Source organism: Arthrobacter sp. A5 (genome assembly GCF_051131705.1).
Lineage (GTDB): Bacteria > Actinomycetota > Actinomycetes > Actinomycetales > Micrococcaceae > Arthrobacter_M.
This window is the reverse complement of record NZ_CP180316.1, coordinates 567,896-682,981: the sequence shown is the minus strand read 5'-3', so window position 1 is coordinate 682,981 and position 115,086 is coordinate 567,896. Positions and strand designations below refer to the sequence as shown.

Below are 115,086 nucleotides of genomic sequence, written 5' to 3'. Positions count from 1 at the left end.
ACCTGATGGCGGCCGCCGTCGTATCCCTGATCGCCGTGTCGCTTGCCAAGGAGACCTCGAAGGCACCGTTGATGCACTAACAGCCCAGGCCCACCCCAAACTTTCCCTCAATTTACCAACGCAATATCAACAAGGAGACACCATGAGCACCACCATTCCCGAGAACGTCACGTCAATAGCCGAGCTGGAGCGCCTGAAGGTGCTGCACAACGGCGAGAAGGTCCAGCTGACCTTTTCCGACGCCGAACTCGAGCGCCGCATTGCCGGCCTGCGGGAGATCATGGCCGCGAAGGACCTGGACGCCGTCGTCCTGACCAGCTTCCACAGCATCAAGTACTACTCCGACTTCCTGTTCACCTACTTTGGCCGTTCCTACGCCATGGTGGTCACTCCCACCGACACGGTCACAGTCACCGCGAACATCGACGCCGGGATGCCGTGGCGCCGTGGGTACGGCGAGAACATTGTCTACACGGACTGGCGCCGCGACAACTACATCTTCGCCATCCAGGAGTCCCTGCGCACCCGGGGCGTCAACGTCCGCCGCCTGGGTGTCGAGGACGACACCCTGCCCCTGGATAACCGCAACAAGATCCAGGCCGCATTTGCCGGCGCCACCCTGGTGGACGTGGCGCAGGCGGCCATGCGCCAGCGCATGATCAAGTCAGCCGAGGAAATCGCGGTCATCAAGCACGGCGCCCGCATCGGCGACCTGGGCGGCGAGGCCATCCGCAACGCCATCACTGCCGGCATCACCGAATATGAGGTGGCGCTGATCGGCACCGAGGCCATGGTGCACGAGATCGCCCGCACCTTCCCCAACTCCGAGATCCGCGACACCTGGGTTTGGTTCCAGTCCGGGATCAACACGGACGGTGCCCACAACTGGGCCACCACGCGCAAGCTCCAGGAACACGACATCCTGTCGTTGAACTGCTTCCCCATGACGAGCGGCTACTACACGGCCCTGGAGCGCACCCTGTTCCTTGGCGAGCCCGACGCCCGCTCCCTGGAGCTGTGGAATGTCAACGTGGAGGTGCACAAGCGGGGCTTGGAACTGATCAAGCCCGGCGCCGTCTGCAAGGACATTGCCGCTGAGCTGAACGAGATCTACGTAGACCGCGGCCTGCTGGCCAATAGGACCTTCGGCTATGGACATTCCTTCGGTGTCCTCAGCCACTACTACGGGCGGGAAGCCGGACTGGAACTGCGCGAGGACATCGACACCGTTCTGGAACCGGGCATGGTGGTTTCCATGGAGCCCATGATTACCGTGTTGGACGGCCAGCCCGGTGCCGGCGGTTACCGTGAGCACGACATTCTGGTTGTGGGCGAGGACGGAGCGGAGAACATCACCAAGTTCCCGTTCGGCCCCGAGCACAATATCGTGGGAGTCTAAGGTCCTAAGCTTAGTCTCATAGTGCCTGGGCAAGCAGTCGGTTCAGGCGCTGCGGAATACGGTGCCACACACTAGTGGCACCGTATTCCGACAATTCCACTAATTCCACTAATTCCACTGAGAATGCAAGAGGGCACCCATGGCTACGGCTTCAAGCGACGATTCCGCCCGCGGCGAAGCCCGCGGAACTTCCGTCATCGTCAATGCCATTGCCGTGCTGCGCTGTTTTTCGCTGGACGAGCCGCTCTTGGGTGTGACGGAGATTGCGGCACGGATAGGGTTACACAAGAGCACCGTCTCCCGCATGCTGGCGACCTTGGAGGCGGAGAATCTGGTTCAACGGGATTCGGACACTCGGCGCTACACGCTGGGACTGGGTCTGATCGCCCTCGCCGGTCCGCTGCTCGCGGATCTCGAGGAACGCCGCGTCGCCTATCCAGTGCTGCGGGAATTGACGGAACGTACAGGCGAGACCAGCGCGCTGATGGTATGGGATAACAATGAATCCATGTGTGTGGAACAAATTGCCAGCCGCCACCAGGTCAAACACACCACGCCCCTAGGTACCCGTTATCACGATGCCATGAGCTCCTCGATACAGGTGTTCCTCGCCTCCGAACCCGCCGAGCGAGCGCACACCCTGCTCACCAGCGGCAGCATTACCTTCCCGGGAATGGACGACGCCGGGCTTGAGGCCTACCTGGTCCGGCTCAAAGACGCATCCGTACGCGGCTACGCCACCAATTACGGGGAAACGTCACTGGACGAGGCCAGTGTGGCGGCCCCCGTGTACGACCACCGCGGGAATGTCGTCGCGGCGGTGCTGATACCCGCCCCGAGGTTCCGCGTTTCCTCGGACCTGCTCAGCACGCTTGGTGAAGCCTGCGCCGACGCTGCGCGGAAAATCACCAGCCGCCTGGGCGGAATGACTCCGGAGGGCTGAGCGCGAAGGCGTCAGGCCGCCTGCTTCCGGATGGCTTGTGCCGGGGAGTGCCGGTGCGGTGGAGGTGTAGGTGTGTCCGGTGGGGGTGGTGGTTTCGACGGTGTTGTGGTCCGGGTCGTGGGGTTGATGATCGGCCGGGGGCAGGGCTATCCCCCGACGGGTGACTACGTTCCGCCGGGGCGCCGGGCCTCCACATGGCGCATTACCCGTATCAGCTCGAGGAAATGCTATTATCGAGCCTACGTACTATGTCCTATCAAGCGAACATGACGCGGGCAGATGGTGGCGGGTTGCATACCCGCAGTGCGCGTAGAGCATTAAGGAAGAGCCTCATGGCGAAGCAATTCAACCTCAGCGTCGACCGCTCCTCCCCCGTGCCGCTGTACCACCAAATAGTTCAGGGCATCGAGGCGGCCATCCACAGCGGGCAACTGGCTCCGGGAGGCAAACTGGACAACGAAATCGACTTGGCGGCGCAGCTCAATTTATCCCGGCCAACTATGCGCAAGGCAATGGACGAGCTGGTCCGCTCCGGCCTGCTGGTCCGCAAACGTGGCGTCGGAACCCAGGTCGTCGCCAGCCAGGTCCGCCGCCCGCTGGAGCTGTCCAGCCTTTTCGATGACCTGAGAAGCCGCGGCAGCACGCCAACCACGGATGTCCTCAGCTTCGCCCACATCACTGCGGACAGTCCCACCCAGGAGGCGCTCCAACTTCCCGACGGAGCCAGCGTCTACCATTTCACACGCCTGCGAAAGGTAGACGGAAAGCCGCTGGCCCTGATGGAGAACTGGGTCCGCGACGACATAACGACCATCGACGAACCCCGGCTTCGCGAACAGGGCCTTTACGAGATCCTCCGCCGAGGCGGTGTGAATTTTCGCCTGGCAACACAGCGCGTCGGTGCGATGGTCGCCGACGACTACCAAGCGCCGCTGCTCGAAACGCCGGTCGGATCCGCCCTGGTCACCATGGAGCGCACCGCGACGGATGATACTGGCCGTAGCGTCGAAACGGGCCACCACGTTTATCGGGCAGACTCGTACAGTTTCGAAATGACGTTGGTGCAGCGCTAAGCCAGTTTCGGCGCTGACTGGTGGCTTTCCACCCCCTGCTGAGGGTCCCCAACAGCCTAATCTTGTTATTTGTCTGGACAATAGGACCTAAATTTCGCTAGGTTCGAAAAGTGGCCCCTGACACAGCGGCCGGCCGCACGCGCGGACCTGCAGGCGAGCCCCCGTCCACCGACAGGCCGGCGCCGGAATTGATCCCGCGCCGGACTCCGGCGCCACCGCCGCAAAGTGTCTGACGTCCGCCTCTTTCCCGTCATTCATCATTGTGGCTTCTTTGTGCTGACAATAAGATGAATGAAAGGCCGCCTACGACAACCGAAGGAGCACCTCTCATGACTAAGTGGGTATACCCCCTGGGCTCGGCCCGTGACGGCGATTGGGACATCTCTCTGGGCAGCAGCGGTTCCACCGCAAACATTGAGGGCTGGGCGCACACCGGGCTGAACGTGGCGACGCTGGAACCCGGCGCCCCCGTGACCATGCCGGCTGTCGGCGAGGAACGGATTGTGGTGCCACTCAACGGAGCCTTCACCGTCACCGTGGACGGCATCGGCTACCCGCTGGCCGGCCGTGCCAGCGTGTTCACCGGCCCGTCGGACGTCCTCTACTCCGGCATCGGGAAGGCCCTGACAATCAGCTCGGCCGACGGCGGTCGCGTGGCCGTCGTCACCGCCCCTGCCCGCCGTTCCTACCCCACCCGTCTGGTCACCGCCGCGGAAATTCCGGTGGAGCTCCGCGGGGCCGGCAACTGCTCGCGCCAGGTCCACAACTTTGGTACCCCGGCCGCGCTCGAAGCCGACCGCTTCATCGTGTGCGAGGTCCTGACCCCGGCCGGCAATTGGTCCTCCTACCCTCCGCACAAACATGATGAGGAGAAGGACGGCGAGACCGCACTTGAGGAAATCTACTACTTCGAAACACAGGTCGCCGCCGGCTCCCCGGCACCCGCGGACGCAGATGCCATCGGCTACCAGCGCGTCTATGCCTCCGACGACCGCCCCATCGATGTGAACGCCGAGGTCCGAACCGGAGACACCATTCTGGTGCCCTACGGCTGGCACGGGCCGGCCATGGCGGCACCCGGCTACGACCTCTACTATCTGAACGTGATGGCCGGCCCGGGCCCGGTGCGCGAATGGCTGATCAGCGATGACCCGCACCATGGCTGGATCCGGCAGACCTGGGACCGCGCGGAGATCGATCCGCGGCTGCCGTTCGGCGGCTGAGCCGGTCGAAACCCGCTGGTCCCGATAGCTCGACCAGCGGCGCAGGACGACGGCGGCGGCGCAGGACGACGGCGGCGCAGGACGACGGCGGCGCAGGACGACGGCGGCGGCGCAGGACGACGGCGGCGCAGGACGACGGCGGCGGTGCAGGTATCGCCGTTGTCCGTAGTTGGGTCCTTGCTGGCTACAGGCCGAGCAGGAAGTCCCGGGACTCGCGGATGCTGCGCAGCGGACCCTGGCCCTCCGGCGCCGCGGTCAGGATCACATCCTGCTCCATGACGTACCAGCCGGCGTAATCTACCGCCTGCAGCCCGGCGACGAGCTCCGCGATCCCGCAGTCACCCTGGCCCAGCGGCACGAACATGCCCGCCTTCACGCCGTCGGTGAAGCCCAGCTCGCCGCGGCCTACCCGGCCGGCAAGGTCCGCCTTGACGTCCTTCAGGTGCGCATGACCCACCCGCGCGGCAAAGCGGCGGACGAGATCCAACGGGTTCGTCCCGCCGATCAGCAGGTGCCCGGTGTCGAGGCAGATGTTGGCGGCTGTGCTGTTGAGCAGCTGGTCGACGGCGGCTGCAGATTCCACCATGGTGCCGACATGCGGGTGCAGCACCGCAGTGATGCCGCGGTCAGCGGCACGGCGGACCGCTTCGTCCAGATTGCGGCCGAAGGTTTTCCACTGCTGCGCGGTCATCTCCTGCTTCTCGTCATAGGAGGCGGCACCACTGTCCGCGGAGAGAACCAGGACCGTGGCCCCGGCGGCCTCAAAGGCGGCAAGCTCACGCTCGATCGCCGGCAGGGGGTCGTTGCCGTCCTGATGCAGCACCGACGGGAAAAATCCGCCGATCGCGGTGAGTCCGTAGCGCCGGAGCATTTCGGCACGTGGCTTCGGCTCGACAGGGAGGAATCCCGTGGGTCCAAACTCGGTGGCACTGATGCCCAGGTCCTTCATGTCCTGCAGGACACGTTCCGGAGGGAGCTGGCATCCCCAGTTTTCCGCCTCGCAGACGCCCCAGGAGATGGGTGCCGCAGCGAGCTGGCCGGCAAGCGCAGAAGTCATGGTCTGTCCCGTCCGGTTCTAGAGTGCGACCCGGACCGGGACGCCGGTCTCAAGGGATTCCTGGGCCGCGTCGGCCACCTTGGAGGCGGCCACGGCATCTCGCGGCGTGCAGGGGTTCGGGCGCAGGCCGAGGATGAGTTCAACGAACGCCGCCAGCTCGGACACGTAGGCGGCCGCGAAGCGTTCGGCAAAGGTAAGGTATGGGGAACCGGCGGGGAAGGCGATGCCGGCCTCGGCGGACTTCAAAGCCGTCTTCTCATCGAGGCCGACCACCAGCGAGCCCTTGGACCCCTGGATCTCCAGCCGGACATCGTGGCCGGCGCCGTTGTAGCGGGTGGCCGCGACTGTCGCGAGGGTGCCGTCGTCGAATGTGACAACCGCGAGCGCCGTGTCCACGTCGCCGACTTCACCGATGGCCGGATCGCCGTTGTTGGAACCCCTGGCGTAGACCTCCACAATTTCCCGGCCGGTCAGCCAGCGCAGGATGTCGAAGTCGTGAACGGAGCAGTCGCGGAACAGGCCGCCGGACGTGGCCAGGAATTCCACCGGCGGCGGAGTCATGTCCCCGGTAATGGCCCGCAGCGAATGGATCCAGCCCAGCTCGCCGGCGTCGAAGGCACGCTTGGCTTCCAGGTAGCCGGCGTCAAAGCGGCGCTGGTGGCCGATCTGGACGGTGCCGCCCTTTTCGCTGATGTAATCGAGCACCGGCAGCGACTCTGCCACGTTCACCCCCACGGGCTTCTCGCAGAAGACCGGGATTCCGGCGTCGACACCGGCCTTGATCAGGTCCGGGTGGGTGCCGGTGCCGGTGGCGATGATCAGGCCGTCCACGCCGGCGTCAATGAGCTCGTCCACGGAGGGCAGGAATTTCGCCCCAAGTCCGGCGGCCACGCTGCGGGCGTGCTCCTGGGCCACGTCGGTCAGCTTTAGCTTGACGTTGATCCCATGGGGATGCATCACGTCGTTGAGGGCGGCAACGTTGTTGGCGTGCATGACGCCGATGCGCCCAACTCCGACGAGGCCGAGAGTTACGTCTTTCATCGTGTTCCTTTACAAAGTTGCGGGCCATGAAGTCGGCCTCACCGATCTGGTTTCGGCGCAGGCTGGTTTTGCGTGACAGGCTAGGGTCCCGCCAGGGTGAATGCCGCCCGGAAGGCCGCCAGAGCCACGTGGCTGTCGCCCTTGGGCCCAGGCCTCCACGCCGACCGTCCCGGTGTACCCGGCCTCCGTCAGCGCTCTGGCGACGGCGGCATAGTTGATTTCACCGGGCCCGGGCTCACAGCGGCCCGGAACATCCGCCACCTGGATTTCGCCGATCAACGGCAGGCACGAGCGCGCCAGCTCGATCAGATTCCCCTCCCCCAGCTGCGCGTGGTAAAGGTCCAGCATCATCTTGACGCTCGGGTGCCCGGCCGCCTCGACCAGCGTGCGCGTGTCCTTGGCCCTGGCCAGCGGGATCCCGGGATGGTCCAGGACGGTGTTGAGGTTCTCCAAGCAGAACGTAATGCCGTGGCGGGCGCCGAGTTCCCCCAGCCGCTCGAGCGTCCGGGCGCCGGTGACCCAAATGGCTTCGCTGGCGCGGTGGACTGGACGCGCGGGCCGGCCGTCCACGAGTTCGGCCGAGGCCACATAGGCAAGACCCACGTTCCTCGAGTTCAGCCCGCGGATGACGCCGATCGCGGCCAGGCCCTCCTCAACGAAGGCGTCCGGATGCGGGTCGATCAGCAGGTCGAGGCCTTCACGCTCCATGATGGGCAGCAGCACCTCCATGGAGCGGTAGAACGCCCCTCGGATTCCTCGGCCTTTTTCGCAATTTTAATTCGCTTATCGCTCCAATTCTAGTTGTAGATGGCCGGCTTCGGCCTGAGGGAAACGGCGACCTTGTCGCCGTTCTTCTGCGCTTCGACGCCGGCTTCGCAGCAGGCAGCCGTGGCGTAGCCATCCCAGGCTGATGGCCCCCCAATCTCGCCACGCAGTGCGGCGTCCACCCAGGCCTGGACCTCGACATCGTAGGCGGCACCAAAACGCTCCTCGAAGCCGGGGGTGATCGTGCCGCCCCAGCGTCCCTGGGTGCGGACGTACAGGCCCGCGTCGTTGCCAATGCTGACAATGCCGTCCTCGAAGGAGGCCTGCGTGGCCACTTGGTAACCGAATTTGGCGTTGACGTAGATTTCCACGTCGGCCAGCACGCCGGATTCCGTTTCGATGAGCACATGCTGGGGATCGTGCTGACCGGACGGGGCGTTGGAGGTGGCCCTGCCCAGGCGGACCTGCACGGAGGTGATTTCCTCGCCGGTGAAGAAACGTATTGCGTCGAACTCGTGGACCACCGAGTCGTTGATCAGCATCTCGTTGGTGAAGCCCGCCGGAGTGGCGGGATTGCGGTGCTGGTGGTGGAGCATCAGCAGCTCGCCCAGTTCGTGGGTGTGGATGATGCCACCCAGGGCGGCATACTCGGCGTCAAAGCGGCGCATGAACCCCACCTGGATGCGCTTGCGGCCCAGCTTCGCCTCCGCCTGGACAACCTGCCAGGAGCTCTCTGCGTCGGGGGTCAGCGGCTTTTCGCAGAGGATCGGGATGTCCTTCGCCAGCGCCTTGAACAGGATCTCCTGGTGCAGGAATCCGGGGGTGGCGATCAGGACGGCGTTGACGTCGCCATAGTTCAGAGCCTCCTCGGCGCTGGCCAGGGCGACGGCACCGGGAATGTCCTTGATGGCGGCCTGGGCACGGGGCAGGTCCACATCGACGACGGCGGCCACCTCGGCCCCGGTGATGCGGTGCTGCAGGCGGGCGATGTGGTCTGCGCCCATGCGTCCTGCCCCAATGACGGCTACGCGGAGTGTTTCAGTCATGACATTTTCCTTCCATGTGAGTAGGTGCTGTGCCGCGCCGTGCGGTGCCGCCGGCGGTAAAATCAGTTGACAGTGGTGCGGCTGCCACAGCTGAGCAGGTAGTCGCGGGTGCGCTTGGCAATTGGCATCGGAACATCAAACGCCACCGGGTACATGTCCTGCTCCACAATGCCAAAGATCGGCTTGTCGAGCGCCTCAACGGCGTCGATCACGGCGCGCAAGTCCGGCAGACCGCCGGGCGGTTCGCTCATGACGCCGGCCAGATTGGCCGCCGCCCAGGTCATGTTGTCCGCATTGACCTTGGACAGGATCTCCGGGTTGATCTGCTTCAGGTGCAGGTAGCCGATGCGTTCCGGGTATTTGCGGATCAACTCCAGGCTGCTGGCCCGGCAGTATTCGGCGTGACCGGTGTCCAGGCACAGGTTCAGCAGTTCCGGATCCGTTTCGGCCAGCAGGTGCTCAATGTCACTCTGGGCCCCCACATGGGAGTCGGCATGGGAATGGAACTGCTGCTTCAGGCCGAAGTCCGTTAGCAGCACCTGGCCGAGTTTGTTGTGGCCGGCAAACAGGTCCCGCCAGGCAGCGTCCGAGAGCACGCCGCTTTCCACGGCCGCACCCGTGACGTCATCACGCCACATCGCGGGGATGACGACGATGTTCCCGCCACCCATGGCGGCGGTCAGTTCCGCCACCCTGCGGGCGGGCTCCCACGCGGTTTCCCACTGGTCGGCGCCGCGGTGGAACGCGGTGAAGGCGGTGCCGGCAGTGACCTGAAGACCCCGGGCCTTGAGCTCTTCGGCCAGACGCACCGGATCGCTGGGCAGGTACCCATACGGGCCCAGCTCGATCCATTTGTAGCCGGATTCGACCACTTCATCGAGGAACCGCTCCCACGGGATCTGTTTCGGATCGTCCGCAAACCAGACGCCCCACGAGTCCGGCGCGGTGCCGATGATCAATTTGTTTACTCGCTCGCTCATGAGGAGATCAGATCCTTCGCGTTGCTCCCAACTAGGTAGCAGACAATGCACTTCTGAGCCCTTTTGAGTGCGTTATCTGCTACCTAGTTGGGAGGGGGTCAGTTGGACGGGAAGTTGTAGGATGCGCCGGACTCGTGGGACGGCTCGGGCCAGCGGGAGGTGACAACCTTGCCCCGGGTGTAGAACGCAACACCCTCTTCACCGTAGATGTGCTTGTCACCGAACAGCGAGTTCTTCCAGCCACCGAACGAGTGGTACGCCACGGGGACGGGGACCGGGACGTTGATGCCGATCATGCCCACGTGCACGCCGCGTTGAAACTTCCGCGCGTTCGATCCCGAGGACGTGAAGATGGCGGTGCCGTTTCCGTACGGGTTGGCGTTGATCAGCGCTATGCCTTCCTCGACGGTGTCCACCCGCATGACGGCCAAAACCGGGCCAAAGATCTCCTCGGTGTAGGCCGTCATGTCGCTGGCTACGCCGTCGAGGAGCGTCGGGCCGACCCAGAAGCCCTCTTCCTTGCCCGGCACCGTGAACCCGCGGCCATCGACAACCAGCGTAGCCCCGGCGTCGGCTGCCTCGCCGACAATCTTCACCAGGCGCGCCTTGGACGCAGCAGTAATGAGCGGACCCATGTCGGCGTCGGGATCTGTGCCCTCGGCCACCTTGATGGCCTCGGCGCGTTCCCGGACCTTGCCGATCAGCGCATCAGCGGCATCGCCCACGGCCACGGCCACGGAGATCGCCATGCAGCGCTCGCCGGCGGAACCGTACGCCGCGGCCGACAGGTGGTCCGCGGCGTTGTCAAGGTCGGCGTCGGGCAGGATGATCGCGTGGTTCTTCGCCCCGCCCAGGGCCTGCACGCGCTTGCCGTGCGCCGTAGCAGTCTCGTGCACATACTTGGCGATCGGGGTGGAGCCCACAAAGGAAATGGCATCCACATCCGGGTGCGTCAGCAACCCGTCAACGGTCTCCTTGCCGCCGTGCAGGACCTGGAATACTCCGTTCGGCAGGCCGGCTTCCGTCCACAGCTTCGCCAGCAGCATGCTGGCGGACGGGTCGCGCTCGGAGGGCTTGAGGATGAAGGCATTACCGGTGGCAATGGCGATCGGGCACATCCACAACGGCACCATCACGGGGAAGTTAAAGGGCGTGATGCCCGCAACCACGCCCACCGGCTGACGGAAGGAAAAGACGTCAATGCCGGTGGAGGCCTGGTCCGAGTAGGCACCCTTGAGCAGCTGGTTGATGCCGCACGCAAATTCAATGACCTCCAGTCCGCGTCCAATCTCGCCCCTCGCGTCGGAAAGCACCTTGCCATGCTCGGCCGTGACCAGCTCGGCGAGCTCATCGACGTGGGCGGCAACGATTTCACGGAACCTGAACAAAACGGTGGTGCGCTTGGCCAGTGAGTAGTCCCCCCACACTTCCCCCGCCGCCTTGGCGATGCCCACGGCGCTGTCAAGGTCGGCCTTATTGGCCAGCCGCAGCTCGGCGGAGACGGCACCCGTGGCGGGGTTGTAGACGGGCTGGGTGCGGTCGCCGCTGCCGGCGGACTCGACACCGTTGATGAAGTGGTTGATCGTGTTTGTCATGAGGGAACATCCTTGTTTCAGCCGAGCAGCGTGCGCTGGCGGTTCTTGTGGTCGGTGTAGGTGATGAACGCTCGTTGGGTTGATTCCAGCGTCGAAGTCTGCGCGACGGGCACGTCCCACCACGATTCGGAGCTGGGTGCGTCCAGGAGTGGGTCGGATTCGACATACACCAGGACCGGGCCGCCGTCTTCCGGTGCTGCCTTGGCCTGCGCGACGGCCGCCTCGAGGTCGTCGATGACGTGTTCACCCTGGGCCACCCTGATGACCTTTACGCCCAGGCTTTCGGCGTTGAGGGCCAGGTCGACCGGCAGTGTTTCGCCGTCGTCGAACGTGTGGTGTTCCGCATCCAGCGTCCGGTACTGGGTGCCGAAGCGCTGCGAGCCAAGCTGTTCGGACAGGGCTCCGATGGATGCGTACCCGTGGTTTTGGATCAGCACCACAATCAGCTTGATTCTTTCCGCCACCGCGCTAACCAGTTCGGTGTGCATCATCAGGTAGGAGCCGTCCCCCACCATGACGACAACGTCGCGCCGGGGACCGCCGTTGGCCGCCTCCGCCAGTGTGGCCCGCTTGACCCCCAGCCCGCCCGGAATCTCGTAGCCCATGCAGGAGTACGCATATTCCACGTGATAGCCGAAGGAGTCCCGGACCCGCCACATCTTGTGCAGGTCACCGGGCAGTGACCCGGCGGCGCAGATGACCACGTCCTGGGCCTCCATGGCCCGGTTCGTGGCGCCAATGATCTCATTTTGCGACGGTAGCGCCGTGTTCCGGGTGTCGAACGCTTCGTCCACAATGGCATCCCAGCGCTTCTTCTGCTCCGCAACCCGTGCTTCCAGGTCGCCGCCCACGCGGTAACTGCCCAAGGCCTGGTTCAGTTTCACCAGCGTCTTGCGTGCGTCCGCGACGATCGGCAGCGATGTGCCGTGCTTATACGCGTCCAGCGGGGCGACATTGATGTTGATGAAGCGCACGTCAGGGTTCTGGAAGGCGGTACGGGACGCCGTCGTGAAGTCTTCATAGCGCGTGCCGATGCCAATGATCAGGTCGGCGTCGGCAGCGATGGCGTTCGCCGCCGTCGTTCCTGTTGACCCGATGGCGCCCAGGGAGCGGGGGTGGTTCCAGGGCAGCACGCCGACGCCGGCCTGCGTGTTGCCGACCGGTATTCCGGTGGCGTCCGCGAACCTGGCCAGCTCACCTTCGGCGTAGGCATACAGCACGCCGCCGCCCGCGATGATGAGCGGGTTCCTGGCGGCACGGATCGCCTCGGCGGCGCGGCGGATGTCGTCGTCCTCCGGCTCGGGACGGCGGATGCGCCACTCACGCTCGGCGAGGAACTCCGCCGGCACCTCGAACGCCTCGGCCTGGACATCCTGCGGCAGCGAGATCGTCACGGCCCCGGTGTCGGCCGGGTCCGTGAGCACGCGCAGCCCACCGAACATGGCGGAGAAGAGCTGCTCCGGACGGGACACCCGGTCAAAGAAACGGGACAGCGGGCGGAACGCGTCGTTGACGGTGACATCGTTGGCGTCCGGGCGTTCCAACTGCTGGAGCACCGGATCCGCGGTTCGGGTGGCAAACGTGTCGCTGGGCAGCAGCAGCACCGGCAGCCGGTTCGTGGTGGCCAAGGCTGCACCGGTGAGCAGGTTGGTTGAGCCAGGCCCGATGGAGGTGCTCACGGCGAAGGTGGCGCGGCGGCGGGTGTGCCGGGCATAGCCCACGGACTGGTGCACCTGGGCTTGTTCGTTCCGGCCCTGGTAGTACGGCATCAGTTCGGGGTCACTTTGCTGGTATTGCCTAAGCGCCTGGCCCACTCCGGCCACGTTCCCATGGCCGAAGATGCCGAACGTACCAGGGATCAGCCGGCCGCGGTATTCCTCGGTGCCGATGCGGTCCACGGTGTACTGGTTGGCCAGGAATTCCACCACGGCCTGCGCCACGGTCATTGTGCGGGTCGGCGTTGTGGGTGTCGGCATCGTTTACTCCTGCATGCTCACGGATGTGCGGTTCAACAGCGACGCGGCGGCGGCAACGGCCCCGGCAACATCGCCGCCCTGAGGATACAGCAGCGTGCGTCCCACCGTCAGGCCCTGGACGCCCGGCAAGGCCAGCGCGGCCCGCCAGCTGGCGAAAACCTCGTCCTCGGAGCCGGACGGGTCCCCGCCCAGCAGCACGGTCGGCATGGTGGTTGCGGCCAGCACGCGTTCCATATCTGCCACGACGGGCAGTTTCATCCAGGTGTATGCGCTGGTGGAGCCCAGCCCGGAGGCGATGGCGACCGACTTGATCACGGCATCGGTGGACAGGTCGTTGCGGACCTTGCCGTTCTTGCGCACGGACAGGAACGGCTCCACCATGGCGATCAGCTTCTGCGCGGCCAGCGAATCAATGGCGCGGGCGGTGGCCTCCAGCGTCACCACCGAGTCCGGGTCGTCCAGGCAGATGCGGGTGAGCATCTTGCCTCCGTCGGCGCCCAGCGCCTTCAGCGCCGCCGCGGTGTGCCCGGTGAAACGGTCGTTAAACTCGTTGACCAGACCGGCCAGGCCACCGCGGTTCATGGAGCCAAAAACCAGTTTCCCCTCAAGGGCACCCAGGAGCAGCAGGTCATCCATAATGTCCGGGGACGCCAGGATGCCGTCTACGGCCGGGTTGGCCAGGGCAATCTGCAGGCGGTCCAGCAGCTCCCGCCGATCCGCCATGGCGGTCTTGCTGCCGCGGACGGACAGGGCGCCGCGGGCCGGGTGGTCGGCGGCAACAATGAAGCTCTGCACGCCGGCCTTGAGCCCGGGGTGACGACGGCGCCCCGCGGCCGCGCGGGCAATGGCGTCCGGGTCTTCCAGCCGCATGGTCGTCAGGTGGGCGTAGCGGCGAGGGTCCTTGGCGACGCCGACGGATACTGCAGTTGTGCTCATTTCGTGGCACCTTCCGGAACGAGCCGGCCGCGCTCGGCCAGCAGCGAAATAACTTCCTCCGGCGTGGGCATGGCGTCCGCGCAGGAGAGCCGGGACGCCACGATGGCACCGGAGGCATTGGCGTAATCCAGCACCTGGGCCAACGGCCAGCCCGACAGCAGACCGTGCACGAAGGCGCCACCAAAGGAATCGCCGGCCCCCAGGCCGTTCACCGTTTCCACGGGAACGGGTGCGGACACGACCCGCTCGGTGGCGGTCTTCGCCATCACCCCATCCGGACCCAGCTTGACGACGGCGATCCCAACCCCCGCTGCCAGCAGGCGGTCCGCCTGCTCATCAGGCGTGCCTTCCCCCACGGCGACGGCACATTCCTTGTCATTGCCGATGGCCACGGTCACCTGGGGCAGGATCCTGGCAATCTGTTCGCGGGCCTCCTGTTCGGAGGCCCAGAACATGGGCCGGTAGTCGAGGTCGAGGATGGTGAATTGTCCTTCGCTTAAGCCGGTGCGGGGGCGTGCCTGGTGGGCGGCGATATGGGCGCTCCGGCTGGGTTCCTGGCTGAGGCCCGTCACCGTGGACCAGAAGACGCGGGCTCCCCTGATCGCTGCGATGTCCAGCTCATGGGCCTTGATCTGCCAGTCGGGGGCGCTGGGAAGACGGCCGTAGAAGTACAGTGGGAAGTCATCCGGCGGTTTGATGGCGCAGAACGTAACCGGCGTGAGCAGGTCGGGCACCGAGGAGACGAACTGGTCGTCCACCTTGAACTTGCGCAGTTCACGATGCAGATAAGCACCGAAAGGATCGTCGCCGGTGCGGGTGATGACGGCGGCCCTGCGGCCGTGGCGTGCCGCGGCCACGGCAACATTGGACGGCGAGCCGCCCAGGTATTTGCCGAACGAGGTGACGTCTTCGAGGTCCGCCCCGATGTCATTCGGGTAGATGTCTACGCTGATGCGGCCGATGGTAAGCAATTCATGGGTCACGGGAATCGATGAACCTTTCACTGAAGAACGTTGCCTCAAACGAGTGGTCAGGATGCTGCGCGTCCTTGTGATTGGGAGCACAAGAACCACTTTGCATCAGATTTTATGTCCTGTCAAAAGTTTGTTCTGACGTATGTACAAGCTGCGGGCTGGCAGGCGGCGCGGCAGGACGATGGAAGGACGGCGAAAAACGGGCGATCAGCCGTCAGCGGGCCGTGGCACGTCAAGCTCTCCGGTCATGTACCGCGCCCGGCCATAACCGAAGGACCAGTCCTCCGCAGTGTTTTCCACATAGCCCAAGAACACGTCCTGCCCACCGATACCCAGCGCGGACAGCCGCGTGGAGATGGCGGCAAACAGGGACTGCTTCGCTGTCCGTGAGCGCCCGATTGGGTAAAGGTCTGGATCATCACCACGCCGGTGGTGCGCTCAAATCCCAGACCTGCATCCTGGGCCACAATTTCTCCGGCCGCATGTTCGGTCAGAATATGAAAATAATTCCGTTCGGGAATGCCGCATTCGCCCAGCATGGCGTCCTGGAGGGCGCGGCTCAAGGCTGACAGTTCTTCGGGGACTGCGGCCCTCATTTTCATCGATGCGAACCACCGGCATGTTCAGTTGCCTTGATAATTTGTTCTGACATATTATCAAAGTGTGGACGTCGCCCTGGGCATCCTCATAATTTAGTAGAGACTTGTTTCTGCGCCCACGGCTCAGGTCCACGGTAGAAATCCCGGTGCGGGTCACTCCGGCTTAAGACACTGATGGGCGGTTTCGGACGGCGTCTTGCCGACCTTCACACCGGCGGCTTCGAGAGCTTCCTTCTTGGCCTGCGCGGTACCTGCCGAGCCGGAGACGATGGCCCCGGCGTGGCCCATGGTCTTGCCTTCCGGAGCCGTGAAGCCGGCGACATAGCCGACGACGGGCTTGGTCACGTTGGCCTTGATGAACTCGGCGGCGCGCTCCTCGGCGTCGCCACCGATTTCGCCGATCATCACGATGGCCTTGGTCTCCGGGTCGGCCTCGAACGCGGCCAGGGCATCGATGTGGGTGGTGCCGATGACCGGGTCACCGCCGATGCCGATCGCGGTGGAGAAGCCCAGGTCACGCAGTTCGTACATCATCTGGTAGGTCAGGGTTCCGGACTTGGAGACCAGGCCGATCGGGCCCTTGCCCGTGATGTTGTTCGGGGTGATGCCCACCAGTGCCTCCCCCGGGGTAATGATGCCGGGGCAGTTCGGACCGATGATGCGGGTGACCTGCTTACCATCGGCGTCAACCTTGGTCTGCGCCAGCGCCCAGAACTCCGCGGAGTCCTGGACCGGAACGCCCTCGGTGATGACGACGACGAGGCCGATGCCGGCTTCAATGGCTTCCACAACGGCGTCCTTGGTGAACGCCGGCGGGACGAAGACAATCGAAACGTCTGCGGCCGTCTTCTCGATCGCTTCCGCGACGGACCCGAAGACGGGAAGTTCAACGTCGCCGTGGACGACGGCGGTTCCGGCCTTGCGCGCGTTGACGCCACCGACGACCTGGGTGCCGGCCTTGAGCATCAGGGCGGTGTGCTTGGTCCCTTCGCCGCCGGTGATCCCCTGCACGATGACCTTGGAATCTTTGTTCAGGTAAATAGACATGGTTACTCTTCCTGGCTCTCGGTCAGCGGGCGTTGGCGAGTTCGGCGGCCTTGTCGGCGCCCTCGTCCATGGTTGCGGCCAGGGTCACCAGTGGATGATTGGCGTCGGCCAGGATGCGCCGGCCTTCTTCAACGTTGTTTCCGTCCAGGCGGACCACCAGCGGCTTATTGGCGCTGGCGCCAAGCTCTGCCAGTGCACCGACGATGCCCTTGGCCACGGCGTCGCAGGCGGTGATGCCGCCGAAGACGTTCACGAAAACGCTCTTGACCTGCGGGTCATTAAGGATGACGTCCAGGCCGGCGGCCATGACCTCAGCGGAAGCTCCGCCGCCGATGTCCAGGAAGTTCGCGGGCTTGACGTTGCCGTGGTTTTCGCCTGCGTAGGCAACAACATCCAGGGTGGACATGACCAGGCCTGCACCGTTGCCGATAACGCCCACCTCGCCGTCGAGCTTGACGTAGTTCAGGCCTGCAGCCTTCGCCTTGGCTTCGAGCGGATCAGCAGCGGCGGCGTCCTCAAGAGTCGCGTGCTTCGGGTGGCGGAAATCGGCGTTCTCATCGAGGGAGACCTTGCCATCCAGCGCCACGATGTCGCCGGCGCCGGTCCGCACCAGCGGGTTGACCTCCACCAGGGTGGCATCTTCGGACTTGAAGACGTCCCACAGCTTGATGATCGCCGCGGCAACGCTTTCGCGCAGCTCGGGGGCGAATCCGGCGGTCTCAACGATCTCGTTGGCCTTGGCCTGGTCGATGCCGACGGCCGGATCCACAGCCACCTTGGCCAGCGCATCGGGACGCTCAACGGCGAGCTCTTCGATCTCCATCCCGCCCTCCACCGAGCACATGGCAAGGTAGTTGCGGTTGGCCCGGTCCAGCAGGACGGAGAAGTAGTATTCCTCGGCAATGTCCGCGCCCTGGGCGATCATGACGGTATTGACGGTGTGGCCTTTGATGTCCATACCCAGGATGTCCGTTGCGTAAGCGAACGCCTCATCGGCGGTCTTCGCCACCTTGACGCCGCCGGCCTTTCCGCGGCCGCCGACCTTTACCTGGGCCTTGACGACGGTGACGCCGCCGATCTTCTCGGCTGCTGCCTTTGCCTCTTCCGGGGTGTGCGCCACGATGCCGGCGAGCACGGGTACACCGTGCGCCTCAAACATATCGCGCGCCTGATATTCAAACAGGTCCACAGGTTGCGTCCTTCTACTTCGAAGTAGTGTTCATTTCAATCTTGCGACTGCGGAGCGCGGGTTCTGATTTTCCACCAAGGGAAAACAGGCCTGCTACCCCACTGGAACTGTAGCCCAGGGGCAGAGTCCGCCACTTACAGAGTACCCATTTAGTGCCCAAGCACACATTTCCCGCCGGGCCGATCAACTGCGCTTCCAGCCGGTATTTGGTACCGCGTCTACTGAACCTTGGTCAGCGGCGCGTAACGCAGCAGCAGGCGCTTCTCACCGACGTCGAACGCCACCTTGGCCACGGTCTTGTCCCCCGAACCTTCCACCGACAGGACCGTCCCGTTGCCGAAGCTCGTGTGGTTGACCTTGTCCCCCACGGAGACGGAGACCACTTCCTTTTGCGGCTGCACCCTGCCAGCGGCGCTGCGCGCGGAGATACTCGGCGGCAGCAGCCCGGAATCCCGGCCGCCCGCGATGCTGCCGGCACCCCAGAAGGATCCACCGTAGCGGTTTCCTCCGAAGCCATCCGAGGAGCCACCCGCGGACAGACTCCTGACATTGCCCTCGCGTTTCCAATCGATCAGTTCTGCCGGGACTTCTCCGATGAACTGGCTCGCCGGGTTGTACTGGCTCTGCCCCCAGAGACTGCGGACCTCGGCCCGGGTCAGGTATAGACGTTTGCGCGCCCGCGTCAGGCCGACGTAGGCCAACCGCCGTTCCTCGGCCAGCTCGCCGGGGTCCGCGGCGGAACGCGAATGCGGGAAAATCCCATGTTCCATCCCGGTCAGGAACACCACGGGGAATTCCAGCCCCTTGGCGGTATGCAGGGTCATCAGCGTGACCACGCCCAGGCGCTTGGCCTCCGCCACGGCAGCGGCCGCCTCCGCCGCGGATCCCCCCGGAGCGTCCGGGATCTGGTCGGCATCCGCGACCAGCGAGACCTGCTCCAGGAATTCACCCAGCGTTCCCTCCGGATGGTCCCGCTCATATTCGCGCACAACGGCGACCAGCTCGGCCAGGTTTTCCACCCGGGACTCGTCCTGCGGGTCGGTGCTGGCACGCAGCCCCGCCAGGTAGCCCGTCTGCTCCAGCACTGCCTCCAGCGCCGCCGACGCGCCGGAACCAGAAGCAACCACGGCCAGATCGTCCATCATCTTCACAAATCCCGCCACCGCGTTCACGCTTCTGGTCGCCATCGCGGGCGCTTCCTCGGCGCGGCGCAGGGCCGCCATGAAGGAGGTCCGGTCCCGTTGGGCCAGGGCGGCAACGGCCCCTTCCGCCCGGTCCCCGATGCCGCGCTTGGGCTCGTTCACAATCCGGCGCAGGTTAATATCATCGTCCGGATTGACCAGCACGCGCAGGTAGGCCAGCGCGTCCTTGATTTCCTTGCGTTCGTAAAACCGGGTGCCGCCCACCACCTTGTAGGGCAGCCCCACCCGCATCAGGATTTCCTCTATGGACCGGGACTGGGCGTTGGTGCGGTAAAAGATGGCCACGTCGCCGGGTCGCAGCTCCGATTCGTCCTGCAGCCGGTCAATCTCTTCGGCGATGAAGCGCGCTTCTTCGTGCTCGTTCTCCGCGACGTAGCCGATGATCTTCTCGCCGTCGCCCTCCGCGGTCCAGAGCCGTTTGTCCGGCCGGTTCGGGTTCCGCGAAATCACCGCGTTGGCGGCACTGAGAATGGTCTGGGTGGAACGGTAGTTCTGCTCCAGTTTGATGGTCTGCGCGTCCGGATAGTCCTTGGCGAATTCCACAATGTTGCGGATATCGGCGCCACGGAAGGCGTAAATCGACTGATCCGAATCCCCGACCACTGTCAGTTCAGCCGGGGCCGGGGCAAGGACGCCGTCGTCGAAGGGCATGGTCAGCTCCCGGACCAGGGCATACTGTGCGTGGTTGGTGTCCTGGTACTCGTCGACCAGCACATGCCGGAAGCGGCGGCGGTAGTAGTCCGCGACGCCGGGAAAGGCGCGGAAGATGTACACGGTCTGCGCAATCAGATCGTCAAAGTCCATGGCGTTGGCCTGCCGCAGGCGCTGGGTGTAGCCGTTGTAGACCTCCGCGACCGCCCGCTCAAACGGATCGTTGTGATTGGCCTCGGTCGAGTACTCATCGTCATCGATGAGCTCGTTTTTGAGTGCCGAAATCTTGTGCTGGATCGCCTTCGGCACAACCCGCTTCGGGTCGAGGCCCAGTCCCTTGGCCACCAGCGTGATCAGCCGCAGGGAATCCGCCGAATCGTAAATCGAGAAGTTGGAGTTCAGCCCGACGTTGCCGGCCTCGCGGCGCAGAATACGGACGCAGGACGAGTGGAAGGTGGAGATCCACATGCTCTTGGCCCGCTCACCAACCAGCGACCCGATCCGCTCGCGCATCTCGGCCGCGGCCTTATTGGTAAAGGTAATGGCCAGGATCTGGCCGGGATGAGCCCGGCCAGTGGCGATCAGATAGGCAATCCGGTGGCTGAGCACCCGGGTCTTGCCCGACCCCGCGCCGGCGACTATCAACAGCGGAGAACCGGCGTGCCGGACCGCCTGGTCCTGCTCGGGATTGAGCCCAACCAGAAGTTCCTCGGCGCTCGGAACCGCGGGAAGGGAGGTGGACGCGTGGCGCGTGGGGCGGGGGTCAAACAACATATCCATGGTGACCCCAAGTCTAGGCGCTGCCCCTGACAACGGCCGTCGACCAACGGTCGTAGGCCGTCAGATGGGCGCCGCTCCGTCAGCCCAATGCGACCGAACGCAGTGCAGCGGCCACTTCCCGGACCGCCGTCGTCCCTCCGGCAATGAACCAATTCAGGCCGTTCACCCTGACGACGGCGGTAGCGCCGCCGCCCGCCAGCACGATCGCCTTCCCCGGCAGCCAGTCCCACTCCGGGCAGCTGTGCTGGAACCAGCAGCCCAGCTGCCCGTCCGCGACGTGGCCCAGATCGCAGGACCCGGAGCCGAGCATCCGGATGGTGGCGGGCAGGACGGCGGCGGCATGCCAGGGCATCGCCGCCTGCGGCTGAACCAGCCAGGACGGATGAATGTACGTTCCCGCGCTCAGCCGGCCCAGTGCCGAGTTCGACGGCGGCGACGTCGGCCGGCCGTTCAAAGTCGCCGGGTGCTCCGCGCCGCCCAGCCAGAGTTTGTCCCCTTCCGGCTGGTAAATCGCTCCCAACAGAACGTCCGGATCCGGTCCGGTACCGTCGCTGCCCGTACCGCCACCGCTGTGCGTGCCGCCACCGCTGCCGCCGGGTTTGAGGGCGAGCGCCGAACACCAATAGGTGGAGCCGCTGAGAAAGTTGTAGGTCCCATCCACGGGGTCGATCACCCAGGTCCGGCCACTTACCCCCGCGTGGGCTGCGCCCTCCTCGCCCAGGATTCCGTCCTCTGGACGGCAGCGGCGCAGCTGCTCCACGATGAAATTCTCCGCCGCGCGGTCCGCGGCCGTGACGACGTCGGACACGGAGGTCTTCTGCTCCCCCAGCAGACCGCCCGAGCGCATACTGTGCGCCAGGTGCCCGGCGCGGCGGACCAGCGCCGCGGCCAGAGCCATATCCGACAGCGCGGGATCGATACCACTGGAAGCAGATTCGGACGTCATGTACTCAGCCTACCGAGCCAGGCACCCGGGACCACCGTGCCGCTGGTTCGCAGCGCCCCGGACGGTGCCGACGGTTCCCGCGGCGGCGGTGGATAATAACCCTATGGCCAAAACCCCCGCGCAGCGTGCTGCCAAGCACGGCACAAACGCAGCCCTTCCAACCCGGGCCGCCGGGGTCGTCAATCCGAGCACCTCCCGGCAACCGGCCAAGGCCGCGGGAAATGCCAGTCTCATTCTGATTGCCGGCACCGTTGCAAGCCTGTTTTTGTTCTGGTACTTCCACCTGCTCACGCTGGGTCAGATGATGCAGCTCTCCAGCGGTCACGCCATGCCGGATTCGCTGGCGGGCGGTTTCGATCCGTCCTATATTCAGCAGCTGCGCGGGTCGATGGGCGCCGATGCGCGCGGCCAGCTGCAGTACGTGCACAAAACCGCCGGGACGCTGTTCCCGCTGGTCTTCGGTTTCAGCGCGATGATCATGATTGCATTGAACGTGGCGCGCAAACCCGTCCGCTGGGCCCTGTGGGCGGCCCCGGTGCTCTTTGCAAGCGTGCAGTTGTGGGCAAATTTCGCCGTCGATGGCATGCTCTCGGCCGGAACGCTCGACGTCGGGCAGGTCGCCTTGGCCAGCTTCCTGGTGGTTGCGTCGTGGGTACTGCTGATCCTGTCCCTTCTGGCCTGTGTGGCGGCGTTGTTCATCGGCCGGCGCAGGAAAATGCAAAAACCGAAAGCGGCCGCCGGCGACATCACCCCCACCAACCTCTGAGAACGGGGCTTGCCCGCGAAAACGGTGCCGGCCAGCACCGTTTTCGCGGGCAAGCCCCGCCCTCGGGAGCGGCGGGGACCCATTTCGCGGGCAAGCCCCGCCCTCGGTGGAGCGATCCCGTTCAGCCATGGTGACAGCGACCGTAGTAATACAGCTAGACCGCCTGCCGCCCGGCTGTCTGCTTCCTGAGGACGGCCCGGGCCCGCCGGCACCCCAGACCCACCACCACTCCCACCGTGGAGAGCCCGATCGTGATGGGGTACGCCATCAGCCGCTCCACAGTCCCCCGTTCGATGCCCGGAACCAGCCCGAAGACGACGGTGGAGACCAATGACACCACGCCGCATAGGAGCAGAAACCCGCTGACGATCCGCCGCCGCCGCCAGCTCCACCACAGCGCTACGAGCGACAGACCGCCAGGGACGAAGTACGTGACCGCACCGGCGTAGTGCAGACCGAAAATTACATCCTCCGGAACCAGCCCAACCACGACGGTCCCGAGCCCCGACAATATGATGAGCACGCGGATCGCCACCGCCCAGCCCGGATGCTGGGGCGCGGGCGGCAGCCCAGGTTTACCGGCCACCCGGAACAGGACGGTACTGAGCAGCAGAGCGCCGACGATCATCGCCAGGCCCTGGGCAATAAACGACGCGTCCATCAGCAGATGCAACGGCGAACACACGTTTCGGCCGCTGTATGTTCCGCAATGCTCGGCCCCCAGGTCACTGATCACGTTGAAGCGGCGGCTGTATGGCTGCGGACCCGCCCACGCCGCGATGACCGTGGCTTCCGCCACAAAATACTGCAGGATACTGATTTTTGCCCAGGCACCGACAATGCTGCGGGTCCGGGCAAGCTGCGCCGTTGAAACCACGGCCAGAAGCCGGGCCGGGCTCGTCCCTGCTGAACTCATTCCTGGTTGCTCATTCCTGCCGCGCTCGATACTGCCGTGCTCATTCGTGCCGTTCTCATTCGTGCCCTGCTCATTCGTGCCCTGCTCATTCGTGCCGTGCTCATTCCTGGTGTGCCCATTCCTGGTGCCACACTTGGTGGGGACGTCGGAACGAAATTGGTTACAGGTTCACCCTAGCCGTGGCGGCAGACATGGCCCCGGAACCGGTAAGGTAGTTTTCGCACCGGTTTGCGGACGCGTTCCAAATGCCGGTGCGGGCGTGAGTAGCTCAGCAGGATAGAGCATCCCTCTCCTAAAGGGAAGGTCGCGGGTTCGAATCCCGCCTCGCGCACGTGGAAACCGTATCCGTCACCGATCTGCGCGCGTATCTGGCCGGCAGCTGGCGGGTTGAACGCACGTTGCTGGACCGTTCCACCGGGGTGCGGGGACGGTTCCAAGGGACCGTTCTGTTTGAGCCGGCCGACGGCGGCCCAACCAGCCAAACAAGCACCGCAAAAGTCCTGCGGCAGCGCGAACACGGCACCATCAGCTGGCCGACGCATACCGGGACCGCCACCCGCGAATACCTGCTCCACGCCACCACGGAGCCCGCCATCCTGGACATGTACTTTCCCGATGAACGCTTCTTTCACACCCTGAATCTGTCCACGGGCCGGTGGACCACCGGGCACGGATGCGACCCGGACACCTACAACGTCACGTACCGGGCCGTCTCGTCCATGCGGCTTGACTATGAATGGGACGTCTCGGGGCCCGCCAAGGATCTGCTGCTGAGCACCTCGCTGTTCCGGCTCGCGGAACAGCTGTCTGCCCCAGCGTCTCAGGCCTGGTAGACCTGGACCACGGCAGGACGCGGGGCCCGCACCTGCCCGGCAGTGGGGGCGGCGCCGGCGGCTACGTAATCCGGCTCTTCGCATTTAGGCATGGTTTGCCGCTTTTTTCCGGTATGGGCGATGGCCGCCGGCTGCGAGTAGGCATCTGAGTCTGTAGTGGTCGAAGTTCCGGAATCCGCGGGCGATCCGCCGTGTGGTCTCGATAACACCGTTGATCGCTTCGGTCGGTCCGTTGGAGGCCCCGTGTGTCTCGAAGTACGCGAGGATCGCGCTCTTCCATTGCCGTAGGGTCCTGCCGAGTCTGGCGATCTCCGGGATCGGACAGGACGGGAAAGAAGTGAGTATCCCGGTCACCAGATCCCGGCCTCTGGCCGGGTTGGAGTGGTATACATCCCGGAGCTTCTGGTAGCACTGCCAGGCCAGCGTGACTTCATGGCCGGGATCTCCGGCGATGAGTTTGTCCTCCAGCCGTTTGGCCTGTTTGTCGTTGAGGTGTTCGGCACCGATCTGCAGGGTGCGGCGGATCCCAAAGAGCGGGTCCCCTTTACGTCCGCGGTGTCCCAGGGTGCTTTGTTGGACGCGGCGGCGGACATCGTCCAGAGCAGCACCACCAAGCTTTACGACGTGGAATGCGTCAACGACGGTGATTGCTTCGGGTAGCTCATCACGGACGGCGTTGGCGTAACCACGGAATGGATCCAGTGTTGCGACCTTGATCCCCTCGGCGAAGTCCTTGCCCTGGGCCTTGATCCAGTCCGCGTAGACCTTCCCCGACCGTCCCGGCATAAGATCCAGCAGCCGGGCATTAACACGGCCCTTCTCATCGCGGGTGTGGTCCACGATCCCGGTGACCATGCCCGTGCCGGGGAAGCCGGTATGGGACCAGACATGCTCGTCAACGCCGAGGGCGTCCACCCCGGTCAGCCGGACCTTGTCCGCGAGCCGCCGGAGTGCTTCGGCTTCGATTCCGTCCCAGACGGTCCGCCACGCCACGCCGAGCTGGTGTGCCAGGGCCGAGACGGAGGTATCGAAGCGTTCCAGTGCGTCCACGGCCCAGTGCACGGCCCGGGTCGTGAGTTTCGCCCGACGACCGGCCAGGGCGTGTTCCTCGGTGAAGGTGCCTCTGGGGCAGCCGGTGTCCGGACACCGCCATACCCGCTTAACCCAGACCAGGGACACCGGCCGCCCCAACGACGGTGCGTCGTGCAGGCGGACTTTACGGCGGCCGTGGCCGATCGCCACAACCCCGCAGTCCGGGCAACCGGTGGTGTTCTGATCGGTTTCGACATGAAGGAGGAGTCTGCTGGCAGCATTCGCGGCAGAGATGACGTGCACGCCGTCGACGGCGAACATCGTGTCTGCCCGTTCGCACCAGCGCCCATTCGGGCAGGACATAGAATTAGACAAGTCAGGGTCTCTTTTATGATTGGAAGCTTGGTCGCTACCAATTCAAGGAGACCCTGACCTCGTTCCGCCTCACGCCACGCCGCGCAGGCCGGAGAACATCCCACAAATCCCAATTCTTAGGCCGCCCTAACCATGCTCAAATGCGAAGAGCCCGTAATCCGGGAAATACGAGTGCTGGTCCTCGAATGTCCCCTCCTCCCCCGGGTGCTGGACGGCAACGTAAACCATCCCCTCGTCGTCGTGCACGACGGGGCCGCAGGTCTCCGCGTCCCGCGGCACGGAGAGGAACTGCTGCACGCGGCCGCGCTCCGTTCCCTCCAGCATTACCTTGAACAGTCCGTCGTTATAGCCGATGGCGCTGGGAGCACCGTCGGTGGAGATCCACAGGTTGCCAGCCGCGTCGAAGGCCACGTTGTCGGGACAGGAAATGGGCGAGACCTTGTCCTGGGGGTAGCCGGCGAAGTAGGCCGATTCGTTCTTGGCCGGGTCCCCGCATACCATCAGCAGGCTCCATTTGAACGTGGTTGCCGTGGCGTCATCCGCCGTCTCGGTGATTTCCACAATGTGGCCGTCCCGGTTCAGGCTGCGCGGATTTGTCTCATCAGAAGCGGCTTTTCCTGGCTTTCCGCGGTCCGAATTGTTGGTGCACGCGACGTAGACCCTGCCGGTGACGGGGTGGGGCTGCACGTCCTCGCACCTGTCCATCTTGGTGGCGCCGGCCTTGTCCGCGGCGAGACGTGTGTGGACCAGCACTTCCTCGAGTGTCATGGCGTCGATGGCGCTCTTGCCGTCCACGACCAGCGGCAGCCATTCGCCGGAGCCGTGGAAGGCGCCATCGGCCGGCAGTTTCCCGGTACCGTCGATCTCGGTGGCCGGGGAGTCGCCCGTGAACCGCGCCACGTACAGGTTCCCGGCGGTCAGAAGCGTCATATTGTGCTGCTTATCATCCTTCCGGTAGGTGTCCTGGGAGACGAACTTGTACAGGTAGTCGAATTTCTCGTCGTCGCCCATGTACGCTGCGACGTGGCCGTTGCCGGCAACAATGACGTTGGCGCCCTCGTGCTTGAGCCGGCCCAGGGCGGTATGTTTGACCGGTGTCGACTCCGGATTGTCGGGATCGATTTCGACGATGTAGCCAAAGCGGTTGATTTCGTTTTCATACCCGGGTGTGCGGGCATCCCACCGCGGTTCCAGCGTCTCCCAGCCGGTCGTCGTCGCCTTGTCCGTAAATCCGTACCGCTTCTCCGCCGCGCTGGTGGCAGCGCACCGGAAGTAGCCGTTGAAGTTTTCCTCACCGGAGAGGATGGTTCCCCAGGGCGTGCTGCCACCGGAGCAGTTGCCGACGGTCCCCAGGACGGTGTGTCCTCCCGGATCCGCGGTGGTCTTCACATAGCTGGAGCCAGCCAGCGGTCCGGTCAGTTCAAACGCGGTGTGGGCGGTGATGCGGCGGTTGCGTTTGCCGCCCTGAATGTATTTCCATGGCTTTCCGGTGTTTCCGCGCTCCAGTTCAACAACGGCCATGCCGTGGGCGGCCATGGCGATGCGGCGGCGTTCAAGCGCCTCGGCGTCACTGGCCACGGACGGGAACATGATCGCCGGGTTGACGTACTCGTGGTTGCAGACCAGCAGGGCGTTTTTGCCGTTGCCCGAGCGCAGTATCTCCAGATAATCATTGTTGTATCCGAACTGCCGGGCCTGCGCGGCGGCGCTTTGGTTCGCCAGGTCGAAGTCCGGCGAATCGGCGAACAGTGGGTCCCCCCACCGGATGATCGGCGACCAGGAATAGCCGGTCGGGACGTTGAAGGCATCCACCGTCAGATCCACGGGTTGGATGGCGTCAAAGGCCAGTCCCTTGGCGCCCGTCCCCTTTGACGCGCGGGTTCCGGCGCCCGCTTCCGACGGCGGCGCGCAGGCTGCCAAGGCGACGGCGGCAAGGCTGAGTATGCCGGCGCCGCCGAAGCCCAGCGCCGAACGGCGGCTGAAGGTGGCCGAAGCAATGTCCCGGAAGTAGCCATTGTCCGACTCGTTGCACACGGCTTTCGCGCAGGCATTGTCACATTTGAGTGCGCAGGTCACGGCGCTGCGTTTGCCGCGGGTGTGGCCCAGCATGGGAAGGAGATTGAGCTTCGGCTTGGTCATGGTGCCCTCGTCGCGTCGGTGTTCTGCTCCGGGCAACTCTTGCGGGCCAAAGCGACCGGCGGCCGGACGCGGCTTGACGAACAGGCAAACTCCGGATGTCCGGGCTACACGCCGGACTCCGCATCGGCGACGGCGGCCACCGCCTGGGCAAACTGCGTGTCGTGCAGCTCCGCATAACGGCCGCGGGCGCGGAGCAGCTCATCGTGCGTGCCCTGTTCCACAATCTGCCCGGCTTCGATGACCAAAATCGCGTCCGCGGCCCGGATGGTGGAGAGCCGGTGGGCAATGACGATGGCCGTCCGGTCCTGCAGCGCTTCCCCGAGCGCGGCCTGAACCGCGGCCTCGTTCGTGGAGTCAAGAGCCGCCGTCGCCTCATCCAGAATGACCACCGCGGGTTGCACCAGCAGCAGTCTGGCAATCGTCAGGCGCTGACGCTCGCCACCGGACAGCCGGTAGCCGCGTTCCCCGACGACCGTATCCAGTCCGTCGGGCAGGGATGAGATCATGGCCTGCAGTCGGGCCCGGCGCAGCGCCTCCCAGATCTGCTCATCGCTGGCATCGGGCTTGGCCAGCCGGAGGTTGGAGCGGATGGATTCGTGGAAGAGATGCCCGTCCTGCGTCACCATGCCGATCGTCTGCCGCAGCGTATCAAAGGTCACGTCGCGGACGTCGATTCCGGCCAGCCGGACCGCGCCGGAATCGACGTCGTAAAGCCGCGACAGCAGCTGCGCGATGGTCGATTTGCCTGCACCGGAGGACCCTACCAGGGCAATTGTCTGCCCGGGATCGGCGCGGAAGCTGATGCCGTGCAGGACCTCGTCACCCCCGCGGGTATCCAACACGGCAACGGCTTCCAGCGAGGCGAGTGAGACTTTGTCCGCGGACGGGTAGGCGAAGCGGACATTGTCGAACTCCACCGCCACCGGCCCGCGGGGGACCTCGCGCGCATCGGGTTTTTCGGTGATCAGCGGTTTGAGGTCCAGGATTTCGAAGACGCGGTCGAAGCTGACCAGCGCGCTCATGATGTCCACCCTGGCGTTGGCCAGCGCGGTGAGCGGCGCATAAAGCCGGGTCAACAGCAAAGCCAGGACAACGACGTCGCCCGCGGCGAGCTGGCCGCGGATCGCGTAGTAGCCGCCCAGGCCGTACACCAGGGCGAGCGCGAGGGAGGACACGAGCATCAGGGCGGTGAAGAAAACAAACTGCATGACGGCGGTCCGAACGCCGATGTCGCGCACCCGGCTGGCGCGTTCGGTGAATTCGCGGGATTCATCCGCGGGCCGTCCGAAGAGCTTGACCAACGTGGCGCCGGGAGCGGAGAAGCGTTCCGTCATCTGGGTGCTCATATCCGCGTTCAGGTCCGCGGCTTCCTTGCGCATGCCGGCCAGCCGGGAGCCGAAGCGCCGCGCCGGGATCAGGAAGATCGGCAGCAGCACCAGCGCCAGCACGGTGACCTGCCAGGATTTACCCAGCATGACCACCAGTGTCAGGACCAGGGCCACGGAGTTGCTGACGATGCCGGAGAGCGTTCCGCTGAAGGCCTGCTGCGCGCCGATGACGTCATTGTTGAGCCGGCTGACCAAGGCACCGGTGCGGGTGCGGGTGAAGAAGGCGATGGGCATTTTTTGCACGTGATTGAACACTGCGGTGCGCAGGTCCAAGATCACACCCTCCCCCAGATTCGAGGAAATCCACCGGATCACCAGGGAAAAGCCGGCGTCCAGGACGGCGACCGCCGCGATGAGCAGAGCGAGGTTGATGACAATCTGCACGTCGGCGCGCGCCACGATGGCGTCAACCACCCGACCGGCAAATAGTGGCGTGGCGACGGCGAGAATTGCCGAGGCCACGGACAGCACGACAAACACCGCCAGCCGTCCGCTGTACGGCTTGGCAAAAGCGAGCGTGCGTCTCGGAGTGTCCTTCGAAATGCCTCTGCCGCTCTTATCCGAGCGCATCGAGCTCCAAAGCGAGCTCCAGGCTGCGCCTTCCATACTCATGGTGAATCCTTTGGTTTTTGCCCTGCTTCGCGGCGTACCCGCGGATCAAGCCTAGGGCCTCTAGAGCGCTGACGGGTAACGATTCATTCCCGCCCGCGCCAGGAGACCCTCGCGTTATTGGGCTTCCCGACTGCGGCCCGCAATCCCGGTCTGCCCGTCGTCGCCGTCAGTTTCTTGCCAACGAGGCGTCATCTGAGGAAATAAGACCTCCCCCTAAACGCGTTGACGCTGCTAAGGTCGCAACCTGTGTCCGCGGGCAGATTCCCGCCCAGCCCGATGAAAGAAGGACATCCTCATGAACCGTCGCCGCTTTGCCCTGATCGGATTGGCCGCTATTGCCTTGGCTTTGGGGGGTTGCTCGACAGGGTCGGGACCCAACTCCGCGTCCGGCACTCCGGGCGGCGCCGACACGTCCCTGAGCGATGTGCAGTCCAAGGGTGCACTCATCATTGCCACCGAGGGCACCTACAAACCCTTCACCTTTCATGCGGACGGTTCCGGCAAGCTGACGGGCTACGACGTCGAAATCGCCCAGGCGGTTGCGGATAAACTGGGAGTGAAGGCAACCTTCCAGGAAACGCAGTTCGACGGAATTTTCGCCGGACTGGATGCCAACCGGTTCGACATGATCGCGAACCAGATTTCCATCAATCCGGAGCGGAGCGCAAAGTACGATTTCTCCACGCCCTACACCGTCTCGCCCGGAGTCATCGTCACCAAGTCGGACGATAGCTCCATTACCAGCTTCGACAGCCTGAAAGGCAAGACCACCGCGCAGTCACTGACCAGCAACTATTACACCCTGGCCCAGCAGAGCGGTGCCAATGTCCAGGCAGTTGAAGGCTGGGCCCAAGCCATCGCCCTGCTGCGCCAGGGCCGCGTTGACGCCGTCGTGAATGACAAGCTGACGTATTTGGATTACGCCAAGACCAACCCGAACGCGGGTTTGAAGATTGCCGCCGAAACCTCTGACAAGTCCAAGAACGCCTTCGCGTTCCGCAAGGGCTCCACGGAGCTGGTGAAGGCCACGGACAAGGCGCTGTCCGATCTGCAGGCCGACGGCACGCTCGGCAGGATTTCAGATAAGTACTTTGGCGCCGACGTTTCCAAATAACCGGACAAAATTTTCAGACCACGGGTCAGAGTGACCGGACCGTAGGTCCGGTGCAATGGACCACCGACGAATCCTGGGCAACGTTAGGCTAATGCATGAGTGTCAATTGGGATTTGGTGTGGAGCTCGCTGGGCCCGCTCATCGGCGGCGCGATCAAAGGCACCATCCCGCTCACGCTTGCCTCCTTTGTGCTGGGTCTGATCCTTGCCCTGATCGTGGCACTCATGCGGCTGAGCAGGAACGTGGTGCTTGCCGCTGTCGCCCGCTTTTATGTTTCGGTGATCCGCGGCACACCTTTGCTGGTGCAGCTCTTCGTGATCTTCTACGGCCTGCCGACCATCGGCGTCAAACTGGATCCGTGGCCGAGTGCGATTATCGCTTTTTCGCTCAATGTGGGCGGTTATGCAGCGGAAGTGATCCGGGCCGCGATCCTGTCCGTACCCAAGGGCCAGTGGGAGGCCGGACACACCATCGGCATGTCCCGCGGCCAGGCCCTGGTGCGGATTATTTTGCCGCAGGCCGCCCGCGTCTCCGTCCCGCCGTTGTCCAACACCTTCATTTCGCTGGTGAAGGACACCTCGCTGGCGTCCCTGATCCTGGTCACGGAGCTGTTCCGGCAGGCCCAGCAGGTGGCCGCCTTCAGCCAGGAATTCATGGCCTTGTATCTGGAAGCGGCCGCCGTGTACTGGGTGATCTGCCTGGTGCTCTCCAGCGGTCAGTCGCTGCTCGAAAAGAGATTGGAACGCTATGTCGCCCACTGAAAATGCGCCGGTGCTGCAGGTCAGGGGCCTGACCAAGGCGTTTGGCGCCAATGCGGTCCTTCGGGGCATCGATCTGGACGTGCCCAAGGGCAAAGTGGTGGCGCTGATAGGACCCTCGGGGTCGGGCAAGACCACCGTGCTCCGTTGCCTCAACGGGCTGGAAATGCCCGACGGCGGCACGGTGGCGCTGAGCGGGAACGGAAGCGGGCAACTGCGGCTGGATTTTGGCGCCAAGGTTTCCCGCAAAGACAAGGTTTCCCGCAAAGACAGAGTTTCCCGCAAAGACATTGCCGCGCTGCGCGACCGCAGCGCCATGGTGTTCCAGCATTACAACCTCTTTCCGCATATGACCGTCCTGCAGAACGTGACCGAGGGGCCGATCAAAGTTCAAAAGCGGCCCCGGGCTCAGGCCGTCGAGGAGGCTGAGCGGCTGCTGGCCCGCGTGGGGCTTCTGGAGAAGAAGGACACCTACCCCTTTGAGCTCTCCGGCGGCCAGCAGCAGCGGGTCGGAATAGTGCGTGCCCTGGCCCTCAAGCCGCAGCTGCTGCTCTTTGACGAGCCAACGTCCGCCTTGGACCCCGAACTTGTCGGGGACGTCCTGGGCGTCATCAAGGAACTGGCCGAGGAGGGCTGGACCATGGTGATCGTCACCCACGAGCTGGGTTTCGCCCGGCAGATGGCCGACGAGGTGATCTTTATGGACGGCGGGGTCGTGGTAGAACGCGGCCCCGCCTCCGAGGTTCTGCGGGAACCCAAACAGGAGCGAACCCAGCAGTTCGTGCAGCGTCTGCTGCACGAATTCTAGCCATCCCAACTGAGTCGCACTTATGGCACCCAAAACGGGTTTTGAGTGCAATAAGTGCGACTCAGTTGGGACGGGTGCGGAGAGTTGGGGGCGGAGGATTGGGTCAGCGGCGGAAGCGGAGGGTGACCAGCTGGAACGGGCGCAGCGTCAGCTCGGCACCGCCCGGGCCCGGCACGACGCCCGCCGGAGCCGCCACCGCTTCCTCGAGCAGGTCCGTCACCTCCACGCTCCCGACCGGGAAGTGAGCGGTGACCAGCCCGGTGCTGCGTTGCCCGAGGGACTCGTAAAGCCGGACGACGACGTCCCCGGACCCGTCCTCGGCCAACTTCACCGCCTCGATCACCAGGGCCGGGTTGAACACCGTGAATAGCGGCTGCACCGGCGCGGCCCCACGGACGTGCAACGCTTCCAAATTTGTCCGGTAGCCCTCCTCCACCGCGTCCGCAATAGCGGCACCGGGCCGGACTGTGACCCAGAACCCGTGCGGTCCCTGATCGGTAAAGGGATCCGGGCTCCTGGGGGCGCGCAGCAGCGAAAGCCGCACCGTCGTCGTCGTGCCCTGGTCGGAAGAGCGGACCGCGCGGGTCACGTCATGGCCGTAGCTGTTGCTGTTGCTCACCGCCACCCCGTAGCCCGGCTCCGCCACATGGATCCAGCGGTGCGCGCAGATCTCGAACTTCGCCGCTTCCCACGACGTGTTGGTGTGAGTGGGCCGGTAAACGTGGCCGAACTGCGTCTCCGCCGCGGAACGGTCGGCGCGTACGTCGAAGGGAAACCCGAGCTTGAGCAGCTTCTCACTTTCCTGCCAGTCCACCAGCGTCTGGATCGAGAGCGACGGCGAGCCGGCGGCCAGCCGGATGCGCTGGGTCACGGGGGAACTGCCCACGAGCCTTTCGATCACGACGACGGGCTCCCGCCCCATCCGCTCCAGCGTCACCGACCTCGCCGCGGCGCAGCTGGTGACGTTGTGCCGGTAGAACTCGTCGATGTCCCAGGCGTCCCAGGCATTGGGCGTATCCCGATGCAGCTCCAGGTGGTTGCCGAAGCTTCCGGGCGCAATCGCCTCCCGGCCGGTGGCATAATCCAGCAGCGACGTCAGCAGGCCATTGGCGTCTATGGCCGCGCGGATGATGCCATTAGCCAGCACATAGCCGCCGTCCGCTTCGGTGATCCGCACCGGTTCATCCGGCAGTACCATTGGTCCAATGCCCAGGGCCGGGACGCCGGCGCGCTCATGCGGGGCGGCGTTGACCAGAAGCGGTTCGTCGCCGGCTCCGGCCAGGGCCTGCACCGTTTCCCGGATCAGCGGGTACAGTTCACCGGCGATCGCGTCGTAATTGCGCTCCGCATCCCGGTGCACCCAGGCGATGGAGCTGCCGGGCAGGATGTCGTGAAACTGCTGCAACAGCACCAGCTGCCAGAGGCGCTTGAGCTGTCCGGCCGGGTACTCCATTCCAAGTCGGACGGCGGCAGTCGCCGCCCACAGCTCCGCCTCGCGGAGCAGGTGTTCGCTGCGGCGGTTACCCAGCTTGGTGTTGGCCTGGCTGGTGTACGTTCCGCGGTGCAGTTCCAGGTACATTTCCCCCAGCCAGACCGGCGGATCCGGATACTCCGCTGCGGCCTGCGCGAAGAACTGGGCCGGCGATCCGATGGATACCGTGGGGGATCCTTCCAAGTCGGCGGCGCGGTAGGCAGCGGCGATCATTTCCCGGGTCGGCCCACCGCCGCCGTCGCCGTAGCCGAAGGGCACCAAGGAGAGCGTGCCACGGCCATGTTCCCGGTAGTTGCGCTGGGCGTGGGCCAATTCGGCCGCGCTGAGCTCCGAGCTGTAGGTGTCAACCGGCGGGAAGTGCGTGAAGATCCGGCTGCCGTCGATCCCCTCCCAGAGAAACGTATGGTGCGGCATCCTGTTGACCTGATTCCACGAAATCTTCTGCGTGAGGAACCATTCCATGCCGGCGGCCCGGGCAATCTGCGGCAATGCGCCGGAGTAGCCAAAGGAATCCGGCAGCCAGGTTTCCCTGCACTCGACGCCGAATTCACGCCGAAAAAAACTCTTCCCCTCCACGAATTGCCGGGCCATCGCCTCGCCACCGGGCATGTTGGTATCGGCTTCGACCCACATACCTCCGACCGGCACAAATTGTCCGGTGGCGACCTTGGCCTTGATCCGCACGAACAAATCCGGATAAAACTCCTTCATCCAGGCCAGCTGCTGCGCCGAGGAACAGGAGAAGACAAAGTCCGGGTGGTCGTTCATGAGGGCCAGTACATTGGCGAAGGTGCGGGCGCATTTGCGGATGGTCTCCCGCACCGGCCACAACCAGGCCGAATCGATGTGCGCATGCCCGGTGGCGACGACGTTATGCGCGGATGCGTATGCGGGGCGGCTGAGCACCTCGGCCAGCGCGGCCCGGCCGGCCACTGCGGTGCCGGACACGTCGGTCGGATCCATCACGTCCATCATCGTTTCCAACGCCCGGAGAATCTCGGACCGGCGGGGCAGATCCACCGGCAAAACGTGCATCAGCCCGTTCAGCGAGCCGACGTCCTGGCACAGTTCCCAGACCTGCAGGTCCCGCTCGGCCAGCACAATCGGGCCCAGCCGGTACTGCGGCAGCGCGCCCGCTGTGGCCTTGTCACCCAGCGGCGTAGGAGCAAAGACGAAGCCCCGGGCCACATCCGGGTTGGCAGCGGCCTCCACCAGAAACTCGATACCATCCCCGGAGCCAAGCAGATCCACCGAGACGTGCTGATTACGCGGCGAGATGGCCTTGGCGATGGTCCCGTCCAGGCGCCAGGCAATTCCTTCGCATTGGAAGCCCGGAATTTCGATGGTGAAACCCAGATCGACGACGGCTTCCAGGGTCCGGCCTTCCGCGCCCCAGCCCGCTGGCACGGTTCCACTGATGCGGAGCCATTTGGTGGACCATGGAGCACCCCACGGCTCCCCGCCGACGACGGGAACATAGTCCTGATCCACCGCTTCGGCAAAGGACACGGGCTCATCGGGTACATTCCAGCCGGTGACAGTCAGCGGCAGGGCACGGGCGTAAACCGCCGGTAGCAGGCGATCGGCGACAAAGCGGTTCAGCCGGGCCTCGGTCAGCAGACGGTCATCATGCACTGGGCACTCCTCATAGATGTGAAGACTCGGACCGTTCGCCGTGCTGTCCACCCTAGTAAGGGAGCCACCGATGGACAACGCAGCAATCAGGAAACGAGGACCCGCTCCGGATGGGCGTACACATTCAGGCTGCCGCCGCGGCTGAAGCCGACAAGAGTCAGTCCCGAGCTTTCGGCCAGTTCAACGGCCAACGACGACGGCGCGCTCACCGCCGCGAGGACAGGGACGCCGGCGAGGGCAGCTTTCTGTACAAGCTCGAAGGACGCCCTCCCGGATACCTGGAGCACCGTCGAGCGCAACGGCAGCCGGCCCTCCCGCAGCGCCCAGCCCACCACTTTGTCCACGGCATTGTGCCGCCCCACATCTTCGCGCAGGCACAGCAGTTCGCCGGTGCTGTCGAACAGGCCGGCGGCATGCACGCCCCCGGTCCGCTCGAACAGCTTCTGCTGCCGCCGCAGCCTGTCCGGGAGCGACGCCAGCACCTCCATGGTCAGCAGAGGAAATCCCTGCACCGCCGCAGCCGACGCAAAGTGGGAGGACTTCCGGACGGCCTCGATGGAGGCGGTCCCGCAGATTCCGCAGGAGCTGGTGGTGTAGACATGGCGCTGCAGTCCGGTATCCGGCAGCGCGACATCGGGACGAAGCTGCGCCTGCACCACGTTGAAGGTCTGCCGGCCGTTTTCATCTTCGCCTGCGCAAAAGCGCAGCGACACCAGTTGCCCGGGCTCCCAGATGACACCCTCGGAGACCAGGAAGCCGGCAACCAGGTCAAAGTCATCACCGGGCGTCCGCATGGTCACGCTGAAAGGATCGTCCCCCAGTCGGATTTCCAGCGGCTCTTCGACGGCCAACGTGTCCTCGATCTGGTGCACCGTCGCCGCCGGCGCAGCAACACCATCGCGGCCCGCAGCAGCACTGTGGCTGGCGGAAACACTGTCGCCCGCGGCAACACTGTGGCTGGCGGCAGTCAGCCTGACCTTGGCCATCCTGACCCGTTGTGTAAGCCGTCCCATGCGTCCTCCTGCGGTGCTCAAAGTTTTTGTATTGTGTCGGATTTGTGGCCGTGGCTGCTTTGTGAACTGAGGCTGCTTTATGCTCAGTCAGGCCTACGCTCGGAGTCGGGCTTCAGCCAATCAGCCCGACAACAGGCAACCGTGCCGGTCCTGAACGGCGCCGGGGCCCTTGGCTTCACCAGGGCAGCGGAATCGTACTCAGGGCTTCACCCATTTTGGCCCCGTGCGGCGGCACAAGCATCACTCCGTCCGCGGCGGCCAGGCCGCGCAGCATGCCGGAATCGGCAAATTTTGCCGGCGATGCGAGTCCGTAAACCAGCCGATAGGGCAACAACCGGGTGCGGCCCGGGCTCTCAGGAATCGGGATACCGCAGAAGACTTCCCCGGTTCCCGGGCGGTCGCAGCTGCCCAGTCCCGCGAGCAGCGGCGCGGCGACGGTCAACAGTCCCATCATGGCCGCCAGCGGATTTCCGGGCAGGCCCACCAACAGGCGTCCGTCCGGGAACTCTGCGAGTAAAGTCGGATGTCCAGGGCGCATGGCGATGCCATCAACGATCATCGTCCCACCCAGGTGCGCGATGGCCGCCCGCAGGAAATCAGCGCTGGACCGGCCGGTCGCACCGGTTGTGATCACAACATCGGCCGGGTTGTCCGCGGGGTCTTCGAGTGCGTCTAGCATGGCTGCCAGACTGTCGGCAGCGCGCTGCTGGGCCACCACCGACGCGCCCAACATGCGGACCACCGCCGCCAGCTGGGGCGAAAAGGTATCCCGGACCTGTCCAGGCTCCGGCAAGCCGGCGGGAATCACCTCATCGCCGGTAAAAACGAGTTTCACCGCGGGCCGGCCGAGCACGTGGACCTCATCGAGTCCGGCCAATGCTGCAAGCGCGATATGAGCCGGGTTGAGGGTCTGGCCGGCCAGCACGAGCCTGTCGCCGACGGCAGCTTCCTCGGCCTGCCTACGGATGTGCTGGCCGCCCTTGGGCTCTCCCGGCCTGGCCCTTTCGCTGAGCACCAGCACCGGCAGCCCGTCGTCGTCTGTGCTCAGTTGGCCTGATTCGCTGCGCAACACGGCTTTGGCGCCGACAGGGATGAGGCCACCCGTGACCACCGGGCTGGCCTGACCCGGGGCCAGCCGTCGGCCGGGCTCGGCCAGGATCCACGGCGGACTGCCGGTGACGGCCCAACCGTCCATGGCCGACGACGCATAGTGCGGCATGTCCTGCAGCGCGAGGATGTCCCGGGCCAGGATCCGTCCGATTCCCTGCTGGAGCGGGACCGGGTGCGCGGGCAACGGTGCGGCGCAGTCGTAGGCCCGCGCCCTTGCCTCCTCCCAGCTGTGCGGCAAACGCATCGCGGGTGCCGGCTCGGTGGCCGGGCCGACGGCAGACTCAACGCCCGCGCGACCGTCTGGGGCACCGTCGGTGGGATCTTGTGCGACGGGTCCGTCACCGAAGTTCCCGGCTGCTGCCGCAGCACCCGACGGTTCCGCCGCCATGAGGGCCGGCGCCGGGTTGGCGCGGCCCACTAATCCTCCCCGCCGGCTTCGGCAACCGCTAAATTCCCGGCCAGTTCCAGCGCCGCCCGCATGGCTGCAGCTTCGGCTGCCTGACCTGAACCGGCAGCCAGCCCGGCTGCGAGTCCGGCGATAAACGTCGTCAGTGGAGCGGCCGGGCGCACCACAGCGTGCGCGGCCTCGCCGGCAACCTTGAGGACGGCATTGGTATCAATCGTCAGGTCGGCAATCTCAAAGGCCTGCAGCAGCGTGTGGACCCAATCCTCCAGCACTTCTTCCTGGCTCTTCATGACTGTTCCTCCGTGCATATCGGTCTGGATCGCTGGCTGCGACAGGCTTTGGTTACGATTCTGGCTCATGCGTGTTAAAGCCGGCGTCACTCATCGTCGGCGGCATCGGGTGGGCTGAGCCCCGGAATGCCGTCAATTCCCAGAGCCGCCGCATCACCCCAACTGTCAACGTCCGCAGTGCTGCCGGCAGGAACGTCCACACGAACCAAGTCCAGACTAGCAATCAGGCGGAACACCGAGGCATTCTTTAGCGAGCCGGACGCTCGTGCCAGTTCAACGGCACGAAGGAGCGGCGCCATCCGGTAAACCGCGGCCAACGGCTGATCACGTCCTTGATCTGAAGCCAGCCAGCCCTCCACACCCTGTGGTAGGTGCTCCGCTGCTGCGGTTTCGAGCCGGCGAAGCAACGAGGAGACGACTGTGGAGACGTGGGGCATGTCGCAGGCGAGCACCAAAACGCATTCGCCACCGGCACCCGTATCGGGTGCGGCGCCGGCAGTGGCAGTGCCCGTGGCAGTGCCCGTGAGCAGGGCCAAGCCGGCTGCCATTGCAGCAGCGGGCCCCGAATATGGCGGGTCCTCACGGACCAGCAACACCTCCGGCGCCGGTATGGTCGATGGAACGGAGGCCTCCGGCGAGGATTCGCCGCCGGCTCCCGACGGTCCCAGCAGACTCAGCAGCTGCTGCACCGGACCGACCACGACGATGGAAGGTCGACGGACCTGGCTGCGTTCGCCGGCGTGCAGTGCTCCTCGTGCGGCATCGACAGTACCGGAAAGCAGGCTCACTCCGCCGATCAGCAGCGCCGCTTTCGCGATTCCGCCCAGACGCGATGACCGCCCGCCGGCGAGGATTATCGCCCCGACAATGGCGAACCGGGCTGAACCGGCCAACTCAGGCAAAGCCCAGACGTTCCTCACTACCGCCGTCGTCCGCGCTTTCGGCGGCAGCCGGCTGCATCTCGTGCAGGCCGATCAGGACACCAGCGGGGTCCACAACGTAACAGGCGCCACCAGCCGCACCTTTGTTGAAGCGCGGATACACAATGGCGCCCCCGTTGCTGACAACAGCGGCCATTGCGGCCTCCAGATCGGGAACGGCGATGACAGGCGTGGCGTGCGGATCGCCGTCTTGGGAAGCCATCAGTCCGGTGTCAACGCCGGACGCGCTACCGTGCTCCGTCATCAGATACTCCGGCGTGCCGAAGGGCTGCGGGTCCCAGCCAAAGGTGGCCTGCATAAAGGTACGTGTCGCAGCCATATCGGGACTGTGAATCTCCACAAACGTGACCGGCTGCATCATCATGGCGTCCTAACCTCGGCGTATGGGTACAGCTTACGCCGCCGACTCCTGCCGAAGGAACGGTACCCACTCCGGCACCGGCTTATCCAGCTCCTTGATCTGCCAAAAACCGCTGCGCGGAGGCTGCGGGGTGGTATGCAGTTTCCACCCCATCTGCGCGGGTGTGTGGTCCCCCTTGAGTCCGTTGCAGCGCAGGCAGCACGCCACCAGGTTCTCCCAGCTGTCGATCCCGCCCCTGGACCGGGGTTCGACGTGGTCCACTGTGCTCGCGGTCTTGCCGCAATAGGCGCACCGGTGATCATCGCGGCGCAGCACGCCGCGCCGGGTAACGGGGGCCGGACGGTTATACGGAAGCCGCACATATCGCGTCAGCAGGATCACGGACGGCCTACCCAGAATCCCGCTCGGGCCCACCACGGGGTCGTCGGTTTCGGCGATGACGCTCGCCTTCCCGGTGAGGACAAGGACCAGCGCCCGGCGGAAAGTCACAACTGCCAGGGGCTCATATCCAGCATTCAGAATGAGAGTGCGCATGCACAAGCTTCTTCCGGCAAGTTCCGGGACCGTTGCCGGAGAGCCGGCTGCCCTCCGCGTGCCCGAACCGTGGATCGTCAGGATAAGACTAAACACTCGATGCCCGATTCGCCCAATCCGGTGATGGACTGCCTCAGTCACCAACCAGGCATTGCCGCAGTCACCAACCGGGCGCTGCCACCGTCGTCCGTCCCGGCGCTGGCGGCGCTTAACTCTCGTTCCTGCGTCCTCGCCTAACCCGACGCTGCACGCGTTTAAGCAGCAAAAGGTCCCCGCAATCCGCGGGGACCTTGTGAAAGCTGCTTCAGCCGTTGACGCAGATTATGCTAGTGGCCGATCGCAATGAAGACCGGGCCGGAACCCAGGTACGCGGTGAACAGCTCAGTGTTACCACCGTTGAATCCGCCGTGGATTGCCTGGCCATTGCCGACATAGACGGCGATGTGGGGCACACCGGCGCCTGCGTTGTCGTAGTAGATCAGATCGCCAGGCTGGGCTTCAGCGGCGGAGACCGTACGTCCCAGGGACATGTAGCCGGCCGGCCAGCCGTGGTAGAAGATGCCCGCGGCGGCAAGGGCGTTGCTGGCGAGTGCGGTGCAGTCCTGGTGGACTCCGAGCTGCGAGTAGGCGGCTGCGGCGATAGTGGCGCCGACTCCGCTGGCGGCAGCAGGGGCTGCGGCCGCAGCAGGGGCTGCGGCCGGAGCAGGGGCTGCGGCGGGAGCAGGGGCTGCGGCGGGAGCAGGGGCTGCGGCCGGAGCAGCCACTACAGGGGCAGCCGCTGCAGGGGCAGCCGCTGCAGGGGCAGCCGCTGCAGGGGCAGCGTTGTTCGTGTTCGCGACGGCTTCCTGGACGACCGGTGCGATCTGGTCGGCCTGCGCCTCAACGGGAGCTACCGGCGCAGGCGGCGGGGCCGGGATCGACGTCACAGTCGGCTTGACGAACGACACCGCGGCAGTCGCGTCGGCGGTAATGGCCTGCAGCGCTGCCGCTTTGACGTTAAGGGTCGAGGATGCGTCGGACACCCGCGTCATCGAGGGCTCAGCGGCGTTGGCGGCGATACCGCTAGTCAGGACCAGACCGGATGCGGCTGCAATGACTGCGGCCTGGCGGCCTACGCCGCCCGCATTCGAAGTTACGGCTTTTGCAATAACTGAAATCGATTTGGTCTTTGACACCACGGCGCGGTGCCGTGCAATAGGTGCACGAGAGGTCATGTGGTACTCACTTTCAATGTCTTCAAGCTGAAGGGGCAGCTTCCGGGCAAGGGCCTCGGCGGATTTTTTTCGCGGGCCATCGGCCCGTTTGGAATGTGCTGGCGGTTACGGAAGGGTGTAGAAGACGGAGGTTCCGGTAGCGGTGGCCGGCAGCAGTACTGTGCCGACGCTCGGGTTCAGCGCACTGATGACCATGCCGTTACCCACGTAGATGCCGACGTGGACTCCGCCGTTCTGTACAACCAGATCGCCGGGCTGCGGGTTGGATGTCTGAACCATTCCGCTCCACTGGTTGGTCCGCGGAACGGAAATTCCTGCTTGGGCGTATGCCCACTGCACAAATCCTGAACAGTCCCAGCCCGAGGTGCTGGTGCCGCCCCAGACATAGGGATGTCCGATTCCTGCATAGGCGGCCGCTGCGACGCCCGCATGCCCACTGCCCACGACAGGAGCGGCAACGGCCTCGGTCTTTGCGACGGCTTCGGCTGCGGTGTTCTGAGCAGCAGTCACCTGGTCGGCTGCTTCGGCGAGCGGTGCAACTGCAGCGATCGGTGCTGCTGCGGCGATCGGTGCTGCTGCGGCGATCGGTGCTGCTGCGGCGACTACAGGAGCCGGCGTGGAGCTGACGGCGGGACGGTCGAAGGACACCGCGGCGGTGGCCGGTGCCGTGATCGACAGCGGAGCAACCTGAACGGCTGCGGACGCATCGGTGGTGACGCGACCGGTTTCTGACGCCTGCGCCGGAAGTCCGATGCTTAGGATCAGGCCCGAAGCCGCGGCGATGACCGCTGCCTGCCGGCCCACGGTCCCCGCATTGGAGGATACGGCCTTCGAAATGGCCGAAAGCGGGTTTTTACTGACCGTGGCCACTCTATGGCGACCAAGGGTATTGACTGATGACACGGCTGAAGCCTCTCCCAATGCCTGCGAGGTAAGCTGTCGGATTCGGATGGGAGTCACCCGGCCGCTCCACATTCTGCGGAATTTCTTCCGATGAACGCTTCGCGGCTTCACCCCAAGGACTTCTGACGAAGTCCGTTATTGGTTCCCCCGCCCCTGCCAGACGATTGTTGCGAACGGACCGTGAGCGGTGGCAGAGCTAGGCAATCCACTCATGGGCGCCAACTTCTGTACAACTTGGCGCGAGTAAGACGCTACAACAGATTCAACGCAATGTCACATTCTGGTCACGGTGAGCTGTGGATGGCGCTGTGAAAAAGTGCTGGCGTCAGAGCCAGCCGAGGGGGTCAACAAGGGTGCCGTTGACCACTACCTCGAAGTGCAGATGGCAGCCCGTCGAGGAGCCAGTGGTGCCGCTGAGAGAGATCCGTGCCCCGCGCTCCAGCGTCTGGCCGACGGTCACGCCGATCTGTGAGAGGTGGTTGTACGTGGTCGACAGGCCGTTGCCGTGATCGATCACAATACGGTTTCCGCCGCCGTAGGGATGCCACCCAGCGAAGGTCACGGTGCCGCCGGCCGCACCATGAACGGCACTGCCGCAAGCCACACCGTAGTCTTGGCCGGTATGGACCTCCCCCATCTCTCCGGTCAACGGGTTGATGCGGCTACCGAAGCCCGAGGTCTGCTGTAGGGTATCCAGCGGCGCACTCAGGACACCTTTGGCTGCGGCAGCAGTGACCTCGGCGGCGGACACGGCGAGAGTCTGATGCAGCTTGCCGTCCGCGTCGGGCCGGCTGCTCACCTGGGGACGATCAAATGCCATCGGCACGCCCGGATCCGCCGTAATGACGGCATCTTCGGCCGCTGCACGCCCGGCTGCACCGACGGACAGAGTCGCCGCCGTCGTCGGCATGGTCACGGCCAGTGCCAGGCCGGTCGCCGCCAATGCCATGCCCGCTGTCTGGCTAATCCCGGCGGAAACGGCCCCACGGAACAGCCCCCGCACCGAGGGGTGCCGGCGATTGCTCCGCCGTTCGCGGTGGATGGTGTTGCGTCGGCAGATTGGGGCAGCGGGTGACGCGGGAGCCACAGGAAACCCGCGTCTGCGGCCATGCCGGTGAATCGTGGACAAGGTTGAGCCTCTCTCGTACGCCTGCGGAGTCAGCTGTCGGATTCGAGTCTGGGGAATGATCTGCAGCTCGGCCCGGAGGGCACGGCACGGCCCCGTCGTATCCGAATGGAATGGCCGCCTCAGCCGTCTCATGCCCGGACGGACTTCACCCCAAGGCAGCGTGTCTTCAGCTGCCGTTGAGTGGGTCCCCCGCCCTTGCCATGCGGTTTTTCCTATGTTCCGCTGGCAAGGTTCGGCGACGGAAAGGTAACGCTTTGGTATCAGCGCCAGGTAGCTACTATACGGTAGAAACTTTTCCCCGTAACGGATTCGTTATAATTCCTATGGACAACTCATCCGTCGTCCCACCTTCACTAGGTTTGGTGGTGGCTGCTAGGTGCTACAGTACAGGCGACAAACGCGCGACCGGGTTCCGCGCAGAGCGTAATCAGCTCACGGAGACAAACACATGGGCAGCAACCTCGGGCGGAAGCTCCAATGCGCCGTCGATATCGGGCACCCGCACGGAGATGTAGTCGCCCACCAGGGCCAGCGAAATCCGCGCGCCCGGGCGCAATCCGCCCTCGTCGAGCTGGGTCAGCAATTCCGGATCCACTTGAATCCGCTCGGACAGCCGGCAGATCTCCACCCTTGACGATGCGGTGTACAGCGGCATGGCGTCCAACAGATTGATGACCCCGTCGGTGAAAGCCTTCGACGAGCGTCCGCCCAAAGCCTCAAGGCCCGGAATGGGGTTACCGTAGGGCGACTCCTCCGGATGGCCCAGCAGCTCGTAGATCCGTTTCTCCACCCGCTCGCTCATGACGTGTTCCCAGCGGCAGGCCTCGTCGTGGACGTAAGCCCAATCCAATCCGATCACGTCGGAGAGCAGCCGCTCCGCCAAGCGGTGCTTGCGCATCACCAGGGTTGCCTTATGCCGGCCCGTCTCGGTCAGCTCCAGATGCCGGTCCCCGGAAACGACCACCAGGCCGTCGCGCTCCATCCGGCCGATGGTCTGCGAGACAGTAGGCCCCGAGTGGTGCAGGCGCTCGGCAATCCGAGCCCGCAGCGCCACGATGTTTTCCTCTTGCAGCTCCAGGATGGTTCTCAAATACATTTCTGTCGTGTCGATCAAGTCGGACAAGTCAACACCTTCCTGGCGCTTCGATAGGAAACCTGCGCGCACGATTTTCATGATGCGGGCCAGCAACGGAACCTGCGACTTTTTCGTGCCGGCCCTTGCACTCTCTGCTCTAGGTTAGCTTGCTTGTCAGATGGCGGAAAATTATTCCACTGAAGCCGCCGGACCACAGCGAGGCTGAACTTTACGTCGTGCGACACGGACCGGTTAACGCTGAGGTGCCACGCCACGGCAGAATTATGACCAACCAATAACGCCCCGCCGTTCAATCCTCTTGGAGCTACCCGTGAGCCAATCCACTGCCCTGACCATCCCGGCACCGCTGCTGCCCCTGGACGGACGCTTTGGCGCCGGACCTTCGAAGGTACGGCCGGAGCAAGTGGCGGCGCTGGCTGGCGCCGGGCACAACCTGCTGGGCACATCACACCGTCAGGCGCCGGTGAAAAACCTGGTTGGCGAAGTACGCGCCGGGCTGAGCCGGTTCTTCAGGGCACCGGACGGGTACGAGGTGATCCTCGGCGTCGGCGGGTCCACGGCGTTCTGGGACATTGCCGCCTTCGGCCTGGTGGAGCGGAAGGCCCAGCACCTGAGCTTCGGCGAGTTCGGTTCCAAATTCGCCGGGGCCACCAACAAGGCTCCTTTCCTGGACGCCTCTTCCATTATCACGTCCGGGCCCGGTACCCGGCCGGCGGCCCAAGCCGAGGCCGGCGTGGACGTTTATGCCTGGCCGCAGAATGAGACCTCCACCGGCGTGGCCGCGCCGGTGCAGCGCGTTTCCGGGGCCGACGAGGGCGCTCTGATGGTCATTGACGCCACGTCGGCGGCCGGCGGCCTCGACGTCGACATCGCCCAGGCCGATGTGTACTACTTTGCGCCGCAGAAGAATTTTGCGTCCGACGGCGGCCTGTGGCTTGGTCTGTTCTCTCCGGCCGCGCTGGAGCGCGCAGCAAAGATCCAAGCCGGCGGCCGCTGGATTCCGGACTTCCTGAACCTGCAGACAGCGGTCGATAACTCCCGATTGAACCAGACGTACAACACCCCGGCGCTGTCCACGCTGGTGACACTCAATGAGCAGATCAAGTGGCTCAACGCCAGTGGCGGCCTGGACTTCGCGTCCGCCCGCACTGCCGACTCGGCCGGCCGCCTGTACGCCTGGGCCGAGCAGTCCCCGGTCGCCACCCCCTACGTGAGCGACCCGGCTGACCGTTCCAACGTCATCGTCACCATCGACTTTGATGATTCCGTGGACGCGGCGGCGGTGGCCAAAATCCTACGCTCCAACGGAATTGTCGACGTCGAGCCGTACCGCAAGCTCGGCCGCAATCAGCTCCGGGTGGCCACGTTCGTCGCGATCGAGCCCGACGACGTGACCGCGCTGACCAAGTGCATCGACTACGTCATCGGGAACCTCTAGCCCCAGTCACCGAATCGACAACGCAGTTGAGGCGCATGTTTTGGCGAAACATGCGCCTCAACTGCGTCCCGGATGAAGGGGTCAATCGATAAATGTAACGGGTCAGTTGTGGGTGTCTGCCTCGGCGTCGGCAGCATCCTGCCCCAGTGCCTCTTCCTGTTCCAGCAGCGCCGTGGCCAACGCGGCTGCGTTCTCGGGCAGACCGTTCTCGGGCGCACCGGACGTCTCCGGCAGGAGGAGGCCAGCCAGCTCTGCCGCCTCCTCGTCATCCCCCGGCCGGACCCGGTCCGCCCACGGCACCCAGTCCGGCGCGAGCACCGAGTTTTCTGATGGCAGCAGCCCCACCTCATTAACCGTCGCGGTTTTGGACCGGGACACCCGCGCCAGCACGGCAAACCACTGCCAGCCCACGTACCCGCTCATCCTGCACTCAAAAAGGTGCGTTGCGACGCGCTCGCCCTCGCTGCGGACTCCGAGGTGCGCGCCGATCTGCCGTTCGTCAGCGATCCCCAGCACGCCCTGTCTGGCAACGTCGACGGCGGCCGCCAGCACGGCGTCGGGCTTCCCGGTGCGCCACAGCGGCACGCCGGGCCGGCCCTTCGGCCGCTTTCCCGCACCGGGCTGGGCGGGCACCGTGGACCCGGCGGGCACGGCGGGCACCGTGGATCCGGCGGGCACCGTGGATCCGGCGGGCACCGTGGATCCGGCGGGCACCGTGGATCCGGTGGACCCGGCGGGCACCGCTGCGGGAGTTAAGGAATCGGCCATCACGCGTCGAAGTTTTCGGCGACCTTGCGCAGCGCAGCCGCAATCCTGCCGGCGTCGCCGTCCGGGTATTTGCCGTTGGTCAGACCCCCGACGGATTTCTCCAGCATGCTCACCAGATCCTGCACAATCGGCGCCAGTTCCATGGGCGGCATCCGCTTGGCCTTCGCGACCGACGGCGCCTTGTCGAGAATCCGCGCGGCCATCGCCTGGGCACCCTTGCGCCCGTCGGCGACCCCGAATTCCATCCGCATGCCCACCTTGACCTCGGAAACACCGTCCGGCAGCGCATTGGCGTGCAGGAACACTTCCTTGCCGTCATCGGTGGTCAGGAAGCCGAAGCCCTTTTCGTTGTCATACCACTTGACTTTCCCGGTTGGCACTTCGTTTACCTCGTTCATCGTCTTGCTCGGGTCCCCCGCGGCTGCACGTAAACCTCAAAGGAAAGCCTCCAATTGGGCGCGACGGCGTTGGGCGTGTTGGTCTGCTCCCTCTAGGTTAGCGTGTCGTCCCCGGCGCCGCGGCTTTGCCGCCAAGGTGTCCGCTGTTAGCGTTAACGGCATGACTGAGAACGGCCGTGCCATGCCTGACTCCGGCCGCAGCGGGCTGGTCTTCAATGTAGCTGCTGCGGTACTCGCCGTTGTCTGTGTGGCGTCGCTGGCGAGCGTACTGCTGGTCAAGGTCGCCGGCGGTAGGCCCTGGAGCGCGTTGGACTGGATCGCCATGATTGGGTTGCCGCTGGCATTCGTCCTGATGGGGATCGGCGTGTTGCGCGCCATCGCCCGCCGCCGTCGGCTCTGACCGGCCTGCCCAAAGGGCGACTGCCACGGCCCGTTGGACTGCGGAAAATCGCCCCTTTCGGGCGCGGCTGCGGCCCGCTATCAGGGACACCGTCACGTGTTCAGATTAGGCTGCCCACGGTACCGTTAGAGCGATGTCCTCTATTCGGATTTTGACGGCGGAACTGGCGGCGCGAAGTGACAATGCTTTGCGCATGCTCTTCGATGCACGCCCGGACCTGATCTCCCCGGCCGTTCCCGATTTTGCCGCCCTCGCGGCCCGAGCCTGCGCCAGAGTCAGTGTCGCCCGGGCCCTGGACAAGCTCAATCAGCCGCAGAGCCAGGTGCTCGAGGTGCTGCATCTGACCACCAACGAGGATTTGGGACTCAGCGCCACGGCATCGATGCTCAAGCCGTTGATGGCCGGCAGCACGGTGTCAACCCTCGACGCCATCCTCAGAGACCTGCACGCCCGGGCCTTGCTGTACCGTGATCCGGCCCAGTCCGGACAGCCAGTCAAATCGCGGGCATACCTGCCGGTCAGCAGTCTCAAGGACGTCATCGGCCTGCACCCGGCGGGACTGGGCCGGAGATACGTGGAGCTGGTCCGCACCCAACCGTCGGTCGGGGTGCGGCTGCTGCAGACCCTGAAGGCGCTGCAGCAGTCCGGAGCGGGGGTGAAGGATGCTTCAACGCCGATGGAAGCGGCACTGGCGATGCATGCCTGGGTTGACACCCCGGGGACGCTGGAGCGGCTGCTGTCCGGCGCCCCGGAGAATACGCAGGGCATGTTGGACCGGTTCAGCGCCGGTGCCATGGGCGCCATCCCCAACGCTCAGCGGATAGCCGGCCCCGGGATCAACGACGCCTCGCCGGTGGATTGGCTGCTGGCGCGCGGGCTGCTGGTTCCGCTGGACAACGAGCACGTGGAGTTGCCCTCCGACGTGGCGATGGTGCTTCGCGGCCGCGTCATTGTCCGCGATTTCAGCGTGGCACCCCCGGCACCGCAATTAAGAGCCACCAGCTCCTCGCTGGTGAGCAATGCCGCGCTGGGATCCATTGCCGAGGTGCTGCGGCTGGAGACCGAGCTGCTGGCGCAGGTCCAGAACACGCCACTGGCAACGCTGCGCGCCGGGGGCGTCGGCGTGCGTGAGGTCCGTCGGCTGGCCGACGCGTTGCGCATCGATACGGAAATGACGACACTGCTGCTGGAGCTGGCCGCGCTGGCCTCTTTGCTGGTACTGGACGTGGATACGTCCCGCTGGCGTGTGGCGCAGACGCATTGGCAGCAACTGCCCCGGGAGCAGCAATGGCTCTGGCTTGCCACGTCCTGGCTCAAGGCGGACCGGGCGCCCGCCCTGGTAGGTCAGCCATCCTCCCGGGACGGCTCGGGCGGCGGCAACACTTCCGGCAACGCTTCCGGTTCGGCAGGATCCGGCACCGGCTCCAAGACCGCGGGGACGGGGCTCATCAACGCACTGGGGGCGGAGGCATATCGGCCCGATGCACCCGTGTTGAGGAAGCAAACACTCGCCATCATGCTCGAGCTCAGCGACGAAGCGGCTGCGGCAAGCACGGATGCGGGTGACACGGGCACATCACCGTCAGCCGCGAGTGCGCCGGGCATGGTGCCCGTGCTCGACGGCGCCGCCATCCTGGCGCGCTTCCAGTGGCGGCAGCCGCGGCTGGCACGGCGGCTCCCGCGCCTGCTGCCGGGGTTTCTGCACGAAGCCGAGCTGCTCGGGCTGACGGGATCCGGCTCGCTCACCGTGATGGGCTCCGCCGTCGCCTCCGGTAAGCCCGAGGAGGCACTCGCCGCGCTGCACGCGGCGCTGCCACGACCGCTGGCCCATGTGCTGCTGCAGGCCGATCTGACCGCCGTCGCACCCGGTTACTTGTCCCCCGAACTGACTGCAGAACTGAACCTGCTCGCGGCGGCGGAGGGCCAGGGTCCGGCCACCATCTTCCGGTTCAGCGCCGCGTCCCTCCGGCGCGCCCTGGATGCCGGGCAGGACGCCGAGGGGATCCTCGATTTTCTGGCCCGGCACTCGGCGACGGATATTCCGCAGCCGCTGCGCTACCTTGTGGAGGATACCGCCGCGCGCCATGGCCGGCTCCGCGTCGGAACCGCCTTCAGCTATCTGCAGAGTGAGGATGAGATGATGCTCCAGGAGCTGCTGCAGATCCCGGTGCTCAAGCATTTGGGGCTGGTGGCGCTGGCCCCCACGGTGTTGACCGCCAAGTCCGGTGCACGCGAGGTCGCCGCGGCGCTGCGTGAGCTGGGGATGGCGCCGGCCGTCCTGGAGTCCGACGGCGGCGGCCCGGTGAAGGTGCCTCAGTCCGGTCCAGCGGTGGTCCAGCCGGGCAGGACCTCCGCGCGGGAGCCGGCCGAAGAAGATATTGCCGCCCAGCTCTCCGCGCTGCGGAGCAAACCGTCGTGGGTTCCGGCCGGCCCGGAGACGGGGCCGCAATTGGGTCTCGAGACCCTGCGCCAGGCCATCAGGCTGAAGAAGTCCGTCAATATCTCGATTGTGGACAGCAACGGCAATCATGATCAGCAGGTGCTGGTACCGCTGTCGGTCAGCGGCGGCCGGGTCCGCGTCTATGACCCAGGCCGCGAGATTGAGCGGGTGGTTTCCATCCACCGCGTGATGGACGTGGAGCTGGCCGAACCAGGGGCGCCGACCGGCGATCGGACCGACGCGCTGGCTGCCACCGAAGTCGCGCTAACTGACACCGAAGCGAGGGATAGATGACCGACGGCCCGCTGATCGTCCAGAGTGACAAAACCATCCTGCTGGAGGTGGATCATCCCCAGGCCACCGAGGCCCGGCACGCGATTGCCGCGTTTGCCGAGCTGGAACGGGCCCCCGAGCATATGCACAGCTACCGGCTCACGCCGCTTGGGCTGTGGAACGCCCGCGCCGCCGGGCTGGACGCGGAGCAGGTCCTTGACACGTTGCTCAAGTACTCGCGGTTCCCGGTGCCGCACGCGCTGCTGATCGACGTCGCGGAAACCATGTCCCGGTACGGCCGGCTCCGGCTGGAAAAGGATCCCGTGCACGGACTGGTCCTGCGCACGGACGACTACCCGGTGATGGAGGAAGTGATCCGGGCCAAGAAGATCGAGCCGCTGCTGGGCCCGCGCATTGACCCGATGACCGTCGTCGTGCACGCCTCCGCGCGCGGCGCGCTCAAGCAGCTGCTGCTGAAAATCGGCTGGCCCGCAGAGGACCTCGCCGGCTATGTCGACGGCACGCCGCATCCTGTGGCGCTGCTGGAGGAGGGCTGGAAACTGCGTCCGTACCAGCAACTCGCGGTGGAGAATTTCTGGGCCGGCGGTTCCGGCGTCGTCGTGCTCCCCTGCGGCGCGGGCAAAACGCTGGTCGGCGCCGCCGCGATGGCCGTCAGCCAGACCACCACGTTGATCCTGGTCACCAACACCGTCTCCGCCAGGCAATGGAAGGACGAGCTGCTCAAGCGCACCACGTTGACGGAGTCCGAGATTGGTGAATACTCCGGTGCCGTCAAGGAGGTCCGGCCGGTCACCATTGCCACCTATCAGGTCCTGACCATGCGGCGCGGCGGGCTGTATCCGCATCTGGAGCTGTTGGATGCCAATAACTGGGGTCTGATCATCTACGACGAGGTGCACCTGTTGCCCGCGCCGATCTTCCGGATGACGGCGGATCTGCAGGCACGACGACGGCTCGGGCTAACAGCGACGCTGGTCCGGGAGGATGGCCGGGAAGGCGAGGTTTTCTCGTTGATTGGGCCTAAACGCTACGACGCCCCATGGAAGGACATCGAGGCGCAAGGCTACATCGCGCCGGCGGACTGCGTGGAGGTCCGGGTGGATCTGCCGCGTGACGAACGGATGGCCTACGCCATGGCCGACGATGCGGACAAATACCGGCTCTGCGCCACCAGCGAGACCAAGACCGCTGTGGTGGAGCGGCTGGTCAAGTCCCATCAGGGTGAGCAGCTGCTGGTGATCGGGCAGTACATCGATCAACTCGATGAAATTGCCCAACACCTTGATGCCCCCGTCATCAAGGGCGAGACAAGTGTTAAGGAACGGCAGCGGCTCTTCGGCGAGTTTCGGAACGGGATCATCCATACCTTGGTGGTCTCCAAGGTGGCGAATTTTTCCATCGACCTGCCGGAGGCGTCCGTAGCAATTCAGGTCTCCGGCTCCTTCGGCTCCCGGCAAGAGGAGGCGCAGCGGCTTGGTCGGCTGCTTCGGCCCAAGGCGGACGGGCGGTCAGCGCGGTTCTACACCCTGGTGGCACGTGACACCCTGGATCAGGACTTTGCGGCCAAGCGCCAGCGCTTCCTGGCGGAGCAGGGCTATGCCTACCGGATTCTGGATGCGAAGGACATCGCCACGACCGGATAGGGCTGCGTGTTGACGTGGCACGCAGCCCGGCACAATCGAGCGTATGATCGGCTCAATATTTCAGTTGTTCAGCGTGCAGTTTTCGGCATGAAGTTGTTCAGCGTGAAGAACGGGCTCGGGGGCAGGGAGATCATCGTGGATACGGAAGCCAATGTGGTCAGGCACTACTCGCGCGGGGATCTTCAGGAGCGGCTACTCGAGGCCGTGCAGGCCGAGGGCCGCGACCCGGACCACCTGCACCAGGAGGACCTCGCCGGCGCGGATGAGTTCCACATCGGCGGCATCAAAGCCACCGAGGACCTTGCAAGCAGCGCCGGCATCCACAGCGGTTCCCGCGTGCTGGACGTGGGCAGCGGCATCGGCGGCACGGCCCGGCATTTCGCCCATCGCTTCGGGGTAACGGTCCATGGCGTCGATCTGACCCCGGAATTCGTCCAGGTTGCCCGGTCGCTGACCGAGCTGACCGGGCTAAGCGGGCAGGTTACCTTCAGCCAGGGCAGCGCGCTGGCGCTGCCGTTTGGCGACGACGAGTTTGACGTCCCCACCATGCTGCATGTCGGGATGAACATCGACGATAAAGCTGCGCTGTTCGCTGAGGTATTCCGAGTCCTCAAGCCCGGTGGCGTCTTCGCCGTCTACGACGTGATGCGGATGAGCGACGACGAACCCACCTTCCCGCTGCCATAGTCCACGGTGCCGGCAGACTCCTTCGTCGGGACACCGTTGGAATACTCCGAGGGGATGGAAGCGGCCGGCTTTGCGGTCGACTCGGAGCGGAACCGCCGCGATTTTGGCATCGCTTTCATGGAGCGCGGACAGGCGCGGACGGCGGAAAAGGGTCCGTCGCCGCTCGGCCCGCTGCTGGTCCTGGGCCCCGATGGGCCGCCGCGGATGGCCAATCTGCTCGCAGCGTTCCGGGCCGGCGTCCTAGCCCCGGTGGAGATCTTCGCCCGCAAACCATAATCGATTGGGCAGCCCAGCCCGTTGAGTCTTGTGGCTTTGATTCCGCGATCTAGTCCGCTGCCAGTACCTGCTGCAGGGCTGCGAGGGCTTCCGGAAGGTCAGGCAGCTCCGGGTGCCAGGCCTTCTCCCATTCCAGCGAGAACCACGGATCGTCCTTGCCCTGCGCAGCGCTCAGCGCTGTGGCCAGCCGCGCCATTTCCCGCAGCGGCACGTCGCCCTCGCCCGGCAGTCGGAGGGTGACGTCCGTCGGCGCGGAGCCTATTTGCCCGTCCTTGAACTGGCTGTAGGCATAGTATGGGGCCACATGCCGCGCCGTCTCCCGCGGGGTCTCGCCGTAACGCCAGGGGTGCAGCACGTCCCAGATGATGCCCACGCCGGACGGGCCCGGTTCCGCGTCGGCCGCAACTGCGGCCAAAACCGCGCCCGGGTCATCCACCAGCGCCAAAATGCGCGCGACATCCGCTCCCCGTGGATGCGAATCGTGCGTTTCCAGCAGCAGCCGGACTCCCAGATGCCCGGCCTCGCCCAGCACCGCCGACAGCCGCCGGGCACCTGCCGCGTCGAACTCTGACATATCAGCCGTCGTCAAGGGATCTACGCCTGCCCCGGGGAAAACCCGCATCCCCCGCGCTCCTAAATCGGCAGCAAGCTGCAGGTTCGCACGCAGGCCGGCCAGCACCTCGTGGTCCGGTCCCGGCGCGCAGATCTTGACGTAGCTCGCCAGGGCCAGCACCTCAACCCCGGCATCCTCAAGTGCCTGCCGAAGCTCCACGCGCCCGGCTGCGGTCAGCCCCAAAGGTGTGATGCCGCCGTCGTCCACCCGTAGTTCGAGCCCACGGGCCCCAAACCGCCGTGCCCACTGGATCAATTGCATTACGGAAGCGTCAGGCGCACCCAAAGTGGAAAATGCCAACCGCATGTAACTCCTTCCGGTCTTTGCCTCAGGCGCAAACCGCCCCACAGCCACGGTTCCAGTCTTACCGAGGGTGGACTCGTGCGCTACTTCTTAAATTCTCTCCCGACGGCGTGATATGCCTGTATCGTCGGAACGGATCATTCCGTGCGCCGGCTACCCATTTCGCCCACTTGATGAAGGACCCATGGTCAGCAATCAATCTGCCGCGTCAGAGCGCGTCCGTCCAAACATTCTCTTTGTCCTCAGCGACGATCAGGGCCCGTGGGCGTTGGGCTGTGCCGGTAACGACGAGATCCAGACACCTGTCCTGGACGGGCTCGCCGCGCGCGGGACCCGGCTGGAAAACTTCTTCTGCGTATCCCCGGTCTGCTCGCCGGCACGTGCCAGCCTGATGACAGGCCAAATCCCCTCGCGGCACGGAGTCCACGACTATTTGACCGGCGTCGAGGTCGGTGCCAACGCGCCGGACTATCTGGCGGGGCAGCCGTTGTTCACCGATGTGCTGGCCGAGGGCGGCTATCAGTTGGGGCTCTCCGGCAAGTGGCATCTGGGCGCCAATGACGCATCCCGGCGAGGTTTTGTGCATTGGTACGGGTTAGAGGGCGGTGGAAGCCCGTACCGGCAAGCGACGATGTACCGTGACGGCAGCCGGGAGACGGTGACCGATTACCTCACTGACGTCATCACCGGTGACGCGCTGGCATTTCTTGACGGCGCGGCCCCCGGACCGGACCCGTTTTTCCTGGCCGTAAATTACACGGCGCCGCACAAGCCATGGAAGGGTCAGCATCCGCGCGAGTTCGAGGCCCTGTACGACGACTGCGCCTTCGAGAGCTGTCCGCAGGAACCGGCGCACCCCTGGCAGCCCACCGTTGACGGCATTCCGATCGGTGGCGAAGCGGACGTCCGCGCCGCCCTGGTGGGTTATTTTGCGGCCGTCAGCGCCATGGATGCGGGCATTGGCGCCCTGCTGGAGCGGTTGGAGACCCTGGGGCAGACGGAGAACACGCTGGTCATCTTTTCCTCCGACAACGGTTTCAATTGTGGCCACCATGGCATCTGGGGCAAGGGCAACGGGACGTTCCCGCAGAACATGTTTGACTCCTCCGTCAAGGTCCCTGCCATCTTCACGTGGCCTGGCCATATTGCGGCCGGCAGTGTTCGCCCGGAGTTGCTCTCCGCCTACGACGTAGCGGCCACCATCCTGGAACTGGCGGGACTGGATAAGTCGGGGTTCGAGGATGGGCCGGGACAGTCATTCGCCGGGTTGATTGCCCACGAGGCCGGGCCTGTCCGGGCCGAGGTGAGCCGCACAGCACCGGCCCGCGCCGTCGTCGTCTATGACGAATACGGCCCGGTCCGAATGATCCGCACGGCAACGTGGAAGTACGTACACAGGTATCCGCATGGCCCGCACGAGCTGTACCACCTGGGGGTGGACCCGCAGGAACGCAGCAACCTCATTCACGAGGCAAGCGCCGGGGACACTCTCGCCGACCTGCGCGCGGAACTGGCGCGCTGGTTCAGCAAGCATGCCAGTGCAGCCTTCGACGGCGCCGCCCTGCCCGTTGTCGGCGCCGGTCAATTCCAACCCCTGGGAGCCGATCCCCTCGCCGCATTCACCGCGCCTAACTGGGACGGGACGGCCGGTGACAAGCGCCCATCGAGTGCGAAATAAGTGTCGTTTAGCGGCCCCGATCGGCCCGTGTTCGGACATTTACCACGCCGGGTGGAGCCCGGCTTGCAGGGCATGATTAACTTGGGACACGCCCCTGTCCGCACCGCGGAATCACCGGAAGGAGAAAGCCGTGACCAGTTGCTGTAGCCCCGCGCGGGACGGTGCTGCAGCCGCCCGCTCCGCCGTCGAGCCCGGCGACACCGTCGAGTCCAGCGACACCGCATCTTTCACCTCGGCCGGCCGCGCCCCGACCCCGTGCGGCACGCCTGCCGAAACCGGAGCCCGGGACGATGTGCATCTGCCAGGTGGCCAGTTTGCGATGGGCGATCCGTTCGACGAGGGCTACGGCGGCGACGGTGAAACGCCGGTCCATCGGGTTCGCCTGACCGCCTTCAGTATCGCCGCCGCCACGGTGACCAATGCAGAGTTTGCCCGGTTCGTTTCCTCGACAGATTTCCGCACGGAATCGGAGCTCTTCGGCAGTTCAGCGGTTTTCCACCTGGCTGTCCAGGCGCCGCGGGTGGACATCCTCGGTCCGGCCGCGGGCACACCCTGGTGGCTCAACGTCCGCGGCGCAGACTGGGCGCATCCCGCGGGCCAAGGCTCCAGGTGGCAGGACATCCCGGACCATCCGGTGACCCAGGTGTCCCATAATGACGCGCTGGCCTACTGCGCCTGGGCCGGGCGCCGGCTGCCGACCGAGGCGGAATGGGAATACGCTGCGCGCGGCGGCAGCCCCGGAAGCCGGTATCCGTGGGGCGACGACCTGGTCCCGACCGGACCTGAAGGACAGCCGGAGCACCACTGCAATATCTGGCAGGGCACGTTCCCCACGGAAAACACTCTCGACGACGGATACCTCACCACCGCTCCGGTCTACAGCTACTCCCCGAACGGTTTCGGGCTGTACCAAACCAGCGGCAATGTCTGGGAATGGTGCCACGACTGGTTCCTGCCCAAGTACTACAGGACCTGCGCTACGGCGGGAACCATCGCAAACCCACAGGGACCAACGATCGGACGCGGACGAGTGATGCGCGGCGGCTCGTACCTGTGCCACGAGTCCTACTGCAACCGATACCGGTTGGCCGCCCGCAGTTCCAATACGCCGGACTCCGCCAGCGGGAACTGCGGCTTCCGGACCGCGGCAGTGGAACCGGTCCAGACCCTGCCCTGACACGGCCGCGCGAGTGGCTGCACGGTGAATGCTGATCAGCTGGGGGCGGACCGATTTTGACGGGCGATGTGCTCTGTTCCCCAACGACGGATGGCCGCTTGCGCGGCGCCGAGACTGCCGGCGTGTTCGGAATATGAGGTGACGCGGATTTCGCACGCGGGCAATCCGACCGCTGCCCTACGCGAATGCAACTGCGCCGCGGCTGCGGCGAGGAATGGTTCTCCCAGCTGGACCAGGTCACCGGTCAGAACGATGCTCTGTGGATCCAGCAGCATGGCCGCGGCTGCCAGTGCTTGGCCCAGCACGCCGCCGAGTTGCGTCGCCAGCCGGACGGCCGTGGCGTCCTGCGCGCCGATGGCGCTACTGAGTGCGGCTATCGACGCCGTGCCGAGCCCGGCTTCGCACGCAGCGCGCAAAACGGCACCGGTACCCAATACGCTTTCAAGGCACCCGATGGCCCCGCACCAGCACTGCGGCCCTGCCGGATCGACGCAGATGTGCCCTAGTTCGCCGGCAGCTCCGAAAGTTCCCCGATAGATCCGACCGTCCAGCAGAATCCCACTGCTGATCCCTGCCGAGAGCATGACATACAACAAAGTTCCGGTTGTTGCCTGCTCCCCCTCAGCGGCCAGCTCGGTAACGGCTGCCATTCGGATGTTGTTGTCCCAGATGACCGGTGACCGGAAGAGGACCCGTAAGGGCTCCAGTGAAAGACCCTCGGGATCAGCTTGGACAGCGGCATCGGGACGTTCGGTCTGGGCACTGTCATGACGGGTCGCAATGCCGACGCCGACGCCCAGCACAGCCGCCCGGTTTAGCCTGCCCTGCTGCAGCAGGTCTGCCAAGAACTCCACGGCGGTGGAGAGCCGCTCTCCCAGGGATGCGTCGCTGGATACTGTCACGGAAAATTGATCCACCGGCCTACCGTCAAGAGCGACCACTGTCACACTGGTCCGGGATCGCCCCAGTTCGATGCCCACAGCCGCTCCGAGATCGGCCTTAATGGACAACCGCTGGGTGGGGCGGCCGTTGCGCCCCGTCCCGTACTCCGCCTTCCCGCTGGTTTCCAGGACCCCGTTTCCCAATAGCTTCCCAACTATTTGGGACAGCGTGGTACGGGAAACACCCAGTTGCTGTTGGAGCTCGCTGCGCGTGGCAGGCCCGTGGGTGAAGAGGAACTCCAGCATGAGGCGCTCAGCGGGGCTGGTGCCGGCGTCTGGTGAAATCGAAGTCATCTTTTGATACTAACGTCAACCCTATTTATGTAAATCATGTTGACGTAAGTCACATTTCCCCCTAAATTTGTTCCATGGTCAGTCAACGAACCCCAGCACCGACAATTGAGCGAGCAGGAACGCCAGCCGTTGGGAAACGGAAGAAACCAGCCATCAAGCTGACAAAGAAGAGCATGTTGGCGCTGAATGTGGTGTCCGTTGCGGCTGGAATCGGCCTATGGGCTCTGGTATCGGCGATTGGTATCCAAGGACTCCCCGGACCCGCCCAAGTGCTGGCTCAGGGGATCGAACTGGCTCGCAACGGAACCCTGGCTGATGACGTGGGTGCCAGTCTGGCCCGGGTCCTGACCGGCTTCCTGCTCGGCAGCCTGCTGGCGATCCCGGTGGGCTTCCTGATGGGCTGGTACAGCATTGCGCGCGGCATCGTCGAACCGTACATCCAGTTCTTCCGCACGGTTCCGCCGCTGGCCATCATTCCGCTGGCCATCGTGACGATGGGAATAGGCGAGGTCCCCAAGATCTTCGTTATCTTCCTGGCAGCCTTCCTCTCCTGCGTCATCTCCACGTTCCAAGGGGTCGTCGGAGTTGAGAAAACGCTGATCAACGCCGCGCGGGTCCTGGGCGCCGGCAGTCTCACGGTTTTCCTGCGCGTGGTGGTCCCGGCCTCCTCACCCTTCATTCTGGTCGGCATGCGCATTGGGCTGGGCGCTGCCTGGGCCACCCTCGTCGCCGCGGAATTGATAGCGGCACCCAACGGCCTGGGCTACCGCATGCAGCAAGCGCAGTTGTTTTATGACCTGCCGACTATTTTCGTCAGCCTGATCAGCATTGGAGTGCTCGGGCTGATCATGGACCGCATACTGCTGCTGGCTGAAGCACGTCTCACCCGCTGGCAGGAACGCCGCTAGCCGGCAGGAAAGGATCCTCATGTCCGCAACAGCAGCACCCACCAGCCCACAGACCGGGGAAGATCTGTCCATGATCCGATTCGCTGACGTGAGGCACGATTTTGAACTCGGTAAGGAAACCTTCACTGCCCTTGGCGGGGTGAGTCTGGACATCGCCGACGGCGAGTTCGTCACCGTGGTTGGCCCTTCCGGCTGCGGTAAATCCACCCTGCTCAACGTCGCCGCCGGGCTCCTGGACCCCACCGGTGGTGAGGTTCTCGTTGACCGGCGCCGGGTGGAGGGACCCAGCCCGCGCACCGGCGTGATTTTCCAGCAGTATGCCCTCTTCCCGTGGCTGACCGTGCGAAAGAATGTCGAGTTCGGGCTCGAGCTGAAGAAGGTACCGGCAGCGCAACGGCGAACCATTGTTGACCATTATCTAGAGCTGGTGGGGCTGAGCGACTTCGCGCAGGCGCTGCCCAAAGAGCTTTCCGGCGGCATGAAGCAGCGATGCGCCATCGCCCGCGCCTACGCTGTCAATCCGGAGATCCTGCTGATGGATGAACCCTTTGGCGCATTGGATGCGCTTACCAGGGTCCACATGCAGGAGCAGCTCATGGATACCTGGCTGAAGGAACGCCGAACGGTCATGTTCGTCACCCACGACGTCGACGAGGCAGTCTTCCTGGCCTCCCGCGTCATCATTATGGCGGCCAGGCCAGGACGGATCTATCAGACCGTTACCGTGGACCTGCCGTATCCCCGCACCGAGGAACTGCGGCTTTCCCCCGAATTCGCGCAGCTGCGCGCCAAAGTCTGGGAAGCCGTCTACCACCAGCCTGGCGCCAGAGGCGCCGACGAATAGTTTCGTTCCGCCAGAGGCGCCGACGAATAACCAGCACAGCAATTCACCCTGACCACCGCAACAAGGAGTACCTCATGAGAGCGAACCTTTCCCGCCGTTCATTCGGGCAGCTGGCGTTCGGCGCCGCCGCAACCGCAGCGCTGGCAGGCTGCTCCAAGGCCGATTCCACCCCTGATGCCGCCGGCAAGCGCTCCGTGAGTGAGATCAAGGTCGGCTACATCGCGGACTACAACGGAGCCGGCCTGATGGCCGTCGCTGATCAGGAAAAGCTCTGGGAGAAGAACGGCTTGAAGCCGGCGTACATTCCGTTTACGAATGGGCCGCTGTCCATCCAGGCGCTGGGCACAGGCAACGTCGATGTCGCCTACATCGGTTCCGGTGCGCTCTGGCTGCCGGCATCCGGCAAGGCGGAGATCTGGGCAGTTAACTCTGTTTCCAACGCGGACAGGGTAATTGCGCAGAGCGGTTTCAATTCTCTGCAGGATCTCAAAGGCAGGAAGGTCGGCGTTCCGGCCGGTACATCCGGAGACCAGCTGCTGGGATTGGCGCTGAAAAAGGCAGGACTGAGTAAGTCCGACTTCGACATTGTTTCGATGGATCCCAGCACCGTTGTTTCCGCTTTCGCCGCCGGCCAGATCGATGGCGCCGCCATCTGGTATCCGCTGATTGACACCCTTAAACAGCGCAAACCGGATCTGAAGGAACTCGTCAAAAACGAAGATTTCATCGACGAATTCACCTTCCCCAGCACGTTCGTTGCACAGAGCGGACGGGCAGCCAAGGATGCGGATCTGGCGCAGAGCTTTCTATCCGTGATCAAGGCCGCCAATGATTACCGGCATGAGAACCAGGACAAGACCATCACGGCGACGGCTGCCTTCCTCAAGCTCAAACCCGAAGACATGAAGGCCCAAGCCGGCGTCGCCAAGCTCTTCACCTCAGCGGAGCTTGAGGACCTGACCAAAAATGGCACGGTCGACAAGTGGTTCAGGGCCCTCGAGGAACAGTTCAAGACCGACGGTAAGATCCCCGAAGTCAAGGATCCCAAGTCCTTCTACACCGCGGACGCCTACGTCGCAGCACCGAAGGGCTAAGCCGACCCATGCAGAACACACCTCTCACCGCCGGCCAGACGCCCGGGAAACCACGCAACATTCTTTTTTTGATGACGGATCAGCAACGGACCGATACCCTTGGCTGTTACGGAAATACCACCGGCCACACGCCCCACCTCGACGCTCTGGCTGCACGTGGAACAACGTTCGACCGCGCCTACACCCCCACTGCCATCTGCACTCCCGCCCGCGCCAGCCTGCTGACCGGTCTGCAGCCCTTCGAACATGGGTTGCTGGCCAATTACGAATGGAATTCCGGCCACCGCGAAGAACTGCCCGACGGCAGCCCCACGTTCTCCGCGGCCCTGGCCGAGCAGGGGTACCGGCTGGGGCATGTCGGGAAATGGCACGTGGGGCGGCACCGCGGCCCTGAGTTCTACGGCTTCGAGGGTGTGCACCTGCCCGGAGCGCTGAATGTCTTCGATGACCCGGGCTACACGCGCTGGCTTGCCGTCAACGGCTTCCCTCAGTTCCATATCTCAGACCCGATCTACACCACTCGTGCCGATGGCAGCCAAGGCCACTTAATCGCGGGGGTAACGGACCAGCCGACGGAGGCAACGTTTGAGGCCTATCTGGCGGATCAGACCATCGCCAAGCTCCGGGAGTTCGCCGTCGGCCGTTCCGGCACGCAGACTCCAGGCGTGGACCCTGCCGGCGGGTACCCTGCCGAGCCGTTTTTCCTGTCCTGCCATATCTTTGGACCGCACCTGCCATACCTCATTCCACGCCAGTGGTACGACTTAGTTGACCCGTCCGCCGTCGAGCTCCCCGGTTCTTTCGCGGAGACCTTCAACGGCAAACCCCTGGTTCAGCAGACTTACGCAGACTACTGGTCGACGGATTGTTTCAGTGTGGAGCAATGGAAAAAGATCACGGCGGTCTATTGGGGTTACGTGGCGATGATCGACCACCAGATCGGCAGAATTTTGGCGGTGCTCGATGAACTCGGGCTCACAGACTCCACCGCCGTCATGTTCACGGCCGATCACGGCGAGTTCACCGGCGCGCACCGGCTCAACGACAAAGGCCCCGCCATGTATGAGGACATTTATCGTATTCCTGCCATTGTGGCCGTGCCCGGTGAAGCCGGAAGGCATAATGACGACTTCGTCTCGCTGATCGACTTCACTGCTACCTTCATCGACATCGCCGGCGGCGATGTCAGCGGTATCCGTGGTTCAAGCCTGCTCCCCCTCGCCGCGGGGACCACTCCGGCCGGTTGGCGACAGGACATCCTGTGCGAATTCCATGGACACCACTTCCCGTACGCCCAGCGGATGCTCCGTGATCGCGATTTCAAGTACATCGCAAACCCGGAGGGGCTCGACGAGTTCTATGATCTGCACGCGGACCCGGATGAGCTGAACAACGTCATCAACGTCCCGGCCTACCGGGACAATGTCCGTTCGCTGCGCCGCAATATGTACCGGCAATTAATCGCTCGCGGGGACAAATTCGCCCAATGGCTCGCCTTCGCCGGAGACATTCCGGAAAGCGAGCGGATCCGGCCCGTTACCGCTGTGGAACGGTTCATTACCTGAGGCACGACGACGGCGGGCAGTCTGTGACGGGCCAAATGCGGATTAGGTCTTTATTCCTCGCATCTGAACCGCGTTAGGTTAACTGCATCACAGGCGGGCGACCTTCAGCTCCGACCCCCAAAAGACCCGGCAACGACGATGGGACTCTCCATGGACAGCCAACTTTCACGACGATCATTACTCAAGGGAGCCGGCGCGCTCTCCCTGGCAGCCGCGATCGGTGCGGTATTCACGCCGATGGCCAATGCTGCGGCCACGGCATCCCCCGCTGACTTGGAAGCCCTTCGGCAGCGGTGGGTTGACCAGCTGACCGGGCGCACGGAGATAGTCGCCGGCGACGCCGACTTCACCACGGCCATTGCCGGGTTGGACAAGGCCGTGCAGGCCTCCGTTTCCCTGCTGGTGCCCGGCGCGGGTACGCGCACCCAGGTCTTCAGCGACACTAGCTTTACTGTGGACGCGCAAATAGTCACCGTCTACAAGCGGCTGGCACAGATGGCGACGGCCTGGGCCACCCCGGGTTCGGGGTTCAAGGATGATACTGCCTTGCTGCAGAACATTCTGGACGGGCTGCGGGACAGCCACCGTCTGGTCTACAACGCCGGCCAGGCCGAGTTCGGCAACTGGTGGTCCTGGGAGATCGGCACGCCCAAGTCCCTCACCGACGCCATGTCGATAGTCCGCGACCACCTGACCGACGCTGAGATCGCGGACTACTGCGCCGCCGTCGACCACTTCATTCCGGACCCCACGATGCAGTTTCCGGACAGTCGGGGCAAGGTTCTCTCCGAGGGCGCGAACCGGGTGGACATCTGCCAGGGCATCATTATCCGTTCCATCGTGGGCGGGGACACGGTCAGGCTCGCCGCAGCCATCGCCGCGCTGGTGCCGGTCTGGCAGTTCGTCACCAGCGGCAATGGCTTCTTCCGGGACGGCTCATTCATTCAACACTCCACCATCGCCTACACCGGCACCTACGGCGTGGTATTGCTGGGCGGGCTGGCGAAGCTGTTCTCCCTGCTGGGCGGGTCAACCTATGCGGTGACCGACCCGAGCCGGCAGATCCTCTTCGACCGGGTGGAAGCATCCTTCGCCCCGCTGGTCTATAACGGCCAGATGATGGACGCCGTACGCGGACGGGCCATTTCACGCCAGACCGAGGGCGGCCACGACGACGGCACCGTCACCATCGAGGCAATCCTCTGGCTGGCGCGCGCGGTGGATCCCACCACGGCGGCTCGTTGGCAGTCCATCTGCCTGGGCTGGATCCAGCGCAACACCTACAGCTCCCCGCTCGCAGGGGCCAGCATTGCGCGCACGGCCCTGGTCAAGCAACTGCTCGGGTCCAAAGTACCGGCGGCGCCGGAACCGGTGGGGCACACATTTTTCCCGGCGATGGACCGGGCCGTGCACCGCGGCAATGGCTGGGCATCCGCATTGGGCCTGTCCAGCCGCCGGATGACCTGGTATGAGTGCGGCAACCGCGAGAACAACACCGGCTACCACACAGGCGACGGCATGACCTATGTCTACGGACCGGAGGGAGGAGAGTTCGACGACGCGTTCTGGCCCACCGCCAACCCCAAGCGGCTGCCCGGTACCACCGTGGATGCCACCGTGCTCCCGCCGAAAGTGGAGGGAGAGTGGGGTGCCAAGACGCCGCAGAACGAGTGGACCGGCGGCGTGACCGGAGCCGGGTACGGCGCCGTGGGACAGCACATGATCGCCCCCGGCGGCACCGGGTTGAGTGCGCGAAAATCCTGGTTCTTCAGCCATGAATTCATTGTGGCTCTGGGCTCTGACATTTCCACCGGCAGTTCCGCCAAGGTGGAATCCATCATGGAGCACCGCAACCTTGGCGCCACGGGCACCAACGCGCTGCACATTGACGGCAAACCCGCCGGCACCGTGGCGGGTACTGCGGAAACCCACGCGGGAGCAAAGTGGGCCCATCTGGAAGGTGTTGGTGGCTACCTCTTCCTGGACGAGGCGCCGGTCCAGGTCCTGCGGGAGAGCCGCTCGGGCAGCTGGAAGGACATCAACGCAAATGGCACGGCGCAGCAGCTAACCCGCAACTACGTCACGCTGTACAAAGACCACGGAACCAATCCCCGCGGCGCCAGCTACGCCTATGTCCTGCTGCCCGGGGCCACTGCAGTCGAAACCGCAGCGGCATCGCGGCAGAGCGTGGGCAGCATATTGCGCAATGATGCCGCAGCGCAGGGCATCAAGTTCAGGAATACTACGGCAGTGAACTTCTGGTCGGCCGCCACGGTGGGGAACATAACGGCCGCCGGCCCGGCCTCCGTGCTGGCTTGGGAGACCCCGGACGTGCTCAAGATGGCCGTTTCCGATCCCACCCAGACTGCGGAGAACGTCACGCTAACCATCAGCGGCACCAGGTTCCGGCAGGTCAAGTCGGCGACTGAGGTGACGCTGACCCGCAACTCCAACGGCACGCTTACGCTGGTCATTCCGACGGCGGGCCTGGCTGGTCAATCCGTGGAGCTGCAGCTGAATCCCTGAGGCTGTTCGACTGGACAATAGTTATTCGACAGACCCCCTACACGGTGTCATTGCCCACTTGGCTCAGCCGGCATCGATGACATCAGTGCCAGCGGAAGACGTCCTGGTTCAGCGCATCAGCGGCCCACGGCGTCTCCCGTTGCCACGGCAGCACTCGCGAAGTTCCACGCCACTGCAGCTGCGCGCCATCGTCTGTCCAGCACAACGCGAGGTCCACCGCGGTCCGCGCCAGCGTATCGGCTTCCGCACCCAGGCAAACCAGCCAGGCAATGTGCACGGTATTGGCGGGCAGCGGGCCAAATTCCAGCTGTGGCAGCGCGCTGTGCTCCCCTAACGCGGTGCCGGAGCCGGCCCTGCATTGCCCGTGCACTGCCACCGCACGGTGCACGGTGCGCTCGGGAGCGGCGTCGGTCAAGTCTGTGCGATAAAGGGCGACGGCGGAAGCCAGTCGGGCGGGGAGGCCGCCGGGCGCCGTTCGCCGCCAGCCGGTGACACGGGCCGCCGCCGGGCTTGCGGCGGCTTCGTTCATGGCAGGCCGTTCCGCCCAAACCGCCGTCTCCACTGGCATGTCCGAGGAAATGGCATAGCCGGAAAGCACGGGTTCGCACCCGATAACACCCGTGAGCCTGGCTATCCGCACTTCGATGCGGACGCCCTCGCTCCGGGAACCGGGCCGCTGCCGGTCGGCGTCCTCGTCCAGCACTGTGGTGGCATAGTTAGCTACCACGTCTCGCCCGCCAGCATCGAGGGCGAACGTGCTGGAGCCGCCGTCATACCGCGCCACGCCCCCACGCAGGCCGCGGTGCCTGCTGGTACCGTTGCCCGCCTTGAGGTAAATATCGTTATCCCGCAGCAGCCCGCCGTCAAGTCCGGGCTCAAGCACCGGCACGGTGGCTGTGGAATAGGCGAGCCGCCGGTACAAGCCGTCGTCGCGCTGTGGATGCCCGTCGGAGCCAAAGTTCAGCGCCCGCACCACTCCGTCCGCCATGGAACCGCAGACATGCCACCGCGGGCCGGCCAGCACCACGGAGGTGTTGCCCATTTCCACCGGCAGCGGTTCCTCCGCCGCCGTCCACGCAGGATGGTCCGCCGGCAACAGCAAACCCAGGAACCCCTTGCTGGCCCAGTGCGGTGAGCCAGGGGCGTTGTACGACTGCAAAATGCTGGCGTGGCTGCCATGCCAGCCCAAGCTCAACACACCGTCGGCCGCCGCACCGCGGTCCAGGAAATGACGCAGCACGCCGCTGGCCAGCCTGCGGGTACGCCCCGGAGACACCGTGGTGATCCCCTCCAGTTGCGCCATCCAAAACGGCGCAACCACGCCCCATCTATAGGTCAGCGAGCGCCCCTGCAGCAGCGGGCTGCCATCGGCCCCGAAGAGGTGCTGATAGCCCTGGACAAAGTCAGCCAACCGGGACCGGTATAGCCGGCGCCTGCCTTCGCTCTCGCTTGCACTGTGCAGATTGCCCCGGAGCAGATCCAAAATGACGAACGGATAGAGCTGGAAGGTCCATGCGTTGTAGTGGTCAAACCGGCGCCCGGCTCCGTCCGAATACCAGCCGTCGCCCACGTACCAGTCCTCGATCCGGGCCAGTGCCGCCTCAATCTCGAAGGCATTGTGCGGGTATCCGGTGGCCGCCAGGAATGCCTGGATGGTTGCCGAGAACATAACGTGGTTGTTATCAGCACCGTAGGATCCGCGGCTGCCGCCAAGCCAGGTCGCGATGTTGTCCCGCACCCGCTGCGGCAGTGCGTTCCAGAGCCACGGCCGGCTGAAATGGAGCCCCAGGACGATGGCCGTCGCCTCGACGGTAGGCTGCCCGTGATCCATTAGTGCCGGCCAGCGCTCGTCGGAGTCGGGAGCGGTTCCGGCGTCCAGCGCCAGACTGTACCAGTCAACAATTCCGACGGCGTAGCCCCCCGCACTGCGGGGTCCGGCAGTGCGGCCGCCGGGCTGGTCACCCTGGTTACCCGCCAGGCGCAGCGCTGCCAGCAAGAACGTGCGCGCAAACCCTTCGAGCTGGTCCGTCGCTTCCTGCGCCGCGCTACCCGAAGGTCCGGCAGAGGGAAAACCCACCTTGGCGTGCCGAGGGGAGGAAAAGCGCCGGGCCGCGGTGAGCAGGGAATCCGCCACGGCTTCCCAGTGCGTCCTAGTCCATCCGGTGAAAGCGGATTGTCCGGTGTCCAGCGGGGAATATGAATCCATGACGTATGCTTCGCTTCCCGCCCGCGGCAAGTTAATCAGTCAGCGCCGAGGCTGCGGCCGGCATGACTGCGGGCGAGCCGGCCAGGGCCACGGGGCCGCCGTCCGCCGCCGATTCGTAGGCAGCCAGCACCACTTCCACAATGTGCCGGGCGTGGGCCAAGCTGACAGCCGGCGTTCCGCCTGCCACCACATTGGCAAAGTCCTGCAGTTGCAGCGTAAACCCGGCCTGAATATCCTCAGGCCCTGACTCATGCAGAATGGTAGTCTCTCCATCCCGGCGCAGATACGTGCCCCTGCGCGGGTCCGCCGTGATCACCGCGCGTTCGCACACCACCGTCAGCTCATCGACGTTCCGCGGCATATCTGACACTATCGAAATGGACACCGCCACCTCGTTGGTCAGGCTCAGCTCCATGGTTCCGTCCGTCTCCACCGGGGCGCCGAACCGGTTCACAGTCGTGGCCCGGACGGCGGCCGCGGGCGCCCCGCCAAACCAGAGGCTGCGGTCCAGGCAGTGCCCGCCAATGTTGATGAACGCCCCGCCACCAGACATCGGCCGGTCGAAGAACCAGTCGGACCGGTGGCCCGGCCGGTAATCGGTGCTACGAAAATCGTGCACCATCTGCACCGCACCTAGCTCTCCGGTGGCCAAAGCGCGTTCAACGGCAATCTTTTCCGGCAGGAAATGCTGGATCTGGCCCACCACCAGCTTGACTCCGGCAGCTGTGCAGGCTGCAGCCATGTCGTCACAGTCCGCCAACCTAATCGCCATCGGTTTTTCCACCAGAACGTCCACACTGGCCGCCGCGGCGGCCAGCACCATGTCCTTGTGCAGGCCATGCGGGGTATTGACTATCACCGCATCCACCAGGCCGCTGTCCAGCAGGGCGCGGTAATTGGTGAAGACCGCCGCCCCGTACGGATCCGCCACGGCGGATGCGGTTCCGGGAAGCAGATCGCAGACCGCCGTCAGCTCCATTCCGGCTATCCGGGCCGCTGCCACCGCGTGAAAAGAGGCCACGGCTCCGGCCCCGATGATTCCTATGCGCATGATTTTCCTTCTGTTATCGCCAGTTCGGCATGGGCGCCCACGGCCGCCAGATGCGCCCCGCAGGATTCCCTGATGACAATTCGTGGGCGCAGCCGGATCTGGTGCAGAGGGCATTCCGCGCCCTCGGTCAGCCTGCGCAGCAGCACCTCGGCAGCCAGCCGGCCTACGCGGTGCTTCGGCGGCGCAATAGCCGTCAGCGGAACCTCGGCCAGGTCGGCCAGCTCGTCGTCGTAGGAAACCAGGGCAAGGTCCTCCGGCACCCGCAGCCCAGCCCGACGTGCCGCGGACTCCAGCAGCGTGGCTTCGCGGTCTCCAAAGACCAGCGCTGCTGCGGTCCCCGTGGCCTGCAGCTGCTTTAGCAGGTCTCCGGCCGCGCCGTTCTCCCACTCGGATTTGCTGGCGCTGATGTGCAGAGGCGCAAAGCCAAGATCCTGGGCCGCGCGCAGATAACCGGCGACGACGGCGGCTTCTGTCGGATTGGAGCTGCGGGTCAGCAAGGCCACACTAGGATGACCGAGCCGGTGCAGGTGCGTCACGCCGTCGTACGCTCCGCCCTGATGGTCAGAGCACACATGCTCCGTACGGTCCGCCGGGCCTAGGTCGGTTAAGCTGCGTTCCAGCAACACCACAGGCACCTCCAGGCCCATCAGATGCGCCACCCGGGCGTGCGGATCTTCAATGCCGATCAGCGTGGGCACCAGGATCAGCCCGTCCACGCCAGCATCAATGAGGAATTCAATGCAGCCGTCCTCGCGCGCCGCTTCGTAATTGTAGGTGGACAGCTGCAGTCCCACCCCGGCGGCGGACAGCGCCGATTCGATGCCCTGCAGCACCCGCGGGTAGTACAGCCGCGTGTCCGGCAGCAACACTCCCACGGTGTACCGGGCGCGCTGCCGGGAGGCGCGGCGCTCGGCCACGAAGCTCCCCGCACCCTGGCGCCGCACGACCAGTTCCTGCTGAACAAGTTCCTCAAAGGCGCGGCGCACAGTGGTCAAAGACAATCCGGTCTCCTCCGCAAGCTGCGCCTCAGTGGGCAGCTTAGTGCCCACTGACCAGCTGCCGGCCAAGATCCCGCGCCGCAGCTCATCGGCCAGGTGCTGGAACTTCAGGTCCCGAGAGTCGGCATCCCGGACCCGCCCGGATGCACGTGCTGCCATCAGGTCCTCCCCCGTCCACTAGTTCTGCCGCTCGGCCTGTCCGGATCATTGTGACCGGAGATTAAGAGAGTAATAAAGGAGTACCTGCGGAACATCTGGCGATTCCTATCCTCCTGTCCCCGTTTGAGCACCAAAGGTTAGTGCGACAGAGGAGCGGGGCAGCTCCGTGACTAAGTAGTCTTTCTTGAGTACTCATTGAATCCTATCTTTTACAGCTGTGATAGTCGTCTCACTGGGCCGTATGCCGCGGCTCTAAAAGATCAAGAGGTGATTTGTATGGGCGCAGCAGCCCGCTACATCCGGCCCATGGCCATACTCGCCGGCGCGGTGCTGGCGCTCTCCGCCTGCGGAGGCGGAGCAGGCACTGCAGGCGCAGGCGCAGATTCCACCACCGGCGGTTCGCTGACCTACTGGTCCATGTGGAAGGAAGGTGAACCACAGCAGAAGGTCATTGCCAAGGCCGTCGCGGACTTCACTGCCCAGACCGGCACCGAGGTCAAGGTGCAGTGGCAGGGCCGGTCCAACACTGAAAAACTGGTGCCCGCCCTGAACACCAACAACGTTCCGGACCTGGTCGACGGCCCCTACGCCAAGCTGGCGCCCGTACTGGGAAACACCGGCCAGGCCGCCCCGCTCACCAAGGCTTACGACACCACCGTGGACGGCAAAAAGGTTGCCGAGCTCATTCCAGCCAAATATCTGGCCACGTCCAACATTAAAGACAAGGACGGCAAGCCGTGGATGCTGCCGTACAGCCTGAGCTCCGACGGGATCTGGTTCAACGCAGCAGCCCATCCGGAGCTGGCCGCAAGCGCACCCAAGACATGGGATGACTTCACTTCCGTACTGGACAAACTCAAGGCCAACGGTGAGACTCCGCTGGCGGCCGACGGGGACATTGCCGGCTACAACTCGCTGTGGTTTACCACCGCGCTGATCCGCACCGAGGGGCCCGGCTCCTTCTACAAGCTGGCCTCGGACAAATCCGGTGCCGGCTGGGACAGCCCCGCCGTGCTGGCCGCAGCCAAGCGGGTGGAGAAAATTGTCAACGGCGGGTACCTGATCAACGGCTATGCCGCCAGCAAGTGGCCGGCGCAGCAACAGTTGTGGGCCAGCGGCAAGGCCGCACTGATGCTAAACGGCTCCTGGACACCCACCGAAACCGCCACCTACGCCAGCCCCGGCTTCCAGTACGCCTCCTTCCCCGTCCCCACCATCGATGGCAAGCCCACCTCACAGCGGGCCGACTTCGTAGGGTTCGCAGTGCCGGCCAAAGCCAAGAACCAGAACAAGGCGCAGCAGCTTGCCACGTTCCTCCTGGGCAAGCAGTACCAGGATGCGTACGGCACCGATGCCAAGGTGCTTCCTATTCGTGCCGATGCTGCCATCTCCCCTGAGATGGCTTCCGTGAAGAAGGCCTTGGACACCGCCCCTTCCGTCTACCTGCAGAACGACGGCGTGACCTACCCCGGCTACGTGGAGAAGGTCTTCTGGCCTAAGGATGACCAGCTCTTCCTGGGCAAAACCTCCGCGGACGACTTCGTCAAGCAGATGAAGGATGCACAGATCCAGTACTGGAAGGACAACGGCTGATGTCGGCGGTGGATGCCAACGCCGCAGTGGATACAGTCCTGTTGGCGGACGGTGCCAAGCCGGCCAAGGCCGCCCGACGCGAAGCCGGCAGCAGCATTGATCGTCAACGCAAGAAGCTGCTCATCCCGTTCGTCGGTCCGGCGTTCATCCTCTACACCATTTTGTTTGTGGTTCCGTCCCTCGGAGCCGTGTGGATCAGCTTCCACAGCTGGTCAGGTTCGGGCCCGATGGAATTTGTGGGTGGGGATAACTACGTCCGGGTCTTCAAGGACCCGCTCTTCCTGAAGTCCTTCGGCAATACGTTGCTGCTGCTGTTTGTGGTGGGTATTGCCATCTTTGTGCTGGCCTTCGCCATGTCGCTGGTGCTGCGGGACATGGTGGGCCGCAAGGTGGTGCGCTCGGTGATCTTCTTTCCGCACCTGATCAACGCCCTCGTCTTCGGCGTGCTGGCCGGGTTTATCTTCAACCCCGGCGGAATTGTCAACACGCTGCTGGGACCCCTGGGCGTCCAGGAACCGCCGGCATGGCTGGCGCAGGAGAACATCTTCCCGCTGATCATGGTGACGCTGGTGGCCACCACCACCGGTTACTACACCACCATCCTGATGGCAGGCGTGGACCGGATTCCGCCTTACTACTACGAGGACTGCGCACTGGCCGGCGCAACCGCCTTCCAGCGTCTGCGCTACGTGATCCTGCCGTTGACCTGGGATGTGTTTGGTACGTGTGCGGTGCTGTGGACCATCTCCTCGGTGAAGATCTTTGAAATCATCTGGGTCTTTGGCGGCAGCAGCGGAGCGGGCATTCCGCCCACCCAAAGCTGGACCACGGCCGTGTACACGTACGTCACCGCATTTTCCGGCCAGTCAACGCCGTCCTACGGGGCTGCGACGGCATCGGCAGTGATTTCACTGGCCCTGGTTTCCGTCCTGGTAGTGGTGCTGCGCCGCGCAATGCGCCGCGACGCCGTCGAATTTTAGGAGCAGCCATGTCTACTCTGAACAAACCCGCCTCCCGTACAACAATGCGCCGCAGTGCCAAGACTGCGGCCACCGGAGAATCGGGACCACCGAAGCGCCCGCGGAAAAGTGCCAGCGGCACCGCCAGCAGCCCTGCCCTGCGCGCGGACCGCAGTCCGCTGCGAACCGTCGGCATAGTGGTGCTCTGGCTGATCGTGGCCCTGAGCATTGTGATGCTGTTGTGGATGCTGATGCAGGCCTTCCGGGACACCCGCTCCATTCTCAGCGATCCGTGGGGACTGCCAACGTCACTGGCACCGGATAACTTCGTCCGCGCCTGGACGGTGGGCGACTTCGCCACCGCCACCTTCAACAGCGTCATCACCACAGGGGTGTCGTCCCTGCTTACCGTGGCGCTGGCAGCTCCCGCAGCTTACTACCTCAGCCGGGTGGCGGGACGCTTCACGCAGGGGCTGACCATGTACTTCATTCTGGGTCTTGGCATCCCGGCGCAGGTGATCCTGATTCCGCTGTTCGTGATGCTGAACCAGGTGTACCTGACGGACAGCCTGATCGGATTGAACCTGGTGTACATAGGCGTCTCGATGCCGTTCACCGTGTTCCTGCTGACGGCCTTTTTCCGTTCGCTGCCGCTGGAAATGGAGGAGGCGGCCGCGCTGGATGGTGCTTCGGCACTGCGGACGTTTGTGCGGATCACGTTGCCGCTGGCCAAGGGCGGCATCCTCACCGCGTTTGTGCTGGAGGTGATTTCGCATTGGAACGAGACTTTGCTGGCCCTGACTCTGATCCAGTCCACCGAAAAGTACACCCTGCCGGTAGCGCTGATCTCTTTCGTGCAGCAGCAAACCTACTCCGGGGCAGACTGGGGTGGTCTCTTTGCGGGACTGTGCATTGTGGTCCTGCCGATGCTGATTATCTACATTTGGCTGGGCCGGCGCCTCACCGAGGGCCTGACCCTGGGGATGGGCAAGTGACGCTGGGCTGGCGGGGAACGGCATCTCCTGGCCTCCGTCGGCCCAGCGTGCTGTTTATTATCTCCGACCAGTTCCGGGCCATGTGCCTGGAACCGGACGGGGATCCCGTGCGGACACCAGCCCTGGATGCGCTCGCGGCACAGTCCGCCGTGCTGACCAACGCGGTCAGCAACTACCCCGTCTGCAGCCCACACCGGGCCATGCTGGTGACCGGACAGCCGCCGCACGAAAACCACGTTCCGCTGAACGTTAATTCCGGGACCGCCCCCGAGGTGGGGCTGCGCCCCGGGGCGCCCAGCTGGGCGCAGGTGCTGCGGGACGGCGGCTACCGCACGGGGTATATCGGCAAGTGGCACCTTGCGGCGCCGACGGCCGCGGACGCCATTCATGGCCGGGGTCCGCTGGAGGACGGCAGGTACTGGGACGCCTACTCGCCGCCCAGCCACCGCTTTGGCTTCGAGTTCTGGCATTCGTACGGCTGCAATGACCAGCACCTGACCCCGCATTACTGGGTGGGGAACGCGCCGCGGGAGCGGCGGACCAACATCAACCGGTGGTCCGCTGCGCACGAAACGGACGTGGCGCTGGAATTCCTGGCCGGGGCCAGGGCCGGGGCGGCCCCCTTCGCCCTGGCCGTTTCCTTCAATCCACCGCACCAGCCGTTCGATGAACTGCCGCCCGGCTACGCCACGGACTATGCGGCCCTGCCGGCCGGACAGCTGCTGAACCGGCCCAACGTGGACCTCGCCTCCTCCATTGGCCGGGAGGCTGCCGCCATTGCCCCGCTGTATTACGCAGCAGTGACGGCCATCGACGAACAGGTGGGCAGGCTGCTGGATGCGTTGGCGGAACTGGATCTGGCCCGAGACACCATAGTGGTCTTCACCTCAGACCACGGCCAGCAGATGGGCAGCCACAACCTGCTGTACAAGAACGTCCCTTATGAGGAGTCCATGCGGTTGCCCTGCCTCATCCGCTGGCCGGGGCATATTGCTCCCGGCCAGCAGCCGGCACTGTTCTGTTCGCTGGACATCGCGCCCACGCTGCTGGGCCTGACCGGTTTTGCAGATTCCAAACCCGTGCAAATGCGCGGCACTAATCTGGCCCCGGTGCTGCTGGGTGCGGCGGAACCGGACACGGAGGCCGCGGCAACCTATTACTGTTATCCGTTGCATCCCACCGACCAGGACATCCGCGGCCTGCGGACCAGCACCAACAAGTTCATTGCCCGGCTGTCCGCGGGCGATGGGCTGGTAACCGAGTGCTATGACCTGCGCAAGGATCCCTATGAACTGGTCCCGGTACTGGACCCAGATGTGAACAGTTTGTGGGCTGCCCGATTGGTTGCTGAACTGCAAACCGCCGGGGACGATTGGATGGGCCTTAGTGCATTAAAGGAGCTGGCCAATGCCTGAGGACCTGCCCAACATCCTGCTGATCATGGCCGATCAGTTCGCAGCGCACGTGCTCGGCAAGGAGGCGGGAGAACATGAACACTTTTCCACCCCCGCGCTGGACCGCCTCGGCGCCGACTCCACCAGGTACACCCGTGCCTACACCAGCTTTCCGCTCTGCGTCCCCGCCCGTAGTTCCATGCTGACGGCAAAGTACCCGCACCGGCTGGGGATCGACGGCAACGGGCGCGAATTCCTCTCAGACGCAGACCGGAACGAGGACGAGCCCGGCCGTGGCCCACACAGCCTGGGGCACTGGTTCGCCGAACACGGCTTCGATTGTGCCTACGCCGGGAAATGGCACGCACGCCAAGCCAGCGCGCAAGCCTCCGACGGCTTCGCGCCCATCCACGATTTCGGTGACGAAGGACTGGTCAGATCCTGCACGCAGTGGCTGGCAACGCGCCGGTCCTCGAAGCCGTTTCTATTGGTCGCTTCCTTTGACGATCCGCACACCATCTGCGAGCACGCTCGGCTTCAGCCACTCCCCTACGGTGATGTTGCGGCGTCGCCGTTGGATGATTGCCCTCCGCTGCCGGAAAACTTCCCCCGCGCCCCGTTCGCCGCGCAGGCGCCGCAGGAGGAATACGCCGCGGCTGCCGCCAAGTATGGCACGACAGCATACACAGCCGAGGATTGGCGCCGCTACCGTGATGTATATGCACAACTGGTGTCCAGGGTAGACGAACGGATCAACACTCTGCTCAGTGCCGTGGATTCTGAGCCCGGGAACACCATCGTCGTCTTCATTAGCGACCACGGCGACGGGGACTCCTCGCACGGCTGGAACCAAAAATCGGCCCTCTTCGAGGAGTGTATCCGAGTCCCGTTCCTGCTGCGCGTTCCTGACCGGCCAGCCGGACGCATCGATACCCCGGTCGCCGCGGTGCTGGGTCTGCTGCCCACCCTGTGCGAGGCGGCAGGCATAGCCGCTCCCCCTGGTCTGGACGGGTCGAGCGTGCTGGCCCCTGACGCCCGCCCCGTGTTCATCGAAACCAAGTTCGACGGCGGCAGCGAACCTGCGACGACGGGCCGGGCAGTGATCCACGGCCGTTACAAATACGCCGTATATAACTGGGGCAAATGGCGTGAACAGCTTTTCGACCTCGAGGCTGACCCCGGGGAACGACGGAACCTCGCCGTCGAAGGAAGGTTCGACGACGTGCTGGAACGGATGCGCTCGCTGCTGCTTCACTGGTGCTTGGAAACCGTGGATACTGCCTTTCTGAAACGGCTGGTCAGGCCCGCGGCTGCTTCCGAGGAGCTGCGCCGGCAAATCTTCGAGGTGCCGTACTAGCATTCCGGGTGCTGTGTCCGGCAGTCGCATGTTGGCGCCGTCTGAAGGGCACTTTTCGCCGGGTCGTTACGGCAGAGCTCACCTGCCAATTTGGACATTGTCGACGGCGGCGGTAGCCGTCACGGCGCGGGAACCAGCCCGCAATTAGCGAAGCTTAAGGTCCTGAACGGTGCGGGACAATAAACAGAATTCATTTCCTTCTGGATCTGCCAGCACCACCCAACTCACATCCGGGCCCTGGCCGACGTCGGCCCGGCTGGCTCCCAGCGCAAGCAGCCTGTCCAGCTCCTCGGACGTCGTCGTACCGTCCGCGCGAAGGTCAAAGTGCAGGCGGTTTTTCCCGCCCTTGCCCTCAGGAACTTGAAGGACATCGATTGTTGGCCCACTTCCGTCCATGGGCGCGATGCTGATGCCGCCCGGATCTTCGTCCGTGCTCTTCCAGCCCAGCACAGCGCACCAAAAGTCGGCGACCTTCCGTAGGTCTTGGGCATCAATGGCTATCGTGGCAAGTCGACTGGTCATGACTGTATTCTCGGCAGGTTTCCGTATGGAAGCAAGAGTCATCTCTCCTAACGACGGCAACCATCCGCTTTCAGTGGTCAAGCAACGCCGGCCACGCTAAATCAGCGCCCGGAACAGACCCAGATATCGGATCGCCGCCCAGTCTTCCGAAGCCAAGCGGCGACGGAGGAGACTGCATAAACGGGAATGATCGCCGCCGTCGCCATCCAGCCCTACGGACCGGCCAGCAGTATCTTAAGCGGTCAGCACCAAGCGCCGCTTGATAATGCAATAGCCCGCCCGCTCGAACGCAGCCAGCATCGGTGCATTGTCCAAATCCGTAGTCCCTACAATCCGTGGGACACCCGAAGCTGCATGCACACGGGTAATTTCGCCCAGCAGCTCATGGATGTATCCGTGGCCGCGCTGGTCCGGATAGACCCCGACGTAGCTCACGCTCGCATCGTAGGCGGTGCGTGTCGGGATGATGAACCCGATGGGAGTCCCGGATGGTACAAACGCCAGTCGCCAGGCCGCCCTCTCGCCCGGCAGGGAGAGATAGAATTCCAGATCGTCCTGCGCTTGTCCGTGCGGTCCCATGATGGCCAGATTGTTCTTGGTCTGGGCATCCAGACTACCTTCGGCTGCGCGGGCAAAGGCGGTCTTAAACTCCTGGTCAGTTCCTGTCCTGTAGTCCAAATCGTGTACGGGAACAGGCAGGACTGTCCCGGGAGTCCATTCGAAATTCACCCGCTCAATAAAACTCTCCAGCCCGGCGCATTCAGCGGCGCGGCGGCGCCACGCTACGGCTTCCATCGCCCTCGGATCCTCGTGCCACCCAACGGCAACGTCGATTGTATAGTCAGGCAACGTCGTCGCCCCCGCTGCCTTGAAGGCTTCATGTCCCGCTTTGAGCAGGCCTGCAGCGAGCTCCTCGGGTTGATTGACGGAAGGCTTTACCAGCAGACAATCAAGTGCAACAGGATGGTCTGCTCCGGAAGGTGCCCACCAAATCGCCCGAGCCATTGGGTATCCGCTGGCCTCTGCGATCCAAGTCCAATGATCGCGGTAGTTATTCGTAGCCAGTTCGCGCCGGTACCGCCCGGCATCAGTCCACCCCACGGGCTCGGCATTAGCAAAAGTCAAAATGGTGTCGAGGTCGGCACTGTTCGAAGATCGAAACATAGGAAAGCGTCCTTCACAAGAGAGTGGAGGCGCTTCTCGCCCAGCTAAGCCATGGGCTCGGGCAGCGAGAGAAGCGCCGAACAACGGACATCACGGCAAAGCCTCCTTTCGCTTAGAACGCATGGGCGTCTGAGATAAAACCCTAAGACATGTGGCCCCTCGACGCACCCTCTCGACATATACCCTCTGGGGGTATATTCTCGAAGCAGAGTTCAGGGAAGGAACCATCATGAGCGACACCACCACGAGCGAGACGGTCGACCAACACCTCGACCACGGCTACACCACCGACAAGGATGCGTACCTGCGCCGGCTAAAGCGGATTGAAGGGCAGGTCCGCGGAATCGCCCGCATGGTGGATGAGGACAAATATTGCATCGACATCCTCACTCAGGTGGCGGCAATTAATAAAGCGCTTCACGCATTGAGCCTTGGTTTGATCGAAGACCACATAGCTCATTGCGTCGTGGGCGCGGCCGCCGAATCGGACAAAGCCGGGGACCCGGAGATTGTCCAGGCAAAGGTCAAGGAAGCCACCGACGCGATCGGCCGCCTTTTGCGCTAGCGCTACCAGTAACACCGATGAATACCGGCAAGAAGGAACCATCATGAACGCCATCACCACCACCGTCAGCATTTCCGGCATGACCTGCGGGCACTGCGTCTCGGCGGTCACCGAAGAACTCAAGTCCCTCAAGGGCGTCGAAGACGTCAGCGTTGATCTGACGGCAGGCGGGATTTCCACCGCCACCGTGACGTCTCATTTGACCATTTCACCGCAAGAAATCAGCGAAGCTGTCGCCGAGGCCGGGTACCTGGTCGTCGCCAACGAGGCGTAACCAACTGCTTCACCCAGTCGCGCACTTGCCACCACTGCCGAAGGATGCCCTGTGAGTACCGAAAACCTGCTTCACCAACCGCTGACGCGGATCATTGAACTCGACATCGAGGGCATGACTTGCGCTTCCTGTGTCGGCCGTGTGGAACGCAAGCTGGGGAAGCTCGACGGCGTAACGGCGGCTGTGAATCTACCGCTTGAATCGGCGCGGGTCACCGTCCCGGACGGTTTGACCGATCAGCAGATTGTCGACACGGTGAATGCGACTGGGTACAAGGCCACGCTCAAGGGCGTACCGCATAGGGCGAGCGCGACGGACGACGGCGGCGCAACTTCGGATGTCCACGCGGCCGCGGGCGCACTTGGTCGGTCACCGGTTTCGGCCGCTGGCGGGCTTAGTCGGTCACCGAAAACAGGCCTTGGTCGATCACCGGAAACAGGTGCCGGGACCCCTGCGCGCACCGCTGCGGAGCAGCTGCGGCCACGGCTGCTCCTGGCCGCAGGGCTGAGCGTGCCGGTCTTCCTGATTTCCATGTTTCCCCCTCTGCAGTTCGCCAACTGGGGGTGGGTGGTCGGCGTACTCGCCTTGCCCGTGGTGACCTGGTCGGCCTGGCCGTTCCACCGCGCAGCCGCCGTCAATGCGCGCCACCTTGCTTCCACCATGGATACCTTGGTCTCCCTCGGTGTGACGGCCGCGTATTTGTTTTCGGCCGTCACACTCGCCGCCGACCCGGCGCTGACTGCCCAACCCGAAATGGGCTCCCACGCTGAACTGTATTTTGAGGTGGCCTCCATCGTGGTCACCTTCCTGTTGCTGGGCCGCTATCTGGAGGCGAAGGCCAAGGCGAAGGCCGGCGACGCGCTCAAGGCCCTGCTGAGTCTGGGTGCTAAAGATGCCACGGTGATTCGCGAGGGCGCCGAGGTCAAGGTTCCGGCCGGAGAGCTCATGGCAGAGGACATCTTCGTAGTTCGGCCAGGTGAAAAGATTGCCACTGATGGCATCGTCGTCGAGGGCCGTTCCGCCGTCGACGCCTCCCTGATCACCGGCGAATCGATGCCGGTCGACGTGGACGTGGATGACACGGTCACCGGCGCCACGATTAATACGTCCGGACGGCTGCTGGTCAAGGCCACCCGCGTGGGCAGCGAAACGACGCTGGCCCAAATGGGACGTCTGGTCAGTCAGGCCCAGTCCGGCAAGGCACCGATCGCCCGGTTGGCGGACCGGATCAGCGCCGTCTTCGTACCGATCGTGCTCGGCCTCGCCATCCTGACGTTTGTCCTGTGGCTGCTGCTCAGCGGCGACATCCAGAGCGCCTTCACCGCCGCCGTCGCCGTCCTGGTCATCGCCTGTCCCTGCGCCCTCGGACTGGCCACGCCGGTCGGCCTGCTCACGGGGACCGGTCGCGGCGCGCAGCTGGGTATTCTGATCAAGGGACCGCAGGTTCTGGAAGACACTCGCACGGTCGATACCATCCTGTTGGATAAGACCGGCACCGTTACCCACGGCAAACTCGCCGTCACCCGCACCATCGCGCTGGGTCAGCGCGGGGAAGCCGAGGTGCTGCATCTGGCGGGATCTGTCGAAGCCGCCAGCGAGCATCCGATCGCCCGCGCCATCGCGGCCGCAGCCGCGGGAGGACCGTCAGCCGCGCCGGGAGCGGCAGCAGGCCTCGCTGCGGTGACCGGGTTCGAGTCGGCTCCCGGCGGTGGCGTCCGTGGCGCGGTTGACGGGCACATCGTGGTGGCCGGGCGGGCAGGTTGGCTTGGCGAAAATGGGATCGCGACCACTCCTGCCCAGCAGGACACGCTGCTAAATGAGGAGCAGTCGGGCGCCACCGCCATCTGGGTCGCCGTGGACGGAACCCCGGAGGGCATCATCAGCCTTGCGGATACCATCAAGGACGGATCAGCGGCCGCCATTGCCCGGCTCAAGACGCTGGGCTTGCGGCCTATCCTGCTCACCGGAGACAACGCCGCCGCCGCCGCGCAGGTGGCCGCCGCCGTCGGCATCGCGCCGGAGGATGTCTATGCCCGGGTGCTGCCGGAAGGGAAGGTCGACGCCGTCAAGCGCCTCCAGGCCGAAGGCGCCACGGTGGCGATGGCCGGGGACGGAGTCAATGACGCAGCAGCGCTTGCGCAAGCCGATCTGGGGATCGCGATGGGATCCGGCACGGATGTTGCGATCCAGGCCGCGGACCTGACGGTGATGGGTAATGATCTCGCGCAAGTGGCGCAGGCCATCGAGCTGTCCCGCAAAACCCTCGGCACCATCAAGACAAACCTCTTCTGGGCATTTTTCTACAACGCCGTCGGCATCCCGGTCGCCGCGCTGGGGCTGCTGAATCCGATGATTGCCGGCGCGGCGATGGCTGCCAGCTCGGTATTGGTGGTCACGAACTCGCTGCGGCTGCGGCGGTTCGGGAAATAAGACTAGTCTGAGCAGCACCCGGACCCGGCAGCCGATCTTCAGGAGGCGATGACGACGTGGAATTCGGACTGGCTCTGATGGCTCTGGCCATAGCCGTGGCAGTCATCCTGGCGGCCTGTGCCATTTCGGCATCCGTGCGGGTGGTCAGCAAACCTCTGGTCCGCGAGCCGTTCCTGTCCGGCATGACGCCGAGCGAGCATGCGGTATCGCGGTACCACGTGCGCTGGTACACGGTGGCGGTGCTCTTCCTGGCCTTCGATATGGAGATGGTTTTCATGTATCCATGGGTGCTGGTGGTCGGCCGAATGGGAGCTGGCGCGGTCGTGGAAATGTTCACTTTTCTCGCCGTGCTGTTCGCCGCCGTTGTGTATGCATGGCGGGAAGGAGCCTTCCGGTGGAGCTGATCGCCCGGCTGCTCGCCCTCGGCGTGCCGCACCCCTTCCTGATGACTACGCCCGGTTCCACGTCGGTGCGGCTGGCCGTCGAAAAATTGGTCCGCGAGCGCGGCTGGTCCGAGGCGCTGAGCCCCGCGGACGCGGACATGCTCGTGCTGTGCGGCCAGGGCGGCCCGGAATTCAACAAGGCGGCCGGGCGGGTTTGGGAGCAGCTGCCAGCACCCCGGACCAGGATAGTGATCTCTGCCGCGCAAGCCGCCTCCGACTGCTTGGACGCGGCCGCCGCGGCGCTCCGGGATCTGGAGGGGTTTCGTCGGCTCGAAGCCGACCGGTCCGATGTCGCTCCGATGGCTGCCGAGCCGATGAACAAGGACGACGGCGGCGGCCCGGCCATGAGCGGACACGCAGACAGCGAGACGGCAACGTCGGATACTGGCTCGGACTCGGACATGTCCGGCATGGATATAGCCGGCTCAGAATCAAACATGTCCGGTATGGATATGGACATGGAACTGCCGGGAGGTCTGCCCATGGCGGACCGCGGGGCTGACCGCGACGGGTTAAAACTCGATCAGCTCCATCTGGTGCTAGGACCCGCACTACCGGATTGGCCAGCAGGGCTGGTGGTCCGGCTGGTCCTGCAAGGTGACGTTGCCCAATGTGCGGAGATCTCCGTGCTGGCCGGCGGCACGGATGGCCGGGCGATCTCCTCCTTCTGGGCGGACCTGCTCGGTGGGGCCGCGCAGTCGGAGCAGACCGGACACCTCGAACTCGTCAGCGCGGCCGCGGCCGCGGATTCGCTGCAGCGGTTCTTGAGCGTGGCCGGTTGGCAATCCGCTGCCCGCACGGGACGGCGGTTGCGCGATGGACTGCTCGAAGCCGCCGTGACAGATTCTTCTTCGACTGACACTGCTTCGACCGGCACTGCCGTGACGGATGCCGCCCGAGCCGACTATGCTGCCAGGCGGCACACGCTTTATCCCCAATGTCGGCGCTGGCTGCGCACAGTGCGGCGTTCGCGGTTGCTGCGCTGGTCAATAGCGGGTCTCGGGCACCTGGATAACGGCGTGTCGTCGTGCTTGTGCGGCGACGTCACAGCAAGGGTGCTGCGCTGGATGGACGACATTTCCATTGTGCTCGATCCCGCATCCGGAGCTGCCGGGGACGAGGTCTTGGCTCTGGGCAGGGCCCCGGACCCCGGTCAGTCCACGTCCGTTCCGGACCCCGGGTCACTCTTGGCCAGCCGCGCTGCGACCGCCCGGGTGGCGTTGACCGCCTTGCCTCAATTGCTCGCGGGTCAGGAACTGGCGGCGGTTCGTCTGATTGTCGCCTCTCTGGATCCCGACATCGAAGCGCTGCAGGCACAGGCAGCGGGGCTGGAGCAGTCCCCTCCGCTGTCCCCTGAGGTGCCGTCCGGACAGACACCTGTGCAGTCTCATGGGCAGTCGAATGATTAGCGCGCTGCTGTGGAACATCATCCTCGGCTTCGTTTTCCTGGGGGTCCTGGCCTACGCTGCTGCAGCCTGGTCAGCGTTCCTGAGCGCCCGCGAAAGCGGAACCTCGCCGGTGGCCGCGCTGGCGGGGCCTGGCCGGGAGACCGCCCGGCTGCTCATCCGTCAACGCAGCATCACCCCCGGCGCGGACGCCCTGCTCGCCAGGATCGGCACCGGGCTGCTGCCGCTGGCGGCGCTGCTGGCCGTCCTGGTGATCCCGCTGGGACAGCACGCCATCAGTGATCTGTCGGTTGGCGTGGTTTGGTTCAATGCGATGGAAGTGCTGGCCTGGGCCGCGGTATGGATGGTGGGATGGGGATCCAATTCCATCTGGGGCCTAGTGGGAGCCAATCGTTTCCTGGCACAAGGGTTAGCGTACGAACTCCCGCATATGTTCGCGCTGATCACGGCGGCCGTGGGCGCCGGCTCCCTGCGGGTCAGCGACATTGCCGCCGTGCAGGAACAGCCCGGGCACCTGTGGTTCGTGGTGTATATGCCTGCCGCGTTCCTGGTTTTCCTGCTCTCCTTGCTGGCGTTCGCCTTCTTCGGCCCGTTCAATCAGCCGGTGGGCAGGGAAATCGCCGGCGGAGCTGCAGCAGGAATCTCCGGAATCGACAGGTTACTGCTCCTCGCCGGGAGGTACCTGCTGCTGACGGCCGGCGCCGCCATGGCCGTTCCGCTGTTCCTGGGCGGCGGTGCGGGCCCGCTGCTGCCAGCCTGGCCCTGGGTCCTGTTCAAGACGGTAGCCGTTCTGGCAGTCCTGGTCTGGATCGGCCGCCGGGTGCCGGCGGTGCGGATGGAGCGTTTCACCGAGATCAGCTGGCTGGTGCTGTTGCCGCTGACGATTCTCCAGGCGCTGGCAGTATCGATTTTTGTGCTTGTCGGATGGATCTGAGGAGGCAGTGATGCAGACCGTAATTTTCCTCATCTGCGCCGTCGGTGCGGTGGCGGCGGGCATCGCGGTGTTCCGGGTGGACTCGATGGCGCGCGCGACGCTCGCTCTGCTGGCGTCCTTCGTGGTCGCGGCAATCCCCATCCTGCTGCTGGGCCTGTCTTACCTCGGGGCGCTAGTGATACTGATGATGGTGATGGAAATGATGATCATGGCCGTCTTCATGGTCATGTACATGATGAACCCCGCCGGACTCATGCCGATGAAAATGGTCCATAACAACCGCATGTCACTGGTCATTGCCGCCGTCGTCTTCGTCTTGCTCGCGGCCGGCGCCCTCCTCACCCCGTGGCCGTCCGGCGGTCGGGCGACGTCGGACCCTACGCTCGCGCTCGGGATGGACTTGATGGGTCCGCACATGCTGGTGATGATCGTCATCGGTCTGGCACTGTTCGCGACGATGATCGCCGTCGTCGTGCTCTCCACGCATCGCGGCCGTTATGACAGGTTCGGCGATAACCTGCGGCGTCGAACTCCCGATGATCCGGTGCGGGGAGGATTGGGGAAATGATGCTCCAGCTGTTCCTGCTGCTGGCGGCGGCGCTCTTTGCGGTGGGGCTCTACGGGTTGCTGAGCCAGCAGTCCATCGTGATGATCCTGATGGGCCTGGAGCTGGCCATCAACGGCATCATCGTGGCCGCCGCCGCTTTCTGGTTTTTCACCACGGACGCACGCCCGGACGGGCAGGTCCTGGTCCTGCTGGCGATCAGCGTGATGGCGGTGGAGATGGCGATGGGCTTTGCCATCACCACCGCCATTTTCCGCGCCCGCGATGTGGACATGGCTGATTCCGCCTCGGATTTGGCGGGATAACGGGTATGGTCCTGTGGCTGCTGATTCTTCTTCCGGCGCTGGCCGGAGGAATCCTGCTGCTGTCCGGCCGCCGGGCCAACGCCGCCGCTGCACCGCTGGCCGTTGCGGTGGCCGTGGCGCTGCTGGGCCTGGCTGTCGCGGCGACGGTGCTGCGCCCCGCCGTCGAAGTACCCGCGTTGGAAGGCATCCCGGCCGGGCTGGCCGTGGACGGGCTTGCCGCGCTGGCAGTGATGACGGTGTCCGCGATCTTTCTGGCCGTCGTCGTCTTCTCCAGCGCTGACATCGGGCGGCAGGAGGCGAGGGCACGGTTTTTCGGTCTCATGCTGCTTTTCGTTGCCGCCATGCTGATCACGGTCACGTCGACGGAGACTTTGACGCTGCTCGGCTCCTGGGAGGTGATGGGGGCCGTCTCCTATGCGCTGATCGGATACTGGTGGCCGGACGCGGGACGGGTCAAATCCGCAACCCTGGCGTTCATCACCACGCGGACGGCGGATCTGGGGATGTATCTGGCCGCGGGTGCAGCCCTGGCCGGTGGCGCCGCAGGGCTGCGCCTGGATGCCCTCGCCGGGATGCCGAGCGGCTGGCGGGATGTGGCTCTGGCCGGATTGGCCCTGGCCGCCCTGGGGAAGTCCGCACAGCTGCCCTTTAGTTTCTGGCTCTCGCACGCCATGGCCGGACCCTCCCCCGTTTCAGCTCTGCTGCATTCGGCCACCATGGTTGCCGCCGGCGGGTATCTGCTGCTGCGGATCGAACCCGGGATGGCCGCCACCGGATGGTTGGGCGCCGCGGTGGCCTGGATCGGTGCGTTGACCGCGCTGCTGCTGGGCGCCGTCGCCTTCGCGCAGCGAGACCTCAAACAGCTGCTGGCCGCCTCCACCTGTTCGCAGATCGGCTTCATCGTGCTCGCCGCCGGCGCCGGAAGCGTCGTCGGCGGCGGCGCCCAGTTCGTGGCCCATGCAGCGGTCAAATCCCTGCTTTTCCTGGTGGCGGGAGCCTGGCTGAGTTACCTGGGAACCAAGGATCTGCTGGAACTTCGCGGCGTCGCACGGGGAGGTACGCACGGCTCTCTAGGCGGGTACCGGACCGCTGGAATCACCTTCACCATGGGTGTCCTCGCGCTGGGCGGCCTGCCGCCGCTATCCATCTGGACCGCCAAAGACGCGGTCCTCGCCGGCGTTCTGCGGCAATCCCCCGCGCTCTACGTCGTCGGGCTTGCCGCCGCCGCCGTGAGCGCAGCCTACGCGGCTAAGGCGCTGGCCGTGGTCTGGGCAAAGCCGCAACCAGCGCCCGGAAAACGCCGCCGTGCCCTCCCCACCGCCGTGCTGCTGCCGATGCCCGTCCTCGCCGCAGCAGCGGTGCTACTTGGTCTTTTCGGTGTGCCGTCCATCGGGAAATGGTGGCAGGAGTTCCTCGGACTGCCGAAAATCGGCGGCCCGGCGCCGTGGGAACTGGCAGTCTCGGGACTTGTGGCCCTCGCCGTCACCGTATGGATTTATTGCCAGCAAACCCGGCGGCTGGCCGGCGAGGGCACGCTGTTGGGTGTGCCGGCGGCGGGGGTGACGGGCCTGTCGGGTGACTGGCTCGGCCTGGAACACGCCGCGACCGTGCTCATCTCCCGCCCGACCATGGCGCTCGCGGTTTCGCTGGCCCGGTTCGACGACCGGATGCTGGCCCGCAGCGTCGACGCGGCGGCGGTGCTTGTCTTGAAAGCCGCCACGCTCACTGACCTGCGGCTGGAGCGCCGGCTCAGCGGCGCCGTCGGCGGCCTCACCTCAGTAGTGCGGCAGCTGGCGCGCTCCGCCCGCCGTCCGCAGACCGGCCTAATTTACCAGTATTACGCCCAGGCGCTGATTGTAATGACCGTCCTTGCCGTCCTATTCGTCGTCATGAGGTGACCGTGTATTCCGAGGTGACCGCGTTTTCCGAGGTGACCGCGTTTTCGGAGGTGACCGTGTTTCCTGAACTGCCGGTGCTCTCCTTCATCGTGTTTCTTCCGGTCGTGGTCGGAGCCGCCCTGTTGTTGGTCCCTGAAGCACGACGGCGGCTGGTGGGCTGGATCTGGATCGCGACAGCCGCCGTCGACCTCGGTTTAGTAGGAGCGCTGTGGATCGATTACGCGGCAGGCGGCGGCAGGAGCGGTGGGAGTGCCGGGGTCCAGGCCGGTGCCGGGACGGGCGCGATCGGCTATGAGACGAATTTCGCCTGGATGCCCACCTTGGGGTCGGGATATCACGTGGGCGTGGACGGGCTTTCCCTCCCGCTGGTCGCCCTGACAGCTTTGCTTTTCCTCGTCTGCGCCATCTATTCGGTGCGCCAGGAGCACCGTCCCCGGGCGCATGCCGCGCTGTTCTTGTTCCTGCAGACCGTGTCCCTGGGGCTGTTCGTCTCCCTGGACCTGATCCTGTTCTTCATCTTCTTCGACCTGTCAATCGTCGGCATGTACTTCATTATTGCGGTCTGGGGTCACGGGAGTGCCGTCCGTTCGGCGCTGCAGTTCTTCCTCTACACCTTCATCGGCTCACTGGCCCTGCTGCTGGGTTTCATCGTGCTGTACCTGGCCAGCGATCCGCACACTTTCGACATCGTCGAGCTCATCCGGCAGGATCCACTGAAGAATGATCCGGTGCTGGGTGGCCTGGCACTGCTGGCCATCAGCATCGGACTGGCCGTCAAGACCCCCACCGTGCCATTCCATACTTGGCTGCCGCCGGCGCACACGGACGCCCCGGCGCCGGGCTCGGTGATCCTGGCCGGGGTGCTGCTCAAAATGGGGACTTTCGGCTTCGTCCGGATCGCCATGCCCATCCTGCCCGGTCCGTGGCGCAGCTACGCCATGGGCTTCGTCATCGTCGGTCTGGTCTCCGTGCTCTACGGCGCGCTGGTAGCCATGGCGCAGACCAACTTCAAGCGGATGGTGGCCTATACCTCGGTGAATCACATGGGTTACATCATTTTGGGCCTCGGAGCTGCGGGTCTCGCCGCGGGAAGCAATCCCCACGCCGCCAGCCTTGCCGTCACGGGCGCAGTGACCCAAATGCTCAGCCACGGACTTCTGACCGGGGCACTGTTCCTGCTGGCAGGGGCGCTCTTTGAACGCGGTCACACCTACGAGATGTCCGCCTACGGAGGCCTCGCCGGCGGCGCCCCCCGGTTTGCCGGACTCACCGCCGTCGCCGTCTTCGGCTCCCTGGGCCTGCCCGGCCTCTCCGGGTTCATCGCGGAGTTCCAGATCTTCACGGGCAGCCTGGAAGCCGCACCCGTTCCCACTGCGCTGGCCCTGCTGGGCATCCTGATCACCGCGGCCCTGCTGCTGCGGATGCTGGCGCAGATGTTCCTCGGACCGGTGCGGCAGCCAACGGCGGAGCAGTTGGAGTCTGGCGCGCCGAGTGCTGGATTATTGAGTGCTGGAACGCCGGGTGATCTGCGCCCGCGCGAGCTGCTCTCGGTCGCTCCCCTGCTGGTGCTGGCCATCGTCGTCGGGGTTTTGCCGCGATTCCTGCTGGATCTGATCGAGCCCGCGGCGCACGCGCTGATCGCCCTCGTCGCTGCGGCTGCCCCGTGAATGGAATGCCGGCGGGGGACGCCATCAGTCTCGCAGCCCTGGCGCCAGAGATCATCGTGGCGCTGGCCGCCGTTGTCATCCTGCTACTGGGCAGCTGGCTCCCGAGGCGCCGGCAGCATCTGTCCCGCTGGATCGCGCTGGCGGCCGTTGGAGCGGCACTGATCCTGTCTGTGGCCCGAACATCCCGGCCCGCGGAAGTGACCGCGGCGGCTACTTTCACCATTGACACGTCCCTGAGCACGACCCGCCTAGCGGTACTGGCCGGTACCGCCGTCATCCTGGTGCTGGCCGGCGGACGGTTCGGCGGTCACAAAAGGGAATCGGAGTTTTACGTTCTGCTGCTGCTTGGGGCCCTCGGGACGCTGGTCCTGGCCGGCGCCAGCGACCTGCTGGTGCTGGGAGCCGGCTATCTGCTCGCCAGCATTCCGCTCTACGCCCTGGTGGGATTCGCCAAGGACTCCGCCGGCACCGAGGCCATGCTCAAGTACTACCTGATGGGCGCACTGTTCGGCGTGCTGCTGCTGGTGGGGATCACGGTGCTGTTCGGCGTCGGCGGGAGCACCACCTATGCCGGCCTGACCCGCACCTTGCCCGGTGCACCCGCGGGAGCCGCCGCCGTCGGGCTGCTGGCCGTTGCCGCCGGGCTGCTGTTCAAAGCCGGCGCCGTACCGGCGCATTTCTGGGTACCGGACGCCATCGACGGCACCACGGGGCCGGCCGCCGCGTTCATCTCCACGATTCCCAAGATCGGCGCTCTCGTGGCACTCTTCCGGCTCAGTTCACTGACTGGAGTGCCGACGGCGTGGCCGCTGATACTGGCGTTGCTGGCGGCCCTGACCATGACACTCGGAAACCTGGCCGCGTTTTTTCAGGCCCGCGTGCTGCGCCTGCTCTCCTACTCCACCATCAGCCAGGTCGGATATCTGCTGATGGTGACTGCCGCCGTCGGGCATTCCGAGCTTGCCCTGCCCAGCCTGCTGTTCTACCTGCTCGGCTACACCGTCACCAATCTCGGTGCCTTCGCCGTCGTCTGTGCGTTCACCACGCTACGGACCTTGGACGATTACCGCGGCTTTTTCCGCCGGCACCGATGGCTGGCGCTGAGCCTAATCTTCTGTCTGTTCGGGCTGATCGGCACGCCTCCCACCGCCGTCTTCGTCGGCAAACTCACTGCCTTCACCGCCGCGCTCGACGCGGGATTCGGCTGGCTGGTGGTGCTCGCATTGATCAACTCCGTGGCCAGCGTCTTTTACTATCTGCGCTGGATCTACCGGCTCTTCCAATCGTCGCCTTCGGGGAAGGCCATCGAACGGGTGGACCGAGGCGCGGCCGAACCCGAGGCGGCAGGTGACGCGGAACCGGACGAGGGCGGTCCGGTCGACCCAGACGCTGTTCCCGTCCCGTGGAGTGCCCGGTCCGCGGTTATCCTGAGCATAGTTTCAGTGTGTTTTGGTCTATCCGCGAATCCGGTTCTGGCATTTCTGCTGGTCAGCCCCCTCCCTTAAAATCGGCCTCGCCGGTTTGAACGCGCCGCTCGACCGTCCTGCTCGTTCCCGGTGTCTCAGCCTTCCCTTAGGAACCATGGCGGAGACTCGAAAGGGAGGGTTCGGTACCGCATCATTGCGGCGTGACGAAGCCGGCGGCGAGAACGGTGGTAGCGTCCGAGAGGCTGTCCCGCATAGTTGTGATAGCCGCAGCCGACATGACAGATGTTCCGCGATTTATCGCGATTTAGGGGGAGGACAGACCGTGCTACAGACCATGCACCCGCGCCTTGCTGCCGCGCGGCGCGTCTGGCAGTGGATCGGGGACATGGCCGCGGATGGGATCCGCCACGCCCCGCTGACATTCGCTTTGCTGGTCATGATGTGGGCGGTAGCGCTGGGGACCACAAGCATCGTCCGCGGACCGCACGGTCACCTCGCCGATGCGGTGCTGGCCAATCCTTCCACCACCGGTTCCCATCCCTGGTCTGTGGTGCTGTCTCTACTGTGGGCTCCGGACTTGAGCACCTACCTCTGGACAACTGCAGCGTTGCTCGGGCTGGGAATATTCGCCGAACGGCAGTTGGGCACGGCACACTACGCGGTGGCTATGGTGTCCGGCCACCTCGTCGGAGTCCTCGGCGGCTTCGCCATGGCCGGTGTCGTTGCATTCGCTTTCCCGGACTGGGCCTCCGTCTTGGCCACGGCCGGATTCGGCGGCCCGTCCCTGGCCGTGGTCGGGGCCGCCATGGCATCGACCGCATCCCTGGACACCATGTGGCGGCGGCGCTGGCGGCTGAGCGGATTCATCCTGCTCAGCACCATGGTCCTTTTCAACGGTGCCATGGTCACCATTATGCTGCTCGCCGCAGCAGTAGCCGGTTATCTCGCGGGCAGGCTCCGCTACCGCACCCCGCACGCGCGGGCCGTGCCGTCCGCGTCGATCCGGGAGAGCAGGATCCTAATCGCGCTGATCTGCGCCGCAGCGGCTGCTGGTCCCCCGCTGGCAGCCGTATCCGCCAACGCGAACGGCCCCTTCGCCGTGCTGGGGGAACTTTTCACCGGAGTACAGGACACCGATCCGACGGCCATCCGGGCGATATGCCAAACCGCTGCGACTGCCCGCGAGTGCGCCGTGGCCCAGCTCCAGCTTCGCTCCGGGATTGGATCAGTCATCATGGCATGTGTGCCCTCACTGCTGCTGCTGGTGTTTTGTTACGGGCTCCGGCTGGGCCGCCGGTTTGCCTGGTGGGGTACGCTGCTGCTGCAGCTTGGGCTGATGGGGCTCGCCGTCGTCTCCTTCACCTCCCTGCGCCACGGCCGTGATGTGGGCGAAGCCACGCAGGCCGCCGGGAGCGCGCCCTTTATAGCTGATCTGGTAATCCCGGTCCTGGAGCCGGCCGCCGTCGTCGTCCTCCTGCTGATGACGCGACGGCTGTTTCCCCTCGTCGCGCCCGCAAAGCAGTACCGGGCTTTGGCAGGGAAGGTTGCGCTCACCGCGGCTGGTGCCGCGGCAGTCTATCTCGGAGGCGGGCTGATCGTGGCCGGACAGTTCAGCCCGGCGTCCGATCCTGGGCGGCTGATCAGCGATTTCCCGCAACGGCTGGCCCCCGTCGGAGTGACGCTGCAGCTGTTCCCGGATTTCCTGCCCAACGGACCAGCGGCCGACGTGCTCTACGAATGGACCGGCGTCCTGTTCTGGGCAGTCGCGTCGGCCCAGCTGCTCGCCTCCTTTCGCCTCCGAAGCGACCACGGCGCGCAGACCGGCCGGGAACGTGCCCGCGTCCTGCTGAAAGCGAACGACGGCGGCGCCATCGGCTGGATGGGTTTGTGGCCGGGCAACTCATACTGGTTCTCCGCCGACGGAACCGGGTATGTGCCCTACCGTGTGCTGGCCGGTATCGCCCTGACCACGGGCGACCCGATCAGTGCGGCCCCGGAGCGCCAGCGGATCCTGCGCGAGTTTTCCGAGCATTGCGCGGCGATGGGCTGGACCCCGTGCCTGTACTCCGTCACCTCGGCTCACCGCGATGCCGCGGCGGCTCAATCATGGCAGAGCGTGCAGATCGCCGAGGAAACAGTATTGGATCTGGGTGCGTTGGTATTCACCGGGAAAAAATTTCAGGACATTCGTACCGCCCTGAACAAGGCCGCGCGCGAGGGCGTCCACACCGAATGGATCCGCTACCCGACGGCGCCGCTGGCGATCGTGGACCAGATCAGAAGCATTTCCGAAGAATGGGTCGCAGACAAAAAACTTCCCGAAATGGGGTTCACTCTTGGCGGCCTCGAGGAACTCAACGACGACGAAGTCAGATGCCTGCTCGTCATCGACGGTGACCGGACCGTGCACGCCGTCGCGTCCTGGTTGCCCGCCTACATCAACGGGGCAATCACCGGCTGGACCTTGGACTTCATGCGCCGGCGGTCCACCGGCTTCAAAAACAGCATCGAAGTCCTCATCGCCCAAGCCGCCCTGGACTTCCAAGCCGAGGGCTACACTACAGTGAGCCTTTCCGGTGCACCGCTGGCAAAATCCGTCTCCGCCAGCCAGGACACGGATTCCGGAGTCGTAACCGGTGCAGGCGCCGGACGCGATGCGGCCGACGGGGTCGGCGGGGTCGGCGAGAGACCGCCGCCGGGGTCCCTGGAACGGGTGCTGGACTGGCTGGGCCGCACGCTGGAACCGGTGTACGGATTCCGGTCCCTGTTTGCCTTCAAGTCAAAGTTCCATCCACGCTACGTACCCTTGTATATGTGTTACCCCGATCCGGCCGCCCTGCCGGCGATCGGCCAGGCCATCGCCAAAGCCTACGTCCCGGACGCTTCCCTCGGGGACGTCCTCCACCTGGTATCGCAAAGGACACGTCGATGAGCGATCTGTCAAAGCTCGCCCTGATCAGCGGACCGGTTTGGGCGGTTTTTACGACGTTGGGCGTCGCCGCGCTGCTGTGGCTGCTGCTGGTCGGCAAACGGTACGTACTAATCACCGTGCCCCTCGCCGTGGCCGCGGCGCTGACCGTCACCGCCGCGGTGTGGTTTGTCACCGAACGGGTCTGGAATGTCTGGGGCGCCCCGCAGCCGCTGCAGCTTTACGTCCCCATCGGCCTGTCCCTGCTCGCACTGGCCCTGGCCGCCCCGCGGTTCCTGCGTGGGCGACGGATCCCCGCCCGGCTGGCCACCGCCGTGGCCGTACCCTTGGTCCTGTTGGCCGCAGCAGTGAACGTCAACGCCTACTACGGCAACTACCCCACACTGGGGACGCTGACCGGAACCGGGGTGCAGATCCAGGCCCTGCCCACCACCCCGGCGGCACCAGCGCCAGGACCGGTCGTCACCCCAACCGCGCTGACAACCGAAGCCTCCTGGAACCCGCCGCCGGACATGCCCACCCATGGCACAGTCGCCCAAACGACGATTCCGGGAACCGTGTCAGGGGTCAAACCGGGCGGAGGATTCGTGTGGCTGCCCCCGGCCTATCTCGCCAGCCCGCGCGCCGTCGTGCCCGTACTCGTTCTCCTGCACGGCGTGCCCGGCGGTTCCATGGACTGGATTGCCGGTGGACAGCTGCCGGAGCTGATGGACGCCTACGCCGCCGCGCACAAGGGTCTGGCCCCGATTATTGTCATGCCCGACGCCAACCAGGGCAGCGTAGCCGAGCCCACGCTGTGCATGGACACCAGCCATGGCAAAGCCGCGACGTACCTCGCCGCCGATGTGCCCGGCTGGATTAAAAGCACCCTCGACGCCGGCCACGGATCGGCCCGGAACTGGGCCGTCGCCGGCTTCTCCTACGGCGGGACCTGCGCCCTGCAACTCGCCGTGAACTTCCCGGCCGTCTTTCCCACCTTCATCGACATCTCCGGTGAGAACGCGCCCACCATCCCCGCCGGACAGCAGGCCCTGATCAACGGCTACTTCAACGGCGACGCCGCCGCATTTGCCCGGCAAAATCCGTTGGACGTGCTCAAAACGGGCAACTTCCCCGACACCGCCGGCCTCATCACCGTCGGCGCCGCGGACAGCTTCTACAAGCCCCAAGGCGAGCAGGTCTATGCCGCGGCGAAGGCAACGGGTATGAATGTCACGCTCCAAACCGTGCCCGGTTCCCATACCTGGCAGGCCTGGCGCGCCGGACTAGCGAATAACCTCGACTGGCTCATGCAACGCTACGGCGTTGTTCCTTAGGCCAAGTCGGGAGAGACCAGCGGGCGACGGCGGCAAAGCCGTCCGCTGATAGCCATGCGTTTTGCGCTCGGCTAAGCCGGCCAGGTGCCGCTGACCTCGGTTGCCGGCGTGAGCGTGAGCGCTAGGCCACCCGGCGCCAAGGCTCTCTCAGCCTCCGCTTAGGGCACGCCGGATAGCGTGAAGCCCATGGAACGATCCATATCCGCGCGCGCAGCGACTCAAGGCTCAGCCCCGGAGTCCGGTCGATTGGATCGCGTCGACGGGCTCACCGGTGCCGACGAAAAAGACGATTATGACCTCATTGACGACTACCTCGATCAACGCGACAAAACATGGCGCAGGAATTTTTGGCCCAGCGCTCGGCATCCGAAGCGCCCCGGCCCGCATTCGGCTATAAGTCGTCCAGCCGCAGCAGCACCAAAGCATGACGACTTCGAGGCTGCCCTCCACAGAGGTAGCGTGCGTAGGCCCGCCATGGCGACAGTCTGCGTAGCCGTTGCCGCCATCGTCGGATCCCATTGCGGGACGCAAGGCCCAGCCCGATAGTGCCCCTCCGATAAGCACCCGGCGCCTGTTGTCTTTTCCTCGTTGCTCATTTGGTAGTTCCATCCGCCGATGTAACGGTGTCCGCAATCGGTTCAGTGTCCGGACTGTCGAGCTGGGCTGTTGAGCGGTCCCTTCGACGTAAAAGCAGGAAGCCGGCGAGACCGGCCAGCAGGAGTAAACCGGAAACCCAGGTATTGACGCGCAGCCCAAGGATGGTGTTGGCGTAGTCGGAACGGAGTAATTCGAAGATGAACCCTCCGGATGTGTAGAAGACCACATAAAGAGCAAATACTGATCCCGCGCCAAGCCGGTATCTCCTATCCAGAAACATCAGCAACGAAGCAGCCGCAAGACACCAAAGGGACTCATAGAGGAACGTTGGCTGGAAGTAGCCAAGCACCACGGGAGCCCCGGCCGCGTCCGTGGCCGCCCGGCCGGTGGAAAAATCCATCTGATGGATCTGCAATTTCCAGGGCAGCGCCGTCGGGTCGCCATAGAGTTCGTTGTTGAACCAGTTGCCCCACCTGCCCAGCCCTTGGGCGATCAGCAAGCCAGGGGCGGCCGAGTCAATCAGTGCAGTAAAGGGCACGTTATGCCGGCGGCAGCCAAGGTACGCTCCGAGCAGTCCCAGGGCCACGGCTCCCCAGATACCCAGGCCGCCCTGCGAGGATGCACAGCGCATAGAACCGAATCGTCAGGGGGCCGAGCTGGAAGGCATCGATGGTGGGTGAGGGGAAAACAGCTCAGAAGCTGCCGCTGGGTTCATGGTCGGCCTGTCTTAGGTGGTGTAGGAGAAGACGCCCATCATGCCGCGTACGGCATGGAAGGCATTGTGGCAGTGGGTGAGCCATTGGCCCGGGTTGTCCGCGTCGAACTGGACGGTAACGGTCTGCTTGGGCCTGACGATGACGGTGTCCTTGCGTGCACCGTCATCGCCCACCTGGAATGTATGGCCGTGGAGGTGCATGGGATGCCACATCATCGTGTCGTTGATGAACTTCACCTGGACGCGCTCTCCGATTTTCAGGTCGAAGGTGCTCTCGAACGGCTTAGCCATATCGAAGCGTTTCCCGTTGATTCCCCAGTCGTATTTGCCCATCCCGCCGGTCAGATGCAGCTCGTGGACCCGGTCCGGTGTTTTTGTCGGCAGGGTCACGGATGGGTCGGCCTTGAGCTGACCACCGTCGACGACGACGCCGTCAAGTTGAGCGGGCAAGTCCGCTGCCGCGGGCGGCGTCCCGATGCCGGTGGCAACGAGTCCGTATGTCAGCTGGCCCTTGCCCTCGGCCAGAGCCAGGACAGGAGTGATTCCGTCCCGGACTGTCAGGAGTGCGTCGATCCGCTCCCCCATGCCCAGCACGACGGCGTCCACGTCCCGGTGCGCGACGGGGAACCCGTCGGCATGCGTGAGTGTGAGTTTCTGCCCGGGGATACCAACGCGGTAGGCGGTGTCCCCGGCGGCGTTGATGATGCGCAGCCGGATGACCTCTCCGGGCTTGGCTGTCAGCGTTTCGGGCTGGGAAGGCGGCCTGCCGTTGAAGAGGTGGAAGGGAAACTTCACGTCTCCGGCATCCCCTCCCAAGAAGTCGCTGCGGGCCCCCATCAGCATGTGTCCCATATCCATCCCGCCCTGCCCCATGCCCCCGGTCATCCCGGATGTGCTCGTCCCCCCGGACATCCCGGACATCCCGGCCATACTCATGCCCTTGGACAGCTCCTGCAGCACCTCATCGGGCGTGCCTGTGACGCCGTCGAGCCAGTCATCAAGCACAATGACCCAGTCCCTGCTGTACTGCAGCGGCTCCTTGGGGTCTTCGATGATCAGGGCGCCGTAGAGCGCCCGGGCCCGCTGCATTTCCACGTGCGAGTGGTACCAGTAGGTCCCCGGATGGGGCAGCCTGAAGTTATAGGTGAAGTCGGCACCGGGGGCGACGGGTTGCTGCGTGACGTTCTGGACGCCGTCGTCGTTGTTCCGCAGAGCCACGCCGTGCCAGTGCACCGTCGTGCCGTCCGTGAGCCCGTTGGCGACTTTTGCTTCCAGCAGGTCTCCGACGGTCGCACGGATCAGTGGTGCCACTAGGGCTCCGTTGTAGCCCCAGGTCGTGATCTCTTTGCCGTCCAGACTGGTACTGAGCGCCGCCGGTGTCAGCTGTGCACTCACGGTCTTACCCGTGGATGTGCGGCGCGACTCGTACTCGGCGATCAACGGATTGTCGGGCATGATCCGGTGTGCGTCCGCGCCGGTTGTCTGGGTGGGAGCTGTATTGCCCGTGCACGCGGCGAGCGCTGCAGCCGCGGTGGCTGCGACGGAGAGTCCAATGAAGCTGCGGCGGTTGACCTGAGTGGTCATGATAACCATTCCTTACTAATGATGATGATTGGGGAATTTCAGACCGGGGTGACGAAGGTCCCCGAGAGGCCCTGCAATTGGTAGATCCACTGCATCCAGAGGCCGCTCACCATGAGCAGGCCGAGGGCAATGAGCATAGATGCGCCGGCGATATTAACTGCGCGAATGTGCCTGCGGACGTAGCCGAGGATCCGCGTGACCCAGCCGAGCCCCATCGCGACGAGGGCGAACGGAATGCCCAGCCCCAGGCAATAAACGAAGGCCAGCAACGCACCGCGCCAAGCGTTCCCGGAGGTCACGCTGAGAGTCAGGACAGCGCTGAGGGTAGGACCCATGCACGGTGTCCAGCCAAGGCCGAAAACAATGCCGAGAAGCGGTGCCCCCGCCAAGCCGGTGCGGCGAGTGAGTGCGAGTTTACGGGTCTGCTGGAACCAGGAAAATTTACCCATCAGCACCAAGCCCATGACGATCACGACGACGCCGAGGACCCGGATGAGCGGGTCCTGCCACCGGGTGAGCCACGACCCGACCGTCCCGAAGGCCGCACCGTAGAGCGTGAAGACCGCTCCAAAACCCAGAACGAACAGGGCGACTCCGGCGAGGACACGGCGTCTGTTCTTTGGTTGGCTTGGATCGGTGAGCCCGGAAACATATCCCAGATAGCCCGGAACGAGAGGCAAAATGCATGGGGACATGAATGACACAATGCCTGCGATCATTGCCAGCGGCATGGCGATCTGTAGTGCTCCGGAGCTGACCGAGTTGGCGAAGAACTCTCCGATATTCATCGAGCTAGCTGGAATCCGCTGGGCTGAAAGTCGTTCCGCCATCCTTAGAGACCTGAACACCGGTACTCGTGGCGGCCCAGATCCGCGGCTTCCCCGTTTCTCCCTCAACTGCTGTGACCGCCTGCACCTGGCCGCTGATTTGGCCGGTTTGGACCCAGCTCAGACCGGCGTCGGCGGAAGCGTACACCGTGCCGTCCGGCGCGACCCCCACGGCCTCCGTCGTTGCTTTGTCCTTAGCAGTTGCAAAGGCCGCGTACTGCATAATCGGAGCCCCGGGATTCGGCTGCCACGTTTTTCCGCCGTCGGTGGAACGTTGTAGGCCCTGTTCCGTGGTGGCCAGGACAACGGTGCTGGCGGGGCTGCCGGCCAGCGCTGCGGGAGCGAAGGACGACGGCGACGGAGTCCAGTTGACGCCGTCGGCGCTGGTCTGCAGGGTCCCGTCGAAGGCCACCAGGCCTGACTTGGTGGAAGTCAGGGCGTGGAAGTCCGATTGACCCTGCCGGGAGACGGGATTCCAGGTTTTACCCGAGTCTTCGGATTTGATGAGTCCGACGGGGTCCGGCAAAGCCGATCCCGCGCCCGGGTGGCCCGAGGCATAGAATACGGCGGGATCCGCCGTAGCCGTGAACCCCATCAGGTCAATGGTGTCGCTGATCTTGACCGGCTGTTTTTTGCTCGCGTCATACAGCCCATCGTGGGTGGCCAGCAAGACTTCCGACGAAGCCGGGCCCACGGCGATGGCGTGAATATGGGCAGCGGGACTTTGGGAAGTTGGCGCCGGATCAGCTGCCGTTGATCCGGCAGAGCAACCCGCAAGCAGCAGGGCGGCGGTGGCCAGCACCGCGGGGGCAGCCAATCGCTGGTCGCGGGGAAGGAAGGTAGGTGTGTTCACAGCGGGCTCCAAGGAAGGAAAGAAGGTGTCCCAGTGGCGACCCGGATCCCCGGGCGCCACTGGCCGTGACGGCGTGCCCTGACTCAGAGGGTCGTCAGCAGATCCTGCATTTCCTTGATCTCGGATTCCTGGGTGGAGACGATGGACTTCGCCAGCGCAACTGCGTCAGCGTTCTTGCCGTCGATCACCTCGGTCTTAGCCATCTCCACTGCCCCTTCGTGATGGGTGACCATCTGCGAAAGGTACAGCTTCGCGGCCTCCGCGCCCTGCGCCGCGTCGAGCTTTTTCATCTCTTCATCGCTCATCGTGCCGGTCATTCCCGACGTGCCGGACATTCCCGACATGGCCGCCGGTTCCTTCCAGGCAGCAAGCCACCCCGTCATCTTTTCGATCTCCGGGGCTTGCGCCGCCTTGATTTTGGTTGCCAAGGCACTGACCCGCGGGTCGATGCCCTGCTTGGCCAGCAGCAAATTGCTCATGTCCACGGCCTGCAAGTGGTGCGGAGTCATCATCTGGGCGAAGGTGGTGTCGGCAGAGTTGCGCTCGGCGCCGGCCATCATCGCGGACGCCCCCGCGCTCGTGCTGGTAGAGCCCGGAGAGCTGCCGCCGTGATCCATGCCCGGCATGCTGCCGCCGTCGGTGCCGGCAGAGCAGCCGGCAAGGGCGATGGCCGCGGCAACGGCCGTGGACGAAATGGCCAGAAACTTCTTCATTGGTAGAGTCCTTCACTAAAAACTAGAGTCTCACTCGATAGCCGGCGCACGGTATCAGTGCGCGTCGATGAAGGCCGTCCGCATAGCGGCGGCCAAGTCATCGGTTTACGTTCGGCTAACGGAGAGCTGGCTTAGTGAAGGTCCATCGGGGATCCGCTCGACCGCGGTAAATACTGGCGTTCGCCCAAACGCAAAATCGCCATACAGGTGGGTAACCGTCTGCGGCGCCGGGACAATCATGCCCGCCGGACCGAAGGTGGGCATGCAGGCATCCATGGCCATCGACCCGGGGCAGCCAGCTGAACAGCTACAGATGACAGGAACTTGTTCAACCGGCGCGTGCGGACCGGAAACCGAAATTTCCGACGAAGCCACCCCTATAGGAGTCGAAGGGGTTGGTGCCGAAAAGGATACCGGTGAAAGGGCGGACGTAACGGCATTAGCCGTCGCTGCCGAGGTTGTCATGGCTGCTGGAGCCATTGACATAGCAGGCGTTCCGCTGATCACGTGCATGCCCAGGATTCCCCCGGTTATACCGAGCACGACGATGAGCAAGCGTCCCCAGCGCAGGATGGATCGGATGCCGGGCAGTGAGACTGTGCTGCTCATGAATCCTTCCTTATTCGCTGGGTTGCCAGCCATCTTACCGGTCACGCTTGCGCCCTGAAGAACCCAAGGCAATGGGCTTAAGCGAAGGCGGTATGCACAGCTGGCAATTGACGCTAATACAATACCCCGGTAGGGTATGCTGGTCAAGGCTCGGCCGGCAGCGGCGCATTTCTGTGCAAGAATCTACGTATGGATGCAGATAAGAGGATATGCGGCCGGGAACCGGACAGCCAATACGTCGAACTGGCGGTCGAAGTGTTCGCAATGCTCGCCGACGCCACGCGGGTACGGATAGTTCTGGCGCTGCGGGACGGTGAAATGCCCGTCAACCAGTTGGCCGAGATGGTTGGAAAATCTCCGGCAGCCGTGTCCCAGCACCTGGCGAAAATGCGCCTTGGACGCCTTGTTACCACCCGACAGGACGGCACGAGGGTGTTCTACCGCCTGGAGAACGAGCATGCTCGCAAGCTTGTCACCGACGCCATCTTCCAAGCGGAGCACTCCCTCGGGGGAACCCCCCGCCACCATCACGTCGAAAGCATGGACGCGTCATGAGCAACCACCACACCGACCACGACCATACGCATCCTGACCAGCACGAGCACAGCCACGAAGACTCCCACGGCCACGGCCACGGCCACGGCCACGAAAATGGTCATGACCATGGTCATCCCCATGGGCACCCCGCTGGAATCAAAGGGTTTTTTTACGGATTGTTCGTTCCGCACAGCCACGACGCCGCGGATTCCATCGATGATGCACTGGAGGCCAGCGAACAGGGCGTCCGAGCGGTGAAGATTAGTTTGTTCATGCTACTCGGCACCACCATCCTGCAATTCCTAGTGGTCCTGATCAGCGGCTCCGTAGCGCTGCTGGCGGATACCATCCACAATTTCTCCGACGCCCTGACGGCGGTCCCTCTCTGGATTGCGTTCATCCTTGCCCGCCGGGCAGCGACCCGGCGCTACACCTACGGCTTCGGTCGAGCCGAGGATCTGGCGGGATTGTTCATCGTGGCCGTCGTCGCACTGTCGGCCATTATTGCAGGCTGGCAGTCCATCGACCGACTGATCCATCCTCAAGTCTTGAATAACCTGGGGTGGGTTGCCGCTGCAGGGCTGGTTGGTTTCGCTGGGAACGAGGCCGTTGCCATCTACCGGATCAAGATCGGTCAGAAGATCGGTTCGGCAGCCTTGGTCGCGGACGGCGTGCACGCCCGAATCGACGGCTTCACCTCGCTGGCCGTCGTCGCGGGCGTCATCGGCGTATGGTTGGGCTTCCCCCTCGCCGACCCCATCGTCGGCTTGCTGATTGCCGCGGCGATCATCGTTTTGCTCTGGGGTACGGTGCGGAGCATCGGCCGACGGCTGATGGATGGAATCGAACCGGAGTTACTTGACCGCGCGGAGTCGGCTCTGACCGGCACCGCCGGCGTGCACTCCGTCCAGGCACTGCAGCTGCGCTGGATCGGACACCGGCTCCAGGGCAACGCCAGCCTGGAGGTCAGTGACATGCCAGTGACAGCGGCCGAAGAAATCATCCGTGAAGCCGAACACCGGCTGGGACACGCCCTGCCTAATCTGGACCTGATGTCCGTCCGAGCCGTTACGAAACCAACTGAACAGAACGCTGGTGAACAAAACCAGCCTGAACCACGCCACGGCGAGCTCGCGGCACACCACGATCGTCCGCACAGGTGAATCTATTCCACTCGCTGTCCGACCTGCGCGGGTGACCGGCCCCGACGTGCTGGCCCGGATTCCCGGCAACGGAACCTTCACTGTAACCGGTGAAGCGACGGCCATGATTGGTGCATTCGGCGGCCGACTGTACTGCTATAAACGGACGTCTAACAAACCATCAGCCGTGCTTAACGCTCTTTCACGACCGCAAGGACCTCACAGAACGGACTGTCCCAGATTTCCTGGTTGAAATCGCTGACTTGATAGGAGGCAATCCGGCCCTGTGCACCGGCGCGCACGATCTGCTCCCGCAGATACGGGTCCCACCAGAGGTGAAAGGTGTCGACGACGACGCCGACGGCGGCGGCCGGGTGCGCTGCGGCGAGGTCAAGTGCCTGCGCGAGTGTGGAGGCGACCGCGCGATCTGCCGCGTACGTCGGATGTAGCGGCTCAAGTACCAGGCGCACGCCGTGCTCCAGCCCGATGGCGGGTACATGGCCGCCTTCCCCGTGGCCGCTCTCGCTGTATCCGCAACCGGAGCGTCGCCGTCGCAGGCTTTGACGACATGGCAACCCTCCGGGACTTCTCCCCGGATTCCGAGCCTCCGCTGACCGCTGACGCCGGACGGCATGCCGATGGCGCGGCGCTCTACGGAATGCAACAGTCCCCTCGACGCCGCCTGGCACCCCGTTACCTTTTAGTAGCCCCTAATTGAGTAAGAATTGGGTTGCTGGCCTGTTGGTTCCCGGCATGATTTATGCCCCCAGTCTTCAATGATCCGGGGGGTGATGTCACCGGGATCCGATAGGTGTCAGGGGATCGCTAATAGGGACCGGACCAGCGGCAGTTTTTATCGTGGCAGGTCAGCCGTAACGTGGATGCCGACTCTTGTCACCGCAGGACAGACCAGCGCTGTTTTACAGGTCTCGGATGCAGGAGGTTTTGAGGTTGATTAAGGATTACGAGAGTATCGATGTCTTCATCGGAGTCGATGTCGGCAAGAGCAATCACCACGCGGTGGCGCTGGATAAATCCGGGAAGAAGCTGCTCGATAAGGCTTTGCCTCAGGACGAAGCGAAGCTGCGGGCGATCATCGACACACTGGCCAAAAACGGCACGCTACTGCTGGTCGTGGACCAGCCCGCCACCATTGGTGCGCTGCCGGTGGCGACGGCCCGGGCCGCCGGAATCCTGGTCGGTTACCTGCCCGGGTTGGCGATGCGCCGGATCGCGGACCTACACCCCGGCGAGGCTAAAACCGATGCCCGGGACGCGTACATCATCGCCGAGGCAGCCCGGACCATGCCGCACACCCTGCGCTCCATCGTCGTAGCCGACGAGCAGGCTGCGGAGCTGTCGATGCTGTGCGGCTTCGACGACGACCTGGCCCAGCAGGCCACCGCTACATCAAACCGTATCCGCGGGCTTCTGACCCAGATCCACCCGGCCCTCGAACGGGTAATCGGCGCACACCTGGACCACCCGGCAATGGCGGAGATGCTGGTGAAATATCCGACCCCCACCGCACTGAAGACCGCCGGCCAGGCACGGGTGGCCACGTACCTGGCCAAGTTCGCCCCGCGGGCAGGCAAACACTGGGCAGCCGATATCTTTACCGCCCTCGGCGAGCAAACCGTGGTCGTCGCCGGCACCGCCGGAGCCGACATCGTGCTGCCCCAACTGGCAGGCATGCTCGCCGGGCTGCGTAAAGCCCGTGGCGAAGTCCATACCCGGGTCGAGGCGCTAGTGGAGGCCCACCCTCTTCACCTCGTCCTGAGCTCGATACCGGCGGTCGGGATCAGGACCGAAGCCAGGATCCTCACCGAAGTCGTCGGTAAACACTTCGCCACCGCCGGGCATCTGGCCTCCTATTCCGGACTGGCGCCGGTGACCTGGCGATCAGGGACGTCCATCCGGGGAGACCACCCCTCCAGGAAGGGCAACAAGATCCTCAAGCGCGCTCTCTTCCTGTCCGCGTTCGCCGCCCTCAAGGACCCCACCTCACGGGACTACTACGACCGAAAACGCGCCCAAGGGAAACGCCACAACCAGGCCCTGATCGCCCTGGCCCGGCGCCGCTGCGACATGCTCTTCGCCATGCTCAGAGACATGAGCATCTACGAAGAAAAAATCCCGAAAGCGGCTTGACAAAAACATAGGGACACCCCCCGGATGCCCCGCCCCCCCCCCCCCCCCCCCCCCGGATGCCGGCTGGCGATAAGCTGACAGTGCCCTCACAACGTACGTCCAGCCAATTCCCAGCCAACCATCGGAGACTGAAATGGTGAAAAAGAATGGACCAGAAGCGAAGCTCCTTGTCGTCGATGACGAGCCCAATATCCGCGAGCTACTTTCCACTTCGCTGCGCTTCGCCGGTTTTGAGGTATTCGCCGCCGGCAACGGCCGCGAAGCGCTCGCCGCTGCCGAGGAACACAATCCGGACCTTGCGGTGCTGGATGTGATGCTGCCGGATATGGACGGTTTCACCGTGACCCGACGGCTGCGCGCCGCGGGAAGGCATTTTCCTGTCCTGTTCCTCACCGCCCGTGACGATACGGAGGACAAGGTCACCGGCCTCACGGTGGGCGGGGATGACTACGTCACGAAGCCCTTCAGCCTGGACGAGGTGGTGGCCCGGATCCGCGCCGTGCTCCGGCGCACGCAGCCGATGGAAGACGACGACGCCGTGATACGGGTCGATGATCTGGAGCTCGACGACGACGCCCATGAGGTCCGCCGCGGCGGCCGCACCATCGAGCTCTCCCCCACCGAATTCAAGCTGCTGCGCTACCTGATGCTGAACCCAAACAGGGTCCTTTCCAAGGCGCAGATCCTGGACCACGTATGGGAATACGATTTCAACGGCGATGCCTCCATTGTGGAGTCCTATATTTCCTATCTGCGTCGCAAGGTGGACACCGATCCCCAGTCCCCGGCGCTGATTCAGACCAAGCGCGGCGTGGGCTACGTGCTGCGGACGGTCGAAAAGCGCTAACGGAGCCGCACAGTGATCCGGACCTGGAAGAACGCCTCGCTGCGCACACAGCTGGTGGCCATCATCAGCGCCCTGCTGTTGGTGTCCATGCTTGCTCTCGGCGGCGCGACATATGTGCTGCTCCGTGCGTTCCTGCAGGATCAGATGGACAACCAGCTGACGACCTTCCAGAAGTCCATCGCGCAAACCGGCATCACCCCGGCCGACGCCAAAGGCGACTCGCCATTCGGCTTCGAGTACTACGTTCGGTTCTCTTACCCGGATGGGACCATATTCGCCCAGAATCGCCAGGGCCGGGACACCCCCGTACTGGATTCCTACTCGCTGCCGCAGGCCACCGGGCTGGCGGACCGGCCCTTCACCGTTCCCGGGACCGCGGGCAATGATCCGTGGCGCGTCATCATTGTCTCCCCCGCCAATATCAGGGGTCAGAGCAGCAGCGGTGCCTCGACCAGCTTTGCCGGGTACGTCGTCGTCGGCCTTCCCTACACGGATCTCAACAACACCATGGAACGGCTGGCGACGGTGATTGCCGGAGTCTCGTTGCTGGCCGTGGCGCTGGGAACCGTGATTGCCAGGTGGACGGTCTCCAGATCGTTCGTGCCGCTGTCGCGGGTGGAAAAGACCGCCGCGGCCATCGCTGCCGGCGATCTTTCCCGCCGGGTGGAAATTGAAAACCCAGCGACCGAGGTGGGTCGGTTGTCCGGCTCGCTCAATGCCATGTTGGCACACATCGAATCCGCCTTCGCCGCCCGGACGGCGTCGGAACGGCGGATGCGCCGGTTTGTCGCGGATGCCTCGCACGAGCTGCGCACTCCTTTGGTGACCATCCGCGGTTTCTCCGAGCTGTACCGGCAGGGCGCGCTGCAGAGCTCCGACGATGTGACCACGGCGATGGGTCGGATCGAGAGCGAAGCCAAGCGGATGGGTGAGCTGGTGGAAGACCTGCTGATGCTGGCCCGGATCGACGAACAGCGCCCGGTGCAGCGCAAGCCGGTGGATCTGCTGCTGCTCGGGCACGACGCCGTAATCGATGCGCGAGCGGCCGCGCCGGACCGTGTGATTACCGTGGTGGGGCTCGACGACGGTCCGACTGTCAGTGCGCCGGTGAGCGGCGACGAAGCGAAGCTGCGTCAGGTCGTGGCCAATCTGATGGGCAACTGCATGCGCTACACCCCCGACGGCAGCCCGGTGGAAATCGCGGTGGGAGTCACCGGCACAGGCGGTGACAAACGCTCCGTGCTGCAGGTCCGCGACCATGGACCGGGCATTTCCGAGGAGGAGGCGCCGCGGATCTTCGAGCGTTTCTACCGCGCCGATTCCTCACGCAACAGAGACACCGGCGGCAGCGGCCTGGGGCTGGCCATAGTCTCGGCCCTGGTCGCCGCGCATGAGGGCACGGTCAGGATGGAACAAACCCCGAATGGCGGAGCAACGCTGGTCATCTCGCTGCCCTTCCAGGCTCCCGACGATGCCGTGGACGACGCCGGCCCGGAGGACTCATTGGACCGCCGGCAGGACTCATTCAACCACCGGCACGGCTCATTCGACCACCGGCACGGCGGCGACGGGTCTGACGGCAACAGCAGCTTCTCCTCCACCGACGCCTGACCCAGTGTGTTATGCACTGAGTGTCGGCAGCCGCTGGGCCCGCACGGCGTCGGCCGCTAGCCTCGAGGGATCCGGTTACATCCCCAGTCCAGGAGGCACTCACATGGCCGTGTTCCATGTCAACAGCGACGATCTTGCGCTTAAGAGCCAGGCGGTCAAGGGCTCCATCGATCAGATCCGTGCGGAGGTGGATGCCATGCAGCGCAACCTGTTGGATCTGCAGTCCAGCTGGACAGGTGCCGCGGCCACGAATTTCCAATCCCTGATCACCGATTGGCGCAGCACCCAACTCCGCGTTGAAGCATCGCTGGAGAGCATCAGCCGTGCACTGGCCAGCGCGGCAACCCAGTACGCGCAGGCCGAAGACGCCAACACCCGGCTCTTCGCCGGCTGACCCGTCAGCCGACCTGTGGTCGGTCCTATGCCTCGGGCGTTCCCTGGTGGAAGCGCAGCCGCCACTGGCCACCGGTCTGCCGCCACAGTGAACTGCGCAGCGCGGAACCCTCGCGGCCGGTCGTCCGGTAGGTCATCAGGGCCGTCGCCTCATCCAGCAGAGCCACGTCCAGCACCTCCATGTCCGGATCCGGCCCAATGTCCGCACCCATGGCGCCGAGCATCGCATCCCGGGTCCACATCCGGCCGGAAACTCCGAACTCCTCAAAATCGGGGTGTAGCAGCACCGCCACGCGGCTGGAGTCCCGGCGCACGTCCGGACGCAGCAGTTCCTGCTCCAGGGTAATAATTTGGTCCCGGACGGACGAGGTCAGGGGTTCAAAATCCCCCTCCAGCAGGCTGGAAAAGAGGTCGGGGTCCTCGTGCGCCACGGCCCGCCGCCCGGACACGGCGTCCGCTCCGGTTGCCCCGAGCTCCGCAGCGGCGGCTGCGGATCCCGGATAACCCGGGCCTGCCGGAACAGCCCCGCCGGATTGGAATGCGATGGCCACGGCGCGGGCGCGCACGTCTGCCGCCTCATTCAGGTCATGTCCGGCATGACCCTTGACCCATTCGAAACTGTAGTCCCGTCCGGCGATGGCGGCGTCGATATCCTTCAGCAGGTCAACGTTGAGCACCGGTTTACCATCGGCCTTGCGCCATCCCTTGCGCTTCCAGCCGGCCATCCATTTGGTGATGCAGTTGATGACGTATTGGCTGTCGCAGAGGATCCGCAGGTGCTCGTCCGGCACGTGCTCGGTGGACCGGAAGAGATCAAGCACCGCCATCAGCTCGCCCTGATTGTTGGTGCCGTGTGGCCATCCGCCGGCCCGCCACCGGGAATCGTCCACGTACCAAGCCCAGCCGGCGGGTCCTGGGTTTCCAAGGGCAGATCCGTCCGCGGCAGCAACAATCGTCATGCATCCATACTTTCAGATCCAAGCCACCGTTAAGACACCAAAGGCGCCCCTGCCAAAAACTAAGGTGGCAGGAGCGCCTAGGCGCTTGGAGAGCAGAGTGGCTTAGAAGCCGCCCATGCCCCCCATGTCCTCTGCACCCGGGCCGGCCGGAGCTGACTTCTGCGGCTTGTCGGCCACAACGGCTTCGGTGGTCAGGAACAGACCGGCGATGGAGGCCGCGTTCTGCAGAGCGGATCGAGTCACCTTTACCGGGTCGTTGACTCCGGCGGCGAGCAGGTCCTCGTAGACGCCGGTTGCGGCGTTAAGGCCGTGGCCGACCGGCAGGCCGCGGACCTTGTCGACGACGACGCCGGGCTCCATGCCTGCGTTGAACGCGATCTGCTTCAGCGGTGCGTCGATGGCAACGCGGACGATGTTCGCGCCGGTAGCTTCATCACCGGTCAGGCTGAGGTTGGCAAATGCCTTGACCCCGGCCTGAATCAGAGCGACGCCACCGCCGGGGACGATGCCTTCTTCCACAGCGGCCTTGGCGTTACGCACTGCATCCTCGATGCGGTGCTTGCGCTCCTTGAGCTCAACCTCGGTTGCGGCTCCGGCCTTGATGACCGCAACGCCGCCGGCCAGCTTGGCCAGGCGCTCCTGCAGCTTCTCGCGGTCGTAGTCCGAATCGGAGTTTTCGATCTCGGCGCGGATCTGGGCAACCCGGCCTGCGATGGCCTCGGCGTCGCCGGCGCCCTCAACGATGGTGGTCTCGTCCTTGGTGACAACAACCTTGCGTGCGCTGCCCAGCAGCTCAAGGGTGGTGTTCTCCAGCTTGAGGCCGACCTCTTCGGCAATGACCTGTCCGCCGGTCAGAATGGCGATGTCCGCCAGCTGAGCCTTGCGGCGGTCGCCGAAGCCGGGTGCCTTGACGGCAACGGACTTGAAGGTGCCGCGGATCTTGTTCACGATCAGCGTGGCCAGGGCCTCGCCCTCGATGTCCTCGGCGATGATCAGCAGCGGTTTGGACGACTGCATGACCTTTTCCAGAACGGCAACGAGATCCTTCACGTTGGCGATCTTGGAGTTGGCGATCAGGATGTACGGGTCTTCGAGGACCGTTTCCTGGCGCTCTGCGTCGGTGACGAAGTACGCGGAGATGTAGCCCTTGTCGAAGCGCATGCCCTCGGTGAGCTCAAGCTCCAGCCCGAAGGTGTTGGACTCCTCGACGGTGATAACACCTTCCTTGCCGACCTTGTCCAGCGCCTCAGCGATCAGGGCGCCGATTTCGGGATCGCCGGCGGAGATGGACGCGGTTGCGGCGATCTCTTCCTTGGTCTCGATTTCTTTGGCGGAGGCGAGCAGCTCGGCGATAACGGCTTCGACAGCCTTCTCGATGCCGCGCTTGAGGCTCAGTGGGTCGGCTCCGGCCGCGACGTTCCGCAGGCCTTCCTTGACCAGGGCCTGTGCCAGAACGGTCGCCGTCGTCGTACCGTCACCGGCGACGTCGTCGGTCTTCTTGGCAACTTCCTTGACCAGCTCGGCGCCGATCTTTTCGTAAGGATCGTCCAGCTCGATCTCCTTGGCGATGGAAACACCATCGTTGGTGATCGTCGGAGCGCCCCACTTCTTTTCGAGCACAACGTTGCGGCCGCGCGGGCCGAGGGTGACCTTGACGGCGTCGGCGAGGATATTCAATCCCCGCTCCAGACCGCGGCGTGCCTCTTCATCGAATGCAATGATCTTGGCCATGTAGGCTTCAGTCCTTTCGGGACAGTCATTTTCGGACTCAGGACCAGGCTGCGGTGCCCGCGACGGACGAGCCGTGGACGCGGCGATCTCTATACGCCGGCCGGCAGGCTCTCACCACACTGGTTACTGCATCACTCGCTCCGGCACCTCGAGTTTTTAGCAGTCGGCACCGGAGAGTGCTAACTCAATAATTAGCACTCACCCGTGGAGAGTGCAAGCGGATCGGATTTCTTGCGCTGCCGGCGAACTCCGCGCCGGGGAAATTGCACCGCCAGCGTCGCCTCATTCTCTGGCGCCCCGCATGGTCATGGCATAGCGTTAATGAAGAATACATTCCCTTACGCGTTTGTCCCCCGCAACAGCATCAGGAGTCAGCATGAGCGAAAATCCGCAGCAGGGAAATCCGGCCGACCCCGATCTGCCCCGCGAGAACATGCCCTCCGAGTCACTTCCCGGATACCAGTCTCCCGACTCCCCCTACCAGCCTCCGGAGACAGGGGGCAGCGGATACGGCCAAGCCCCTCCGGGCAAGGTTCCCTACCCCAGGCCGGACGAAGCCCCCGCTGCCGAGCCGGAGCAGTACGGTCAGCAGCCGTATCCCCAGCCGCCCGCGGGGCAGCAACCCTATGGCCAGCAGCTTGGGCAGCAGCCGTATCAGCAGTCATATAATCAGCAGCCCTACGGTCAGTCGCCCGGTCAGTCGCCCGGTCAGTCGCCGTACGGTCAGCAGGTATACGGTCAGCAGGTATACGGCCAGCCCGGCGTGGAACAGAAATCCAAAATTGCGGCCGGACTGCTCGGCATCTTCCTTGGCTCGTTCGGCGTCCACAATTTTTACCTTGGCTTCACGGGCAAGGCGGTGGCCCAGTTGCTGATTACTGTGCTGTCTATTGGTACCCTCTCCTGGGTCAGTTGGATCTGGGGCATTATTGAGGGAATTCTCATCCTGACCGGATCCGAAAACTTCAGACATGATGCCAAGGGGATCCCGCTGCGGGATTAACACTGCGGGACTGCCCCTGCGGGATTGACGCTGCGCGACCGCCAGCCAGAAACCGGAACCATGCCCGCAACCGCGGACGGAGCCGTAGCCAGGACCCGCGGCTGGATCTGTGCGCAGAATCCTGCCGCGGCCGGAGCCGCCGGCCGCAGCCGCGCCGGCTAAGAGTTCCCCAGTTTCCTCCTTCTATGTCCCTGAATGCGCAACTGAATGATCCGCGCCCCTCCGGCCAGGGCCACCAGGATCCCGCCCCCGACGGCCGCTATAAACAGCGCTATCCCCAAGGCCAGCGATCCCTCCAAGCCAAGGAAGTAAACCCTGACCTGATCCTGATTCTGGATGAAAAAGATAATCAGCAAAACCAGCACGGCCAGCGAAATGGCCACGGCGACCCAGACAGCCGCAGCGCGTGTCACACCTGTTCCACGGGGTATTTCCGTGCCGGAACGGCCGGGGTCCGTGCCGGAACGGCTCCGGCTCAAAGGCCCCTCGGGCTCGTCCGTTTCCTGTGCCCGGGGGCCGACCCCGGATGGAACGCCTCGTGACGGTTCGCTGGATTCGGTGCTCATGGTCCGACTCTCCTGTCTGTGACCGCGGATCCAGCGTTGCGGCCTCGTTGCTGGGGCCGGGACCGGACGTTCCGCGTTGCTGGTTCCGATACTTGTACTTAGGCAACATCCTAGGCCGGAAAGGGCCACCGCGCCCTTGCTCCCCGTACCCTTGCTCCCCGCACCGGCCGACAATAGGCTTGCTTACTATCAGTAGGCTTACTGCCACCAAGTTTGCCTGTCACCAGCTTTGCTTGCCACAGAGGGTGCTTACCATCAAGTTTAAGGAGAGCCGGATGCGGGTTGCTGTCATCGGAGCCACCGGGAACGTAGGAACAGCGCTGCTGCGGCGTCTTCACCAGGCCCCGGGAGTCGAATCCGTGCTGGGAATTGCCCGCCATCTCCCCGATCCCGACGCGGAGCCGTACGCCGATGTGCGCTGGCACAGCGTGGACATAGGGGCACCCGGGGCGGCGCCGCGTCTGGCCGCAGTACTTGACGGGGCCGACGTCGTCGTCAATCTTGCCTGGGCCATTCAGCCCAACCATGACGAGCCGACCATGTTCGCCACCAATGTCACCGGGCTGGAAAATGTGCTGCTTGCCGCGGCCAGTGCCAAGGCCCGGCACGTCGTATATGCCTCGTCCGTCGGCGCCTATAGTCCGGGGGCCAAGATCCGGCGCTCGGATGAAGCGTGGCCCACCGGAGGCATTCACACCTCGCATTACAGCCGGCACAAGGCGGCCAACGAGCGCCTGCTGGACGCGTTCGAGGCCCAGCATCCGGAGGTGGTAGTCAGCCGCCTGCGGCCCTCCCTGATTTTCCAGCGCGACGCCGGAAGTGAGGTCGGGCGCCTATTCCTCGGTCCCCTGGTGCCCAAGTACCTTGGCTACAAAATCACGACGCCGTTGCTGCCGCTGCCCCGCGAGCTGACGTTCCAGGCTGTACACGCGGACGACGTAGCGGACGCCTATTGGCGGGTCATCGCCGAGCGTGCGCCCGGCGCGTTCAATGTCGCGGCGGAACCGGTGATCACCCCCGAGCTGTTGGGGTGGATTCTCGGGACCCGCCGGATCATTACCTTGCCGCTGGTGGTGCTTCGTGCGCTGGCCGCGGTGACCTGGTGGCTTCGGCTGCAGCGTTCCGATCCGGGATGGGTGGACATGGCCGCGCAGTCACCGGTTATGAACACGGACAGGATCCGGGCGTTGGGTTGGGATCCGAAAATCAGCTCCGTGGACGCCATGGTGGCTGTGATCCAGGGCATGGGCTACGGCGACGGGGTGGCAGGTTCCCCCAAGCTGCAGCCGCGCCGGACGCGGGCCGGAAAGTGATCTCCACGGAACTTGCCGGTGCCCTGCGCAGGGCCGGCCTGCGCTGGATACCGGTCGCCGGCGACACGTTCTGCATCGAACGGCTGATCGACAGTCCCGACGTGCTCGAGGCAAATGAGGTTTTCGTGGTCAGCGATATGACGATCGAAGCCCACGCCTACCCCACCGGGACCGTACTGGGGATGAACGGGACCACTGAATGGGCGCTGGACTCCGTCTCACTGGAGGAATCGCTCTGGCTCCCGCACGAGAATCAGCTCCGGGACCTGCTGGGGGGCACCTTCAGGGCGCTGCGGCGGGAAGCCCTCAACAGCGGCCAGATCGGGTTCGTCGTGGAGGTTCAGCGGCAGAGTGCGCTCAGGCTCTACCAGGACCCGGATCCCGCGGAAGCGTACGGGAAGGCGGTGCTGGCGCTGGTCAGCGACGGCGCAGCGTAGACGACGGCGTAGCGTTAACACAGGGCGCCGGAGCACCTTGCGGCGTCCGGAAACCCATGGGAGGCATCATGACTGTGCACGGTGAAAAGAAGCTCGGCGTCCTCTTCGACGTCGACGGAACCCTGATCGACTCCAGCTACCTGCATACGATCGCGTGGTGGGAGGCGTTCCGGCGGTACGGGCTGGATGTGCCCATGGCGTCCATTCACCGGGCGGTCGGAATGGGCGGAGACAAGCTCATCGGGCATCTGCTCGGTGCAGACCGGGACCAGGATAACGACGCTGCGCTGGAAGCCGCCCACGGGGCTATCTTCTCCACCCGCTGGCCGTCCCTGCGGCCCTTCGCCGGGGCCAAGGACCTGTTGGTCCAATGCGCGGATGCACAGCTCGCCGTTGTGCTGGCGACGTCAGCCAAACGGGACGACCTCACTGTCCTAAGAGCGGCGCTGGATGCCGACGCCAGCATTGATGCCGCCACGAGCTCCGCCGACGCACAGGAGAGCAAACCCGCCCCGGATATCCTGGCCGCGGCGTTGCGGGCCGGGCACCTTGAGGCGGAAAACGTGGTGTTCGTCGGGGATTCCGTGTGGGATGTCCAGGCCGCCGCAAAACTGTCGATCCCGTGCATCGGCGTCACCTGCGGCGGCACCAGCGAGGCCGAGCTGAAGGACGCCGGCGCCGTGGCTGTTTTTGAAGGCCCGCAGCAGCTGTTGTCCAATCTGGCGCAGAGCCCGATCGGCCCGCTGGCGGCCCGTGCGGCCCGACGAAACTAGCGGGCCCAAGGAGACCCCGCCGGCACGGAACCCTGCGGCCCCGGCGTCGCCCCGGCAGCCGCTGATTACGGCGCAGTCGCCTTTTCCGTCCCGCTCATCACGGGTTTATTGTCCGCACCAAAGCTGTAGACAACGTAATTTGCCGCCGTGATATCACCGTTCTCGTTGAAGTTGATGGCACCGGAGATGCCGTCGTAGTCAATGTGTTTCTTTTGCATCAGCAGCTGCGAACAGTCCGGATACCCGGTGCAGGGCACCCCCGCGGCCTCGCCGGCTACCCTGCCTCCGGAGACGGACAGCAGCTTGGCCGCGATGGAGGCCCCCGCGTCGTCGTTAGCCGCCGTTGCGGCCAGCGCGGCCAGCATCACGGCGTCGTACGTTTCGCCGGCGAACGTCATGTCCTTCAGCGCCGGCGAGACACTCAACAGCTGCTGCTGGAATTCCGCCGTCGGGAAGATTCCCGGCAGCAGACCGGTGGCACCCTGCAGCGCGGTCGAGGCCAGAGCGGTGCCGTAAATTCCCGTGGCGCCGTCGCTGAGCACCAGCTTGGACCCCGCAATGCCGGCATTCGCCAGCTCGGCCAGCATGGCCTGCCCGTCACCCCGGGCCACCAGGATGACCGCGTCGGGCGACGCATCCTTGATCGTCTTCACGGCATCCGCTTCCGTGCCCGGCTTGGCCTCCGCATCGGCCGCAACGGAATGTGATGATGCCTTCAGCGCATCGGAGACGGCATGGGAGACGTCCGTCCCGTAGCTTCCGCTCTCGTGCAGCACGGCAACCCTGGCACCGATGCCGGCAGCCCGTTTGGCCAGCACCTGTGCCTGCAGGGTGGACGAAGCCTGGGTCCTGAAGTAGTACCCCCCGCTGCCGATGCTGCTAAGTTCGGGCGCCGTGTTCGCCGGCGAGATGAGCGTAACCTTGGCCTTGCTCAGCACGTCGATGGCGGCCACCGCGTTGGACGAATCGGTCGGTCCGATCACCACGTCGGCGCCGGCCGCCACCATGTGCTCCGACTGGGCCCGGGTATCGGTTCCCGGCGTGACCGGCAGCAGCGCCACCGGTTTGCCCTTGAATCCGCCGCTGGCATTGATCTGGCTTACGGCAAGCCGTGCAGCCGCCTGCTCGGAATCGTTGATGAAGCCCTGGGTGCCCGGGCTGTCCAGCAGCAGACCGACCCTGAGTACGCCGTCGCCGCTGGGCTCCACGTCGGCGGTCCGGGCGTTGCCGGACGTGCCGGAGCAAGCTGTGGCAACCAGCACGACGGCGGCAAGCGAGATAGCGAGGGAACCGCACCGCACGCCGGCGTGCCCGGCCCTGCTCGTCTGCTGCCCCGGGCCGGCACAACGCGTGGGCCAGCGACGCTGAGCGGAGCCACGCGGGACGGAGTCACGCGGGACGAGAGTCGCCGATGGCGCAGGCGTCACTGAGCTCCCGGCCCCAGCACAACAGCCAGCGGAATCTGCAGGTCCGCGGTCTCGGTCAATCGGGTGATCCCCAGCAATGCCCCGACCGCCTCGGCAGTGGCTTTCTGCTCGGCGCCCTGGTAAAAAATGACCGAGCTGGGCTGGGCCGCACCAGCCCAGTTGGCCATCTGGCTGACCGACCACCCGGCGCCGGTCACCATGTCACCGTACTTCGCGGCGAGTCCCACGACGCCTGAGGCATTGAGCACACTGATCGGCGTTGTCCTGTCCACTGCAGTGGCCTGAGGTGCTGCAGCCGGCGCGGACGACGGCGGCGCCGCCACCCTGGAGGTCGGGGTGGCAGGCGCGCTCGACGAAGGGGCGCCGGAGGGTTCGGGACTGGAGGATGCAGGCGTCGACGTTGGCGTAGCCGACGGCGATCCGGAGGTATCGGACACGGAGCCGAAGCCGAACTTCGGCAGCACAAAGAACGCTGCGGCACCGATGATCAAGGCCACCACACCGAAAACAATCAGCGGTGCAAGCGCGGCCCTCGGTGCATCAATGGAATCGCGGTGGACCCCGCGGCGCGACGAATGTTCGGGGACTTTGTCGAACTCATCCCGCGGGTGTTTGCTCATGTGGCTACTGCGTCCTTGTGTTTATTGCACGTGGCTTCGCGTCAGTTTCCCAGCCGGCGGGCCGTCCTGGCCCTCTGACGCGACGTACGTAGTCTACGCAGTCTCTTGACCAGCATTGGATCATGGGCCAAAGCGTCCTCTGTGTCGATCAGGGCATTGAGGATCTGATAATAGTGCGTCGCGGACATGTCAAAGAGCTCACGGATGGCCTGCTCCTTGGCCCCGGCGTACTTCCACCACTGCCGTTCCAGCGCAAGCATCTGCGCGTCGCGTGCGCTGACGGCCCTCGCGGCCTGCTCCCCCCCGGGGCCGGCATCCACCGGAGTCCCGGGCATCGGTGCAGGTTCAGCCACGGCACACTCCATTCCAAATTCCGGCAAAGTCAAGTCCCTCCATGATAAGTGCGAATCACACTGTTGTCATTTGGTGGCCTTTCGGCCTGCCCGCCGGCCGCTTCCCCCTGCCGGTCACCCGCCAGGCCGTTGGCGTGCCAGCTGGGCGGTCCCCTGTGCGTGCCGCCGAGCGGACGATGCACATGCGCTCCGGG

The 115,086-nt window shown here is 64.7% G+C and carries 99 protein-coding genes, 1 tRNA gene, 3 pseudogenes and 2 riboswitches (1 of these 105 running past the window's edge); of the genes and pseudogenes, 52 read left to right on the top strand and 51 right to left on the bottom strand.

The window, feature by feature from the left end; genetic code table 11:
- From ACLLJI_RS03250 to iolB, 5 genes are all read left to right on the top strand, one after another.
- Positions 1-80 carry the final stretch of an MFS transporter gene (locus ACLLJI_RS03250; RefSeq protein WP_434617873.1) on the top strand. It extends 1,324 nt beyond the left edge of the window, so the window shows 80 of its 1,404 coding nt (coding positions 1,325-1,404); the start codon falls outside the window, past its left edge; it ends in the stop codon at positions 78-80.
- Positions 81-142: 62 nt separating this feature from the next.
- Positions 143-1,399: an aminopeptidase P family protein gene (locus ACLLJI_RS03245; protein ID WP_434617870.1), complete on the top strand. Its 1,257-nt coding sequence runs from the start codon at positions 143-145 to the stop codon at positions 1,397-1,399.
- Between the two features lie 139 nt (positions 1,400-1,538).
- On the top strand, positions 1,539-2,342 hold the full coding sequence (locus tag ACLLJI_RS03240; protein ID WP_434617867.1) for an IclR family transcriptional regulator: 804 nt from the start codon (positions 1,539-1,541) through the stop codon (positions 2,340-2,342).
- Positions 2,343-2,674: 332 nt separating this feature from the next.
- A complete protein-coding gene (locus ACLLJI_RS03235; RefSeq protein WP_434617864.1) occupies positions 2,675-3,415 on the top strand; it encodes a GntR family transcriptional regulator in 741 nt (246 codons plus the stop codon).
- Positions 3,416-3,744: 329 nt separating this feature from the next.
- Positions 3,745-4,638 carry a 5-deoxy-glucuronate isomerase gene (iolB, locus tag ACLLJI_RS03230; protein ID WP_434617861.1) on the top strand — a complete coding sequence of 298 codons (894 nt, stop codon included), beginning with the start codon at positions 3,745-3,747 and terminating at the stop codon, positions 4,636-4,638.
- A gap of 184 nt (positions 4,639-4,822) precedes the next feature.
- On the opposite strand, the gene ACLLJI_RS03225 is transcribed toward iolB, so the two are convergent.
- From ACLLJI_RS03225 to ACLLJI_RS03160, 14 genes and pseudogenes are all read right to left on the bottom strand, one after another.
- Entirely contained in the window at positions 4,823-5,695 is an 873-nt protein-coding gene (locus ACLLJI_RS03225) for a sugar phosphate isomerase/epimerase family protein (protein WP_434617858.1), read from the bottom strand.
- Between the two features lie 18 nt (positions 5,696-5,713).
- Entirely contained in the window at positions 5,714-6,736 is a 1,023-nt protein-coding gene (locus ACLLJI_RS03220) for a Gfo/Idh/MocA family protein (RefSeq protein WP_434617855.1), read from the bottom strand.
- An 80-nt stretch (positions 6,737-6,816) separates the two neighbouring features.
- Positions 6,817-7,503, bottom strand: a pseudogene (locus tag ACLLJI_RS03215) (TIM barrel protein); the annotation flags it as partial.
- A gap of 30 nt (positions 7,504-7,533) precedes the next feature.
- Complete coding sequence (locus ACLLJI_RS03210) at positions 7,534-8,547, bottom strand: Gfo/Idh/MocA family protein (RefSeq protein WP_434617852.1); 1,014 nt, start codon at positions 8,545-8,547, stop codon at positions 7,534-7,536.
- A gap of 62 nt (positions 8,548-8,609) precedes the next feature.
- Entirely contained in the window at positions 8,610-9,527 is a 918-nt protein-coding gene (locus ACLLJI_RS03205; RefSeq protein ID WP_434617849.1) for a sugar phosphate isomerase/epimerase family protein, read from the bottom strand.
- Positions 9,528-9,625: 98 nt separating this feature from the next.
- Positions 9,626-11,122 (bottom strand): CoA-acylating methylmalonate-semialdehyde dehydrogenase, encoded by a 1,497-nt coding sequence (locus ACLLJI_RS03200; protein ID WP_434617846.1) that lies wholly within the window; start codon positions 11,120-11,122, stop codon positions 9,626-9,628.
- 17 nt (positions 11,123-11,139) lie between these two features.
- Complete coding sequence (gene iolD, locus ACLLJI_RS03195) at positions 11,140-13,068, bottom strand: 3D-(3,5/4)-trihydroxycyclohexane-1,2-dione acylhydrolase (decyclizing) (RefSeq protein WP_434621134.1); 1,929 nt, start codon at positions 13,066-13,068, stop codon at positions 11,140-11,142.
- A 33-nt stretch (positions 13,069-13,101) separates the two neighbouring features.
- Positions 13,102-14,034, bottom strand: coding sequence for a Cgl0159 family (beta/alpha)8-fold protein (locus ACLLJI_RS03190; RefSeq protein ID WP_434617843.1), 933 nt, complete (start codon positions 14,032-14,034; stop codon positions 13,102-13,104).
- Complete coding sequence (gene iolC, locus ACLLJI_RS03185) at positions 14,031-15,017, bottom strand: 5-dehydro-2-deoxygluconokinase (RefSeq protein ID WP_434617840.1); 987 nt, start codon at positions 15,015-15,017, stop codon at positions 14,031-14,033. Before iolC ends, ACLLJI_RS03190 begins: the two co-directional genes overlap by 4 nt.
- A 198-nt stretch (positions 15,018-15,215) precedes the next feature.
- A pseudogene (locus ACLLJI_RS03180) lies at positions 15,216-15,629 on the bottom strand (tautomerase family protein).
- 131 nt (positions 15,630-15,760) lie between these two features.
- Positions 15,761-16,654, bottom strand: coding sequence for a succinate--CoA ligase subunit alpha (gene sucD / locus ACLLJI_RS03175; RefSeq protein WP_434617837.1), 894 nt, complete (start codon positions 16,652-16,654; stop codon positions 15,761-15,763).
- 22 nt (positions 16,655-16,676) lie between these two features.
- Complete coding sequence (gene sucC, locus ACLLJI_RS03170) at positions 16,677-17,843, bottom strand: ADP-forming succinate--CoA ligase subunit beta (RefSeq protein ID WP_434617834.1); 1,167 nt, start codon at positions 17,841-17,843, stop codon at positions 16,677-16,679.
- A 218-nt stretch (positions 17,844-18,061) separates the two neighbouring features.
- Positions 18,062-20,476, bottom strand: coding sequence for a DNA helicase PcrA (pcrA, locus tag ACLLJI_RS03165; RefSeq protein WP_434617831.1), 2,415 nt, complete (start codon positions 20,474-20,476; stop codon positions 18,062-18,064).
- 79 nt (positions 20,477-20,555) lie between these two features.
- Complete coding sequence (locus ACLLJI_RS03160) at positions 20,556-21,422, bottom strand: inositol monophosphatase family protein (RefSeq protein WP_283558482.1); 867 nt, start codon at positions 21,420-21,422, stop codon at positions 20,556-20,558.
- 103 nt (positions 21,423-21,525) lie between these two features.
- Between ACLLJI_RS03160 and ACLLJI_RS03155 the strand changes: the two genes are divergently transcribed.
- A complete protein-coding gene (locus ACLLJI_RS03155; protein WP_434617828.1) occupies positions 21,526-22,188 on the top strand; it encodes a hypothetical protein in 663 nt (220 codons plus the stop codon).
- 154 nt (positions 22,189-22,342) lie between these two features.
- Here ACLLJI_RS03155 and ACLLJI_RS03150 read toward each other — a convergent pair whose 3' ends face one another.
- Complete coding sequence (locus ACLLJI_RS03150; RefSeq protein ID WP_434617825.1) at positions 22,343-23,104, bottom strand: DUF998 domain-containing protein; 762 nt, start codon at positions 23,102-23,104, stop codon at positions 22,343-22,345.
- 257 nt (positions 23,105-23,361) lie between these two features.
- Here ACLLJI_RS03150 and ACLLJI_RS03145 point away from each other — a divergent pair.
- Positions 23,362-23,435, top strand: a tRNA-Arg gene (locus ACLLJI_RS03145).
- Between the two features lies 1 nt (position 23,436).
- Entirely contained in the window at positions 23,437-23,937 is a 501-nt protein-coding gene (locus ACLLJI_RS03140; protein WP_434617822.1) for a DUF6314 family protein, read from the top strand.
- 84 nt (positions 23,938-24,021) lie between these two features.
- Here ACLLJI_RS03140 and ACLLJI_RS03135 read toward each other — a convergent pair whose 3' ends face one another.
- The 3 genes from ACLLJI_RS03135 to ACLLJI_RS03125 form a co-directional block, all read right to left on the bottom strand.
- Positions 24,022-25,332 carry an ISL3 family transposase gene (locus tag ACLLJI_RS03135; protein ID WP_434621131.1) on the bottom strand — a complete coding sequence of 437 codons (1,311 nt, stop codon included), beginning with the start codon at positions 25,330-25,332 and terminating at the stop codon, positions 24,022-24,024.
- 138 nt (positions 25,333-25,470) lie between these two features.
- The gene (locus ACLLJI_RS03130; RefSeq protein ID WP_434617819.1) at positions 25,471-27,483 is read right to left on the bottom strand and encodes a PhoX family protein; all 2,013 of its coding nucleotides are present in this window, start codon (positions 27,481-27,483) and stop codon (positions 25,471-25,473) included.
- A gap of 104 nt (positions 27,484-27,587) precedes the next feature.
- Positions 27,588-29,483, bottom strand: coding sequence for an ABC transporter ATP-binding protein (locus ACLLJI_RS03125; RefSeq protein ID WP_434617816.1), 1,896 nt, complete (start codon positions 29,481-29,483; stop codon positions 27,588-27,590).
- A gap of 295 nt (positions 29,484-29,778) precedes the next feature.
- Here ACLLJI_RS03125 and ACLLJI_RS03120 point away from each other — a divergent pair, with 295 nt between their 5' ends.
- The 3 genes from ACLLJI_RS03120 to ACLLJI_RS03110 all read left to right on the top strand — a co-directional run bounded on the left by ACLLJI_RS03120 (position 29,779) and on the right by ACLLJI_RS03110 (position 32,163).
- A complete protein-coding gene (locus ACLLJI_RS03120; RefSeq protein WP_434617813.1) occupies positions 29,779-30,597 on the top strand; it encodes an amino acid ABC transporter substrate-binding protein in 819 nt (272 codons plus the stop codon).
- Positions 30,598-30,692: 95 nt separating this feature from the next.
- Positions 30,693-31,358, top strand: coding sequence for an amino acid ABC transporter permease (locus ACLLJI_RS03115; RefSeq protein ID WP_283558475.1), 666 nt, complete (start codon positions 30,693-30,695; stop codon positions 31,356-31,358).
- A complete protein-coding gene (locus ACLLJI_RS03110; protein ID WP_434617809.1) occupies positions 31,345-32,163 on the top strand; it encodes an amino acid ABC transporter ATP-binding protein in 819 nt (272 codons plus the stop codon). The genes ACLLJI_RS03115 and ACLLJI_RS03110 overlap by 14 nt, the downstream gene beginning before the upstream one ends.
- A 103-nt stretch (positions 32,164-32,266) precedes the next feature.
- Here ACLLJI_RS03110 and ACLLJI_RS03105 read toward each other — a convergent pair whose 3' ends face one another.
- The 11 genes from ACLLJI_RS03105 to ACLLJI_RS03055 form a co-directional block, all read right to left on the bottom strand.
- On the bottom strand, positions 32,267-35,290 hold the full coding sequence (locus tag ACLLJI_RS03105; protein WP_434617806.1) for an alpha-mannosidase: 3,024 nt from the start codon (positions 35,288-35,290) through the stop codon (positions 32,267-32,269).
- Between the two features lie 86 nt (positions 35,291-35,376).
- A complete protein-coding gene (gene fdhD / locus ACLLJI_RS03100) occupies positions 35,377-36,303 on the bottom strand; it encodes a formate dehydrogenase accessory sulfurtransferase FdhD (protein ID WP_283558472.1) in 927 nt (308 codons plus the stop codon).
- A gap of 175 nt (positions 36,304-36,478) precedes the next feature.
- Positions 36,479-37,831: a molybdopterin molybdotransferase MoeA gene (locus ACLLJI_RS03095; protein WP_434617802.1), complete on the bottom strand. Its 1,353-nt coding sequence runs from the start codon at positions 37,829-37,831 to the stop codon at positions 36,479-36,481.
- A complete protein-coding gene (locus tag ACLLJI_RS03090) occupies positions 37,831-38,109 on the bottom strand; it encodes a DUF6457 domain-containing protein (RefSeq protein ID WP_283558471.1) in 279 nt (92 codons plus the stop codon). The genes ACLLJI_RS03095 and ACLLJI_RS03090 overlap by 1 nt, the downstream gene beginning before the upstream one ends.
- Before the next feature lie 86 nt (positions 38,110-38,195).
- The gene (gene mobA / locus ACLLJI_RS03085; RefSeq protein ID WP_434617798.1) at positions 38,196-39,011 is read right to left on the bottom strand and encodes a molybdenum cofactor guanylyltransferase; all 816 of its coding nucleotides are present in this window, start codon (positions 39,009-39,011) and stop codon (positions 38,196-38,198) included.
- Positions 39,004-39,414, bottom strand: a complete 411-nt coding sequence (locus ACLLJI_RS03080; protein ID WP_283558469.1) for a VOC family protein — start codon at positions 39,412-39,414, stop codon at positions 39,004-39,006. The genes mobA and ACLLJI_RS03080 overlap by 8 nt, the downstream gene beginning before the upstream one ends.
- Positions 39,415-39,444: 30 nt before the next feature.
- Complete coding sequence (locus tag ACLLJI_RS03075) at positions 39,445-39,945, bottom strand: HNH endonuclease (RefSeq protein WP_283558468.1); 501 nt, start codon at positions 39,943-39,945, stop codon at positions 39,445-39,447.
- Between the two features lie 326 nt (positions 39,946-40,271).
- Positions 40,272-41,159, bottom strand: coding sequence for an NlpC/P60 family protein (locus ACLLJI_RS03070; RefSeq protein WP_434617793.1), 888 nt, complete (start codon positions 41,157-41,159; stop codon positions 40,272-40,274).
- Between the two features lie 105 nt (positions 41,160-41,264).
- Positions 41,265-42,062 carry a C40 family peptidase gene (locus ACLLJI_RS03065; RefSeq protein ID WP_434617790.1) on the bottom strand — a complete coding sequence of 266 codons (798 nt, stop codon included), beginning with the start codon at positions 42,060-42,062 and terminating at the stop codon, positions 41,265-41,267.
- 4 nt (positions 42,063-42,066) lie between these two features.
- Positions 42,067-42,251, bottom strand: a riboswitch (cyclic di-AMP (ydaO/yuaA leader).
- A 136-nt stretch (positions 42,252-42,387) separates the two neighbouring features.
- Positions 42,388-43,011, bottom strand: a complete 624-nt coding sequence (locus ACLLJI_RS03060) for a M23 family metallopeptidase (RefSeq protein ID WP_434617787.1) — start codon at positions 43,009-43,011, stop codon at positions 42,388-42,390.
- Positions 43,012-43,194: 183 nt separating this feature from the next.
- Positions 43,195-43,439, bottom strand: a riboswitch (cyclic di-AMP (ydaO/yuaA leader).
- Between the two features lie 179 nt (positions 43,440-43,618).
- Positions 43,619-44,314, bottom strand: a complete 696-nt coding sequence (locus tag ACLLJI_RS03055) for a metal-dependent transcriptional regulator (RefSeq protein ID WP_283558463.1) — start codon at positions 44,312-44,314, stop codon at positions 43,619-43,621.
- A gap of 283 nt (positions 44,315-44,597) precedes the next feature.
- Here ACLLJI_RS03055 and serC point away from each other — a divergent pair, with 283 nt between their 5' ends.
- The gene (gene serC / locus ACLLJI_RS03050) at positions 44,598-45,725 is read left to right on the top strand and encodes a phosphoserine transaminase (protein ID WP_434617784.1); all 1,128 of its coding nucleotides are present in this window, start codon (positions 44,598-44,600) and stop codon (positions 45,723-45,725) included.
- Positions 45,726-45,827: 102 nt separating this feature from the next.
- Here the strand turns inward: serC and ACLLJI_RS03045 are convergent, their stop codons facing one another.
- Entirely contained in the window at positions 45,828-46,493 is a 666-nt protein-coding gene (locus ACLLJI_RS03045; protein WP_434621128.1) for a DUF3027 domain-containing protein, read from the bottom strand.
- Positions 46,493-46,873, bottom strand: coding sequence for a cold-shock protein (locus ACLLJI_RS03040; protein WP_283558460.1), 381 nt, complete (start codon positions 46,871-46,873; stop codon positions 46,493-46,495). Before ACLLJI_RS03040 ends, ACLLJI_RS03045 begins: the two co-directional genes overlap by 1 nt.
- A 178-nt stretch (positions 46,874-47,051) precedes the next feature.
- On the opposite strand from ACLLJI_RS03040, the gene ACLLJI_RS03035 reads away from it, so the two are divergent.
- The 5 genes from ACLLJI_RS03035 to ACLLJI_RS03015 all read left to right on the top strand — a co-directional run bounded on the left by ACLLJI_RS03035 (position 47,052) and on the right by ACLLJI_RS03015 (position 52,631).
- On the top strand, positions 47,052-47,291 hold the full coding sequence (locus ACLLJI_RS03035) for a hypothetical protein (RefSeq protein WP_434617779.1): 240 nt from the start codon (positions 47,052-47,054) through the stop codon (positions 47,289-47,291).
- Between the two features lie 133 nt (positions 47,292-47,424).
- Positions 47,425-50,025 (top strand): helicase-associated domain-containing protein, encoded by a 2,601-nt coding sequence (locus ACLLJI_RS03030; RefSeq protein WP_434617776.1) that lies wholly within the window; start codon positions 47,425-47,427, stop codon positions 50,023-50,025.
- Positions 50,022-51,668 (top strand): DNA repair helicase XPB, encoded by a 1,647-nt coding sequence (locus ACLLJI_RS03025; RefSeq protein ID WP_434617773.1) that lies wholly within the window; start codon positions 50,022-50,024, stop codon positions 51,666-51,668. Before ACLLJI_RS03030 ends, ACLLJI_RS03025 begins: the two co-directional genes overlap by 4 nt.
- An 87-nt stretch (positions 51,669-51,755) precedes the next feature.
- On the top strand, positions 51,756-52,355 hold the full coding sequence (locus tag ACLLJI_RS03020) for a class I SAM-dependent methyltransferase (RefSeq protein WP_434617770.1): 600 nt from the start codon (positions 51,756-51,758) through the stop codon (positions 52,353-52,355).
- Positions 52,356-52,361: 6 nt separating this feature from the next.
- Positions 52,362-52,631: a hypothetical protein gene (locus ACLLJI_RS03015; protein WP_434617768.1), complete on the top strand. Its 270-nt coding sequence runs from the start codon at positions 52,362-52,364 to the stop codon at positions 52,629-52,631.
- Positions 52,632-52,680: 49 nt separating this feature from the next.
- On the opposite strand, the gene ACLLJI_RS03010 is transcribed toward ACLLJI_RS03015, so the two are convergent.
- Positions 52,681-53,505 carry a sugar phosphate isomerase/epimerase family protein gene (locus ACLLJI_RS03010; protein ID WP_434617765.1) on the bottom strand — a complete coding sequence of 275 codons (825 nt, stop codon included), beginning with the start codon at positions 53,503-53,505 and terminating at the stop codon, positions 52,681-52,683.
- A gap of 226 nt (positions 53,506-53,731) precedes the next feature.
- Here ACLLJI_RS03010 and ACLLJI_RS03005 point away from each other — a divergent pair, with 226 nt between their 5' ends.
- A complete protein-coding gene (locus ACLLJI_RS03005) occupies positions 53,732-55,225 on the top strand; it encodes a sulfatase-like hydrolase/transferase (RefSeq protein ID WP_434617762.1) in 1,494 nt (497 codons plus the stop codon).
- Positions 55,226-55,355: 130 nt separating this feature from the next.
- The gene (locus tag ACLLJI_RS03000; protein ID WP_434617759.1) at positions 55,356-56,402 is read left to right on the top strand and encodes a formylglycine-generating enzyme family protein; all 1,047 of its coding nucleotides are present in this window, start codon (positions 55,356-55,358) and stop codon (positions 56,400-56,402) included.
- Positions 56,403-56,437: 35 nt separating this feature from the next.
- Here the strand turns inward: ACLLJI_RS03000 and ACLLJI_RS02995 are convergent, their stop codons facing one another.
- Positions 56,438-57,637: an ROK family protein gene (locus tag ACLLJI_RS02995; protein WP_434617756.1), complete on the bottom strand. Its 1,200-nt coding sequence runs from the start codon at positions 57,635-57,637 to the stop codon at positions 56,438-56,440.
- Positions 57,638-57,810: 173 nt separating this feature from the next.
- On the opposite strand from ACLLJI_RS02995, the gene ACLLJI_RS02990 reads away from it, so the two are divergent.
- The 5 genes from ACLLJI_RS02990 (at position 57,811) to ACLLJI_RS02970 (ending at position 64,574) form a co-directional block, all read left to right on the top strand.
- The gene (locus ACLLJI_RS02990; protein ID WP_283558452.1) at positions 57,811-58,545 is read left to right on the top strand and encodes an ABC transporter permease; all 735 of its coding nucleotides are present in this window, start codon (positions 57,811-57,813) and stop codon (positions 58,543-58,545) included.
- A 19-nt stretch (positions 58,546-58,564) separates the two neighbouring features.
- Positions 58,565-59,389 carry an ABC transporter ATP-binding protein gene (locus tag ACLLJI_RS02985; RefSeq protein ID WP_434617752.1) on the top strand — a complete coding sequence of 275 codons (825 nt, stop codon included), beginning with the start codon at positions 58,565-58,567 and terminating at the stop codon, positions 59,387-59,389.
- Between the two features lie 74 nt (positions 59,390-59,463).
- On the top strand, positions 59,464-60,483 hold the full coding sequence (locus ACLLJI_RS02980) for an aliphatic sulfonate ABC transporter substrate-binding protein (protein ID WP_434617749.1): 1,020 nt from the start codon (positions 59,464-59,466) through the stop codon (positions 60,481-60,483).
- Between the two features lie 8 nt (positions 60,484-60,491).
- Positions 60,492-62,048, top strand: coding sequence for a sulfatase-like hydrolase/transferase (locus ACLLJI_RS02975; protein ID WP_434617747.1), 1,557 nt, complete (start codon positions 60,492-60,494; stop codon positions 62,046-62,048).
- Between the two features lie 150 nt (positions 62,049-62,198).
- Entirely contained in the window at positions 62,199-64,574 is a 2,376-nt protein-coding gene (locus ACLLJI_RS02970; protein ID WP_434617744.1) for a polysaccharide lyase 8 family protein, read from the top strand.
- 82 nt (positions 64,575-64,656) lie between these two features.
- On the opposite strand, the gene ACLLJI_RS02965 is transcribed toward ACLLJI_RS02970, so the two are convergent.
- The 3 genes from ACLLJI_RS02965 to ACLLJI_RS02955 are packed head-to-tail and all read right to left on the bottom strand — an operon-like array spanning position 64,657 to position 68,988.
- Positions 64,657-66,780: a DUF2264 domain-containing protein gene (locus ACLLJI_RS02965; protein WP_434617741.1), complete on the bottom strand. Its 2,124-nt coding sequence runs from the start codon at positions 66,778-66,780 to the stop codon at positions 64,657-64,659.
- A 31-nt stretch (positions 66,781-66,811) separates the two neighbouring features.
- Positions 66,812-67,831, bottom strand: coding sequence for a Gfo/Idh/MocA family protein (locus tag ACLLJI_RS02960; RefSeq protein ID WP_434617738.1), 1,020 nt, complete (start codon positions 67,829-67,831; stop codon positions 66,812-66,814).
- Entirely contained in the window at positions 67,822-68,988 is a 1,167-nt protein-coding gene (locus ACLLJI_RS02955; RefSeq protein ID WP_434617735.1) for a LacI family DNA-binding transcriptional regulator, read from the bottom strand. Before ACLLJI_RS02955 ends, ACLLJI_RS02960 begins: the two co-directional genes overlap by 10 nt.
- A 276-nt stretch (positions 68,989-69,264) precedes the next feature.
- Here ACLLJI_RS02955 and ACLLJI_RS02950 point away from each other — a divergent pair, with 276 nt between their 5' ends.
- From ACLLJI_RS02950 to ACLLJI_RS02930, 5 genes are read left to right on the top strand one after another with little or no spacing between them, the layout of a single operon-like run.
- On the top strand, positions 69,265-70,581 hold the full coding sequence (locus tag ACLLJI_RS02950) for an ABC transporter substrate-binding protein (protein ID WP_434617732.1): 1,317 nt from the start codon (positions 69,265-69,267) through the stop codon (positions 70,579-70,581).
- A complete protein-coding gene (locus tag ACLLJI_RS02945) occupies positions 70,581-71,561 on the top strand; it encodes a carbohydrate ABC transporter permease (RefSeq protein ID WP_434617729.1) in 981 nt (326 codons plus the stop codon). The genes ACLLJI_RS02950 and ACLLJI_RS02945 overlap by 1 nt, the downstream gene beginning before the upstream one ends.
- An 8-nt stretch (positions 71,562-71,569) precedes the next feature.
- Positions 71,570-72,535, top strand: a complete 966-nt coding sequence (locus tag ACLLJI_RS02940) for a carbohydrate ABC transporter permease (protein ID WP_283558442.1) — start codon at positions 71,570-71,572, stop codon at positions 72,533-72,535.
- 47 nt (positions 72,536-72,582) lie between these two features.
- Entirely contained in the window at positions 72,583-73,950 is a 1,368-nt protein-coding gene (locus ACLLJI_RS02935; protein WP_434617724.1) for a sulfatase family protein, read from the top strand.
- Positions 73,943-75,286: a sulfatase family protein gene (locus tag ACLLJI_RS02930; RefSeq protein ID WP_434617721.1), complete on the top strand. Its 1,344-nt coding sequence runs from the start codon at positions 73,943-73,945 to the stop codon at positions 75,284-75,286. The genes ACLLJI_RS02935 and ACLLJI_RS02930 overlap by 8 nt, the downstream gene beginning before the upstream one ends.
- A gap of 144 nt (positions 75,287-75,430) precedes the next feature.
- Here ACLLJI_RS02930 and ACLLJI_RS02925 read toward each other — a convergent pair whose 3' ends face one another.
- Positions 75,431-75,808, bottom strand: coding sequence for a VOC family protein (locus ACLLJI_RS02925; RefSeq protein WP_283558439.1), 378 nt, complete (start codon positions 75,806-75,808; stop codon positions 75,431-75,433).
- Between the two features lie 234 nt (positions 75,809-76,042).
- Entirely contained in the window at positions 76,043-76,813 is a 771-nt protein-coding gene (locus ACLLJI_RS02920; RefSeq protein ID WP_434617718.1) for a GNAT family N-acetyltransferase, read from the bottom strand.
- Between the two features lie 388 nt (positions 76,814-77,201).
- Here ACLLJI_RS02920 and ACLLJI_RS02915 point away from each other — a divergent pair, with 388 nt between their 5' ends.
- The 13 genes from ACLLJI_RS02915 (at position 77,202) to ACLLJI_RS02855 (ending at position 93,131) form a co-directional block, all read left to right on the top strand.
- On the top strand, positions 77,202-77,537 hold the full coding sequence (locus ACLLJI_RS02915) for a metal-sensitive transcriptional regulator (RefSeq protein WP_434617715.1): 336 nt from the start codon (positions 77,202-77,204) through the stop codon (positions 77,535-77,537).
- Positions 77,538-77,580: 43 nt separating this feature from the next.
- The gene (locus tag ACLLJI_RS02910; protein WP_434617713.1) at positions 77,581-77,811 is read left to right on the top strand and encodes a heavy-metal-associated domain-containing protein; all 231 of its coding nucleotides are present in this window, start codon (positions 77,581-77,583) and stop codon (positions 77,809-77,811) included.
- A 114-nt stretch (positions 77,812-77,925) separates the two neighbouring features.
- Positions 77,926-80,241, top strand: coding sequence for a heavy metal translocating P-type ATPase (locus tag ACLLJI_RS02905; protein WP_434621125.1), 2,316 nt, complete (start codon positions 77,926-77,928; stop codon positions 80,239-80,241).
- A gap of 56 nt (positions 80,242-80,297) precedes the next feature.
- The gene (locus ACLLJI_RS02900) at positions 80,298-80,645 is read left to right on the top strand and encodes an NADH-quinone oxidoreductase subunit A (protein ID WP_434617710.1); all 348 of its coding nucleotides are present in this window, start codon (positions 80,298-80,300) and stop codon (positions 80,643-80,645) included.
- On the top strand, positions 80,636-82,093 hold the full coding sequence (locus ACLLJI_RS02895) for a hypothetical protein (protein ID WP_434617707.1): 1,458 nt from the start codon (positions 80,636-80,638) through the stop codon (positions 82,091-82,093). The genes ACLLJI_RS02900 and ACLLJI_RS02895 overlap by 10 nt, the downstream gene beginning before the upstream one ends.
- Entirely contained in the window at positions 82,086-83,024 is a 939-nt protein-coding gene (locus tag ACLLJI_RS02890; RefSeq protein ID WP_434617704.1) for an NADH-quinone oxidoreductase subunit H, read from the top strand. Before ACLLJI_RS02895 ends, ACLLJI_RS02890 begins: the two co-directional genes overlap by 8 nt.
- A 10-nt stretch (positions 83,025-83,034) precedes the next feature.
- On the top strand, positions 83,035-83,592 hold the full coding sequence (locus tag ACLLJI_RS02885) for an NADH-quinone oxidoreductase subunit J (RefSeq protein ID WP_434617701.1): 558 nt from the start codon (positions 83,035-83,037) through the stop codon (positions 83,590-83,592).
- On the top strand, positions 83,589-83,894 hold the full coding sequence (nuoK, locus tag ACLLJI_RS02880; protein WP_283558430.1) for an NADH-quinone oxidoreductase subunit NuoK: 306 nt from the start codon (positions 83,589-83,591) through the stop codon (positions 83,892-83,894). The genes ACLLJI_RS02885 and nuoK overlap by 4 nt, the downstream gene beginning before the upstream one ends.
- A 5-nt stretch (positions 83,895-83,899) precedes the next feature.
- Complete coding sequence (locus tag ACLLJI_RS02875; protein ID WP_434617696.1) at positions 83,900-85,792, top strand: proton-conducting transporter transmembrane domain-containing protein; 1,893 nt, start codon at positions 83,900-83,902, stop codon at positions 85,790-85,792.
- A 2-nt stretch (positions 85,793-85,794) separates the two neighbouring features.
- Positions 85,795-87,459 (top strand): complex I subunit 4 family protein, encoded by a 1,665-nt coding sequence (locus ACLLJI_RS02870; RefSeq protein ID WP_434617693.1) that lies wholly within the window; start codon positions 85,795-85,797, stop codon positions 87,457-87,459.
- Between the two features lie 5 nt (positions 87,460-87,464).
- Positions 87,465-88,964: an NADH-quinone oxidoreductase subunit N gene (locus tag ACLLJI_RS02865; RefSeq protein ID WP_434621122.1), complete on the top strand. Its 1,500-nt coding sequence runs from the start codon at positions 87,465-87,467 to the stop codon at positions 88,962-88,964.
- 256 nt (positions 88,965-89,220) lie between these two features.
- The gene (locus ACLLJI_RS02860) at positions 89,221-91,818 is read left to right on the top strand and encodes a bifunctional lysylphosphatidylglycerol flippase/synthetase MprF (protein ID WP_434617690.1); all 2,598 of its coding nucleotides are present in this window, start codon (positions 89,221-89,223) and stop codon (positions 91,816-91,818) included.
- Entirely contained in the window at positions 91,815-93,131 is a 1,317-nt protein-coding gene (locus ACLLJI_RS02855; RefSeq protein ID WP_434617687.1) for an alpha/beta hydrolase, read from the top strand. Before ACLLJI_RS02860 ends, ACLLJI_RS02855 begins: the two co-directional genes overlap by 4 nt.
- Before the next feature lie 592 nt (positions 93,132-93,723).
- Here ACLLJI_RS02855 and ACLLJI_RS02850 read toward each other — a convergent pair.
- The 5 genes from ACLLJI_RS02850 to ACLLJI_RS02830 all read right to left on the bottom strand — a co-directional run bounded on the left by ACLLJI_RS02850 (position 93,724) and on the right by ACLLJI_RS02830 (position 98,420).
- A complete protein-coding gene (locus ACLLJI_RS02850; RefSeq protein WP_434617684.1) occupies positions 93,724-94,359 on the bottom strand; it encodes a prolipoprotein diacylglyceryl transferase family protein in 636 nt (211 codons plus the stop codon).
- Positions 94,360-94,455: 96 nt separating this feature from the next.
- Positions 94,456-96,027, bottom strand: coding sequence for a multicopper oxidase family protein (locus tag ACLLJI_RS02845; protein ID WP_434617682.1), 1,572 nt, complete (start codon positions 96,025-96,027; stop codon positions 94,456-94,458).
- A 38-nt stretch (positions 96,028-96,065) separates the two neighbouring features.
- Positions 96,066-96,815, bottom strand: a complete 750-nt coding sequence (locus ACLLJI_RS02840; protein ID WP_434617679.1) for a cytochrome c biogenesis CcdA family protein — start codon at positions 96,813-96,815, stop codon at positions 96,066-96,068.
- 4 nt (positions 96,816-96,819) lie between these two features.
- Positions 96,820-97,707: a F510_1955 family glycosylhydrolase gene (locus tag ACLLJI_RS02835; protein ID WP_434617676.1), complete on the bottom strand. Its 888-nt coding sequence runs from the start codon at positions 97,705-97,707 to the stop codon at positions 96,820-96,822.
- Between the two features lie 83 nt (positions 97,708-97,790).
- Entirely contained in the window at positions 97,791-98,420 is a 630-nt protein-coding gene (locus tag ACLLJI_RS02830; protein ID WP_434617673.1) for a DUF305 domain-containing protein, read from the bottom strand.
- Between the two features lie 798 nt (positions 98,421-99,218).
- Here ACLLJI_RS02830 and ACLLJI_RS02825 point away from each other — a divergent pair.
- Positions 99,219-99,584, top strand: coding sequence for an ArsR/SmtB family transcription factor (locus ACLLJI_RS02825; RefSeq protein WP_283558419.1), 366 nt, complete (start codon positions 99,219-99,221; stop codon positions 99,582-99,584).
- Here ACLLJI_RS02825 and ACLLJI_RS02820 read toward each other — a convergent pair.
- On the bottom strand, positions 99,557-99,763 hold the full coding sequence (locus ACLLJI_RS02820) for a hypothetical protein (RefSeq protein ID WP_434617669.1): 207 nt from the start codon (positions 99,761-99,763) through the stop codon (positions 99,557-99,559). The two genes, ACLLJI_RS02825 and ACLLJI_RS02820, sit on opposite strands and share 28 nt — an antisense overlap.
- Here ACLLJI_RS02820 and ACLLJI_RS02815 point away from each other — a divergent pair.
- A complete protein-coding gene (locus ACLLJI_RS02815) occupies positions 99,743-100,729 on the top strand; it encodes a cation diffusion facilitator family transporter (protein ID WP_434617666.1) in 987 nt (328 codons plus the stop codon). The genes ACLLJI_RS02820 and ACLLJI_RS02815 overlap by 21 nt on opposite strands.
- Positions 100,730-100,935: 206 nt before the next feature.
- On the opposite strand, the pseudogene ACLLJI_RS02810 reads toward ACLLJI_RS02815, so the two are convergent.
- Positions 100,936-101,187 (bottom strand): annotated as a pseudogene (locus ACLLJI_RS02810) (TIM barrel protein); the annotation flags it as partial.
- Between the two features lie 454 nt (positions 101,188-101,641).
- Between ACLLJI_RS02810 and ACLLJI_RS02805 the strand changes: the two are divergent.
- The 4 genes from ACLLJI_RS02805 to ACLLJI_RS02790 all read left to right on the top strand — a co-directional run bounded on the left by ACLLJI_RS02805 (position 101,642) and on the right by ACLLJI_RS02790 (position 105,711).
- Positions 101,642-102,859, top strand: a complete 1,218-nt coding sequence (locus ACLLJI_RS02805; protein ID WP_434617663.1) for an IS110 family transposase — start codon at positions 101,642-101,644, stop codon at positions 102,857-102,859.
- 136 nt (positions 102,860-102,995) lie between these two features.
- Positions 102,996-103,706 (top strand): response regulator transcription factor, encoded by a 711-nt coding sequence (locus ACLLJI_RS02800; protein ID WP_434621119.1) that lies wholly within the window; start codon positions 102,996-102,998, stop codon positions 103,704-103,706.
- Between the two features lie 12 nt (positions 103,707-103,718).
- Positions 103,719-105,317: a sensor histidine kinase gene (locus ACLLJI_RS02795; RefSeq protein ID WP_434617660.1), complete on the top strand. Its 1,599-nt coding sequence runs from the start codon at positions 103,719-103,721 to the stop codon at positions 105,315-105,317.
- A gap of 103 nt (positions 105,318-105,420) precedes the next feature.
- Entirely contained in the window at positions 105,421-105,711 is a 291-nt protein-coding gene (locus ACLLJI_RS02790; protein ID WP_283558415.1) for a WXG100 family type VII secretion target, read from the top strand.
- Between the two features lie 25 nt (positions 105,712-105,736).
- On the opposite strand, the gene ACLLJI_RS02785 is transcribed toward ACLLJI_RS02790, so the two are convergent.
- Positions 105,737-106,669, bottom strand: coding sequence for an RNase H family protein (locus tag ACLLJI_RS02785; RefSeq protein ID WP_434617656.1), 933 nt, complete (start codon positions 106,667-106,669; stop codon positions 105,737-105,739).
- 102 nt (positions 106,670-106,771) lie between these two features.
- The gene (gene groL, locus ACLLJI_RS02780; RefSeq protein WP_434617654.1) at positions 106,772-108,400 is read right to left on the bottom strand and encodes a chaperonin GroEL; all 1,629 of its coding nucleotides are present in this window, start codon (positions 108,398-108,400) and stop codon (positions 106,772-106,774) included.
- 376 nt (positions 108,401-108,776) lie between these two features.
- Between groL and ACLLJI_RS02775 the strand changes: the two genes are divergently transcribed.
- On the top strand, positions 108,777-109,403 hold the full coding sequence (locus ACLLJI_RS02775; protein WP_434617651.1) for an NINE protein: 627 nt from the start codon (positions 108,777-108,779) through the stop codon (positions 109,401-109,403).
- A gap of 158 nt (positions 109,404-109,561) precedes the next feature.
- Here ACLLJI_RS02775 and ACLLJI_RS02770 read toward each other — a convergent pair whose 3' ends face one another.
- Complete coding sequence (locus ACLLJI_RS02770; RefSeq protein WP_434617648.1) at positions 109,562-109,969, bottom strand: LapA family protein; 408 nt, start codon at positions 109,967-109,969, stop codon at positions 109,562-109,564.
- Positions 109,970-110,244: 275 nt separating this feature from the next.
- Between ACLLJI_RS02770 and ACLLJI_RS02765 the strand changes: the two genes are divergently transcribed.
- The 3 genes from ACLLJI_RS02765 to ACLLJI_RS02755 all read left to right on the top strand — a co-directional run bounded on the left by ACLLJI_RS02765 (position 110,245) and on the right by ACLLJI_RS02755 (position 112,492).
- Positions 110,245-111,282, top strand: a complete 1,038-nt coding sequence (locus tag ACLLJI_RS02765; protein ID WP_434617645.1) for an NAD-dependent epimerase/dehydratase family protein — start codon at positions 110,245-110,247, stop codon at positions 111,280-111,282.
- On the top strand, positions 111,279-111,719 hold the full coding sequence (locus ACLLJI_RS02760; protein ID WP_283558409.1) for a pilus assembly protein CpaE: 441 nt from the start codon (positions 111,279-111,281) through the stop codon (positions 111,717-111,719). Before ACLLJI_RS02765 ends, ACLLJI_RS02760 begins: the two co-directional genes overlap by 4 nt.
- Before the next feature lie 68 nt (positions 111,720-111,787).
- Positions 111,788-112,492 carry an HAD family hydrolase gene (locus tag ACLLJI_RS02755; protein ID WP_283558408.1) on the top strand — a complete coding sequence of 235 codons (705 nt, stop codon included), beginning with the start codon at positions 111,788-111,790 and terminating at the stop codon, positions 112,490-112,492.
- A 65-nt stretch (positions 112,493-112,557) separates the two neighbouring features.
- On the opposite strand, the gene ACLLJI_RS02750 is transcribed toward ACLLJI_RS02755, so the two are convergent.
- The 3 genes from ACLLJI_RS02750 to ACLLJI_RS02740 all read right to left on the bottom strand — a co-directional run bounded on the left by ACLLJI_RS02750 (position 112,558) and on the right by ACLLJI_RS02740 (position 114,874).
- A complete protein-coding gene (locus ACLLJI_RS02750) occupies positions 112,558-113,754 on the bottom strand; it encodes an ABC transporter substrate-binding protein (RefSeq protein ID WP_434617641.1) in 1,197 nt (398 codons plus the stop codon).
- A 161-nt stretch (positions 113,755-113,915) separates the two neighbouring features.
- Positions 113,916-114,539 carry a LytR C-terminal domain-containing protein gene (locus tag ACLLJI_RS02745; protein ID WP_283558406.1) on the bottom strand — a complete coding sequence of 208 codons (624 nt, stop codon included), beginning with the start codon at positions 114,537-114,539 and terminating at the stop codon, positions 113,916-113,918.
- Between the two features lie 41 nt (positions 114,540-114,580).
- Positions 114,581-114,874, bottom strand: a complete 294-nt coding sequence (locus ACLLJI_RS02740) for a DUF3263 domain-containing protein (RefSeq protein ID WP_283558607.1) — start codon at positions 114,872-114,874, stop codon at positions 114,581-114,583.
- Positions 114,875-115,086 lie beyond the last annotated feature (212 nt).

What these genes read in the sequence shown, in the direction of transcription:
- ACLLJI_RS02745 (WP_283558406.1), bottom strand. Translation starts at nt 114,539, where the DNA reads ATGAGCAAACACCCGCGGGATGAGTTCGACAAAGTCCCCGAACATTCG.
- ACLLJI_RS03225 (WP_434617858.1), bottom strand. Translation starts at nt 5,695, where the DNA reads ATGACTTCTGCGCTTGCCGGCCAGCTCGCTGCGGCACCCATCTCCTGG.
- ACLLJI_RS02910 (WP_434617713.1), top strand. Translation starts at nt 77,581, where the DNA reads ATGAACGCCATCACCACCACCGTCAGCATTTCCGGCATGACCTGCGGG.
- ACLLJI_RS02915 (WP_434617715.1), top strand. Translation starts at nt 77,202, where the DNA reads ATGAGCGACACCACCACGAGCGAGACGGTCGACCAACACCTCGACCAC.
- ACLLJI_RS03240 (WP_434617867.1), top strand. Translation starts at nt 1,539, where the DNA reads ATGGCTACGGCTTCAAGCGACGATTCCGCCCGCGGCGAAGCCCGCGGA.
- ACLLJI_RS03030 (WP_434617776.1), top strand. Translation starts at nt 47,425, where the DNA reads ATGTCCTCTATTCGGATTTTGACGGCGGAACTGGCGGCGCGAAGTGAC.
- ACLLJI_RS02990 (WP_283558452.1), top strand. Translation starts at nt 57,811, where the DNA reads ATGTTGGCGCTGAATGTGGTGTCCGTTGCGGCTGGAATCGGCCTATGG.
- iolD (WP_434621134.1), bottom strand. Translation starts at nt 13,068, where the DNA reads ATGACCGTGGCGCAGGCCGTGGTGGAATTCCTGGCCAACCAGTACACC.
- nuoK (WP_283558430.1), top strand. Translation starts at nt 83,589, where the DNA reads ATGATGCTCCAGCTGTTCCTGCTGCTGGCGGCGGCGCTCTTTGCGGTG.
- ACLLJI_RS03245 (WP_434617870.1), top strand. Translation starts at nt 143, where the DNA reads ATGAGCACCACCATTCCCGAGAACGTCACGTCAATAGCCGAGCTGGAG.
- ACLLJI_RS03110 (WP_434617809.1), top strand. Translation starts at nt 31,345, where the DNA reads ATGTCGCCCACTGAAAATGCGCCGGTGCTGCAGGTCAGGGGCCTGACC.
- ACLLJI_RS02920 (WP_434617718.1), bottom strand. Translation starts at nt 76,813, where the DNA reads ATGGCTCGGGCGATTTGGTGGGCACCTTCCGGAGCAGACCATCCTGTT.
- ACLLJI_RS02940 (WP_283558442.1), top strand. Translation starts at nt 71,570, where the DNA reads ATGTCTACTCTGAACAAACCCGCCTCCCGTACAACAATGCGCCGCAGT.
- ACLLJI_RS02975 (WP_434617747.1), top strand. Translation starts at nt 60,492, where the DNA reads ATGCAGAACACACCTCTCACCGCCGGCCAGACGCCCGGGAAACCACGC.
- ACLLJI_RS03025 (WP_434617773.1), top strand. Translation starts at nt 50,022, where the DNA reads ATGACCGACGGCCCGCTGATCGTCCAGAGTGACAAAACCATCCTGCTG.
- ACLLJI_RS03045 (WP_434621128.1), bottom strand. Translation starts at nt 46,493, where the DNA reads ATGGCCGATTCCTTAACTCCCGCAGCGGTGCCCGCCGGGTCCACCGGA.
- ACLLJI_RS02965 (WP_434617741.1), bottom strand. Translation starts at nt 66,780, where the DNA reads ATGGATTCATATTCCCCGCTGGACACCGGACAATCCGCTTTCACCGGA.
- ACLLJI_RS02985 (WP_434617752.1), top strand. Translation starts at nt 58,565, where the DNA reads ATGTCCGCAACAGCAGCACCCACCAGCCCACAGACCGGGGAAGATCTG.
- ACLLJI_RS03160 (WP_283558482.1), bottom strand. Translation starts at nt 21,422, where the DNA reads ATGACGTCCGAATCTGCTTCCAGTGGTATCGATCCCGCGCTGTCGGAT.
- ACLLJI_RS02890 (WP_434617704.1), top strand. Translation starts at nt 82,086, where the DNA reads ATGATTAGCGCGCTGCTGTGGAACATCATCCTCGGCTTCGTTTTCCTG.
- ACLLJI_RS03125 (WP_434617816.1), bottom strand. Translation starts at nt 29,483, where the DNA reads ATGAGTATGGAAGGCGCAGCCTGGAGCTCGCTTTGGAGCTCGATGCGC.
- ACLLJI_RS02925 (WP_283558439.1), bottom strand. Translation starts at nt 75,808, where the DNA reads ATGACCAGTCGACTTGCCACGATAGCCATTGATGCCCAAGACCTACGG.
- iolB (WP_434617861.1), top strand. Translation starts at nt 3,745, where the DNA reads ATGACTAAGTGGGTATACCCCCTGGGCTCGGCCCGTGACGGCGATTGG.
- ACLLJI_RS03130 (WP_434617819.1), bottom strand. Translation starts at nt 27,483, where the DNA reads ATGACCAAGCCGAAGCTCAATCTCCTTCCCATGCTGGGCCACACCCGC.
- ACLLJI_RS03220 (WP_434617855.1), bottom strand. Translation starts at nt 6,736, where the DNA reads ATGAAAGACGTAACTCTCGGCCTCGTCGGAGTTGGGCGCATCGGCGTC.
- ACLLJI_RS02740 (WP_283558607.1), bottom strand. Translation starts at nt 114,874, where the DNA reads ATGCCCGGGACTCCGGTGGATGCCGGCCCCGGGGGGGAGCAGGCCGCG.
- ACLLJI_RS02905 (WP_434621125.1), top strand. Translation starts at nt 77,926, where the DNA reads ATGACTTGCGCTTCCTGTGTCGGCCGTGTGGAACGCAAGCTGGGGAAG.
- ACLLJI_RS02775 (WP_434617651.1), top strand. Translation starts at nt 108,777, where the DNA reads ATGAGCGAAAATCCGCAGCAGGGAAATCCGGCCGACCCCGATCTGCCC.
- ACLLJI_RS03115 (WP_283558475.1), top strand. Translation starts at nt 30,693, where the DNA reads ATGAGTGTCAATTGGGATTTGGTGTGGAGCTCGCTGGGCCCGCTCATC.
- ACLLJI_RS03200 (WP_434617846.1), bottom strand. Translation starts at nt 11,122, where the DNA reads ATGACAAACACGATCAACCACTTCATCAACGGTGTCGAGTCCGCCGGC.
- ACLLJI_RS02885 (WP_434617701.1), top strand. Translation starts at nt 83,035, where the DNA reads ATGCAGACCGTAATTTTCCTCATCTGCGCCGTCGGTGCGGTGGCGGCG.
- ACLLJI_RS02755 (WP_283558408.1), top strand. Translation starts at nt 111,788, where the DNA reads ATGACTGTGCACGGTGAAAAGAAGCTCGGCGTCCTCTTCGACGTCGAC.
- ACLLJI_RS02790 (WP_283558415.1), top strand. Translation starts at nt 105,421, where the DNA reads ATGGCCGTGTTCCATGTCAACAGCGACGATCTTGCGCTTAAGAGCCAG.
- ACLLJI_RS03120 (WP_434617813.1), top strand. Translation starts at nt 29,779, where the DNA reads ATGAACCGTCGCCGCTTTGCCCTGATCGGATTGGCCGCTATTGCCTTG.
- ACLLJI_RS02960 (WP_434617738.1), bottom strand. Translation starts at nt 67,831, where the DNA reads ATGCGCATAGGAATCATCGGGGCCGGAGCCGTGGCCTCTTTTCACGCG.
- sucD (WP_434617837.1), bottom strand. Translation starts at nt 16,654, where the DNA reads ATGTCTATTTACCTGAACAAAGATTCCAAGGTCATCGTGCAGGGGATC.
- ACLLJI_RS02845 (WP_434617682.1), bottom strand. Translation starts at nt 96,027, where the DNA reads ATGACCACTCAGGTCAACCGCCGCAGCTTCATTGGACTCTCCGTCGCA.
- ACLLJI_RS03060 (WP_434617787.1), bottom strand. Translation starts at nt 43,011, where the DNA reads ATGGCATTGGCGGCGACCGGCCTGGCACTGGCCGTGACCATGCCGACG.
- ACLLJI_RS02850 (WP_434617684.1), bottom strand. Translation starts at nt 94,359, where the DNA reads ATGCGCTGTGCATCCTCGCAGGGCGGCCTGGGTATCTGGGGAGCCGTG.
- ACLLJI_RS02765 (WP_434617645.1), top strand. Translation starts at nt 110,245, where the DNA reads ATGCGGGTTGCTGTCATCGGAGCCACCGGGAACGTAGGAACAGCGCTG.
- ACLLJI_RS03005 (WP_434617762.1), top strand. Translation starts at nt 53,732, where the DNA reads ATGGTCAGCAATCAATCTGCCGCGTCAGAGCGCGTCCGTCCAAACATT.
- ACLLJI_RS02805 (WP_434617663.1), top strand. Translation starts at nt 101,642, where the DNA reads ATGCAGGAGGTTTTGAGGTTGATTAAGGATTACGAGAGTATCGATGTC.
- ACLLJI_RS03205 (WP_434617849.1), bottom strand. Translation starts at nt 9,527, where the DNA reads ATGAGCGAGCGAGTAAACAAATTGATCATCGGCACCGCGCCGGACTCG.
- ACLLJI_RS03080 (WP_283558469.1), bottom strand. Translation starts at nt 39,414, where the DNA reads ATGATGATGCAGCCGGTCACGTTTGTGGAGATTCACAGTCCCGATATG.
- ACLLJI_RS02825 (WP_283558419.1), top strand. Translation starts at nt 99,219, where the DNA reads ATGGATGCAGATAAGAGGATATGCGGCCGGGAACCGGACAGCCAATAC.
- fdhD (WP_283558472.1), bottom strand. Translation starts at nt 36,303, where the DNA reads ATGGGACGGCTTACACAACGGGTCAGGATGGCCAAGGTCAGGCTGACT.
- ACLLJI_RS02860 (WP_434617690.1), top strand. Translation starts at nt 89,221, where the DNA reads ATGCACCCGCGCCTTGCTGCCGCGCGGCGCGTCTGGCAGTGGATCGGG.
- ACLLJI_RS02785 (WP_434617656.1), bottom strand. Translation starts at nt 106,669, where the DNA reads ATGACGATTGTTGCTGCCGCGGACGGATCTGCCCTTGGAAACCCAGGA.
- ACLLJI_RS02770 (WP_434617648.1), bottom strand. Translation starts at nt 109,969, where the DNA reads ATGAGCACCGAATCCAGCGAACCGTCACGAGGCGTTCCATCCGGGGTC.
- ACLLJI_RS02995 (WP_434617756.1), bottom strand. Translation starts at nt 57,637, where the DNA reads ATGACTTCGATTTCACCAGACGCCGGCACCAGCCCCGCTGAGCGCCTC.
- ACLLJI_RS03210 (WP_434617852.1), bottom strand. Translation starts at nt 8,547, where the DNA reads ATGACTGAAACACTCCGCGTAGCCGTCATTGGGGCAGGACGCATGGGC.
- ACLLJI_RS03135 (WP_434621131.1), bottom strand. Translation starts at nt 25,332, where the DNA reads ATGTCCTGCCCGAATGGGCGCTGGTGCGAACGGGCAGACACGATGTTC.
- ACLLJI_RS03155 (WP_434617828.1), top strand. Translation starts at nt 21,526, where the DNA reads ATGGCCAAAACCCCCGCGCAGCGTGCTGCCAAGCACGGCACAAACGCA.
- ACLLJI_RS03150 (WP_434617825.1), bottom strand. Translation starts at nt 23,104, where the DNA reads ATGAGTTCAGCAGGGACGAGCCCGGCCCGGCTTCTGGCCGTGGTTTCA.
- ACLLJI_RS03190 (WP_434617843.1), bottom strand. Translation starts at nt 14,034, where the DNA reads ATGAGCACAACTGCAGTATCCGTCGGCGTCGCCAAGGACCCTCGCCGC.
- ACLLJI_RS02955 (WP_434617735.1), bottom strand. Translation starts at nt 68,988, where the DNA reads ATGGCAGCACGTGCATCCGGGCGGGTCCGGGATGCCGACTCTCGGGAC.
- ACLLJI_RS03035 (WP_434617779.1), top strand. Translation starts at nt 47,052, where the DNA reads ATGACTGAGAACGGCCGTGCCATGCCTGACTCCGGCCGCAGCGGGCTG.
- ACLLJI_RS03235 (WP_434617864.1), top strand. Translation starts at nt 2,675, where the DNA reads ATGGCGAAGCAATTCAACCTCAGCGTCGACCGCTCCTCCCCCGTGCCG.
- ACLLJI_RS02950 (WP_434617732.1), top strand. Translation starts at nt 69,265, where the DNA reads ATGGGCGCAGCAGCCCGCTACATCCGGCCCATGGCCATACTCGCCGGC.
- ACLLJI_RS03075 (WP_283558468.1), bottom strand. Translation starts at nt 39,945, where the DNA reads ATGCGCACTCTCATTCTGAATGCTGGATATGAGCCCCTGGCAGTTGTG.
- ACLLJI_RS02970 (WP_434617744.1), top strand. Translation starts at nt 62,199, where the DNA reads ATGGACAGCCAACTTTCACGACGATCATTACTCAAGGGAGCCGGCGCG.
- ACLLJI_RS02830 (WP_434617673.1), bottom strand. Translation starts at nt 98,420, where the DNA reads ATGAAGAAGTTTCTGGCCATTTCGTCCACGGCCGTTGCCGCGGCCATC.
- ACLLJI_RS02980 (WP_434617749.1), top strand. Translation starts at nt 59,464, where the DNA reads ATGAGAGCGAACCTTTCCCGCCGTTCATTCGGGCAGCTGGCGTTCGGC.
- groL (WP_434617654.1), bottom strand. Translation starts at nt 108,400, where the DNA reads ATGGCCAAGATCATTGCATTCGATGAAGAGGCACGCCGCGGTCTGGAG.
- ACLLJI_RS02930 (WP_434617721.1), top strand. Translation starts at nt 73,943, where the DNA reads ATGCCTGAGGACCTGCCCAACATCCTGCTGATCATGGCCGATCAGTTC.
- ACLLJI_RS03070 (WP_434617793.1), bottom strand. Translation starts at nt 41,159, where the DNA reads ATGACCTCTCGTGCACCTATTGCACGGCACCGCGCCGTGGTGTCAAAG.
- ACLLJI_RS03090 (WP_283558471.1), bottom strand. Translation starts at nt 38,109, where the DNA reads ATGAAGAGCCAGGAAGAAGTGCTGGAGGATTGGGTCCACACGCTGCTG.
- ACLLJI_RS03020 (WP_434617770.1), top strand. Translation starts at nt 51,756, where the DNA reads ATGAAGTTGTTCAGCGTGAAGAACGGGCTCGGGGGCAGGGAGATCATC.
- ACLLJI_RS02945 (WP_434617729.1), top strand. Translation starts at nt 70,581, where the DNA reads ATGTCGGCGGTGGATGCCAACGCCGCAGTGGATACAGTCCTGTTGGCG.
- pcrA (WP_434617831.1), bottom strand. Translation starts at nt 20,476, where the DNA reads ATGGATATGTTGTTTGACCCCCGCCCCACGCGCCACGCGTCCACCTCC.
- ACLLJI_RS03010 (WP_434617765.1), bottom strand. Translation starts at nt 53,505, where the DNA reads ATGCAATTGATCCAGTGGGCACGGCGGTTTGGGGCCCGTGGGCTCGAA.
- ACLLJI_RS02840 (WP_434617679.1), bottom strand. Translation starts at nt 96,815, where the DNA reads ATGAATATCGGAGAGTTCTTCGCCAACTCGGTCAGCTCCGGAGCACTA.
- ACLLJI_RS02865 (WP_434621122.1), top strand. Translation starts at nt 87,465, where the DNA reads ATGCCGGCGGGGGACGCCATCAGTCTCGCAGCCCTGGCGCCAGAGATC.
- ACLLJI_RS02875 (WP_434617696.1), top strand. Translation starts at nt 83,900, where the DNA reads ATGGTCCTGTGGCTGCTGATTCTTCTTCCGGCGCTGGCCGGAGGAATC.
- ACLLJI_RS02855 (WP_434617687.1), top strand. Translation starts at nt 91,815, where the DNA reads ATGAGCGATCTGTCAAAGCTCGCCCTGATCAGCGGACCGGTTTGGGCG.